We start from the raw sequence: 114,350 nt of genomic DNA, 5'->3' as shown, positions 1-114,350 counted from the left end.
GAGCCGAAAGCCAGGTGGGCGTCGAGCTTCGACCACCGTGCCGAGAAGGCGTCGATGGACCGGCCATGGTGCGCGGATTCAACTGTTCGAGCGATGGCCAGCCCGTCCTCGCGCAACCTTTCGAGTCGGTCTCCGATCCGGCGCCATCCGTTGGCCAACTCGAGGAGCCGGTCCTCGTCCGCCTCCGGCCAGCGGCCACCAACTTCGTCCAGCAGGGCCCCGAGTTCCAGTGGCAGCGCGACGCTCACGGCCGCCCAGCAGACGTCGCAGGTCGTCGGCCTGCGCGCGGTCGATGGCTTCGGTATCCCTAGCGGTGGCTTCGAGTGCGGCGCCGGTGTCGCTGATTCCTCCGGCCAGTGCGCGCAGTGCGTGGGAGGCTGCCTCGACGACCTCGAGATAAGCGCCGCGGAAAGAACTCCCCACTTCGTCGTTGCCTCACGCCGAATCCCCGCCGCCGACCGCGTGGAGCGAATCGCGGTCGGCGGCGAGGGCATCGCCGAGATCACTCAACTCCCGTCCGGATTTCCGCAGTCGCGATGGGGTGATCGAGAACATCTCCGTCATTCCGTGTGTCTCCCCGGCCCTGTTTCCCTCACCTGTCCGGGTGAAACCGTACGTAGGTGATCAGCACCCTTGCGGGGAGTTCGGAACAAATCCGCGTCGAACGGGGCAATCCTGGGGGCCGCGGGTAACGTCAACCGTCCGCGCCGAGGAAGGCCCACACTCCCCGGTCCACTCGCCCCTCCGCGAGGTCGCCGGCTCGTGTTGGTCTGGCCGCTGACGTTTGCCGGGAGAGCTCTGGACAGGGCGGACGAGGACTGTCAGTCGCACGATTTTTCGCTTACAGTTCCGATCCGTGCACGAATCTCCCACCGTCGACGAAATCGATCTGAGCCTCATCCACGCGCTCCAGATCAGTCCCAGGTGCACCTGGTCCAGTCTTGCCGGAGTGCTGGGGACCGCTCCTTCCACCCTGACTCGCCGCTGGGCACGGCTCACCCGTGAAGGCCTCGCCTGGTTCAGTTGCTACCCGGTGGGCGAACGAGGACGCGGCGCGGATGGCTGGCAAACGGGCGCGTTCGTGGAGGTCGAGTGCTTTCCGGGCGATCGCGGGTCGGTGATGGACGCCCTCGCGGGCATGAATTCGGTGTGGAACATCGACGCCACCTCCGGGCGACGCGAGCTGATGCTGACCGTCATGGCGAGCAGCATCCTCGAACTCGACGAGGAGGTCGCCACGTCGATCGGCACGGTCGCCGGTGTCCGAGCGACGCGGACGCACTTCTTCCGACGAATCTTCCGAGAGGGGTCGTCCTGGCGACTGGACGCGCTTTCCCCCGCACAGCAGCGCGCACTGTCGCCGGCAGCATCGCGAACGGTTCCTGGCCGGCTCTCCGACCGGGACCGCGAAGTGCTGAAGATGCTGGGGCCGGACGCGCGCGTGCCCGCTTCCGCGGTGGCCGCGCGACTGGGTTGTTCGGTCGGCACGGCGGGCCGGTGGGTTGATCGTCTGCTCCGCTCCGAGCAGGTGTCCGTCCGCTGCGAAGTCGCTCACTACGTCGCGGGTTGGCAGGTAGCGGCGACGTTGTGGTTGGACGTGCCGCAGGAGGATCTGACGCGCGTCGCGACCGGGATCGGGCGTCTTCAGCAGGTCCGGCTGTGCGCGACGATCGGTAGCGAAGCCAACCTGGTGGCGCAGGTCTGGCTGCACCGCATGGAAGACCTCGACGGTTTCGAGGAGTTCTTGGCCACCGAGTTCAGCGGTTCGCGCGTGCTCGACCGGTGGATCACCCCTCGATTCGCCAAGCGCCTCGGTCACGTTCTGCATCCCGACGGGCGTCGGTTCGAGTTCGTGCCCCTCGTCGCGGATTGACTTCCGCGGGCGTCGACAACGCATCCGCGGCCCCGGGAGGGTCGGTGGTCGGGGTCGGGGGGCCGCCCGGTTGAGCGAAACCCCACGCGGTTGGCCGCTCCGGTGTGGCAAAGTTCGTCGAGGTCATCTGCGTGCGGCAGCGCGCATGGACGGCAGCCCGCACAGGCAGCGATGCATACAGGCAGCGATGCACACAGGCGGCAGCGCACATGAACAGCAGCGCGCATCGACGAGGAGGTTCGTGGTGGAAGGTTCGTTCTTGGAGGACTCGGGTGCCCATGCCCGGAACGACGCTGCGGCGGGCTCCGACGATGCGGGGAACGCCGTGCTGGGACGAGGTGACTCCGCCGACGGGATGGTCCGCGTCACCGTCACCGAGCAGGGACGTGTCGACCACGTGGATCTGTCCCCGGACCTCCTGCGGCCCGGAGCGGACGGCGCGTACGCCGAGCCGGACGCAATCGGTGCCGGGATCGCCACCGCGGTCAACGCCGCGCTGGACGACCTCGCGGTCGAACTCCGGTCCGGTTCGGACGGCTTCGACGAGCTGGAGGCCAAACTGGACGCGGTGACCGCCGGTTTCGAGAACGCACTCGGAAAGGTGGCCGACGACCTGGCCAAGGCGCAGAAGCGCCTGGAGGAGTCCTGAAGATCGCCTGAACAACGTACTGCGCGATTCGGCGATCGCTGAGTAGGGTCATCGGCGACCGGAACATCATCGCCGTGGAGGGCTCGATGGGCAATGCGTACGTAGTGGGGACCTTCGATACCAAAGGTGCCGAGCTTCGCTACGTCGCCGGGCTGCTGGCCGCCAAGGGGCTGTCGGTGGTCACAGTGGACGTGAGCACCTCCGGAGGTGCGTCCGATGCCGACGTCAAGCCCAACCAGGTGGCCGACTACCACCCGCAGGGGCACTCGTCGGTGTTCACCGGCGACCGCGGCTCGGCGGTGACGGAGATGGCTACGGCCCTACGGGTGTTCCTGCCGAGGAAACCCGTCGACGGAGTGATCGGTCTCGGCGGTTCCGGGGGCACCGCGTTGATCGCGCCCGCCATGCGCGAGCTCCCGGTCGGCGTGCCGAAGATGATCGTCTCGACGGTCGCCTCCGGTGACGTTTCGGCCTACGTCGACGCCAGCGACATCGCCATGTTCCCTTCGGTGACCGATGTGGCCGGCCTCAACCGGATCTCCCGCCGCGTGCTGGCCAACGCCGCCCACGCGCTTGCCGGGGCGGCGCTCGATCCGGTCCGGGAGGGCGAGGGCAAGCACGCGTTGGCCCTGACGATGTTCGGGGTGACCACACCGTGCGTGAGCGCGCTCGCCTCCCGGCTCGAAGCGCGTTACGACCCGCTGGTCTTCCACGCGACCGGCACCGGCGGCCGCGCGATGGAGAAGCTCGTCGACGACGGACTGATCGAGGCGGTCCTCGACGTCACGACCACCGAGGTGTGCGACCTGATCGCGGGTGGCGTGATGAGCGCGGGAAAGCAGCGGTTGGACGCCGTCGCGCGCACCGGGGTGCCCTACGTCGGTTCGTGCGGGGCGTTGGACATGGTGAACTTCGGCGCCCTGGACTCCGTGCCCGACCGATACCGCGATCGCCTGTTCTACGAGCACAACGCGCAGGTCACCCTCATGCGGACGACGCCGGACGAGTGCCGCCGCATCGGCGAGTTCATCGCCGCCAAGCTCAACGAGTCGCAGGGACCGGTGCGGTTCCTGATCCCGGAAGGCGGTGTGTCCATGCTGGACGCGCCGGGGCAGCCGTTCCACGATCCCGAAGCGAACGCGGCGTTGTTCGAGACCCTGCGCAGCCACGTGCGGCAGACCGCCGATCGGCACGTCGTGACGGTGCCGCACCACATCAACGACCCGGAGTTCGTCGACGAGTTGCTCGCCGCCTTCCACGAGGTATCCGGCCCGAGGGTCTGACCGCGCTTCAATCGGCGGACTCGTCCGCGAGCACCACGACGACGGCAAGGAGAAGGATGTCCTCGTTCACCAGAGCCGAACTGATGAGGCACTTCCACGGCAAGGTCGCACGCGGTGAACCGCTCATCGGTGGTGGTGCGGGCACCGGCCTGTCCGCCAAGTGCGAGGAAGCCGGCGGTATCGATCTGATCGTCATCTACAACTCGGGGCGCTACCGGATGGCGGGTCGTGGCTCGCTGGCCGGACTGCTCGCCTACGGCAACGCCAACGACGTCGTCGTCGACATGGCCAGGGAAGTGCTGCCGGTCGTCCGGAAGACACCGGTCCTCGCGGGGGTCAACGGTACGGACCCGTTCATGCTCACCGATCGGTTCCTCGCCGAGCTGCGAGATCTCGGATTCGCGGGGATCCAGAACTTTCCCACGGTCGGGCTCATAGACGGCACCTTCCGGGCGAATCTGGAGGAAACCGGCATGGGCTACGGGCTCGAAGTCGAGCTGGTCGCCGCTGCCCGGAAGGCCGAGTTGCTCACCACCCCGTACGTGTTCTCCGCCGAGGACGCACGGGCGATGACCGAGGCGGGGGCGGACATCATCGTCTGCCACATGGGGCTGACCACTGGCGGTGCGATCGGTGCCGGGACGAGCAAGACGCTCGATGACTGCGTCGAACTGATCGACGAGTGCGCCCGAGCGGCCGCAGAGGTGCGCGACGACGTGCTCGTGCTCTGCCACGGCGGCCCGATCTCGACCCCGGGCGACGCCGCCCACGTGTTGGCCCGCACCGCCCGCTGCCACGGCTTCTACGGGGCGAGCAGCATGGAACGGCTGCCCACCGAGCAGGCGCTGACCGAGCGCACCAGGGAGTTCACGGAGATCACGCGGTAAGCGGCGAACGGCGGGCGGAGCGAGTCGCTCGTGGATCGGACGGAAGCGGACAACGAACCAGTACCACAGTGAGGAGCCGATCATGGCGAAGTCCTACGCGAGCAGGTTGATTCCGGCCTCGGCCAAGGAAGTGTGGGCGGCGATCCGCGACTTCGACGGGCTGCCGCAGTGGCATCCGGGCATTTCGAGCAGCACTCTCGCCGAGAACGCTCACGGCACCGAGGTGGGTGCGGTCCGGATCCTCGTGCTGGCCGATGGTGCCGAGGTGCGCGAGCAGCTGGTGGCCCTCGACGATGCGGAGCGCACGCTCACCTACGACATCCTGAGCGGGCCGTTCCCGGTTCGTAGTTATCGGGCCACGTTGCGTGCGTTTCCCATTTCGGGTTCCGACCAATGCTTGGTCGAGTGGTTCGCGCACTACGACGCGGACGCCGTGGACGAGGCTGACCTGGATAAAACGTTCGCGGAAGGTGTTTTCGGGGCTGGACTGCACGGGCTGAACAAGAAATTCGAAACTCGAAACTCGACCGATACCTAGGCTTGAAGCGAAGCCGTCCGGCGGGCCGATAGAGTCTGGCGCGTGCCAAGCAGCGTGACTCCTCTCTCAGCAGACACCGCCGCCCCTACTGGTGGGGTGGTCGTGACAGGTGGTTCCGGGTTCGTCGGAAGGTCCGTGGTGCGGGCCTTCCTCGAACGTGGCACCCCGGTGACGGTCATCGACCAGCAGGAGCTGCCCGAGTCCCTCCACCACGAGCTGGTGACACACGTGGCGGGCGACCTGGCGGACCCCGCGGTCCGGGAAGCGGCGGTGCTCGAAGGCACCGCCGGAATCATCCACCTCGCCGCGATCACCTCGGTCCTGCGCTCGGTGGACAAGCCGGCCGAGACCTACAAGGCCAATGTCGAGATCACCCACGAGCTGCTCGAACTCGCGCGCAGGCGTGAGGTCGGCCAATTCGTCCTCGCCTCGACGAACGCGGTCGTCGGTGACATCGGCCGGGGAACCATCTCCGAGGACCTGCCGTTGCAACCGCTCACGCCCTACGGCTCCACCAAGGCAGCCTGCGAGATGCTGCTGTCCGGCTACGCGGGTGCCTACGGCATGGCGACCACGGCGCTGCGCTTCACGAACATTTATGGTCCGGGGATGGGGCAGAAGGACAGCTTCATTCCGAGGCTGATGCGTGCCGCACTGTCCGGCGACGGTGTCGAGGTGTTCGGCGACGGTTCGCAGAGCCGCGACTTCGTGCACGTCGACGATGTGGTCCAGGGAATCGTGGCCGCCTTCGACAAGCAGTACACCGGTACCGCGATCATCGGTTACGGGCGGTCGATCTCGGTGCTCGAACTGATCGAATCGGTTCGGGAAGCGACCGGCGAGGCCCTGCCCGTGAACCACGTGCCCGCCAAGAACGGTGAGATGCCCGCGGTGATCGTCGACGTGGCCAAGGCGCAGCGAGAACTCGGCTACACGCCTTCGATGGGACTCACCGACGGCCTGCGGACGGTCTGGGAAGACTTCCGGGCAGCCGCCGCCGGGCGGTCATGATCTCGCGGCTGGCGCAGGCGCTACGCCGGCACTGGCTGCTCGCCCTCTTCATCCTGGGGGGTGTGGTGCTGCGCGGCGTCGTGCACCTCGCTTACCAGCCAGCACTGCTCTACATCGACTCCTTCCGCTATCTCAGCGACCTCGGAGTCTTTTTCCCGGGCGGGATCAACCCGATCGGCTACGAGTTGCTGCTGCTCGGACCGTTGCTGCTCGTGGGCGATCTCGGGTTCGTGGTCATGGTTCAGCACGGGTTGGGGATCGCGTTGGCGATCGCGATCTACGTGCTGCTGCTGCGCTTCGGGACCAGGCGCTGGATCGCCGCGCTGGCGGCGGCGCCGGTGCTGCTGGACGCGTACCAGCTGCAGATCGAGCAGAACATCATGTCCGATCTGCTGTTCCAGATCCTGCTGCTGGTCGCGATCATCGTGCTCACCTGGCACGGGACGCCCGGACCGCGGGTCGCGGCGCTCGCGGGGCTGGTGTTGGCGGTCTCGGTGCTGGTGCGGATCGTCGGTCTGACCCTCATCGTTCCCGCGGTCGTCTTCGTGCTGCTGGCCGCCGGGCTCCGTCCGCGCGACGGTTGGAAGCGTCGGCTCCGTTCGGCGGGGGCGCTGGCCGGCGCATTCGCCGTGGTGCTGGCCGGCTACGGCACGTACCACGCGGTGTGGACCGGCACCTTCGCGTTGGGCGGGTCGACCGGCAGCGTCGTCTACGGCCGTACCGCCGTGGTCGCCGACTGCGCGAACCTCGACCTGACGCCGGCGGAGCAGCTGGTCTGCCCCGAAGAGCCGGTAGCGGAGCGCAAGCTCAACGGAATCGACCACTACATCCACTTCTTCCCCGTGGAGGACCGGGTTGCCTCGCTCCCCGGCGACGTGGACCCCGTGGCCGTCGAGGGCTCGTTCGCCAAGAAGGTCGTGTTCAACCAGCCGATGGATGTGATCGGCGGGGTGGTGCGGGACTTCCTCAAGGGCTTCGCTCCCACCCGCACCCAAACGCCCGGCGATGTTCCCCTGCACCGCTGGCAGTTCCAGACCACCTATCCGATGTACGAGCCGGAGTGGTACGTCACCGAGTGGGCCGAGCTCTACGACGACGGCGTCATTTCGGTGAACCAGGACCTGGCCGGGTTCCTCCGCACCTACCAGCTCAACGGCGGCTACACCCCGGGTACCGTCCTCGGTGGTGCGCTGGTGATCGCGACGCTGGCGATCTTCGGGGTGGGCAGGGCACGCCGGTCCGGGTTGCGCGCCGTGTGCCTGCTCCCGGTCGGACTGGTGACCACCGTCCTGTTCACCGCGGCCGCGATGGAGTTCTCGTGGCGATACCAGCTTCCCGGACTGGTCCTGTTGCCGCTGGCCGGTGCACTCGGGATCACGGCGATCTTCGGCGGTCGTCGCGGGCAGGACACCCGGAGCCCCGACGGCGCTCCCGACAGCAGCCCCGACAGCGACAGCACCCCCGACTCCCAGACTCAGACTTCTCCCCCTCCCAGTGAAGCAACGAACGTTTCGAAGGAGCCCGACATGTCCGCGCCCTATCCGGACGAGGTGGACCGAGCAGCGCTCGATGACTACGCGGACCGCTTCGGCGACCGTAAGCTCGCGCCGGTGGTGGTGCTGATCGCCGCCTACAACGAGGAAGAGGCCATCGGGGGAGTACTCGACGGCATTCCCACGGAGAGCTGCGGTCTCGCTGTCGACACACTGGTGGTCGTCGACGGCGCTCGGGACGCCACCGCCGAGGTCGCCACGGAGCACGGTGCGCAGACCTGCGTGGCCCCGCAGAACCGGGGGCAGGGGGCCGCGTTGCGTCTCGGCTACCGGCTCGCCGCCGAACGCGGGGCACGATACCTGGTCACCACGGATGCCGACGGGCAGTACGACATCGCAGAGATGCCGAAGTTGCTTCAACCGCTGATCGACGGCGAGGCGGACTTCGTCACGGGATCGCGCCGGTTGGGTCGCAGCGAGACCACCGACTGGTTGCGCCGCGCGGGGACGTACTTCTTCGGCTGGTTGGTCAGCGTCCTGACGCGCCAGCGCATCACCGACACGTCGTTCGGCTTCCGAGGCATGAAGATCGAGGTGCCCAACGCGGTCACGCTGGAGCAGAGTCAGTACCAGTCGTCCGAGCTACTGGTCGGCGTGCTGGCGCGGGGTTACCGCGTGCTGGAACAGCCGATGACGATGCTGGCTCGTGCGGCGGGAGAGAGCAAGAAGGGCAACAACATCCTGTACGGGTACCGCTACCTGCGGGTCGTACTGGGGACGTGGTGGCGCGAGCGCAGGGCGGGCGCGAAGGCCGACTCGGTGTCGACGGGTGAGACGTTCACCGAGCCCGCTGCGGCGGGCGATCCCGGTCGGCTGTGAACACCAGCCGGTCGAAGAGGAAGAACTTCACGACGAACATCAAGAGGTAAGTGCCGAGGAAGGCGCCCCAGACGATCGCGACCTGACTGGGACGCGAGTCGGGAAACGTCGACCTGGCCAGGGGTTCGGCGTTGCTCGTCGCCGCAGTGGCGAGCAACGCGGTGCCCACCGAGACGATGCCGAAGCGGAGCAGTTCGCCGCGGAGCCCGGCCCGGGTGCGGCTGCCCCAGGTCCGGCGGTTCAGCAGGAAGTTCGGAACGGCTCCGGACAACCAGGCGAGCACGGTTGCCACCGCGGGGAGCGCACCGAGCGAGTACGAGCCGATGAAGACGAGCTGGCTGAGCACGGTCGCCACCAGTGAGGCCGCGGCGAACCTGGTCACCAACCGCCGATATCGGGCGAGCCGGGGTGTGTTCGTCGGTGGTGTGTCGGGGGCGTGCGGCACTGTGTTTCCTCTGGTCTCGGCCATCGGGGGGAGTTCGGGCGGAGGTGTCCACCGCCGGAAGCGGCGTCCCCTCGCCCGAGCGGCGCGGGTACGGTGTGCCGCCGATCTCCGCAGGCCTATCCTATAGCGAAGCTGAACACCGTTAATTCGACCGTAGGCCACTTCGCGTGTGGCGGATCAGATGAGAACATGGATCGCGTTGTATCTGTTGATTCGGGACCAAGATCCGCTTGGTTCGGGCAGATAGGACTTTTTTTATCGTGCCGGGTGTCGTCCGGCGCCGCGGAAGGCACCGGTACGCGACCGGTGTGGGATCTGCTGCCGGTGCCGGTTTCGCCACAATGATGAAGAGGAGAACAAAGAGTGCGAATCCTCGTGCTTGGGGGGGACGGCTACCTCGGTTGGCCGACTGCTCTGCACCTGTCGGATTGTGGCCACGAAGTCGCGGTTGTCGACAACTACGCTCGCAGGGCCTATGACCATGAAATGGGCGTGCAGAGTCTCGTGCCGATCGAGCCGATGCAGGTCCGGGTCGACGCCTGGGAAGAGGTGTCGGGGAAGAAGATCAAGTCTTACTACGGTGATCTCGTCGATGCCGACTTCACCTACGAGATGGTCCAGGACTTTCGTCCGGACACCATCGTGCACTTCGCCGAACAGCGCGCCGCACCGTACTCGATGATCGACCGCAAGCACGCGGTCTACACCCAGCAGAACAACGTGGTCGGCAACCTCAACGTGTTGTTCGCCATCCAGGAGATCGATCCGGAGATCCACCTGGTCAAGCTGGGCACGATGGGCGAGTACGGTACGCCGAACATCGACATCGAAGAGGGCTGGCTGGAGGTCACCCACAAGGGGCGGACCGACCGGATGCTGTACCCGAAGAAGCCGGGCTCCTTCTACCACCTGAGCAAGGTGCACGACAGCCACAACATCGAGTTCGCCTGCCGGATCTGGGGCCTGCGTGCCACCGACCTCAACCAGGGCGTGGTCTACGGGCAGGAAACCCCGCAGACCGTGCGCGATCCTCGGCTGGCCACTCGGTTCGACTACGACGCCGTCTTCGGAACGGTGCTCAACCGCTTCGTGATCCAGGCCGTCCTCGGGCACCCGCTGACCGTGTACGGAGCCGGTGGCCAGACACGTGGTGTTATCGACATCCGGGACACCGTCGAGTGCATCCGCCTCGCTGCGGAGAACCCCGCGGACAAGGGCGAGTTCCGCGTGTTCAACCAGATGACGGAGAGCTTCTCGGTTGAGGAGATCGCCAAGGTCGTCGCGAACAGCTTCGACGGTGCTGTCGACGTCGAATACCTGGACAACCCGCGCGTGGAGCAGGCGGAGCACTACTACAACGTCGTGCACACCGGTCTGGTCGACCTCGGTCTCGATCCGCACCTGCTGTCCAACACGTTGATCGACTCGCTGTTCAAGGTCGCCGAGGCGCAGAAGGGGCGGGTCGACCTCGCCGCCATGCGTCCGACCGTCAAGTGGCGGGAAGCATCGAGCCCGCTGCGAACGGACTGAGTTCGCACGTGAAGTCTCGGGTCGGGTTCCGGTCGTCGAAGGGCCGGGGCCCGGCCCGACTTTTTTCGAGTGGTCTTCCCGACGGTGGCGGCCGGTGCGCCCACCTGCGTCGTTTTGCAACTGTGCCTGATCTGGTCTGGAATATGCCAAACGAGCCATGCACACTGTGAGAACACACCGTCAGCGAGCGTCGGACGTTGGCGGCGTGCGCCCGTTTCGAAGGGCGAACGCGGTGCGGTCGCGCTGAATCGACCGCGGTACGGGGAGCGGTACCCCGGGCGCGAATTTGCTGCACCCGGGGTGCCTACCGTGCGTGCCGGGGGGCTTGCACGCACGGTCTACCGAACAGTAACCGCCAACGGGGACCGGCGCGATACGGCACGCGTGTACAAATCCGGCGTCTGAGCGCGCATTCGCCACGTCCGGCGACCGGTTCCGCGCGTTCCGGCGGTTCGAGATCGATGGGTCACCCCCCGTCCGCGGACCTCGGTCGGCGCACAGCGGAGTCCGGGAGCGCGGGCCACGCGACGTCGAGCGGTTCCTCCTGAGTGCGGTCTTCTCGACCGGCAGCCCGAGAAGCCCGGAAACGCAACCAAGCTCGCACGCGGTCCGCGAGCCGGGGGGCGCGTCCGGTTCGCGGTGCGTTCCGGGGCGGCGTCGCGGGAAAGCCCGACCCATCCGGCGATGACGCGCGCAGAATCCCGGTGGACCCGCCGCGCGAGCAGCCTGCCTGGAGTCCTGGACGCGACGTTCGACAGTCGGACGCGACGTTCGACAGTCGATCAAGCACGACCAGGCGGACCGACCTTCCACGTAGCGGGCTTCTGTCCCGAGGATGCCGGTTCGCGCGTCGGGGCGAGCTCGGTGTGGGCAAGGCCACCCGGGCGGCCGGCCGATCTTCGTGGCCGGTGGGTCAGCGAGATCGAGTTCGCCTCCGTGTCCGCCCACCCGTGCCGTGTGGGCACGGGTTCGCGGACGTTCGCCTCGAATGCCGACCAGCGACGCCATTGGTTGCACCTTTCAGTGGGGTGCGTAGTGCGCTGCGAAAACGCGAACGGCGTCGGAGATCGCGCGCCGAGTGGTATCAGCGGCTGCCTGGTTGATTCGAACAGTGGTGCCCCAAGTAGTCGCTTGGCCGGGCTCGTTACCCGAAGGTCATCTTTGTCCGTTACATAAAGTGGTCGATAGCTGTGTTTTTCCGAAGTTGACCTGCATCGAATGGGTGATGCGGTTGATGGCTTGGTAACCCTCCGCTACGTTGGCTGTCGTACGTCACGGTTCGGTCACGAACGCCTCGCCCCGAAGAGGTGATCCCGCACCCCCGTCGGGAAGAGACCGGACCTCCCCGAGACGGAAAGGCGAACATGCCCGAGCACCGCCAGGAGAGCGTCCGTACCCCGAAGAGCGCTTTCCGGGAGTCCTTCCTGAACACCTTCCACCCCCGCCGCAACGGTGAGCACCGGGGCATTCCCACCCGCAACAAGGTCATGGCGGCCGTCGTGGCCACCGGGGCACTCGCGGCCATCGGCCAGCCGATCGCCGCCAGCTCGGACAACTCCGAGGAGCGCGCGGCGGCTGTGCAGCCTGCGGCTCAGGAACAACCCCTGAGCGCCGCGGTCGCTGGATCCGAGAACAAGCCCGCTTCGGTCGAGATCCTCGGCGCTGCGCCGGCGAACAACTCGCTTGCCGAGGCGAAGAAGATCGACAAGAGCCAGGCCATCGAGCAGGCCCGGGTCGAGAAGGCGGCAGCTGAGAAGGCCGCAGCTGAGAAGGCTGCGGCTGAGAAGGCGGCGGCTGAGAAGGCGGCGGCTGAGCGGTCCGCCCAGGCCCGCGCTGTCGTGCCTGCCGCCGCACAGTCCAGCAACGGCTACATCAAGCCGGCCGACGGAACCTTCACGTCCGGCTTCGGTGCCCGTTGGGGCAGCAGCCACAAGGGCATCGACCTCGCCAACAGCATCGGCACGCCGATCAAGTCGGTCAGCGCCGGTGAGGTCATCAACGCCGGACCGGCCAGTGGCTTCGGCCAGTGGGTTCGCGTCCAGCACGACGACGGCACGATCAGCGTCTACGGTCACATCAACACCATCGATGTGAACGTCGGCCAGCAGGTCGGGGCGGGCGAGCAGATCGCCACCATGGGTAACCGTGGTCAGTCGACCGGGCCGCACCTGCACTTCGAGATCATCCAGGGTGGCCAGAAGATCAACCCGCTGCCGTGGTTGGAGAGCAAGGGCATCTCCGTCCAGTGATGAGCCGCTGCCCGGAACTCGCAATCCCCCGACGGGTTCCGGGCAGCTTCCAACCGAACGAGGCACCCGCGTTCCACCTCGAACGCGGGTGCCTCGTTCGCGTTTGCCCATCCGTCCGCCGCGAACCCCCGACCCTCTACCGGCCGGAACAAGGATCAGTCGGTCGCCGAGATCATTCGGCTACGTGCGTTCGGCACCAGGCGGGGCGTGACTCGCTGCCGCTCCACGTGCTCGAAGCCCAGAGGTGAACCACCTGTCGACGGTGCGAGGGGGCCCACCGCCCGAAGCGACCTATTCGTCGCTTTGGGTTTCGGCTTCCATGCGCTCGCGCAGCCAGGCCAGCGTGCGGGCCAACAAACGCGACACGTGCATCTGGGAGATCCCGACCTGCTCGGCGATCTGCGTCTGCGTCATCGAGCGGAAAAAGCGCATGGTCAGAATTCGGCGCTCGCGCTCGTCGAGTTCGGCGAGTAGTGGCCGGATCGTCTCGCGGTTCTCCACCTCGGCCAGTTCGGAGTCGTTCTCTCCGATGGCATCGCCGAGCGGGATCTCGTCGGTGTCGGTCAGCAGCTCGTCCAGCGAAGTGCTGCGATAAGCGTTGCCCGCTTCCAAGCCCCGGTACACATCGGCCTTGCTGGTACCGAGGTTGGCGGCGATCTCGCTCGGTGTCGGCGCACGCCCGAGCTCCTGGGACAGCCGAGCGATCGCCGAGGACACCGAGAGGTGCAGTTCCTGCAGCCGCCGGGGCATTCGGACCGCCCAACCGGTGTCCCGGAAATGCCGTCGGACCTCGCCCATGATGGTCGGCACCGCGTAGGAGAGGAAATCAACGCCGCGTTCCGGGTCGAACCGGTCCACGGCATTGATCAACCCCAAGGTCGCGACCTGAACCAGGTCTTCCTGCGACTCGCCGCGATGGCTGAACCTGCGGGCGATGTGCTCGGCCACAGGTAGGTGCTCGGTGACCAGTTTGTCGCGGAGTTCCTCGTACCGAGCGTCCTGCGCACCCATTTCAGCCAGCTCGGCGAACAGGGGTGCCAGTTCGTCGTAGCGTTCGTTGCGGGAGTGCTTGGTGCGTTCGGAATCCGCTTGCTTCACTCGTGGGCCATCCGTCCCTTGGTCAACTCGATGCGAACCAAGTGGCTGTCGACCGAACCGTCGACCGCCTCAACCGAGGTTGACACACTGTCGGTCAGCGCGCTGAGCACCCGCCAGCTGAAGGTGTCCTTGCGCGGCCCGGAATGCTCACCGCTGAGGACCTCGGACGTCACGGTCAAACCGGCCGAGTCCGCGTGATAGCGGCACACCAGCGACGCCGTTCGCGAAGCGAGGCGAACGAGGGACGAGCACGCCTCGTCGACGGCCAGCCGGATATCCGCGATGGAGTCGACGTCGAAGTCCGCGCGCATGGCGAGGTCACCGGCAACCGCGCGCATCACGGCGAGTTGGCTGGGATCGGCGGGAACGCGAACTTCGACCACGTTCGTTCCCTCGCCGTAGGGGGACGGGGCTTCCTGAGCCATGTCGGCTGCAGCCGACATAGGTTCTGCCGAAAACCCGTGTTGATGGGAAGCTGACACCTCGACACCTCGCTTTGGCCTCATATCAGGCCACCTCGTTTCAGGTCGCTTGAATGGCGACTCCGTGCTTCTCCGGAGTTCAGCCGGTCTCCTTGTCCCGGCCTCGGCACCGGAGTTCCACGGTCGGTTCCTTTGGTTGTTGAGGACACCATCACCCACAGTTGCCTGGTACCCGCGGGGCGGGGTAGGCAAACGGGTGTTCCAGTTCAGATCACCTCCCCGACGGAGGATCGACTTCGCGGTGGCCGGGCCGGTCCCCACCGTGGGCGGGTCTGCGTGTGACTCTGCGGTGCTGCACGCGGGCGGTCGATCGTCAGAGCGCCGTGACCCAGAAGTCCCAGAACGCCTGCAGGATGAGGACCACGATCGCCAGATACCACACGAGGAGCAGGAGACTGTGGAAGCGGGCCAGGGCAGCGGCTCGTCCGGTCAGGTTGCGCAGTGTGGTGTACCAGAAGATCGGGAAGGCCACGACCCACACGATCATGCAGTACGGGCACAGCGCTTGAATCTGGTAGATGCTCTGGTAGATCAACCAGTGCACGAGGACGACCCCGAGCGTGGTGCCGATCTGCAGGCCTACCCAGAACCAGCGCGGTGGTGAGAAACCCGCCAGCAGCGCGACCCCCGCGGTGACGATCACGGGGAAGGCGGCGATGCCGATCACCGGATTGGGAAATCCGAACAGGGCCGCCTGGGAGCTGTCCATCACCGAACCGCAGGAAACGATCGGGTTGAAGCTGCAGGACGGGATGTAGTCGGGGTTGAGCAGCGTCTGGATCTTCTCGATGAGCAGGGCTGCAGAGGCGATGAGCCCGACCAGGCCACCGATCACGTAGAGCCAGGCGATTCCGCGCGGCTTGGGGGTGTCGGCGGGAGAGCCGTCACCATCCGCGGAAGTATCGATCCGCTCCGCGGTCGTCATCGCGCGAGTGCCTCGTCGAGTTGCTGGCGGAACTGCTGCGCGGCCTCGTCGAAGGTCTTCACGTCGTCCGAGGGCTGCCAGCGCTGGCCGTTGATGAACATGGACGGTGTGCTCGACACGCCGGCCTTCTCACCGTCGGCGATGTCCCGGTCGATCCGCTGCTGGACTTGCTCGGAGTCCATGTCCTGGTGGAACTTGTTCATGTCGAGGCCGATCCGCTGGGCGATTCCGTCGAAGACCCGGCGGGCACGCTGCTCGTCGCCACTGGTCTCTTGCCCATTCTGCCCGACCGCCCACGACTGCCAGTCCTCGTAGATGCCGTGGTACATCTCCGTGTACTTGCCCTGCAACGCGGCTGCCTCGGCCGCCTTGGCGGCGGGCATCGCGAGCGGGTGCATGTCGAGGGGGAAGTTGCGCGTGATGAAGGTGATGCGACCTTCGTAGTCCTGCTCCACCTGCTTCGTGATCTCGGCGTAGTACTTCTGGCACACCGGGCACTGGTAGTCGAGGAACTCCACGACCGTGACCTTGCCGTCGGGGGCTTCCATGACGGTGTTCGCGTCCGGCTTCTGCAGCACCTCGGCGGGGACGGATTCCCCCGACTGCCCGCCCGCGTTCTCGTTTCCGCCGCTGTTGAACAGCAGGACCGCCCCGATGACCACCACGGCGACGACCGCCACGACAACGGTGAGCACGATGTTGGTCGAGGGGGCGCTCTTCTTGGTCAGGGGATTCGGGGTTTTCGGCATTCGTGCACCTTCGGAGGTGGACTGGCACGGGAGGGACTCCGTGCTTCGATACAGGTCGCCGTCAGTCTGTCGTATTCACACGAACGTGAAATCGACCGGGTGGCCGAGGGGATCTTGCCGCTGCGCGGACGGATCGAACGCGGAGGTGCATCGAGATGCAGGCGGCGGCGGAGCGAGGTTGGCTGACCCTATGAACGACGACCCGCTCCGCCTGCTGGACAGCGCCGAAGCGTCGAAGCTGCGCCCGTGGACGGGTGGGGACTGGTCGGAGCCCATGCTCGCGACGCTGACTCACGAGCCGTTCTCCGGAGCGGACTGGGTTTTCGAACGGAAGCTGGACGGCGCGCGTGTTCTGACCGGACGCGCGGGCGGCGACCCGGTCTTGTGGTCGCGCAACCGGAAACGGGTCAACGCCTCGTACCCGGAGGTCGCCGAGGCGTTGGCCGGACAGGGCGTGGACGAATTCCTCGTCGACGGTGAAGTGGTCGCGTTCGAGGGCAACCGGACCAGCTTCGCGCGGTTGCAGCGGCGAATGCACCTGACGAGTCCGCTGGCGGCGCGGCGAACGGGAGTCCGGGTGTACTACTACCTGTTCGATCTGCTGGCGTTCGGCGGCGTGGACCTGACCGGGCTGTCACTGCGGACCAGGAAACGCCTGCTGCGCGAATGCTTCGGCTTCGACGACCCGCTGCGCTTCAGCGCGCACCGCAACGGCGACGGCCGGGAGTTCCTCAGGCAGGCGTGTGAGTGCGGCTGGGAAGGGCTGATCGCCAAGCGGGCCGATCGTCCCTACCGCGGTGGTCGGTCGCGGGACTGGTTGAAGCTCAAGTGCGTGACGGGCCAAGAGTTCGTGATCGGCGGATTCACCGACCCGCGGGGCGGCCGGACCGGGTTCGGCGCACTGCTCGTCGGTTATTACGAAACGGGCAGGCTGCGCTATGCGGGAAAGGTGGGCACCGGCTACGACGACCGGATGCTGCGGTACTTGCGCGGTGTTCTCGAAGAGTTGCGCCGATCCGGTTCACCGTTCGTCGACGACGTTGGCGTTCGCGATGCGCATTGGGTGGAACCGCGATTGGTCGTCGAGGTCGGGTTCAGCGAATGGACCGATGACGGGAAACTGCGACATCCGCGGTTTTCCGGTTTGCGTGCGGACAAGCCTGCGAAAAGCGTGGTACGGGAGCGCTGAGGGCAGCTCGCCTGGGCGGACCGAGGTTCAGGGCCTGCTGATCGTGGTGGCAGGCCCCGCGCCCTGGACGTCGACGCTCATTGTCGTGCGAAGCTGATTTCCGCGTGTTGTGTCGCGGTCGGGGTGGCGTTTTCGGGGGGAGACCACGCCGCGAGCAACACGGTGAGGATGACCATGGCGACCGTACTGACAACCGACACAAGTGTGCGGCTGTTGCTTTGCATGATTGGCGCTCCGCAAATCTCGAGAAGGTGCATTGGGGGACTGTGGGGGCTTTAAAGCCTCCACTTGAGCTGTCGCTGCCGGAGGTAAGAACGTTAGTCGCTCCGCGCATCTTCCCGGTGTGATGTATGCCTCCTTGTTTGCAATGCCTGTGCGCACCTGATTCAGCTGCGTTCAACGCGTTGTGTAGTAGGCCGATTACCGGGCGGAACCGAGGGGGCGATGGTTGTGTGGCCGAACACCTTCTCTTTCCGCGATGGCGTCCGAGCGGTTCTCTTTCGAGGGCGCGGATTCGTGTTCGAACGTTGAGGAGTGGTGCATGAACAGCCCGGCGGAAGACGATATGCCGAGTCTGCGGGAGTTGCTCGATCTCTCCGCTGCCGGTGGGGACCGCTTCCTGGGACGTACCCAGCCCCGGCCGAAGCGGCGGTTGTTCGGTGGGCTGCTGTTGGCGCAGTCCATCGCGGCTGCGGGCCGGACGCTTCCGGACGGCCGCCCGGTGCACTCGATGCACGCCTTGTTCGTGCGGGGTGCTGATCCGGAGCATCCGGTGGAGTATTCGGTCGAGCGGGTCAGGGACGGCGGTTCCACCTCGGCTCGCCGCGTGATCGCGCGGCAGCAGGACCAGGAGGTCTTCTCCGCTACGGTGTCGTTCCAGCTGGAGCGCGCGGGTCTGGCTCACCAGGCCGAGTTTCCACCTGCGACGCCGCCGGAGGACCTGGTTCCGCTGCACGAGCGGTTCGCCGAATCCGATGTGCCGATCCCCGACTGGTGGCGACTGCCGCGGGCGATCGAGCTCCGGCACGTCGATTCACCGCCCTACCCGGCTCCGGTTCGGGCCCGCGAGGACGGCCGCCACCTGGTGTGGATGCGGGCACCGGAAACGCTGCCGGACGAACCGCTGCTGCACGCGTGCGCGCTCGCCTACGCTTCGGACATGACGCTGCTCGAACCCGTTTTCCTGCTGCACGGGGTGGATCGGCACGCTTCCGATGTCGCGCTGGCCAGCCTCGATCACGCGATGTGGTTCCACGGCGGCTTCCGTGCGGACGAATGGATGCTTTACGACCAGGAGTGCCCGGTGGCGGCGGGTGGTCGCGTGCTGGGGCGGGGTTCGGTCTTCGACCGTTCGGGGCGCCAGCTCGCCACGGTCGCGCAGGAGGGACTGCTGCGGATTCGCCGCTGACCTCCGGCCCATTCCGGCGGACGGGGATGCGTGGCCGCGGGACTACGGGTGGCGGGACCGCAGGAGCGCGGGACTGCGAGGTCGCGTCGCGGTGGGGCTGCGCGCCGCCGGGGTATCGTCTCGGCGTGGCAGCCGATACGTCCGATTCCGGGCCTGCGGAGCGGGCCCGAGATGCCCGTGGTTCCGAGCCCGCCGAGCACGATTCCGGCGACGCTGGCGTCCCGAACACCGCCGATGCCGATCCGAAGTGGGCCGCGAACACCGCGAACACCGATCTCATCGGGGCCGGTGCTGTCGGGGCAGCCGCCGGTGAACCCGACCTGGCCGTTGTGGAGAACGCGCACTCGCTGGCGAAGGCGCGGCTCGGGGATGTTCCGGTGCTGGCCGCGCAGCTCATGCGAGCCATCTTCACCGACAACCCGGAATGGACCGATTACAGCCCCGTGCCGAAGGAGGACCTGTGGGAGGGCTGCGAGCGGTATCTCGGCCGGGTGCTGCAGATCCTCAGCGGCGCGGTGCCCGGGCCGGACGGTGACGATGTCGCCGCCGAGATCGGACGACGTCGTGCGGAGCAAGGCGTTCCGCTGGAGGTGATGTTGCGGACGTTCCGGCTCGGCGGGCGCATCGTCTGGGAGTCGTTGGTCGAGCAGGCGCGGGTGGACGGTGCCGATCCGGGAGTCGTGCTGGGCGCGGCGACCTCGATGTGGACCGTGATCGACGGGTTGTCCTCGACGTTGTCCACCTCGTATCGGAACACCGAGTTGGAGCAGCTGCGCCGGGACGATCAGCGCAGGCACGCGCTGGTGGAGGACCTGCTCAGCGGCCGGGCCCGGGACACGGCGTTCGCGCAGCGGACGGCCAAGGAGCTGGACCTGCCGACCGGTGGGGGCTATCTGGTGGTGGTCGCCGAGATGCTGACCGACGGTGCACTGGCGTTGCGCGGTCAGCAGGTGGTGCTGGGTGACCAGCACATCCGGTCGGTGTGGCAGGTGCGGGCGGACACGCTGGTCGGCCTGGTCGCGTTGGAGCAGCGCGCGGAGGAATCGGTGCTGGACGTGCTGCGGCCGTTGGCGCGGGGCAGGGTGGCGGCTTCACCGGTGGTGCGTGGTCTGGGCGAGCTCGGGTTGGCCCATCAGCTCGCGGTCACCACGTTGGCGACTTCGTCGCACGGCTCGGCCGAGCTGGTTTCGTTGCGCGAGCGCTATCCGGAGGCGCTGCTGGTGCAGTCGCCGGATCTGGCGCAGCGGCTGCTGGACTCGAAGCTGGGTCCAGTGCTGGACTTGCCGGTCAAGGAGCGGGACATGCTGCTGGAGACGCTCACGGCTTGGTTGGAGGAGAACTGCTCGACGGCGAACACGGCGGTGCGGTTGCACTGCCACCGGAACACCGTGCTCAATCGGCTGCACCGGCTGACGGCCTTGATCGGTGAACCGCTCTACGGGCGCGGCGCCTACGTCACGCTGTCGTTGGCCCTCTCGGCGCTGCGGCTGCGTGATGGCCTTCGGTGATCCGGCAGGCGCCGCTGCAGGATCCGGTGGAGCTGGAGGAACCTGCGGAGCGGGAGTCCGGGTCCGCCGTTACGAGATCGAGGTGGCGTCCCTGACCTCGGCGAGCAATTCGCGCATGGCGTCTTCGGCGTCGGTCGCGCGTCCATCGGCCACCGAGTAGGCCACTTCCTCGTGCAGGGCGAGTGCCTCGGGCACGGGTTGGTGCGGCATCAAGCCGAGCTGCGTGCGGCCCTGCAGGACCGCGGTGACCACCCCGGCGAGTGCTTCGAACATCTCGTTGCCGCTGGCTCGCAGCAGCGTGGTGTGGAAAGCGATGTCCAGGTCGAGGAACTCGTTCAGCTCGCCGGCCTCGCCTTTGGCACGCATGGAGTTCGCCAGTTCGACCACGCGGGAGCGCTCTTCTCCAGCGGCGTTGCGTGCTGCTGCCGCCGCGGCGAGTGGTTCGACCGCGATGCGGAGTTCGGTCAGCGACCGCAGTTGTGCGTCGCGGCCTTGGCCGGAGAGCCGCCACCAGATGACCCGCGGGTCGAACACGTTCCACGAGTCCTGTGGCTGCACGGTGATGCCGACGCGGCGGCGTGAGGTCACCAGACCCATCGACTGCAGGATTCGCATGGTCTCGCGGGCCACCGTGCGGGACACGCCGAAACGCTCTTCGAGGCGGTCCAGGGTGAGCACGTGACCGGTGGGGAGCGCACCGTTGGTGATCTCCTCGCCGAGCGCGTCCAGCATCGTGCTGTGCAGGGCCTCGACGGTAGACCCCGCGCCGGGTTTCGAACCGGAGGTTTCCGCGTCCGCGGGTCCGGGGCGTTCGGCCGCGCGCGCGTGCCGACCACCCATTCCACCCCCGGAGCTGGACCTGGTCAACCTGTTCTCCTGCTCGACGCCTCCTGGACCCATCCACGCAGATTACCCGCGAAGAGGGTCTTCCCCGTCACATGGAATGGTGATAACTTTCGCCGCCAATGGTAACACCTTTGCTGATCGCGCGTCGCGATGATCGGCGACGTTCGACAGGAGGCCGTATGACACCGACTTGCCTAGTGGTGATGGGTGTATCGGGAGTCGGTAAGAGCACGGCCGCGCTGTCGCTCGGCGACAGCCTCGGCTGGATCACCGCCGAGGCCGACGAGTTCCATCCCGAGTCCAACATCGAGAAGATGACGGAGGGGATCCCGCTCGTCGACGCGGACCGGTTGCCGTGGTTGTCGGCGATGCGCGACTGGATCACCGAGCGCGCGGAAGCCGGCGAGAACACGGTGGTCACCTGCTCGGCGCTGAAGCGGACCTATCGGGAAATCCTGCGGGAATCACGCGCCCGGGTTCGTTTCGTCCACCTGCGCGGCACGCCCGAGATCATCGAGCAGCGGCTCTCGGAACGGTCCGGGCACTTCATGCCGCCGTCACTGCTGGAGTCGCAGTTCGGCGACCTCGAACCGCTCCGGGCCGATGAGGACGGTGTCTCGGTCGACGTCGACCGATCTCCCGAACAGGTAACCCATCGCGCACTCGTGTCCCTCGGACTCGTTGCCACCCCGACCGCGCGGTAACGCGGACCCCCCGATGAGAAGCAACGGAGCTTTCACATGAACACCGACGAATGGACCCAGACGCTGGGGGCGGGGCCCCTGCTCGCGATAGCCGGTGGAGCGGTCGCCGTACTGCTCTTCCTGATCATCAAGCTACGCGTGCACGCGTTCCTCGCGCTGGTGGCGGTGAGCACGGTTACGGCGTTCGCCGCGGGAATCCCCGCGGGCAGCATCGTCGACACCATGGTCGACGGTTTCGGCTCGACGGTGGGTGAGGTCGCGCTGCTCGTCGGGCTCGGCGCGATGCTCGGGCGACTCCTCGAAGTCAGCGGTGGTGCGCAGTCGCTCACCGATTCGCTGCTGGCGAGGTTCGGGGAGCGGCGGGCACCGCTGGCGCTGGGCATATCCTCGCTGCTGTTCGGCTTCCCCATCTTCTTCGACGCCGGCCTCGTCGTGATGCTGCCGATCGTGTTCGCGGTCGCACGCAGGCTCGGCGGTGGGGTGCTGCGCTACGCCCTGCCTGCGACGGGTGCGTTCTCGGTGATGCACATCTTCGTTCCGCCGCACCCCGGTCCGGTGGCGGCCAGCGGACTGCTCGGGGCCGACATCGGGATCGTCCTCGCGCTCGGTCTCGTCGTCGCCGTGCCCACCTGGTACGTGACCGGCTATCTCTACGGCCTCTGGGCGGGCAAGCGCATGGTGCTGCCGGTGCCCGACCTGCTCAGCGGCGGTAGCCCCATCGAGCAGGACGAGAATCCGCCGCGGCCGCGGACGGTCGTCTCGCTGCTGCTCCTGCCGCTCGTGCTCATCTTCGCCCACACCGGCCTGGAAACCGCGGGCGAAGCAGGCTGGGTCAGTTCCGATGCCGGTTGGTTCGACATCGCGCGGGCACTCGGGGCGACCCCGATCGCGCTGCTGATCAGCGTTTTCGTCGCCACCTACGTGTTGGGAACGCGTCGCGGGCGCGGTCACGACGTGGTCGAGAAGCTGCTCGACTCGGCTCTCGGCCCGGTGTGCTCGATCATCCTGATCACCGGTGCCGGTGGCATGTTCGGCAGCGTGCTGCAGGAGAGCGGCATCGGCGAGGCCCTCTCCGGGGTGATGTCCCACCTGAACATGCCGGTGATCGTGGCCGCGTACGTGATCGCCACCGTGATTCGGATCGCCCAGGGTTCGGCGACCGTCGCTCTGACGACCGCCGCCGGCCTGGTGCAGCCACTCGTGCTGGGTCAGGCGTTCAGTTCCGTGGAGCTCGCCGCACTGGTTCTCGCCCTGGCGGCCGGTTCGGTCACCGCGGGACATGTCAACGATTCCGGATTCTGGCTGGTCGGCCGGTTCTTCGGGATGGATGTGAAGACGACGCTGAAGACGTGGACGGTGATGGAGACGGCCATCGGCCTGATGGGCTTCGGCATCGCCTCGCTGCTGTTCGTGATCGGTTGATCAAGGAGTTTTCGTTGGCACAGACACTGTTCGACCTGTCCGACCGAACCGCCCTGGTCACCGGTAGCAGTCGCGGCATCGGTCATGTCATCGCCACGGGGCTGGCAGACGCCGGTGCCACCGTGGTGCTCAACGGGCGGGATCCGGAACGGCTCGCCACCGCGCGCACCGCGCTGGAGACCGCCGTGCCGGGTGCCGCCTGCGAGGTGGTGCCGTTCGACGTGACCGACGAGCAGGCCGTCGACGACGCGGTCGCCGGCATCGCCGAGCGGCACGGCGGCGTCGACATCCTGGTGAACAACGCGGGTTTCCAGCATCGCGAACCGATGCTGGAGCTCTCGCTGCGGGACTGGGACAGCGTGCTGCGCACCGATCTCACCAGCGCGTTCCTCGTCAGCCGTGCGGTGGCGAGCGGCATGGTCGAACGCGGCAGCGGCAAGATCGTCAACATCTGCTCGGTGCAGGCGGAGCTGGCCCGCCCGTCGATCGCCGCGTACACGGCGGCCAAGGGCGGACTGCGCAACCTGACTCGGGCGATGACCGCCGAGTGGGCCGGGCGAGGGTTGCAGATCAACGGCATCGCTCCCGGTTACTTCGACACCGAGCTGACGTCGAAGCTGGTGGCCGACGAGGAGTTCAGCGCCTGGGTCAAGGGGCGGACGCCTGCCGGTCACTGGGGCCGGACCGAGGATCTCGTCGGCCCGGCGGTGTTCCTGGCTTCGGACGCTTCGGCGTTCGTCAACGGACAGGTCCTGTTCGTCGACGGTGGCATGACCTCCGTCGTCTGAGCCCCGGTCCCGTACCGGACTCCGACCGGGGGTGGTGCGCGCGGTCGCCGCGCGCACCACCCCCGGTCTTGACGCACGACGCGGGCAATCATGGCTTCGGGCCTATGAGCAACCCGGCAAAGCCAGCCGCGGAGATCGTCGCCGTAGCGCTCCGGCTGGAGCTCCTCGGTTTCGGCTCCGATTCTTGTCGACATACCTTCTCGGTTGATGAACTTCGAGAAGGTCGCGCAGGTCCCTATTTCCTGTTCGGGCGCACGTAGAAGGCGACGAACACAGCGATCAGGACGATGGCGACACCACCAGCAATGTAACTCCCCGCGGAACCCCTGGACCATATCAGGGAAACACCAAAGGCCGCGACGAAGGAAATCGCGAACAATATCGCGAAAAGAGCCGACCAGGACGCCTTTTTGTCTCGATTTATCAATCCGGATCCCTTGAATTAATCGGCCGACCGGGAAAAACCTAAAATTCAAGGGCGCCGCCCAATATGCCACCCGGCAAGGGATCCGATGCCGAGGCCGAGTCCGACCCCTGCGCCAATAGCTCCCCTGGAGCAGCCCCTTCGGCACACCCGATCACTGTGGTGACTGTGCACCCGATCGCGGCGCACCCCATCGCGGCGCCAACGCCTGCGCCGGCACCGACCCGGTCGAAGACGCACCCGGCATCGCTTTTGAAGCCACCCCACGAGTACCCTTGTTTCAAGCAGGTTCTTTGTGCTGCGGTCCCGGCCTCGTTCGGTGCTGCCATTCTTCATGGCCACGATAATTGCGGTATCGCGTCCGCTCGGGCGTGCACTGCTATACTGTTCCGTCGGGCACGCGTTCGTGTGAGCCCGCGATAATGCTGCGGTCGGGGCGGGACATGTCTTTCTCCGGGAAAATGGAATCCGAAGGTGGTCATGGAGAAAACGAATCATGCGGGCGAGGCCGTGGCGCTGGATGGTTTCGGCCACGTTCATACCGAGAGGCTCTGCCTGCGGAACCCGATAGCGAGCGATCTCGCGGCCATGCACGAGATCCACTCGGATCCCGAAACCAATCGGTACAACCCGTTCGGGCCGCTGGAGGAAGCGGGCGAATCAGCTGAACTCCTGTGGTCCTGGATGCAGGACTGGGAGTGCCAAGAGATCGGGTACTGGGTGGTGCGGGCGGCGTGTGACGATGCGGTGCTGGGTTTCGGCGGCGTGCGCTGCGACGATTTGAAGAGCGAACCGGTATTGAATCTGTACTATCGCTTTTCTCCGCGCGGCTGGGGCCAGGGGTTTGCTTCGGAAGTCGCGAGAGCGGCAGTGCGGCTGGGGCGGGAATACGATCCCGAACGGCTGATCATCGCTGTTATTCGGGAGGTCAACGAGCCGTCCAGGAAGGTGGCGGAACGCATCGGCATGATCCGATTCGATGAAATCGAGGAGGACGGGTTGGTGCGTCAGGTTTACCGCATGCCGCCCGTGTGACCGTTCGTTCTCTCCGGCGGGCTCCGGTTCGCTCGCGGTGAAGATCGCGGCGTGGGTGGCCGGCCGCGCTTTCGTGGTTTTGCGAACGGCGGCCAGGTGCGACTCGGCCGCGAGAACCGCCGGAAGCGGCGAAACCGTCTTCGGTCAGGCTCCGCTCGCGGCCCCGTCCCCGGGCAGGGGCTCGTCGTGGCAGGCGCGCAGCCCGTCGAGCGAGATCCGCAGGTGTCGGCGCCACAGCTCCGGGTTCGTCGATGCGGTGAACTGGATGGTCCGGCCCAGCGAAGCCAGTAGCAGCGCGATGTCCTCGCTGCCGACTCCCGCACGGAGCACCCCCGCCGCGTGGCATCGGGCGAGGAGCTCCTCGACGACCGGGTGCAGTTCCCGGCGGCACTCGGTCACGGTTTCGGTGTCCCTGGAGTCCGCGAAGCACTCCAGCAGCGCCCTCCGGCACGCCTTCTGGGCGAGGGCGCCCTCCATGAACGCCGTCAACGCCTCCCAGGGGTCGTCGTGCTCGGCGGCGCACCTGCGGGCGTTGTCGATCCACGCGTCGAAGTCCTCGCCCAGGATCGTGTCGAGCAGCTCGTCCTTCGTGGGGAAGTGGCGGTAGAGGGTTCCCATTCCCACGCCCGCGCAACGTGCGATCTCGCGGACGTCGACCTCGTGGCCGTGTTCCGCGAACGCGACCATCGCGGCCCGGATGATCGCGGCGCGGTTGCGGGCCGCGTCCGCCCGCATCGGCCGCTGTCCGGTTGCTCCCCGGGGTGCTGAATGTCCCACGAGAAGCACGGTACCGGGCACCAACCGGAGCAGCCGCTCCGGTTGGTAGTTTGAACCGGAGCACGCGCTCCGGATCTCGTCGGCAAGCGTCCCAGCCGACACGGCCCGGAGCACGCCCGGTCAGCTCCGAAGAACCAGCAGCACGAGGAGAACCCGATGCCCGAGAGCACCGACCAGACCCTGTTCAGCCCGTTCACCGTTGGTGATCTCACGGTTCCGAACCGGATCGCGATGGCGCCGATGACCCGGGAATTCTCGCCCGGCGGCGTGCCCGACGCCGACGTGGTCGAGTACTACGCCCGCCGCGCCGCCGCCGACGTCGGCTTGATCATCACCGAGGGCACCTACGTCGAGCATCCCGCGGCGGGCACCAGCGATCGCGTACCGCGCTTCTACGGCGAGGAAGCCCACGCCGGGTGGTCGGAGGTCGTCGAAGCGGTGCACGGCCAGGGCGGGAAGATCATTCCGCAGCTCTGGCACGTGGGGGTCCACCGCGTGCCCGGAGCCCCGCCATTCACCGACAGCCCGGTCCACAGCCCCTCCGGCGTGTGGTCCGACGGTGCCGAGATCGGCGACGCCATGAGCCTGCGGGACATCGAGGAAACGATCGACGCGTTCGCCAAGGGAGCGGCGTCCGCCGAACGACTCGGTTTCGACGGCATCGAGCTGCACGGCGCGCACGGCTACCTCGTCGATCAGTTCCTGTGGGGCCGGACCAACCACCGCGAGGACCGCTACGGCGGAGACCCGATCTCGCGCGTGCGCTTTGCCGCCGACATCGCCGCCGCCTGCCGCGACGCGGTCTCATCCTCCTTCCCGATCTTCTTCCGCACCTCCCAGTGGAAGATGGGCGACTACCAGGCACGCCTGGCCGACACGCCCGATGAGCTGGAGCGGCTGCTGGCCCCGCTGGTCGAAGCGGGCGTCGACGTCTTCCACGGTTCCACGCGGCGCTACTGGACACCGGAGTTCGAGGGGTCGGAGCTCAACCTCTCCGGCTGGATCAAGAAGCTGACCGGGCTGCCCACGGTGACGGTTGGATCGGTCGGGCTCAACAGCGCGTTCACCTCGCGTGCTTCCTGGGAGGGCGAAGCCGGGGTCAGCGATCTCGACGAGTTGCACGCGAGGTTGGACCGGGGCGAGTTCGACCTCGTCGCGGTCGGTCGTGCGCTGCTGGGCGACCCGGCGTGGGCGTCGAAGGTCCGTGCGCAGCGGACCGAGGACATCGCTCCGTTCGCGAAGGACACGCTCGGAACCCTGCACTGATCCGAACCCTGCACTGGGCCGCACTAGGGGGCGGCGGCCGAGCAACGACTCGGTCGCCGCCCCCGCCGTGCCCCTGGACGACTCGTCCGGAACGAAGTTCGGGGCGATCCGGCCCGAACACCGACAGCGACCGAGCCCGGCTGCCCCCGCACGACGCCGTCACCCGGGTGTCGGATTCCGGAGCCACCGCTGGACGGACGCGCGTGGCCGCTCCGTCCGGTTCGGAGATTGTGCACCGGGCCCACCGTTCCGGAGCGTTTTCCGGCGCAGTGGGCCCGAGAACCCGGGGGAACAGCGTGCTGACCGGGAAAACGCGAAACCACACCGTGTTGCTACCGACTCGTAACGTGCTCACGAGTTCTGGACTGTGCGGGTTGCACATTCGCGCGATCGCAAGTCTGGGCGTTGAAGCATGGCGTCGAAGTGGGCGCGGTCACGACACTCTGAGTCAGGTTACGTCCGGGAAAAACCGCGGCGAATCGATGACGGCGCGTGCGGCACAAAGGAGCACACCGAGGTGCAGGAATTCGACCTTCTCGTCGTGGGCGGTGGCCCGGGCGGTTACGTGGCAGCGATCCGAGCCGCGCAGCGCGGCCTGTCGGTTGCCGTGGTGGAAAAGGAAAAGGCCGGTGGCGTCTGCCTCAACTGGGGATGCATCCCCACCAAGGCGATGCTGCGCTCGGCGGAGGTCTACGAGACGGTCCTGCACGCCGCCGACTTCGGTGTTCGCGCCGAGAACGTCTCCCTCGACTACGACGCCGTGACCCGCCGCAAGGACGGCGTCGTCAAGGGCCTCACCGACGGGGTGGCCAGCCTGCTCAAGGCCAACGGCGTCACCATCATCGACGGCCACGCCCGGTTCACCGGACCGACCGCCGTGGACGTGTACGCGGTGGGTGAGTCCCAGCTCGGCGCGGGCGGACCTCGTTACGCGGCCGACCCGGCGGGCAACGAGCCGATCGAGCAGGTTCGCGCGACCGACGTCATCATCGCCACCGGTTCGACCCCCGTGCAGCTGCCGCTGCCCGGTGCGGATCTGCCCGGCGTCATCACCTCCGACGGGGCGTTCGGTCTCACCGAGGTGCCCAACCGGATCGCCGTCATCGGCGGCAGCGCGGTCGGAGCCGAGTGGGCGAGCCTGTTCCAGACCCTCGGTAGCGAGGTCACCATCGTCGAGATGATGCCCAGCCTCGTCCCCGCCGAGGACGCGGAGGTCGGCAAGGCACTCGGCAAGTCGTTCTCGAAGCGTGGCATGACGGTGCTCACCGGCTCCACCGTCGAGAAGATCGAACGCACCGGTCGCGGCAAGAACGCCGCGCTGCGGGTCTCCGTCGACGGCGCCAAGACGGACGGCGTCGACGTGGACGTGGTGCTGGTCGGTGTCGGCCGCAAACCCAACACCGCCTCCCTCGACCTCGACCGGACCGGAGTCGAACTCGACGGCCGCGGCTTCGTCCAGGTCGACGACCGGCTGCGCACCAGCGTCGAACACGTCTACGCGATCGGCGACGTCACCGGCGAGGTGCTGCTCGCGCACGTGGCCTCGCACCAGGGCGTCACCGCCGCCGAAGTGATCGCGGGCAGCGACCACGCGCGAATGGACTACACCGCCGTCCCCGCCGCGACGTTCACCCACCCGGAGGTCGCCAGCGTCGGACTCACCGAAGCGCAGGCGGTCGAAAAGGGCCACGAGGTGGTCACCTCGAAAATGCCGTTCGCGGCGCTCGGCCGGGCCAAGACCTACGGCGACACCGAAGGCTTCATGAAGGTCGTCGCGGGCGCCCAGTACGGCGAGGTGCTCGGCGTGCACATCATCGGGCCGTCGGCCAGTGACCTGATCCCCGAGGGAACGCTGGCCATGACGCTGGAGGCGACGCTCGACGAACTCGGCGAAACCATCCACGCCCACCCCACGCTCGGCGAGATCGGGATGGAGGCCGCGATGTCCGCACTCGGCCTGCCCATCCACACCCCGCCTCCGAAGAAGCGCTGAAGACCGCGTGAGAGGTCCTCCCAGCAGCTCCGCACTGCTGGGAGGACAACGCAAGACCCCGACACCGCCACCTGTCGACCGGACACCCCGGCAACGAGCGCGCCGACTGTAAGGAATCCGAGATGGCACAGACCGCCACCCGCAGCAAACCGGCCTCCCGCGCGAAAAGCCGCAACACCAGCACCTCGGTTCGCAAGGCGGACGCGGCCACCGGTCCGTTCGCGGGCGAATCCCCGGAACTGCTGCGCGACTACTTCCAGCGCATGACGCTGATCCGGCGCTTCGAGGAACGGGCCGCGCAGGGCTACACCCAGGCGAAGATCGGTGGCTACTGCCATCTCAACCTCGGCGAGGAAGCGACCATCGTCGGGCTGATGTCGGCACTGCGCAAGACCGACTACCTGTTCACCAACTACCGCGAACACGGTTACGCCATCGCCAAGGGCATCGAGCCGGGGCGCGTCATGGCCGAGCTCTACGGCCGCACCACCGGCACCTCCAAGGGCTGGGGCGGTTCGATGCACATGTTCGACGTCGAGGCGGGCCTGCTCGGCGGGTACGGCATCGTCGGTGGACAGATCCCGTTGGCCACCGGTGCCGCGATGGCCATCGACTACCGGGGCGGCGACGAGGTCGTCGTCTGCCAGATGGGCGACGGCACCACGAACATCGGTGCGTTCCATGAGGCGATGAACATCGCCGCGCTGTGGAACCTCCCGGTCATCTTCGTCGTCATCAACAACTACCTCGGCATGGGCACCACCGTCGAGAAGTCCTCGGCGGAGTCCGACCTGTACAAGCGGGCGGCCGCATACCGGATGCACGGCGAGCGGGTCGACGGCAACGACGTCGTCGCGGTACGCGACGCGGCCACCAGGCTCGTCGACCAGGCCCGCGAGACGGGTCGTCCCGCGATGATCGAGGCCGTCAGCCACCGGCTCAAGGGCCACTCGGTCGTCGACCCGGGCAAGTACCGCAGCGAGGACTCCGTCGAGGCGGCGCGCGAGGCGGACCCGGTCGTGAACTTCCGCGCCCGGTTGATCGAAGCGGGCGTGCTCGACGAGGACGGCGCCGCCGAGATCGAGCGCCAGTCCCAGGCCGACGCCGACGCGGCCGTCGCGTTCGCCGACGACAGCCCGCACCCGGACGTCGCCACGTTGTTCGACTACACCTACGCGACCCCCGTGGCCAACGATTCGCGCAGGCTCCCCGCCGACCCGGTGTTCTGAGCACGCCCGCGAGAACACTCGTTCGGCCGTGCGCGGAACTCTGCCGCCGGGCCGTTGCCGCGCACGATCACACCCCGCCACATAAGACCCGGGGTGCTGTGCCCTCCCCGAATGGGCACAGCACCCCGTCGGGACACCAGGAGAATCACCGTTGGCCGTCATCACCTATCGCCAGGCGTTGCACGACACGCTTCGCGAGGAAATGCACTCCGATGAGGACGTCTTCCTCATCGGCGAGGAAATCGGCGTTTTCGAAGGCTCGTACAAGATCACCGCGGGTCTGCTCGACGAGTTCGGGGAGAAGCGGGTCCGGGACACCCCGATCGCCGAGGAAGGTTTCGTCGGTGCCGCGGTCGGTGCCGCCATGCTGGGCCTGCGCCCGGTCGTGGAACTGATGACGATCAACTTCTCGCTGGTCGCGCTGGACCAGATCGTCAACCACGCGGCCAAGATCTACGGCATGTTCGGTGGCCAGTGCAGCGTGCCGATGGTCATGCGAACCCCCGGCGGTGGCGGCCAGCAGCTCGGCGCCACCCATTCGCAGAACATCGAGCTCTACTACGCGTTCGTGCCCGGGCTCAAGGTCGTCGCCCCGAGCACGCCCGCCGACGCCAAGGCACTGCTGCTGGCGTCCATCCGGGACAACGACCCGGTGCTGTTCCTGGAGAACCTCGCCCTCTACAACACCAAGGGCGAGGTGCCCGACGTCGTCGAGCCCGCCGAGATCGGCAAGGCCGCGGTGACCAAGCCGGGCAGCGACATCACGATCATCGGCTACTCGCGGATGGCCACGGTGGCCCTGCAGGTCGCCGAGAAGCTGGAAGCCGAGGAAGGCATTTCCGCCGAGGTGGTCGACCTCCGCAGCCTCCGGCCGCTGGACCGGGAATCCGTGGTGGCCTCGGTTCGCAAGACCGGGTGCGCGGTCATCGCCGAGGACGATTGGCTCACCTACGGAATCGGCGCCGAGATCGCCGCGTCCATTTCGGATGGTGCCTTCGACTACCTCGACGCTCCGGTGCGCCGGGTCGCGGCCGCCGAGGTTCCGCTGCCCTACGCCAAGCCGCTGGAAAAGGCCGCGCTGCCCTCCGCGGAGTCGCTCACCGCCGCGGTCCACCAGACCCTGGACGCGGTCGGCCAACGCCGCTGACCCGTTTTTCGAGCTTTCAGAGGAAGACCGATGACCGAGATTCACATGCCCCGGCTCTCCGACACGATGGAGGAGGGCGTCATCGCCGGCTGGCGCAAGCAGGTCGGCGACAAGATCACCCGCGGCGACGTGGTGGCCGAGATCGAGACCGACAAGGCCATCATGGAGCTGGAGGCCTACGACGACGGCGTGCTCGAAAAGGTCCTCATCGGAGAGGGCCAGACGGTACCGATCGGAACGCCCATCGCGCTGATGGGAGACGGCAGCGGTGCCACCGCGGAGGCGGCCGAATCCGCGACCTCCTCCGGCGGAGAACAGTCCGCGGCAGACACCGAGGCGGCAGGTTCCACGGCGGAGCCCGAGCAGTCCGCTCCGGCATCGAACGCACCCGCGAGCGGGGAGCCCACTCCTGCCACGGCAGTGACCGATGCGGGTTCGGACGGGACCAAGCCCAAGGCGTCGCCGCTGGCGAAGGCCATGGCCAAGGACCTCGGCGTAGACCTCGCCGAGGTGGCGGGAACCGGACCGGGCGGGCGGATCATCCGCGTCGACATCGAAGCCGCCGCCGAGCGGCAGACCTCCACGGATTCCAAGCCCGCCGCGAGTCAGGGCACCGCCGGGCAGGGCGCGGAGCCGGCGGCCACCGGCTCTTCATCGGCCCCTCAGGTCGCCGCGAGCGAGGACGTGGAGGAGATCCCGCTCAGCAACATCCGCAAGGTCACCGCCAAACGCCTCACCGAGAGCAAGCAGCAGGCGCCGCACTTCTACCTGACCAGCGCCATCGACGTGACCGACCTGGTCGCCTTCCGCGCCGACCTCAACCAACGCCTGCAGGCAGCGGGCGGTTCGAAGGTCAGCCTCAACGACCTGGTCGTCAAGGCGGTGGCCACCTCGCTGCGCGCCAACCCGGCGGTGAACGTCTCCTTCGGCGGCGACAAGTTGTTGCAACACAAGCGGATCCACCTCGGTGTGGCGGTCGCCATCGATTCCGGTCTGGTGGTTCCGGTGATCGACGACGTCGACCGCAAGAGCGTCTCGGAGATCGCCGCCGAGGGGCGGGAGAAGGCCGAGCGGGCCCGCGACGGCAAGCTCAAGGTCGATGAGATGAGCGGCGGCACGTTCACGATCTCGAACCTCGGCATGTTCGGCATCGAGCAGTTCTCGGCGGTCATCAACCCGCCGGAGGCCGCGATCCTCGCCGTTGGTGGGGCCAAGGACGAGGTCCAGGTGCGTGACGGCGAGTTCGTGGCCCGCAAGATCCTGCGCGTCACGTTGTCGGCCGACCACCGCGCGATCGACGGAGCGGTGGGGGCTGCGTTCCTGCAGCAGCTCAGCGGACTGCTCGAGGATCCGATCCGCATCATCGCCTGACCTTCCCCTGGGGCTGGCCCCTTCCGCGACGAGTACTGCTCTCGCGGGAGGGGCCTTTTTTCCGCGCGGCTCATCCGGTGGAGGTCACCTCCCGGCAAGCCGAAATTCACCGCCACCGGCCGGAATTAACCACAGTCGGGCAGATTCGGCCCGCTTTCGCCTTCTACGTTCGACGCGTCCCCTTGATCGGGTTTCCCAGGCCGCGACCAGCGGGACGCCGAGCCGTCGTAGAAGGAGCAATCGTGGACCGTCGTCATTTCCTGCGCGCCGCCGTTCTCGGCGCGGGCACGTCCGTCGCGTTCGGATTCAGCGTCACCAAACAAGCCATCGCCGACCCGGCCCGGACGGGCACCAGCCCCTACGGTCGGCTGCTCCCGGCGGACGCCAACGGGATCATGCTCCCCGACGGGTTCACCAGCCGCGTGCTCGCCCATTCGAACCAGGTCGTCGAGGGCACCGGTCACATTTGGCACGGTGCGCCCGACGGCGGTGCCTGCTTCGCCGACGGCAACGGGTGGATCTACGTGTCCAACGCGGAGCTTTCCGCCGGTTCCGGCGGCGTCAGCGCCCTGAAGTTCGACGGCGGCGCCCGCATCATCGACGCGTACCCGGTCCTGTCGGGCACCAGCACGAATTGCTCCGGTGGTGCGACCCCGTGGAACACGTGGTTGTCCTGTGAGGAAACCGACCGGGGGTACGTCTACGAAACGGACCCGTGGGGCGGGAAGGAAGCGGTCCGGCACTCCGCGATGGGGCGCTTCAAGCACGAAGCCGCCGCTGCCGATCCCGACCGCGAGGTCATCTATCTGACCGAGGACGAGAGCGACGGTTGCTTCTACCGATTCGTGCCCACCACCTGGGGCGACGTGTCGGCGGGTATCCTGCAGGTGCTGGCCGAGGCCGGCGGTGCCCTGTCGTGGGTCGACGTCCCCGACCCGGACGGCAGCCCGACCCGGACCCGCCACCAGGTCGCCGAGGCGAAGGTTTTCGACGGTGGCGAGGGAGCGTACTACCGCAGCGGGACCTGCTTCTTCACCACCAAGGGCGACAACCGGGTGTGGGCCTACGACGCTGCCGGAAACACCCTGGCGATCGCCTACGACGACGACCTCACCGAGGACCCGCCGTTGACCGGGGTGGACAACATCACCGGATCCACCGCCGGGGATCTCTACGTCGCCGAGGACGGCGGGAACATGGAGATCTGTGTGATCACACCCGATGACGTCGTCGCACCGTTCCTGCGCGTGGAGGGCCAGTCCGAATCCGAGTTGTGCGGTGTCGCGTTCAACCCGGCCGGGGACCGGCTCTACTTCTCATCGCAACGTGGTCCGGCCGGGGTGAGCGCCGACGGCATCACCTACGAGGTCACCGGACCCTTCCGCGGCGCCAGCTGAGAACTCACCGCGCGGGTGCGGCGGTGTCCCGGTGGTAGGCGTCGAGCAGCTCGGGGCCGTAGGCGAGCAACAGCTGCAACGCGCTCACGGGAGCCGACAACGGATCCGGCAACGCGAGGTCGTGCGCGACGTGGGCACCGCGGTAGGTGGGCACCGGCGTGGTGACATCGGTGAACCAGCGCAGGAAGTCCGCGGGCACGAGCGGAACTCCGGTCGCACCGGCCAGTTGCTCGTCGAGGGCGTACAGCGCCTCCTGCGGGTTGCGCAACATCCACCGGTACATCTCCGAGAACTCGTACATGTTGCGATCGATCCGGCTGGGTCGTGCGCCGGCGGCCTCGGCGAGCCGCACTCCGTGCTCGGTGGCGGCCTGCTCGGCGTTGCCCCACGCCGGATCGTGCGTTGCCCGGTCGGCGAGTTCACCGCGCTGGAGCCGCACCAGGTAGTCGGCCCACAACTCCGACCCCGGATTGCCGAAACCGTCCTCGGAAAGCCCGAGCGCGATCGCGACACCGCGCTCGATGCCTTCGAGAATTCCGGCGTCCACGTGGGACACCCAGCTGCCCGGGGCCCCGAAACCGTTCTCGTCGAAGAACCGGATGATGCCCTCGATGTTGTGCCAGTGACGGAATCCGGGGATGTATTCCTCGGCAACCCGGTCCTGGACCGCTCGGATGAACACCAACCGCTCGCTCAGCGGCAACGTATCCAGTTCGGCGGCGGTGCAATCCAGCGTGGCCGCGCACGACCTGCCGGAGCGTTCGGGTTCCGTCGCCAGCACTCGGCCGTGCAGGGTCACGGTCAGCACCGGAACCAGTAGGAACAACAACGATCTGCGCGCAACACCCGACACCGGACTCCTCCTCGATCGCGACGCTCGAGGTTGGCAGTCAAGCATCGGTTGATCAATGCGCCGGAACGCGGTCGGGCGTGCCGCGGGCGCTTCACCACATCGGTGGCTGAAATCAGAAATTAACGGGAAAGGTGGGAATCTTAGGGAAACGGACACGACTGCCGCGCAGCGCTCTCGTTGTCGGCCCGGTGTGATAACCACTGTGGGAGTGCGGCTGCCCGTCTGGGGGTCGGGCGGCCGCACCTCCGGGAAGTGTTTCGGGAGTGGCCCGGGGTGTTTCGGGAGTGGCCGGGGTGTTTCGGGAGTGGTTTGTGCGGTCGGCACCCGCGTCCCGCACAGAAGGCGGCTGACGCCGCTTGTGAAACAGATCCTAGGTGCAGGTGTCGGAACAGTTGGCCCGGCGCGCCTCGGCAGTGGCGCGGTTCGGGCGGAGCTCGTCCAGCCCCGAGTTGACCGTGGCCCCGAGCAGGACGGCGAACGCCGTGACGTAGAGCCACCACAGCACGGCCATCGGCGCGGTCAACGCGCCGTAGACGGGGGAGTGGTGAATCGTCACGTCGAGGTAGGCGCGAAGCAGCAGGCTGCCGGCGAGCCAGACCAGCACGGCCAGTGCCGCACCCGGTACGTGCTCCCGCCACGGTGCCCGGAGCGGCACCGACAGCGAGTAGAGCGCGGTCAGGCAGCCGATCGAGCCCAGCACGATCACCGGCCAGTACAGCAGGTGCACAGCCAGCCCCGTCTTCGGGAAGAGTCCCGCGAGCACCGATGGGCCGATGGCGAGCATCGGCAGGAGCACGATGCCGGTCACGAGCCCTGCGGTGTAGAGCAGGACCGACAGCAGCCGCTGCCGGACGAGCGGTCGCCGTCCCGCCAGCCCGTACACCACCGAGATCGTGTCGATGTAGACGTTCAGCGCGGTGGAACCCGACCACAGCGCCAGGGCGAAGCCGAAGGAGATCGCCCCCACCCGCCCGGAAGCGAGCACTTCGTCCAGGACGGGATCGAGAACGCCGTGGATGGCCCGCTCGGACAGCACGGCTGAACCGGCGTTGTCCAATGTGGAGCGCATCGCGGACAGCATGTCCGCTCCGACCAGCTCCGTCAGGTAGCCGATCGCACCGACCAGTCCCAGCAGCACCGGCGGCAGCGAGGTCAGCGTGAAGAACGCGGCTTCACCGGCCAACCCGAGGATCCGGTGTCGTGCGCAGGAACCGACCGTGCTCCGGGTCAACGTCCACCCGTCCCGCAGGAGACCCGGTGCTCCGGCGGCACCGTGGATGCGCTCCGTGAACGTCTTGGTCATCGACACACGCCCCCCGATGGTTGGTACTGCAGCAGGCAGTTGGGTGTACCAGGAGAACAAACGTCGCCTGCCGGGGACGCCGGGACCGGCGGAACGGTGCGGCTCGGACGACCGACCTCCGCGCGGCCTCCGTCACCGGATACGGTTCGGGCGGCAGCCGGTGGTCGCACGCCTTGCCGCCGTCGCACGACCAGCCGCCGTCGCACGACCAGCCGCCATCCTACGACCAGCATGGCCGGAACCGTTCGAAACCGGCGCATTCGCGGCGGCCTCGCCGGGCCGAGCGCCGATTGGAGTTTGAGATGACGACCTTCCTGGCCGGAACCCGCACGCTCGGTGCCGGATTCGGGATGCTGCTGCGCGCGCCGAAATTGTTGCTGCTCGGCGCGGTTCCCGCACTGATCAGCACGCTCGTGCTGCTGGCGGGATGGGGAGCACTGCTTTACTACAGCGGTGATCTGGTCATGGCGGTCACCCCCTTCGCCGGCGACTGGTCGGCGATGTGGCGGCAACTGCTGCGCATCATGGTCGGCGTGGTGCTGGTGGGGGCCGGTCTGCTGCTGGGGGCCGTGTCGTTCATCGCTCTGACTCTGCTCATCGGTGGTCCGTTCTACGAGCACATCGCGGAGCGGACCGAGGAGCGTCTCGGGCTGGACACCAGCGACGACGGTGCGGGGTGGGCGCGTTCGGCGGCGCGCGGGATCCGCGACTCGATCCAGCTCGTGCTTATCGTGGTGGTCGGCGCCCTCCTGCTGTTCGCGCTCGGGTTCGTACCGGTGCTCGGGCAGATCGCCGCGCCCGTGCTCGGCGTGCTGTTCGGCGCTTGGATGATCAGCCTGGAGATGGTCGGGGTGGTCTTCCAGCGGCGCGGGATGACCCTGGGCGAACGTCATCGCGCCCTGCGGCGGGACCGCGCGCGTGCGCTCGGTTTCGGTATACCGACCTACCTGCTATGCCTGGTGCCGGTGGCGCAACTGGTGGTGGTGCCGTCCGCGGTGGTGGGGGGCACGATCCTGGCCCACCGGGTGCTCGACCCGGCCGCGCGGACCGAATAGCACCGTGCCGAACCAATTCCGTGACTTACAGTGCTCGGTGTGACTTCGAACTCTGAGCCGGCAGTCCCGGATGACTCGTACCTGCGGGCGGTGTCGGAGCGAACTCGCCGCGCGGTGGCCGCTGCCGAGCCGGTCACCTCCGGCTTCGACGGCGCGGGTGCGGACATGGGGACTGCCGTCGAGGCGGCCCTGGAGCAGCACGCCGACGACCTGCTGTCGCTGAGCCGCAGCCTGCACGCGGAGCCGGAGGAGGGGTACGCCGAGCACCGTTCGGTGGCCAAGTTGGCCGAGCTGCTTCGACGGCGTGGTTTCGAACCGGACGTCGGTGTCGGCGGCCTCGACACGGCGGTCCGCGCCGATGCGGGCACGGGGAGTCCGCACGTCGCCGTGCTCGCGGAGTACGACGCACTGCCCGGCATCGGTCACGGGTGCGGGCACAACATCATCTGCGCCGCGGGGGTAGGCGGGTTTCTCGGTGCCGCCGAGGTGCTGTCCGAAGTCGGCGGCCGCGTGAGTCTGATCGGCACGCCTGCCGAGGAGGGCGGTGGCGGCAAGGAGCTCCTCGCCCGAGCGGGCGTGTTCGACGACGTCGACGCGGTCGTCATGCTGCACCCGTTCTCGCACGACATCGCCATCCACCCGTTTCTGGGGCGGCGACAGGTCGAGGTGGTCTTCCACGGCGTGGCCGCGCACGCCAGCGCGCAACCGTTCATGGGGCGCAACGCGCTCGACGCGGTCGTGGCCATGTACCAGGGCGTTTCGGCGTTGCGCCAGCACATGCCGTCGACGGATCGCGTGCACGGCATCATCACCGACGGCGGGCAACGGCCGAACGTGGTGCCCGAGCGCGCCGCCGCCCTGTTCTACCTCCGATCCCCGGAACCGGGTTCGCTCCGCGATCTGGCGCAGCGCGTCGAGGGGATCGCGGCCGGTGCCGCATCGATGACGGGTTGCGGCGTGGAACTGCGCTGGGGAGCGCAGCCCGACTACCTGCCCATCCGGCACAACGAGACGCTCGCGGCGCGCTGGGCCGGACACCAGGCCGGGCGCGGCCGCGAGTCGTTGCCGCGCGGAGTCGTCCCGGAATACCTCACCGGCTCGACCGACCTGGGCAACCTCAGCTACCGGATGCCCGCGATCCATCCGATGATCGGGTTGGGAGATGAAAGACTCTCCCTGCACACCGCCGAGTTCGCGGAGGCGGCCGGTGGTGCGGCCGGTGACCGCGCGGTGCTCGACGGGGCGATGGGGTTGGCGATGACGGCCGTGGACTACCTCGCCGATGCCGAGCTGCGCGGTGCCGCGCACGCGGAGTTCGACGCTTCGGGCGGAAAGCTGGACGTGGCCACCTTCTTCGAGTGATCTCCCCGCCGCGCGATGACCGGCGGGGGTGTCGATCTCTTCCGGCATCGACACCCCGGGCGCCGGTCAGTTCTCGCGGAGGAATTCCGCCACGTTCTCCTTCGTGACGACCTCGACCGGGATGCTCGTCGGCTTCCCCGGTCGGTCATCGCCTTCGCGTGCCGCCTGAACCGCCTGCTCGACGGCTGACTTGCCGAGCAGCCTGGGTTGCTGGGCGATGTCCGCGCTTTCGGTGCCTGCCTGCACGGCCGCCAGCCCTTCCGGTGTCCCGTCGAAACCGACGACCTTCACCGCGGAGCCCGCCTTGTCGCCGAGCGCCTTGATCGCACCCAGCGCCATCTCGTCGTTGGCGGCGAACACGCCTTCGACATCGGGATGGGCCTGCATGATGTTCTGCATCACGTTCAGGGCGGTGGTGCGGTCGAAGTCGGCGGGCTGCGAGGCCACGACCTCGACTTCCGGGTGCTTGCGGATCTCAGTGTCGAAACCCTTGCCCCGTTCGCGGGCGGCGGACGTGCCGGGCTGGCCTTCGAGGACCGCGATCGGCCCGGAGCCGACGAGTTCCGCGAGCTGCTGGGCCGCCAGCCGTCCGCCCGCGACGTTGTCCGAGGCGACGGTGGTGACGACTTCGCCTTCGCTGGGCGCGCGGTCGACGCCGATGAGCGGGATTCCGGCGGAGTTGGCGGCCTTGACCGAGGGCACCACCGCGTCCGAATCCACCGGGTTGACGATGATCGCGTCCGCGTTGCGGGCGATGGCGTTCTGCATCGAGTTTGCCTGCTGGGCCGCGTCCTCACCGGCGTCGGTGACGCGTAGCTCCACACCTCGCCTGGCGGCTTCTTGCTCGGCGCCCGCGCGGACGTCGACGAAGAACGGGTTGCTCAGGGTCGACAGGGACAGCGCGATGGTGAGGCTCCGGTCGTTGGCGGCTTGGCGCTGCCGCTCGTAGACGCCCCAGGCGCCGGCGATCAGCAGCAACACGGCCACCACCGAAATCCCCCTGCGCACGTTGGTGTTGCGGAGGAAACCGCCCTTGCGCCCGGAGCGGCGGCGTTGCCGAAGCGTGTCGAACAGCACCGCGGCCGCGATGACCGCACCGATCGCCACCTGCTGCCAGAAGGCGGACACGTCGAGCAGGTTCAGCCCGTTGCGCAGCACTGCCAGGATGAGCGCACCGACGAGGGTGCCCAGCGCGGAGCCGACGCCACCCGAGAGGCTGGCACCGCCGATCACCACGGCCGCGATCGCGTCCAGTTCGTAGCCGGTGCCCGCTTCGGGCTGAGCCGAGGCGAGTCGTGCGGTGAGCAGGATGCCCGCCATCGCGGCGAACAGTCCGGACATGGCGTAGATCAGCAGTCGTTGCCGGGTCACCTTGATGCCCGAGAGCCGTGCTGCTTCCGCGTTGCCACCGATCGCGTACATGGCCCGCCCGGGATAAGTGCGGCGCAGCACGAACGCGGTCAGCACGCCGATGACGAGCATCAGCAGCACCGGGTACGGGAGAAATCCGAACAGTTTTCCGGATCCCAGGTCGGCCAGCCAGCCTCCCACGGTGATCGGCCTGCCGTCGGCGATGACCAGGGCGAGTCCGCGCGCGATGCTCAGCATGGCCAAGGTCGCGATGAACGGCGGCACCCGGCCGAGCGTGATCAGCAGTCCGCTGAGCAGGCCGGCTGTCGCACCGGAGGCCAGCCCGATCGGGATCGCGATCCAGAGCGGCAGCCCGGCGGTGGCGATGGCCCAACCGGTCACGATTCCCGCGAGTCCCGCGACGCTGCCCACGGACAGGTCGATGCCGCCGCTGACGATCACGAAGGTCAGCCCGAAGGCCAGCAGTGCCACGACCGAGGCCTGGACGCCGACGTTGAGCAGGTTGTTGGCGGTGAGGAAGTCGGGTGAGCCGATCGCCAGCAGCAGCACCAGCACGATCAGACCGCCCAGCGGGCCGCCGCTGCGGCCCAGCGCGGCGGTCCAGCGCCTGCTCGTTCTCGATTCGGCCGCGTCCGGGCGGGCGGCGCTGTCAGGCATCGCTGTTTCCTCTTTCCGCATCGTCCTGGCCTGCGACCGCGAGCGACATGATCCGCTCCTGGGTCGCCTCGGCACCGTCCAGTTCGCCGCGCAACTGCCCGTCGGCCATGACCACCACGCGGTCGCTGAGGCCGAGGAGTTCGGGCAGGTCGCTGGAGACCACGAGCACGGCCGTTCCCGCGTCGGTGAGTTCGTTGATCAGTTCGTAGATCTCGGCGCGAGCGCCCACGTCGATGCCGCGGGTCGGCTCGTCGAGGATGAGGACGCCGGGCCGGGAGAGCAGCCACTTGCCGATGACGATCTTCTGCTGGTTGCCGCCGGAGAGCGTGGCGACCTGCTGGTCGAGATCGCGAACGCGGATGCGCAACTGCCGTACCGAGTCCTCGGCTCTGCTCCGCTGGTCGGCGAGGTCGACCATGCCTGCTCGGGTGCGGTCGGCGAGGGTGGCCAGGCCGAGGTTCTCCTCGACGGAGGCTGCCAGCACGAGTCCCTGACCGGCGCGGTCTTCGGGAACCAGCGCGAGACCGGCCGCGCGTGCGGCGGCGATGTCGCCGGGTGCGATGCGTCGTCCCGAGACGCGTACTTCGCCGCGGTCGTAGCGGTCGGCGCCGAAGATCGCCCGCACGAGCTCGGTGCGCCCGGCGCCGACAAGGCCGCCGATGCCCACGACCTCGCCGGCCCGCGCGGTGAGGTTGATGTCGTCGAGCACGCCGTCGAGGTGCAGACCGCGAACTTCGAGCCGGGTTTCGCCCGCCGTGGAGTCCCGAGCGGGATACTGCTGGTCGAGGCTGCGACCGACCATCAGGCGGACGAGTTCATCGGTGGCGGTCTCGGCCGGTACTTCCCCCGCCTTGGTGCCGTCGCGCAGGACGGTGACGCGATCGCCGATGGCGGCGACCTCGTCGAGCAGGTGGGAGATGAACACGACGCCGACACCTTGTGCGGTGAGTTCGCGGACCAGGCCGAACAGCTGGTCCACCTCGGTTCCGCTGAGCACGGCGGTGGGCTCGTCCATGATGAGGAACCGGGCGTCGAGGCTGAGCGCCTTGGTGATCTCGACGAGTTGGCGCTGGGCGACACCGAGGTCTCCGACGGTGGCGTCGATGTCGAGGTCCAGTCCGGTGCGCTCGACGAGTTCCCGCGCCTGTCCGCGCATCCGCTTGCGGTCGAGCACGCCGAACCGGCGGGGCGGACGTCCGAGGTGGATGTTCTCGGCGACGGTGAGTTGGGGGACGAGCGCGAGTTCCTGGTGGATCGTGGCGATGCCCGCGTGCTCGGCCTGTTCCGGGCTGCTCAATCGGGTGGGTGTGCCGTCGAGGCTGATCCTGCCGCTGTCCGGTTCGTGCACCCCGGCCATGATCTTGATCAGGGTGCTCTTGCCCGCGCCGTTCTCGCCGAGCAGCACGTGCACCTCGCCGCCGTGGAGGTCGAAGTCGACGGAGTCCAGGGCGCGCACGCCGGGGAAGGACTTGGTGATGTCGGTCAGCTGGAGATGCCCGGGTTCGCGGTGCTGTGGTGCGGAGTCGTCGGACACCCTGCCTGCCTTTCGGGTCACTCGTCGTTGAGCGGCTGTTGCAGAATCCGTGAAAACGGTTTCCGCAGCGGCACCCTGATGCAGCGTGCGTGATCTGTCAAGGCCTACTGGTGTCGTCCAGAAACCGCCGTGCACCAGACGCTTCTTGTTGGTGACGTGGCGTGATAGATACGGTGAGCGCGGAAACCGTTTACAGCAGCAGGTTGGGGGAGTGGGTGGACGTCACGATCCACGACGTGGCCGCGCGGGCGGGTGTCTCGGTCGCGACGGCTTCCCGGGCGTTGTCCGGTCAGCGGGGCGTGCGGGAGGAGAACCGCAACCGGGTGCTGTCCGCGGCCGACGAGCTCTCCTACGAACCCAACGTGGTGGCCGCGGCGTTGCGCAGCCGCACCACGCACACGATCGGCATGCTCGTGCCCAGGGTGTCGAATCCGTTCTTCGCCACGCTGGTCGAAACCGTCGAGCGACAGCTCCAGGGTGGGCAGCGCAGCCTGCTGCTGGCCAACTCGCACTACCGGCCTGAGGTCGAGCAGCAGCAGGTGAGGGCACTGCTGGATCGCCGGGTCGATGCGCTGGTGGTGATCCCGTGCCACCGGGAGCACAGCCTGGATGCGATGGACGTGGCGTCCTCCCGGGTGCCCACGATCCAGCTCGATCTCCACGTCGACGGCCCGACGAGGAGCTGGGTCGGGGTCGACAACGAGGCGGGCATGTTCCAAGTGGTCGAGCACCTGGTGGGGCGCGGTGCGCGGAGTCTCGCCTACGTCGGTTCGCAGCCTACCGATTCCTCCGCGCAGGCCCGGCTGGACGGCTACCGGCGGGCGGCCGAGCTCCGGGTCGGCGCGCACGGCGAGACGCTGTTGGGCGACTTCAGCAAGGAGTGGGGGCAGCAGGCGGCCGAGCGACTCCGGCGGGCGGGTTTGCCCGATGCGGTGGTCTGCGGCAACGACACCATCGCGATGGGCGTGCTCGGGTCGTTCGCGCACAGTGGCGTGCGGGTTCCCGAGGACGTGCTGGTGACGGGGTTCGACGATATCCCCTACGCGGAGCTGTCCCAGCCGCCGTTGACGACGGTGCGCCAGCCGCAGGAGCAGCTGGCCGCCGAGGTGGTCCGGATGCTCGGGGCTGCCGCGGGGGGTGACAGCGCGCCGCAGCGGATCGCGATCTCGCCCGAGCTGCGGGTTCGCTCGTCGACCGGTGGCTGCTGACTATCGTCGCTGGCCAGGTGGGCGCAGGACGAGAAGGGCGCTGGCGGTACCGGTCGGGTCGGGACGTTCGGTGGCGGCCGCGCCCGGCCGGAGTGGCGGAAGTCAGGGAACCGACAGCGCGAGGCTTTCGGGGATGGCATCGAAGGCTTCTTCGACACGGCGCACCAGTGACTCGCGGCCGCCGAAGCCGCGGTGGCCGCTGTAGCCACGCCCGGCTACCCAGTTCTTGGCCCCGCAGCGCCACGCGCTGAGCGAGAACTCGCCGAGCAACCGCAGCCGCACGTCGACACGGCTGTCGATGCAGAGTTTGCGTTCCAATTCGCCGACCAGTCGCTCTTGAACGTTGATGGACGACAGCACGCTGTGGTCGCGCAAGGCCGGCGTGCGCGCGGCGAGGCGGCGAGTGGCGATGAAGCGCCGATCCCAGTCGTCCCCCATGCGCAGGATCGAAGCGGACAGCGCATCCCGGAGTGCCGTGAGGACCGGGCCGTGAAGTTCGCGTCCTACTGCTTCGGACACGTAGGCGTCCCACAGCTCCGACTCCGCGGCCATGGCGACATCCTCCTTGGAAGCGAAGTTCCGGAAGAACGTTCGCTTGGAGACCTCGACCTCCTCGACCAGAGCGTCCAACGTCGTGGCGTCGAAACCGTTGTCGAGGAATAACCGCAACGCCGTGTCAGCCAGTGCGCGCCGGGTGCGCAGCTTTTTGCGCTCGCGCAACGGCAGCGATGGTTCTGTCGGGGTAGAGGCGTCCGAGGTCATCAGTGGTCAGTCTAGCGCCTGACACTCAACATGCCCCTGGATAGCGGACGCCACTCGTGCTACTTTGCCACCGAGTGGCATTATTGGCGCTCCTCGCGGAATCGACGCTCCAAGGCCGAGGCGGCTCGGGCTACCAGGCAGTCCGGTTCCGCCGTCGTTGTCCGCCCACGCCCGCTGGAGCGCCCGATGCCCTCGCACCCACCGGCCGACACCGCAGCGAGCAGGAGCGGGCGGATTACGCTCGCCCTGCTCCTGCTCCTGCTCGCTTCGACGCTCGGAGTGATGGCGGGCTCGATCGTCGTGCCCGTGCTGGAGGTGATCCGCTCCGATCTCGGTGTGAGCGGTACGGCGGCGGGCCTGATCATCACCGCCCACGGGCTGGCGATCGCTCTGTCCAGCCCGTTGATGGGACGGATGATCGACCGGTGGGGTGTCCGGAGACCGTTGGCGGGAGGACTGCTGCTGTACGGCATCGCAGGCGGCGCTGGAATGTTCGTAACGTCCTACCCCGCTCTGATCGCCAGCCGACTCGTCTTCGGCATCGGCGCGGCAGCCGTGTTCACCGGCACGACGGTGGCCCTGCTGTCGCTCTATCGCGGCCCCGGGCAGGATCGAGTCATGGGCTGGCGGACGACGGCCACCAGCCTGGGCGGGCTGATCTGGCCACTGCTCGGCGGCGCTCTCGGGGGCATTTCCTGGCACGCTCCGTTCGGGATCTACCTCGTCGGCATCCCCATCGGCGTCGCCGCGCTGCTGGTCCTGCCGGAGGAGACCGAGGCGGACCACTCCCGTCAGGACCGCGGAGCTTTTCGACTGCTGCGCTGGTATCCGTCGCTGCTCACCTGCTACGGATTGCTCGTCGCCAGTGCCGTTTTCATGTACGCGCTTGCCGTCTTTCTCCCCCAACGTCTGGCGGTTCTCCACATCGAGGAACCGCTGTTGGTGGCCGTGTACTCCGTGGTGGCCGCAGCCGCCACGACGAGCCTGGTGGGACTGGGATACGGCACGCTCTCGGCGAAACTCGGATATCGGGCGCTTCTCCGCACGGCAGCCGGAGCATGGGTGGCGGCCTTCCTCGTCCTCGGCACGGTGAGCCAGCCCGTTCTTCTGCTCGCCGCGCCTGTCCTGTTCGGTCTGGGCCAAGCGCTCGCGGTCCCCACGCTGACCATCTTGGTCGGCAAGCGGGCACCGTCCCACCAGCGCGGCCAAGCCACCTCGCTGACCGGCACCGCCGTCTTCGCGGGCCAATTTCTCTCACCGCTGCTGATCGGGCCTCTCGTCGGTGCCACCTCGATCACGACGGGCTTCCTCGCCGCAGGAGGAGTGGCAGGACTGATCCTGCTCGCGCTGCTCGTCGTGAACATATCCGGACCGGACGACGACCCCGGAAACGCACGGGTCGTGGCATCGCAGAACGTCGGGGCGGAACATCCACGCCCCACGGAGCACAGCGGGACCGAGCAACCATGAGTGACCTCACTCGCAGCTCCGTGGAGAAGCGTTCCGACTCGGCTTTGAGTCGCCGGACCAGCGCGCGAAGTGATCCTCGAACTTCGGCTTCGGACGCAACCGATCCACACCAATGAACAGCACATCACCAACTGTTTGTCGTATTACGAACCGGAATGGGAGAACCATGACTGCAACCGTGGCCATCATCGGCGGTGGGTACGGCGGAATCACCGCCGCCAAGGCTCTCGACGACATCGCCGAGGTCGTCCTCATCGAGCCTCGTGACACGTTCGTGCACAACGTCGCAGCGCTGCGAGCCCTCGTCGATCCCACCTGGACCGACCGGCTGTTCCTGCCCTACGACCAGCTGCTCCAGAACGGGCGGGTAATCCAGGACCGGGCCGTGCGCGTGGACGCCCAAGCGATCACCCTCGGCTCCGGGCAGCACGTCGAAGCCGACTACGTCGTGCTGGCTTCCGGTTCGTCGTACCCGTTCCCGGCCAAGGTGGACGTGTTCGACAGTGCGACGGCGAAGACGAAACTGCGGGCCACGCATGAGGAGCTGACCGGTGCGAACAGCGTCCTGTTGCTCGGGGCAGGACCGGCCGGGCTCGAACTCGCCGGTGAGATCAAGCAGGTCTGGCCGGACAAGTCCGTGACCGTCGTCGACCCCGCCGACGATCTGCTCGCGACCATGCGGTTTCCCAGCGAACTCCACTCGGAGTTGCGCCGCCAGCTCGACGAGCTCGGTGTCGAACTGATTCTCGGGACATCCCTGGCGGAACCGCCACCGTCTGACCCCGGTGAGGCCAAGACGTTCACCGCGACGACCCACTCCGGTCAGCAGATCACCGCTGACATCTGGTTCCGCTGCCACGGCGTCGTGCCGAGCACCGACTACCTCGCCGAGGACCTGGCGGCGGCGCGGCTGGCCAACGGTCAGCTGGACCTCACCGCCGAACTGCGACTTCCCGGACACGAGCACATTTTCGCGATCGGCGATGTCACCGCCGTACCGGAAGCCAAGATGGCCAAGGCCGCCGAACTGCACGCCGGCGTGGTCGCGACCAACATCCGCTCGCTCATCCAGCAGGGCGGGGAGCTTGCCACCTACGAGCCCGCACCGCCGGGAATCTCACTGCCCCTGGGCACAGCGGGAGGGGTCTCCTACGCTCCCTCGGTCGGCGTGGTGGGTGCCGACCAAACCTCGCAGCTCAAGGGCATGCACCTCCGCCACGAGGTCTACACTGAGCTGCTCAACCTGTCGTGAACCACCAGCGGCCGGTGAGGTTTACCCGTCTGCGCGGGGCGTCGACAGTCGGCCTTGGTGTGGGGGCAGGGCATAAAAGTCCGAAGTGATGGGCGGGGTGCAGGACTATGCGCTGGTTCTGCACCCCGCTGAACCTCGATGGAACTCTGGTGAGTACCGATTGCGTCGCCGATTCCCCGTGTGTGAAGCGCTCGCCGGATCTTCTTGCGAGAAGTCTCCCCACGCTCATGTGGACAGCGTGGACACCTCACGTGGTGCTCGGTTTGGCGTCAGCGAAACTGCTCGATATTGTCGAGAGCCCACTGAGCGAATGTCCGAGCGCGAGTGCCCGCGATAGCTTCTACAGTGGACTTCACGCCGGGACCGCCGCCGAAGGAGTCCTCACTGGTCATGTCATCGGCGATTTCCGCGGGCATGTACCGCATCATCTGTTCACGGGCTTGTTCCCGGGTCATTTCCTCGAACCGGATCTCGGTACCCAGAACCTCGCTGAGCGCGCGCACTCGACCCCGCGGAGTGGTGTCTTCCGGCCCGGTGAGTGCGTAGGTCTGCCCGGCGTGTCCGTCCTCGCTCACCACGCGGGCACCCGCCGAGGCGATGTCCAGCGGGTCGATGACCGGTGACGTCGCGTCGGCTCCGTACGTCCGAACGAGTCCGTGGTCACGGATGGAGGGCGCCCACCACAGCGCGTTCGACGCGAATTCCCAGGGACGCAGGATGGTCCAATCGATCCGGCTGTCCTGCAGGAGCTTCTCCCCGGCCAGGGCGGAACGTCCGATGAAGGAGTCCGGATGGGTTTCGGCCAGCAGGGAGGACACGAGGACGACCCGGTCAACGCCGGACTCATTGGCGATCCGCAACAGACCACCCAGGTCCGCGTCACCGGGTAGGATCAGGAAGACCTTCCGCACTCCCAGGAAGGCGTCGCGAAGCGATTCCGCTTGGGACACGTCGCCCGCGAACAGCTCTACCGATCCGGAAGTTTCCCCGATCTTTTCGGGGTGCCGGGCCACCGCACGAACAGCCACACCTTGGTCGGCCAGCCGGGTCACGAGCGGCATGCCCACGTTGCCGGTGACACCTGTTATCAGAATCATCTCTCTCCTTCGTCAACACTACGGGGACAGTCGGGCGTCCGTCTGGAGGGTGGCGTTTTCATTAAAGAACTTGACCAGTTTGGGCTTTAGTATCCGAATCAGTGTGCGACGATCACAGGTATGGGCGAAGTGAACCCGGGTCGGTCGGAACTCAGCGTCGGGCAGCTCTCCGAACGCAGCGGGGTGTCGATCTCGGCACTGCATTTCTACGAGCGAAAAAACCTCATCAAGAGCCGGCGGACCCCGGGAAATCAGCGACGCTTCCGACGGGACACGTTGCGCCGGGTGGCGTTGATCCGAATCGCCCAGCGCGTCGGCATTCCGCTCGCTACGGTCCGGGAAGCGCTCGACGAGCTTCCGCTATGCAAACCACCCACGAGTGCCGACTGGCAACGTCTCTCACAACAATGGCAAGCCGACCTCGAGGAGCGCATTCGCGATCTGCAGCAACTACGGGATGCGTTCACCGACTGCGTCGGCTGTGGATGTCTGTCGATCGACCGGTGCCGCCTGGCGAATCCCTACGACGAGCTGGGACGCAAGGGGCCGGGTGCTCGCCGGTTGGCGGGATCCTGAGGTACGTATCTACAACGCCTGCTCGGTCCGGATTACGAAACGATGCTATGAACACGCTCTTGCGGTTGTAGAGATCGCCGAGCTTGCCCCACAGCGGAGTGGTGACCGCCGTTGCGAGGGTGTAGGCGGTGATCACCCAGGCGAGGATCTTGAATCCGCCGAGTTCGTCCGCGATCGTGGGCAGCGCTGTGCCCACGATCATGAGGTCGAGATTGGCGACCAGAAACGCGATCACCAGGCCGCTCATCGCTACGTAGATCTCGCGCGGGCTCGTTGGTCGCTGCTCCTCCGCGGAGGCGGCCTGCGCTTGGGACATGGAACGGCTCCTTCGGCATCGGTACGAAGTACGAACTTTCGCCGTCGACGGCGGATCCGGCCGGCATCCACGGTTCCGGCTGGATCCGCCCCGGCCGACGAAGTACGCCTCAAGCTTCGAACCTCAAGTTGAGTTCATGTCAAGCACTCGTCGAAAACACCGACCGCTCCTTGTCTCACAGTGCATCAGCCTGGGCGGCACGTTTGTCCACAGTGGTCCTTACTCCGCGGTGGCCATGGACACCGCGGAGTCGCACATCGAGTTGGCAACAAGACAATGTCAAACGCTGAAAAGTGCGAGTCGGTTCCCGGCGGTGACGCTGTTGCCGTCACAGGTGCGATGCGAAGAGTTGCATTGACGAATCCGGACAATGTGAAGAAACTTATCAACAGCGCCAGTCGCGTTGCGGGCCCAAAAATCTACATGTCACCGCGCAGATATGCACAAACAATGCGTCATGTGCACGTCAGAATACAAGGGAACAAAAAATTCAAGAAAGAAGCACCGCTGGCGACGGTGCGCCAGCCGCAGGGGTAGCCGGCAGCTCCGGGGTGCGTCGCGGGGGTGGCACGGGCGGCCGTGTCATGCTGTCGAGTGGCAACCGCCCCCGATCGATGAGTGTCTACAGTGGACGAACTGGTGCAGCGCTGGACCGCCGAACTGCTCGATTCGGGCAACGTGCTCATGCTGGTCATCGGCCTGGTGGCAGTGGTGCTGGTCAACTACCGGAGCGCGTGGCAGTTGCTGCGCAACGTCGTGACCATCGCCCACGAAGGCGGGCACGCGGTGGTCGCCCTGCTCAGCGGCCGCAAGCTCAACGGTGTCCGACTTCACTCGGACACATCCGGCCTGACGGTCTCAACCGGACATTCCACCGGTCCGGGCATGGTGTTCACCCTCTTCGCCGGATACCCGACCGTCTCCCTGCTGGGATTGGGCGGAGCCTGGCTGGTCGCTTCCGACCGCGAGCGGCTCATGTTGTGGATCAGCATCGGCGCGCTCGCGCTCCTGCTGCTGGCCATCCGCAACGCCTACGGTGCGATCTCCGTGCTGCTGACCGGGGGAGTGGTCTTCGCCGTTTCCTGGTACGCCACACCGGCATGGCAAGCGATGTGCTGCGTGCTCTTCAGCTGGTTCCTGCTGCTTGGCGGGATCCGTCCGATCGCCGAGCTGCACTCGAAGCGGCGCCGGGGCAACGCCGCGAACTCCGACGCCGACCAGCTCGCCCGCCTGACCGGATTCCCGGCCACCGGCTGGTTGACCATCTGGATGCTCATCGGCGTCGTTTGCCTCGTCGTGGGCGGGCGCTGGCTGCTGCTGATCCCGCAAGTGTGAGACGTGCCCCTCGCTGCTCGCGGTGCTGTTGCTTTGGTCGGCCCGCCCACAGCAGTATTGCGGCGTGACGACATCGATCTCCGACTCCCACCATCGTCCCGACCCCGCCGAGTCCGTGCGCTGGCAGCTCACCGATGACCTCTCAGTGGGGCGAGTCGGTTTCGGAGCGATGCAGCTGGCGGGGCCGGGCGTGTTCGGGCCGCCCGCTGACCGCGACGCGGCCCGTGGAATTCTCCGCCGCGCTGTGGAGTTGGGAATCGACCACATCGACACCAGCGATTTCTACGGTCCGTGGGTGGTCAACGAGCTGATCGCCGAAGCTCTGCACCCCTACGGTGACGAACTCGCGCTGGCGACCAAGGTCGGCGCCTACCGCGACCGCGAGGGCGGGTTCCAGCCGCACGGCCACCCCGACGCGCTCAAGGCCCAGGTGCACGACAACCTGCGCAGGCTCCGGGTGGACTCGCTCGACCTCGTCTACCTGCGCCACATCACCGACCAGGCCGGATACACGTTCGAGGACCAGCTCGGCGCCCTCGTCGAACTCCGCGAACTCGGACTGGTTCGCTCCATCGGCCTGTCCAACGTCTCGACCGAGCAGTTCGAGCGAGCCTGCGCGGTGGCCCCGGTCGCCGCCGTCCAGAACCTCTACAACGTGGTCGACCGGACGGCTGCCGACCTGCTGGAGCGCACCCGTGAGCGCGGTATCGCATTCGTCCCGTTCTTTCCGCTCGGCTCCGGCTTCGCCGCCAGCCGCGCCCGTGATGACGACGCGCTCCGGTCGATCGCAGAGCAGCACGGAGCCTCGCAGGCGCGGATCTCGCTGGCGTGGCTACTGCACCGCTCACCGAACACACTGCTCATCCCGGGCACTTCGTCGGTCGCGCACTTGGAGGACAACGCGACCGCCGGAGAGCTCGTGCTCACCCGGTCCGAGCTGGCCGCTCTCGACGCGTTGGTCGACGACGGCGAAACCCTGGAAGTCGTGCACTGAACCAGCCGGCCCACCACGGCCGTCAACAGCTGACCCGGTCCGGGACGGGGACGGGGACGGACGTGGTGGCGCGTTGCGGCGGTTCCGATCTCACCCAGTAATCTTGCGGACACGCACACGCAGTACTACCAGGGGGCGACGGTGACGGGAGAGCACAGCTGGCTCCCGAGCGAGGTGGACGAGGACACGCCCAGCGCGGCACGACTCTACGACTACCTGCTCGGTGGGGCGTACAACTTCGCGGCCGACCGCGCGCTCGCCGAGAAGTTCCTCGCGGCGCTCCCCAGCGCGAGGGATGTGGCCAGGGTCAACCGCTCGTTCCTCCGGCGCGCCGTCGTGTACTTGAGTGAGCAGGGCATCGACCAGTTCCTGGACATCGGCTCCGGCATCCCGACCGCGGGCAACGTCCACGAGATCGCCCAGGAGGTCGATCCCGCCGCGCGCGTCGTCTACGTGGACTTGGAGCCGGTGGCCGTGGCCCACAGCCAGTTGATGCTGGAAGCCAACGAGCGCGCCACGATCGTCCAGGCCGACATGCTCGATCCGGCGGACGTCCTGAACCACCCCGCCACCACCAGACTGCTGGACTTCTCCCGGCCGATCGGGTTGATCATGGCAGGAGTGTTCCACTTCGTGCCGCACGAGGCGGACGCGCCGAAGGTCATCAGCCAGTTTCGCGAAGCGCTCGCTCCGGGTAGTTTCCTGGCCCTGTCGCACTTCACCGCCGACCGCAACCCCGAAGCGATGGCGCAGGTCGTCGAGGTGATGCGCCGGAGCGCGGACCCGGTCCACCCACGGACCCACGACGAGGTGGTCGAGCTGTTCAACGGCTTCGAACTCGTCGAACCCGGAGTGGTGGGAACCGCGTGGTGGCGGTCGGACTGTCCGGAGGACGCGATCGCCGAGTTCTCCGGCGGCGACCAGATCTACGGAGGCGTCGGCAGAAAACCCTGAAATCGACTCCGGTCCGATGCACAACGGAGCGACAAGATCGACTAGAAAAGGGAGTGGGCGGACATCGAGCCGACGGGATGCGGCGACGAACGTGACCGTGGTCGGCGGACCGGACCCGACGTGGTTTGCGAACAGGTGGGATGAGCATGTGCACTCCGGATGACCCGGCACGAGGCCGGGGTCCGGAAGGGCCGGACCGGAGCGGTGCCGAGTGGCGCGCCGAACTGGTCCGGAAGTGGGCTGCTGGGCTGGGAGCCACCTCCTACATTCCGATGTCCCGGCCGGCCTTCGAGGAATGCCTGCGGGAACTCGTCGAGCGCATCGTCTCCGCGCTCGACGAACCTTCCGAACTGGAAGGGGCCGGCCGCCACGTCGGTGCCCGGCTGGTGGAGATGCACGCCACCGGTGAGGACAGCCTGAACCGCACGCTCGACGTGCTGCGCGAGGGCCTGGGGGCCGGGTCGTCGCCCGAACACGGCGACCGCGTCCTGCGGTTGGTCACCGCGGTCGCCACCGGGTACGCCGCTGCCGATCGGGAAAGCACCTTCGCCCAGCAGGAAGCCATGAAGAAGGCCCTGCTGCGTTCCAAACTGCTCGCCGAACGAGAACTGGCCTTCAGCGAAGCCCGGTTCCGCGAGGTTTTCACGAGCACCCCGATCGGCGTGGCGATCATCGACCTCGACGGCGGGTTCGTCGAAGTCAACCCGGCGCTGGAGGAAACGCTCGGTTACCAGGTTCCCGACCTGCAGACCAAGGTCGTGTACGACCTGTTCCACGACGAGGACATCGTGTACATGAGGGCGGCCTACGCCGAGCTCGCGGCCGACGAAGGCCCCGACCGCCTGCTGGAGAGGCGTCGGATGGTGCGGGCCGACGGAGAGGTCGCCTGGACCTTGCTCGCTGTCTCGGTACTGCGCGGGCAGGACGGCAAGCCGCGCCACTTCGTGACGATGATCGAGGACATCAGCGAGCTGCACCTGCTCCAGGAACGCTTCCAGTACCAAGCCCTGCACGACGCGATGACCGGACTTCCCAACCGCCAGTTCTTCCGCACCAGGCTGGAGGCCGCGCTCGGTAGCCTTCCGAAGGATTCCGCGCTCGCGCTGTACCACCTCGGTCTGGACGGTTTCCAGCTCATCAACGACGGTCTGGGCTACGAGGTCGGCGACACGATCATCAAGTCGGTCGCGCGGCGGTTGGAGCAGCTCATCGATGGTGAGACCGGCATGGTCGCCCGCTTCGGCGGTACCGAATTCGCCGTCCTGCTCCAGGAGAAGGCCGACACGCCATCGGTTTCGCAGTTCGCGGCCCTGATCAACGAGGAGCTCTCCGAACCCACCTACGTCGGCGAGCACGGCATCGCGACCTCGGCCAGCATCGGCGTGGTGCGGAGCGCGGTCTCCGAAGGGGACCCGGCGAGCATGATCTGGTCCGCCGATGTGGCCCTGCGCCGAGCCGAAGCCGCGGGAAAGCGGCAGTGGGCCCTGTTCGACCCGGGGCGCGCGCCGCACGAGCGGATCGAAGCGAAGCTGGCGGCGATCATGCCCGGTGCGCTCGAACTGGGCGAGTTCGAGATCTGCTACCAGCCGTTGCTGAGCATGCCGGACCGTTCCGTGGTGGCGTTGCGTGCTCAACTGGAGTGGGAACCCGCTGATCACGAACGACTCGAACACGCGGAATGCCTGCGGCTCGCGGAACGTTCGGGCGTCACGCTGTCGCTGCGGGATTGGGTGCTGCGCAGCGCGTGGGAGCAGCTCGCCACGTGGCACCGGGCGGGGCACCGGGTTCGCCTGGTGGTCGGGTTGAGCCGGAACCAAGCGCAGGACCCGGACCTGGTGGCCGCGGTGCGCGCCGTGCTCGACGACGAGAAACTCGATCCCGACTGGTTGCGGCTGTGCGTTCCGATGGCGTCGCTGCGGGCGGAGTCCGGGGATGCCAGGGACAACGTGCACACCCTCAACGCGATGGGGGTGCAGACCGCGCTGCACGGCTTCGGTGGTTCTCCCGAAGAGCTCCGCCAGGTACGGGAACTTCCATTGCGCATGGTCGTGTTGGCCGAGGAGCTGGTGCACTTGGTGCACGAGACGACCGACCCGAAGGCTCCCGAGGTGCAGGCGGTGGCACGACTCGTGCCGTTGGTGCGGGAATGCGGCACCGGCCTCGCCGTCAGCGGCGTGACCGCCCCGGAGCAGGCCGAGCTGTGGCAGGGGATGGGCTGCGAGATCGGCGTCGGTTCGGGGCTGGCAACGGCTCTGCCGCCCCGCGACGTTCCCGCTTTCCTGGCGGACGGCGGATCGTAGCGCGGATCAGCGCGTCGCCTCCGGGCGAGGTCGACGCGCGCAGAACCGGCCCCGTCCACGAGGTGCGGAGGGGGCCGGTTGTCTACTCGATCAGGGCTCAGCGACCGTAGACCGGCTGGGTCTGCGGGTTGAACTCCTCGTACCGGACCTTCTTGGCCGGTGCCGTGCGCGGGTCACGGATGTCCAGCACGTCCAGGCCCTCCTGGATACCGCTGGAGTAGATGTGGCCGTTGTAGTAGTACGCCGACCACGAACCGGCGATCCGGAGATCTTCCGAGAAGGGGCTGCGGTCGAAGTAGCCGATTTCGTGCGGGTTCGCCGAGTCGGTGAAGTCCCACACCGAAACGCCGCCCTGGTACCAGGCCTGGACCATGATGTCGCGGCCTTCGACGGGAATCAGCGAGCCGTTGTGCGCCACGCAGTTCTCGGAATCGGCCTGGTGGCGCGGGATCTTGTAGTAGCTCTGGAACTGTAGCTGGGCGTTGTCTCCGGAGCCGTTGATGTTGTAGACGCCGTTGGCGCCGCGTTTCGAGCCGACCTCGGTGTTGCAGGTCGCCGCACCGCCACCACCGAGTTCGTCGGTGAACACGACCTTGTCGCCGGTGTTGTTGAACGTAGCGGAATGCCAGAACGCGAAGTTCTCATCGTCGCGCACCTGGTTGATGACCCGCGGCTTCTCGCGGTCGGAGATGTCCAGCAGCACACCGTCACCCATGCAGGCACCCGCTGCCAGGTCCTTCTCGGGGAAGGCGGTGATGTCGTGACATCCGGTCGTTTCGCGGGAGCCGTCCTCGCCGCCCGGGTTGCCGCCGTCCGGGAACAGCACCGGTGCGTCGATCAGCTTCGGCTCCGCCGGGTTCTCCAGCGGTACCTCGACGATGGAGATCTTGTCGTGCGGCGGCTGGCAGTTCGGGAACTCCTCGCTCGGACTGTAGGAGGAGATGTAGAGGTAGACGGACTCGCCGGCCTTGTCCGGAACCAGCGTGTGGGTGTGCGAACCGCAGTCGGTCGGGACCGCCGAGACGTAGCGCGGCTTGGCCGGGTCGCTGACGTCGAAGACCTTGATGCCTTCCCAGGCGTCGGGGTCGGACGCGGTCGCCTCTTCGCTCTGGCAGGTGTCGTTGCTGCGCGGGTAGTCGGTCGAGACGAACAGCAGGTCACCGCTGATGGAAACGTCACCCTGACCGCCGGGGCACGCGACTTGGCTGACGATGCTCGGCTTCCGCGGGTTCTTGATGTCGTAGACGACGAAGCCGTCGTAGTTGCCGACGTAGGCGTGATCGCCCTTGAACGCGATGTCGGTTCCGTAGGCGTCGACGTTGTCGAACGGCGCCTGCTTGGGCAGGTTCGCGAGCTGCTTGATGTTGTCGCTGTGCACGACTTCGCGATCGTTCGCGGACGCCGAGGCCACGGATGCCCCGGAAGCCTCTTCCGGCTTCTCGTGCGGTGGCGTCGCAGCCGACGTCGGCGCCAACACCAGCCCGAGCACCAGCGGAACAACACCGACCAGTGTTCCTGCGGCTCGGCGCCGTGAGCCCGCAGGCCCAGGGCGACGTCTGGAATTCGAGATCAAGCCAACCACGCTCCATGTTCGGCGATTCGGTTGTAGAGCAGCGCTGCGGAGCCCCAGTCGCGCAGAGCGATCAGCGGTATCGACATAGCGCTGCGGATCAGTATGTTGTGCCGAAGGTGGTTGACCCAATAGGCCGGTTGGACGCACTTTGGGAGAAGGAAGGCGTTATGTCCGGAAGTGCAGTGACATCGCGGAAAATCGTCACCGGATTGGCGGTCGTGCTCGCGGCGGGGACGTTAGTAGGCTGTTCGGCCGCCGAGCCGGAAGCGCCGGAGTCACCGGAAGCGAAGGCGCCGGTTGTTCAGCCGGGTGCGCCTGGTGACGAGCCGCGGGTGGTCGACGAAGCCGAGCTGCGGGAGCAGGAGTCGAGCGAGCGGTCGGTCGAGGCGGAAGCCGAGTACGTGCGGATGATGATCCCGCACCACCAGCAGGCCATCGAGATGACCGAGATGGCTCCCGATCGTGTCGAGAACGCTCAAGTCCGGGCGTTGGCCGAACGCATCGGCGGGGCGCAAGGACCGGAGATCGAGGCGATGCGCGGGTGGCTGTCGAGCCACGGTTTGGCTGAGCACACCGGTCACGGCGACGACCACTCGAACATGGCGGGAATGGCTTCGCCCGAAGAGCTCGCCCGGTTGGAGGCGTCGAGCGGTGCCGAGTTCGACCGGCTCTTCCTGCGGTTGATGACCACCCACCACGAGGGCGCGGTGACCATGGCGACCGACGTGATGACCGAGGGAACCGACGAGCAGGTGCACGGGATGGCCCAGGACGTCATCGCCTCGCAGACCGACGAGATCGTCACCATGCAGCGGATGCTGGCCGACATGGCCCCTTGACCGGCGATGCCCGGCGGTGCGTCGATCCGCGAGAGGTCGACGCACCGCCGGGCATGAAACGACCCCTGGGCACCGCTAGAACTCAAGCGGTGCCCAGGGTCGTTCTTGTGCGTCGGTCAGCCGTCGAAACGGTTCGACTTCACCGCGTCGACGAACGCGGCCCACTGCTCGCGGTTGGTGGTGAAGTAGCCGAGCGAACGGTCTTTGGTGTCGCGGACGGCGGCGCCGTCGCCAACGCGGCCGACCTCGACACAGCTCGACGTCTTCGAACGGGCCGACTTCCGCCAGTTAGTTGGGGGTGTCGTCATTGCTGGTTTTCCTCCATCTCAGTAGCACAATGCGCGATGAGATCGGCGGAATCGGCTGGACTCATCGCTGTCGAACGGAGGTTAGTCGCCGCGTCTTGGTAGCTGCGAGCGTCTCCCGTGCTGGAGAGGAATGCCGACGACATTTTCAGCAGGTGGTGGCGCTTGCGGGTGTCGTCGTGGTGATCGGTTGGCGCCGACCTCGATAGTCGCATGAAACGACCCCCGGCACCGAGGATGCCCGGGGGTCGTTTGCGTGTGTTGGTCAGCGGTCGAAACGGTTCGACTTCACCGCGTCGACGAACGCGGCCCACTGCTCGCGGTTGGTGGTGAAGTAGCCGAGCGAACGGTCTTTGGTGTCGCGGACGGCGGCGCCGTCGCCAACGCGGCCGACCTCGACACAGCTGCTATTTGGACCGGAACGCGTGGACTTGCGCCACCCGCTTGGTGCTGTCGTCATGACTGGTAACTCCCTTCCAGTTCTTGCGCAATTGCGGCCATGAGCTCTGTCGACTGTTCGGGGCTCATGGCCGGGCGCGTGAGCGTATCGGCCGCATCTCGGTACGCCTGCACGTCATTCGTGTCGTACAGGAACGCCGGCCCTCGGTAGTGCTCCAGATGCACGATCGGCGCGGCCTTTGGGAACTCGTACAGCACGAATGCGCCGTCGTGCGCCAGGGTCCATCGTTTCAGGTCCGAAGGCAGCACGTGCATGGTGATGTTCGGCCGTTCCGATAGGTCGATCAGATGCCGCACTTGCTCGGCCATGACAGATTCCCCGCCGATCGCATCCCGTACGGCGCGCTCGGCAAGGATCACGTCGACATGCCGCGGCTCGTCGAGTGCGGCGGCTCGTGCCATGCGCAATTCGACGCGGACGTCCTTTTCGTCCGCGGGAAGACTCGACATCATCTCTCGCGCGTAGGCGCGCGTCTGCATGGGACCGGGCACGAGCATCGGTGCCACGTGCACGATGCGCTCGGCGGCGCGGTCGAACTCCGATAGCTCGATCAGGTGCCGGTGCAGCCCCTTCGAGCCGTCGGCGATCATGTTGGGCTCACTGGCGGTGGCCGCGAAGTCGACGATTTCGTCGTATCTGGCTCCGGTGACTCCGAGCGTGCCAGCCACTCTCGCCACATATTCCGGCCGTGGTGCGCGTTCACCGCGTTCGTAGCGCGAGACCGTGCCGGGTGCGACATCGAGCAGTTTCGCCAGGTCGCGCACGGTCATCGACGCCTGCTCGCGTAGCTCGCGCAGTTCTGCGCCGAGGAGACGCGCCTTGGGTGTGTGTCCGTCGGTGGCTCCGGGCATGAGTCAGAGCCTAGGTGACCTGTGGGTGTGTGACTACACCCAATCGGATCATTGCCTAGTTGGCTCCGGAGTCGCAAGATTGACTCCGGATACGCGATGTCGATGGCCCGAGCTCCCGCTCCCAATATCGACATCGAGCCCAAGAGTATCCGCCAACGTGACTTACGACACAGGGGGACACATGGGCTTGCAACTGATCGTGTTCGTTGGAGCGCTGGTCGTGCTGCTGGGCGTACTCGCCTGGGGGCCCGAAGAACCGCGTCCCGACAAGTCCGAATAGCTCCACAGGTGGCGGTTGAGTGCAGACCGATGTTCCTACCACCTGCCCCACGCCCGTCGACGGTTGCGAGCACATGGCGCCCTGTCGACACCCGATCACGACGAGGGGGACGTATGTCCACATGCCACAGTGGGCGGCTCGCCCGTACAATGCGGCTCGCGATTTTCATGCTCGCTACGGCGGTCGAGGACGTCGAGGCCGGTCTCTACAGTGCCGCCGAACTCGACGAGAAGGCCGACGCGCTGCAGGCTCTCGCCGACCAACTACGGGGTGGGTCGGCACCGGTGATCGAGCCGCGCGAGGAGTGCCGGTGACCGCCGCACACAGCCTGCCGATGGCGTGGCTCTACGTGGCCAGCGCGGACGGCCCGATCACGGTGCGGTGGGGCAGAGGCGACGGGTTTCTCACCGTCCACAGTGGTGACCGCCGCGGCGAGCATTCGGACGGCTATCTGGTCGACACGGTTCGGGTGGGTGGCGACTGGCGTGGCGACGAGGACATCGCGGCGCAAGCACGGAAGTGGTTGACGCGGCGCGCCGGGAAGCGCGCCCGCTGAACACGCACAAGCTCGGCCTGGCGCGTCCCCCGAGGCGTCGGGTCGTCGGCCGGGCGGCGGTCGAACTCCCCGAATCCCGCCGTCCGGCCATCCCTACGGAGGTGAGCACATGAGCCAGCTGCCCACATGGGTCACGCACACCCGGCATTCGGTGTGGCACGCCCCGATCTCTGGTGGCGGATCGCTGGCGACCGCATGCGGAAGGCACGTGTACGGACCCGTGCACGCTCGGCGCGCGGAACATCCGCCTGCGGACGGCCGGACGATGTGCGAGACGTGCGCCCTGGCGATCGGCCTCTACACACGACCCACCGAGCTGCGCGCGGATTTGGCCGCAGCGCTGCAGCTCGCCGCCCGCGCACCCCGGATCGACGAAACCGGTCCGATCACGTGGCCCGCCGATCATCCCATGCCCGCAATGGTCGCGGCATGACCGGAAGCGGAGGACACGACGTGGCCACCTACAGCGTATGGATGCTTATGCCGCTACCGGACGACCGGCGGCCGTGGTCACGCATCGCCGGGGGGCTGACCGTCGACGAGGCCGACGTGTACGCCCGAACTCTGTTGTTCGAGCACCGCATCATGTCCGACGAGCGCAGCCCGGAAGGTGCTCGTGCTCATCGGCTTGCTGCGGACGAGAGCCCCACCCCACTGAGCCGCCCTGCGGGTCGCTACGTTGGCAGCGCGGATCCGCTGAGCACCCGGTCGAGTTTCGGGTAGGACGGTTGCGCGCCGGAGTGTTGCGTGCTGCGGGCTCCCACAAGAGTGGCCCACCGAGCGGCGGCGGGCAGCGCGTCGCCTTGGCTGAGACGCCAGGCCACGGTGGCGGCGAAGGCGTCTCCGGCCCCGGTGGTGTCGACCGCTCGAGTCGGTACCCCGGGGACATGTTCGGCGTAGTCGGATTCGGCGACGGCCGCACCCCACGCGCCGAAGGTGACCACGGTCGATCGCGCACCGACCTGGCGCAGCGCCGCCGCGTACGCGATATCCTCGGCGGGCACCGGGAATCCGTTGCGCTGCAGGATTTCCCGGGCCTCGTGCTCGTTGACGATCAGCGGGTCGGCAGCCGAAAGTACCTCGGCGGGCAGGTCGACCACGGGAGACAGGTTCAGCAACAATCGCGACCCGGCGGCTTGCGCGGTGCGGGCGGCCGCGGCCACGGTCTCCACCGGTACCTCCAGGACCACCGAAACCACCTGCGCGGACGCGATCAGCGGCTGGGCGTCGGTGATGTCGGCCGGGCACAGCCGCGCGTTGGCGGCCGCGGACACGATGATGCTGTTCTCACCGGTAGCCGCGACGCTGATCAGCGCGGTACCGGTGGCTGCTGACCCGTCGCGGAAGGTGCTGGTGGTGTCGACGCCATCAGCGCGCAGGGCAGCCAGCAGGGCGTCGCCGTGCGCGTCGGCACCGACCCGGCCGACCAGCGCCGTCCGGGCGCCAAGCCGCGCGGCGGCCACCGCCTGGTTCGCCCCCTTGCCACCCGCGCTGGTGGTCAACGCGGTCGCCTGCACCGTTTCACCGGGCTGCGGGTGGCGCTGCACGCCCGCGGTGAGGTCCATGTTCAGCGACCCGACCACGACCACGTCCAATACGCGCGACATCGCAATTCCTCCTGACATCTTCGGCGACTGCATTCGATTCACATCGCCCAGGCGCAATGGCTCAGGCGACCCGCCGCGAGGGCTCGGGGGCGCCGCATAGCCGGTCGACCAGCAGTTCCGGGAACGTGCCGTCGGTTTCCATGACCACCCGCACGTTCGCCCCCTCCTGCGCCGGGAAGTTCCGGTACTGACCGCGGACGTCGGCGATGGTCGCGCCGCGCCCGGGCCCGTCCCCGGTGTCGACGTCGGTCGCCACGATCGGCGCCAGCAACGGCGCGACATCGCCGACCGCGATGGCCGCAGCAAGCGGGTCGTGGCAGGCCGCCTGGCGCTCGTCGAAGACGTTGCGCTCGTAGAAGTCGAAGTACTGGCCGAGGACGGCTGCGGTGAAGCTCGTTACCGGGGAACCGAATTCGGCGAGGCGCCGCTGGTGGTCCTCGGTGATCACCTCGCTCATGGTGGCGTCCAACGGGACCAGGGTCACCGGCCACGCAGCTCGCAGCACGATCCGGGCGGCTTCGGGGTCGTTGTGGATGTTGGCCTCGGCGGCCGGGGTGGCGTTGCCCGGGTGCCGCACCGCACCGCCCATGATCGTGACGTGGCTGACCAGATTGGGCAGTTCCGGTTCGAGCAGCAGCGCGGTCGCCAGGTTCGTCAGCGGGCCGACGGCGAGAAGGTGCACGGTGCCGGGGTTCTGCCGCGCCAGCCGCACGATCAGCTCGGCGGCGGGTTCGCTGGTCGGCGCAGCCGTCGGGATGGGCAGGTTCGTGTTGCCCAGGCCGTCAGCCCCGTGCACGTGCGGGGCCAGGTGCGAATCGCCGCACCAGTTGCTGCGGGCGCCGATGCCCACCGGGATGTCCGACCGCCCGGCCAGTTCGAGTACCCGCAGCGTGTTGAGCGCTGCCGTGCGGGCGTCAGTGTTGCCGAAAACGGTAGTCACCGCGCTGATACTCACTTCCGGGGCCCGAAGCAGGTAGAGCAGCGCGAGCGCGTCGTCGATGCCGGTGTCGCAGTCGACGATCAGTGTTTCCTTGGGCGCCATCGATTGCGTGCCTTTCTGCTTTCGGGTTCGTACATCTTCAGCAGCACCGTTCCCGCGCGTGGCGAACCGCAGCCTGCTCATCGGGATTGGCGCACCGGGATGCTCGGTGCGCCGCTGGGCAACACGTACTTGGCCGCGATCAGCGGGGTGCGTTCGACCGAGACCACCTGGGTGATCAGCACGACCGGGGTGTCCGGCGAGCGCTCCAGGACCTCGCCCCGGCGTCGCCCGAGCACGGTCGCGCTCACCGCGCTCGAACCGCTCAGCGGCAGGTAGGGGTCGAGTGCGGACACCACGTGCAGCATCGTGTTCGGCTGCGCTTCGGCTGCTGCCAACGCTCCGGGGAGCCCCGAATCGACAGCGGCCAGCGACTCGTCGTGCACGCTCCACTCCTCCACCAGGCAGCTGGGCACGCCGTCGACATCGACGACGCTCTCCCAGAACCAGATTTCGCAGCTGGCCGGGACCGGCAGGTGCTGCATCACCAGGTCGGTCGGCTCCTCCAGGACCCGCACCAAAGGCCGGATCTCGGCACCGTCGGCGCCGAACAGTCTCTCGAGCGACTGCAGCCGCTCGAAACCGCGCCTGGCCGGGCGGCCGTTGACGGTCCGTCCCACCCCGCGTCGAACAGTGATCACGCCGTCCTCCTGCAGCAGGAGGAGCGCCTCGCGCAGTGCCGGTCGGCTCACGCCGAGATCAGCGGCGAGGTCGGGTTCGGACGGCAGTGTCGAGCCCGGTGGGTAGGCCCCCTGCCGGATTGCCTCGACGATCCGCTCGTAGAGCTCCACGACCGGTCGCCGTTGCGGTCGTCTGGCCGCCACGTCGCACCCCCTGATGGGTTGATGTCAGACAAGTTAAGAGAGTCGAGCCCGTCCGTCAAATCCCCGGAGAGCTCGTAGATCGCACCGAACGGCGGACAGAAGGCCTTGACGGGACCAGAAGCGAGCGGGTAAACCCTTCCGTCAACGCCCGGAACCTGTCAGACAAGTTCAGTCAATCGGCCGGGTCTCCAGCAGCACCCAGGACATCCACCACCTCCCGCTGCACACTTTCGAACCGCCTCAAACGCGGAGGTTCTCATGACGACGGTCCGCGACCCGTCACCGACCAGCGCGCCCCCGGTGCGCTCCACCGCCCTGCTCACCGCCCTGGTGCTGGCTGTGGCCGGCTACCAGATCAACGCCACGATGCTCGCGCCCGCTCTGCCGAACGTGATCGAACGCCTGGGCACCACCAGCGGGACCGCCGGGCTCTCCCAGACGCTGTTCTTCCTGTTCGCCGCGATCGGCCAAGTGACGCTGGCGCGGCTCAGTGACTACGTGGGTCGCCGCCGGATGCTGCTGGTCATGCTGGTGGTCGCGCTGGTCGGCGAGCTGATCTGCGCCCTCGCCCCGACCATCGAGTTCTTCATCATCGGCCGGATCCTGCAGGGCGTTTCCGCGGCGACGTTCACGCTGGCCTACTTGACCCTGCACGAATCCCTCTCACCGCAGAAGTTCGGCCGCGCACTGGGAATCATCACCGCGGTCAACGGCGGCATCGCCGGAGTCGACACGATCATCGGCGGTTCGGTGGCCGATTCCGTCGGCTTCCGCGGGATCTTCCTGATCACGGCGCTGATCACGGTGATCGCCATCGTCGCGGTGCACTTCTGGGTGCCTGCCACCGGGGTCTCGACCGGGCGGATGGACTGGAAGGGTGCCGCCCTGCTGGGCGCCGGGCTCACCGGAATCCTGCTCGCGCTGAACGAGGGCAGCAGCTGGGGCTGGTCATCGGTGGTCACGCTCGGTCTGCTCATCGGCGGCGTGCTTGCCCTCGTGCTGTTCGCGATCGTGGAGCGCAGCAACCGGGACGCGATCATCGACACCTCGGTGCTGGCGTCGCGACGCGGCTGGCCACTGCTGCTCACCACGATCTTCACCCTGGCCGGGGTGTTCGGGATGCTGAACTTCACCATCCCGCTGCTGACCCAGACCGCCGGCGCGGGTTACGGGCTCTCGGCGACCATGTCCGCCCTGCTGTACCTCACCCCGGCCTCCGCACTCGGCGTCATCGCGGCCCCGCTGGTCGGGCACTTCAGCCCTCGCATCGGCTGGCGCCGCTCGGTGCTGATCGGCTCCGTTGGCACCGCCGCCGCGATGGTGCCCCTGGTGCTCGTCCCGCAGTCACCGGTGATCGTCTTCGCCGCGCTGGCAGTGCTCGGCATCACCTACACCGGATACATGCTGACCTCACTCAGCGGTCTCGCAGTTGCCCTCGCGCCGGAGGACAAACCCGGCTCGCTGCCCGGGTTGACCGGAGCTTGCTTCGGCATCGGCGCCTCGCTGGGTATCGCCGTCCCCGCCAGCGTCGTGACGGCGGTCAGCGGCGGCGGCCCGCCGACCGCCGACGCCTTCCACGCCGCGCTGTTGTCCGCGGGCGTCTTCGTCGCCCTCGCGCTGATGACCGCACCGCTGATCAAGACCCCGAAATCGAAGAACAACTAGGAGGAACAAGTGGCCGACGTGCCGACCGCCGACCAAATCCGCCGCACCCCAAAGGTGCTGCTGCACGACCACCTCGACGGCGGACTGCGTCCTGAGACGGTCGCGGAACTGGCCGAACAACAGGGCTACGACGCGCTGCCGACGTCCGGTGTGGACGGTGTTCGCACGTGGTTCGCGGCGGCGACCGAAGCCGGTTCGCTGGAGGAGTACCTGGAGCGCTTCGCGCACACGGTCGGTGTCATGCAGACCGCGGACGCGATCAGCAGGGTTGCCGCCGAATGCGCCGAAGACCTGGCCGCGGACGGCGTGGTCTACGCCGAGGTGCGCTATGCCCCGGAGCTGAGCACCCAGCAGGGCCTGTCGCTGGACGAGGTCGTCGAGGCGATCCTCGACGGCTTCCGCCGGGGCGCGGCGCGGGCGCGCGAGGCGGGCAACCGCATCCGCATCGGGGTGCTGCTGTGCGCGATGCGTCAGGAGTCACGGGCCCGGGAGGTCGCCGAACTCACCGTGAAGTACCGCGACGCCGGGGTGGTGGGTTTCGACATCGCCGGCCCGGAGGCCGGTTTCCCGCCCACCGACTCGCTGGAGGCCTTCGAGTACCTGCGCCGGGAGAACTGCCACTTCACCATCCACGCCGGTGAGGCCTTCGGACTGCCGTCTATCTGGGAGTCCATCCAGTGGTGCGGCGCGGCCAGGCTGGGCCACGGGGTGCGCATCGTGGACGACATCGAGGTCGCCGCGGACGGCAGCGCCCAGCTCGGCAGGCTGGCCTCGTTCGTGCGGGACCGGCGCATCCCGCTGGAGATGTGCCCGCGCTCGAACGTGCACACCGGCACGGTGCCGGCAGTGGCCGAGCACCCGATCGCGCTGCTGCGGCGGCTGAACTTCCGGGTCACCGTGAACACCGACAACCGGCTGATGAGCCAGACGTCGATGACCAGCGAGTTCAGCGAGCTGGTGGACAACTTCGGCTACTCGCTGGATGACCTGCAGTGGTTCACGGTGAACGCGATGAAGTCGGCGTTCATCCCGTTCGACCAGCGCCTGGCACTGATCAACGAGGTCATCAAGCCGGGCTACGCGGCCCTGCGCTCGGAATCCCTCTTCGGCCCGGTGGCCACCCACACCCCGGTCCTGGCCTGAGCGACCAGATGGGTGAACGGTGAGGGGCACGCTTCAGCGGACTACGAACTAGTCGCTCTGGGGTGCCCCTCACCACGAGCCGTTCGCGTGTAGACAGCATTTCGTCGACTTTAAGTGCTGTGTTCTTTAAAGGTAGATCCAGAGCTCTCTTCTTGCGTGGTGCGGCGAAGGTGGCGCTGTCGGCGGCGGTGATCATGCGCCCTCGCGGGTGCGTTCGCCTGCGATCATCCAGCATGGCGGTCTACTCGTGTGCAGTGCCCGGATGCGACACGATCCCCGCTCCGCCGACCGTCACCTGCGGCAGCACGCGCCGGGACCTTGTAGCCTGCACCCGAAAGTGCCCTCCCGTGCGGTGAACTTGGGCCCTGAACAAGCCCAGTTTCCCACAGGGCAGGCACTTTCGTCATCACACCCCCAACAACCCGCGATGATCACGCAACAGCCGGGCTCATTCTGCGGCCGCAGAGTGCTGGAACAATTGGTTCCGGGTCGGTGATGGCCACCTCGAAGATGAGGTTGCTCTCGTGGTGGGGGTAGTGCTGTCTTCGACGTAACCGTGCCCGATCGAACCGGCAAGTCGACGATTTTGGCGTGAATACCGAGTTCTTCTCTGAGCTCCCGGATTAGAGCTGATTCCACCTGTTCGCCGGGTTCAACGTGGCCACCGGATAGGCAGGACCAGGATTTGGTGCGCTGACGCACCACGAGTAGCTGGCCATCGCGGCGGATGATGGCTCTACGATGATTTCGGCGGTTGCGGCGCTCATGTCTGCCTTTCGTGTCGGTGGGTGTTCTTGATGTTGTCCGGCCTTGGCAGTAACACCACCCCTCGTGAGCACCATCAAGGGCAGCGTCGAAATCCCCGAGGCTTACGGGTCGCCGAGGGCGGCGCGGACGATGCCGAGCGCTTCGTCCGAAGGGATGCCCAGGGCGTGGACGATGCGGGCGTACTCCGCCGCTGCCTCGGCGGCCCGCTGGCTGCTCTGCTCCCCGGCGGAAGCGACGAAGGTGCCCGCCCGCCCGCGCGTCTCGATCAGACCGGCACGCTCCAGCTCGCGGTATGCCTTCGCCGCGGTGTTCGCCGCCACGCCCAGATCCGCCGCCAGGCGGCGAACGGTCGGCAGTTTCGTCCCAACCGGCAGCTCGTGGGTGTTGATCCGCTCGGCTATCCCGGAACGCACCTGCTCGTAGGGTGCCACGGAGGAATCGGGGTCGACGTTGAGGGCCAGCATGCCGTGGATTCTTCCCGACCCGGTTCAGTGCTGCCGGAACGCCCCGAGGATCCGCTCCGCGGCCAGGCTGGCGGTCAGTTCGCCCGAACGCACCTGCGCTTCCACGTCGTCGACCACGCCGCGCACCGACGGGCTGCGGGTCAGTTCCGCCAGCAACTGGTCCCGCACCAGCGACCACGTCCAGTCGACCTGCTGGCGACTGCGCTTGGCATCGAGCTCACCGGATTCGTCCAAAGTGGACCTGTGTTGCTGGATCTGCTCCCACAATGTGTCGAGCCCGCTGCTGTCGAGGCCGCTGCAGGTCAACACCGGCGGTGTCCACGATGAATTCGCCGGGGTGATCAGGCGCAACGCACTCCGCAGCTCACGGGCCGCCTTCTTGGCGTCCATCTCGTGCGGGCCGTCGGCCTTGTTCACCGCCACGAGGTCGGCCAGCTCCAGCACGCCCTTCTTGATGCCCTGGAGCTGGTCGCCGGTGCGGGCGAGGGTCAACAGCAGGAAGCAGTCGACCATCCCCGCCACCGTCACCTCGGACTGGCCCACTCCGACGGTCTCCACCAGCACCACGTCGAAACCGGCGGCCTCCATGAGCACGATGGTTTCGCGGGTGGCGCGGGCGACCCCGCCGAGCGTCCCGGCCGTCGGGGAGGGACGCACGAACGCGGACGGGTCCGCCGAGAGCTTCGCCATCCGTGTCTTGTCACCGAGGATGCTGCCACCGGTCCGGTTCGACGACGGGTCGACCGCCAGCACCGCGACCCGATGCCCCGCCGCGGTCAGCATGCTGCCCAGCGCTTCGATGAACGTGGACTTGCCGACGCCGGGAACACCGGTGATGCCGATCCGGTGCGCACCGCCGCTGTGCGGCAGGAGCTTGACCAATAGCTCCTGCGCCAGCGCGTGGTGTTCGGCACGGGTCGACTCCACCAGGGTGATCGCCTGCGCCAGCTTGGTGCGCGAACCGTCCAACACACCCTTGGCGTAGTCGTCGACGTCAATCTTCCGCGGCATTTCAGCACCTGTCTTCGATCACGTTGCTGCTCAGGTGGCGGGAGCAGCGGCGCGGCCGCGCTCGTTCACGGCGTGCGCCGACCCCGCCACCCACCGACCCGGCCACCCACCGACCCGGCCACCCGAGCTCTGTCCGAACCGGACCCCCGAACGAGCACTCAGCCGTGGTCGAGTTGGGAGCGGAGTTCGTCCAGCAGGCCGAGCGCTGCCTCGGAAATCACCGTGCCCGGTGGGAAGATCGCGCTCGCTCCGGCCGCGTGCAGCGCGTCGAAGTCTGCGGGCGGGACCACGCCACCGACGACGACCATGATGTCCTCGCGGCCCACCTCCCGCAGTTCCTCCCGCAACGCGGGCACGAGCGTGAGGTGCCCGGCGGCCAGCGACGACACGCCGACGATGTGCACATCGGACTCGGCGGCCTGGCGGGCCACCTCGGCGGGCGTCTGGAACAACGGGCCCACGTCGACGTCGAAGCCGAGGTCGGCGAACGCCGTGGCGATCACCTTCTGTCCCCGGTCGTGCCCGTCCTGGCCCATCTTGGCGACCAGAATGCGGGGACGGCGGCCTTCGAGCTGCTCGAACTCGTCGACGACCTCGCGGGCCCTGTCGAGGGACTCGGATGGGCCGGATTCCTCCCGGTACACGCCGGAAATCGTACGGATCTGACCGGAATGGCGTCCGAAGACCTTCTCCATCGCGTCGGAGATCTCCCCGACGGTGGCCTTGGCGCGCGCGGCGTCGACGGCCAACGTCAGCAGGTTGTGGTCGAGGTCGTCCGGACGGTTGTCCTCCATGGCGGCTTCCGCGGCCCCGGTGAGTCGGCGCAACGCGTCCTCGACCTGCTGCGGATCGCGTTCCTCGCGCAGCCGCCGCAGCTTCTCCAGCTGCTGCTCACGCACGTCGGCGTTGTCGACCTTGAGCACGTCGATCTGCTCGTCGCCGTCGTAGCGGTACTTGTTGACGCCGATCAACGGCTGCTGGCCCGAGTCGATGCGGGCCTGCGTCCGGGCGGCGGCCTCCTCGATGCGCATCTTCGGGATCCCGGCGTCGATGGCCTGGGCCATGCCACCCGCGTCCTCCACCTCGCTGATGTGCGCCCACGCGCGGTCGGCCAGGTCCTGGGTGAGGCGTTCGATGTAGTGGCTGCCACCCCACGGGTCGATGACCCGCGTCGTGCCGGATTCCTGCTGCAGCACGAGCTGCGTGTTGCGGGCGATGCGAGCGGAGAAGTCGGTCGGCAGCGCGAGCGCTTCGTCGAGCGCGTTCGTGTGCAGCGACTGGGTGTGGCCCTGCGTCGCGGCCATGGCCTCCACGCAGGTGCGTGCGACGTTGTTGAAGACGTCCGACGCGGTCAGCGACCAGCCGGACGTTTGCGAATGGGTCCGCAGCGACAGCGACTTGGAGTTCGCCGGCCCGAACTCCTTCACCAGCTTGGCCCACAGCAGGCGCGCGGCCCGCAGCTTCGCGACCTCCATCGCGAAGTTCATCCCGATGCCCCAGAAGAACGAGAGCCGGGGTGCGAACGAGTCGATGTCGAGCCCGGCCTCGCGACCGGCGCGCAGGTATTCCACACCGTCGGCGAGCGTGTAGGCCAGCTCCAGGTCGGCGGTCGCTCCCGCCTCCTGGATGTGGTAGCCGGAGATCGAGATCGAGTTGAACTTCGGCATCCGCCGCGAGGTGTAGGAGAAGATGTCGGAGATGATCCGCATCGACGGCTGCGGCGGGTAGATGTAGGTGTTGCGGACCATGAACTCCTTGAGGATGTCGTTCTGGATGGTCCCCGCGAGCTGTTCCGGTGCCACGCCTTGCTCTTCGGCGGCAACGATGTAGAGCGCCATCACCGGCAGCACGGCGCCGTTCATGGTCATCGACACGCTCATGCGGTCCAGCGGGATGCCGTCGAAGAGCTGGCGCATGTCGTAGATCGAGTCGATCGCCACCCCGGCCATGCCGACGTCACCGCCGACGCGTGGGTGGTCCGAGTCGTAGCCGCGGTGGGTGGCCAGGTCGAACGCCACCGACAGGCCCTTCTGGCCGGCCGCGAGGTTGCGGCGGTAGAAGGCGTTCGATTCCTGCGCGGTGGAGAACCCGGCGTACTGCCGCACCGTCCACGGCTGGTTGACGTACATCGTCGGGTAGGGGCCCCGGAGAAAGGGCTCGATGCCCGGATAGGTGTCGAGGAAGTCGAGTTCGGCGGTGTCGCTCGACGTGTAGAGCGGCTGAATCCCGATGCCTTCCGGGGCTTCCCAGGTCAGCGCATCGGATTCCTTGCCGGTCGCGGCCAGCAGCGCGGAGTTCCACCGCGGCTCGGCGGTCTCGCCGGGGGCGTCCGCTTCCAGCGGGATGTCGGCGAAGTTCGGGATCTGGGTCATCGGTCCACTCCCAACCGGCGGTGGGTGTCCTGCAGGGTGTCCAAGGCGTCGCAACCGGCGTGGATGAAACCGTCCACGCCCTCCGGCGGTGTCCCGGAGGGTTTGCCCGCCAGCACCACGTGTTCGGCCCCTGCTCGTTTGAGCGCCAGGGCGGTTTCGGCGGCCCGCTCGGCGTAGATCGTGTCGCTGGAGCACAAGCAGACGACCGGGCTCGCGGAGTGCTTGAACGCCTCCACCACGTCGGCCGCGGAGTCGGTGGGGCCCGCCTCCGGGGTTGCGAGCCCGCCCGCCGCGAACAGGTTGCGGGCGAACGAAGCCCGCGCCGTGTGCGCGGCCAGCGGCCCGAGCGTGGCGAGGAAGACCCCCGGCCTGCTGCCGGTCTCCTCCGCGCGGGCGTCGGCGGCGTCCCGCAGCAGTTCGAAGTCCTCGGCGTAGCGAATCCTCGGTAGCCCGCCGGTCGGCCGCTGCGGGGCGGGTTCACGGCGCACCGGCTGCTCGTCGAGGTTCGGGAACTCGGTGACCCCGGTGATCGGTTCGGTGCGGTGCGCGATGGCGTCCCGCCGCCGCTGCCGGGTGGCGGCCAGCCGCTCGGAAACCAGACCGGAATCCAGTGCGGCGGGCAGTCCACCCGCCGCTTCGATCCGCTGGAACCAATCCCAAGCGGCGCGGGCGAGTTCGTCGGTGAGCGTCTCGACGTACCAGGACCCGCCCGCCGGATCGATCACCTGCGCCAGGTGCGATTCGTCCAGCAGCAGCGCCTGGGTGTTCCTGGCGATGCGCCGGGAGAACTCGTCCGGCAGGCCGATGGCTCCGTCGAACGGTTGCACCGTGATCGCCTGCGCACCACCGACCCCGGCAGCGAACGTGGCGATGGTGGTGCGCAGCATGTTCACCCACGGGTCGCGGCGGGTGAGCATCGCCGAGGAGGTCACCGCGTGCTGGCGTTGCGCCCGAGCGGGTTCGGCGGCACCGCACTCGCGGGCGACGCGGTCCCACAGCCGCCGCGCGGCCCGCAGCTTGGCGATGGTCAGGAACTGGTCGGCGGTGGCCGCGAACCGGAATTCGAGCTGGGCGGTGGCCGCGTCGATGTCGAGTCCGGCTTCGGTCAGCCACCGCAGGTAGGTCGTGGCGGCGGCGAGGGAACAGCCGAGTTCTTCGGAATCGGACCCGCCGGCCTCGTGGTAGGGCAATCCGTCGACGGTCAACGCCCGCAGGCCTGTGTAGTGCGCGTCGCAGCGGAGCGCGAGCGCGACAGCGGCTTCCCGGTCCCCGGGGCTCCCGGACGTCGCCCGGGTGGACAGCGGGTCGGCGCCGAGGTTGCCGCGCAGGGCGCTGGGGGAGACGTCCTGCTCCCGCGCGATGTCGAACAGGCCTTCGGCGGCCGAAGCGGCCTGCTCACCCGCGTCGAGCGCGACCCCGATCATGTCCAGGTGCACACCCTGGAGCGCGTCGGCGAGCCCGTCGACGGCCATGCCCCCGTCGCCGAGGCGCAGCCACAACGAGGTCACGCCGTTGTGCAGGTCGGCGAGGATCTCCCGATTGGCTTCCACGGGATTCGGGTGGGCGTGGGACTGCCGAACGTCCCAGCCGTCGGCGATGTTGCCCTCGGGGCTCGTTCCCCGCACGAACGGCGTCAGGCCGGGGTAGCCGGTACCGGACTGCTCGGGGGAGTCGGCGGCCGTGTACAGCGGGTGCCTGGTGATGCCGTCGTAGGTCGTGCTCGCGAGCACGTCCTCGACCGCATCGGGGGCCGGTTCGCCTTCGGCCAGCCAGCCGGATCGGCGCAGGATCTTCTCGACCTGCTGTTGCCATTGTTCATGTGTCGGCTTCGGGAACTCGCTACCGAGCGCGAGTTCCGGGCCGCCGCTGCTCGACGTTGAGAGTCGGTCGGAGGACGCCACCATGAAAGTCGATGGTAGGCGTTGCACCAGGTCCGCAGCCGCGCTCAACCTGTGATCCAAGTCCCATCGTCGGCACCTGTCCGCCGCGCGAATTCGGACTACTTCCTCAGGGATTCCGCCCTTGGGCGCACAGGTGGTACACCCAACCGTGCTCGGCGGAGTAGTGCAGCTCGTAGTGCGTTTCGATCTTCGGTCCCTCGTGTAGGTGGACGTGGCGCAGGAGGCGCCCGCTGACGGCCTCGGAGTCGCGCAGGTCCTGGGTGCGGCCGTCCAGCGGGCCGCCGACGAAGTGGACGTTGCGTTCCGGCATGGGGTCTCCTCCCGCCCTCGGTGACTCGGATCGGAACCGGCTCGGGTCGTACCCCATTGTCGACCAGCCGACCCCGGTGCGGGCCAGATCGAACGCCATTCGGTGACGACCGGCGCTCAATGGCACGGCCTAGTCAGCGACGGCGGATCTTCGGAACGTCGTAGGGCGAACTACCGACCGGAGGCTCCCCACCGGCCTCCGTGAACGCGGTGAGCGCCTCGACCAGGTCTTGTCGCGATGCCGTGGACATCCGCGTCACGATTCCGGCGATCTCCTCTCGCCGACGTTCGGTCACCTGCTGGACGACCTCGGTCCCGGTCGAGGTCAGAGTGACCACGGTTTCCCGGCGAGACACCGGGTTGGCCTGCCGATCGACCATGGACGAAGCCACGAGTCGATCCACCATCCGGGTCACCGTGGACGGGTTGACCCCGAGCAGCTCGGCGATCGTGGCCAGCTTCAACGGACCTCGCTCGACCAACAGCACGAGCATGCGGAACTGCGGGAGCGTGAGCGACTCGCCTGCGGCCGCCAAGGAGCGGGCGGAGACCGCCACGAGCAACCGAGAGGCGGTCAAAACCGCGTCGCTGACGGCGTCGATGTCTTCGGGGACCCTCTGATCGCCCATCCGCGTTCGGGACATAAGTCTTTTCTACCTCAGCGAAGCCGATGGCCGGGCGACGAGTGGTATGCGCCAATACCTGCTGTGTCGCTCTCGCGTCCGGTGTGGTCACCAGGGCGCCCGCGCAGGTTGCCACCGGGTGCGGAATCGCGCAGGTGACGCGGTGCTTCGCGTGTCGTGACCGTGCGAGCTCCGCGCTCCGGCGGTCCGGGGCGGCCGCTCCCGGAACGCGCCGTGTAGGCAAGAACACATAGCTTGCCCACGGCAAGTGTTGCACGATGCAAGAGTGGTTTCAGCGGACAACAGCCGGTCGGAAACGTCCCCGTCCACAACTCGATCGTTCGGTGCGCGCCTGGGCGCGAGCGTGCCCGGACTCGTCGTGCTCGCCCTGCTGATCGGGATCGGCGCCGGGTTCGGCGCCATCGCGTTCCGCTGGTTGATCGTCACGTTCACCGAGTTGTTCGCGGGCACCCAGGACTACGCCGCCACACCCGGGGCGGCGCATCCCTGGCTGCCCGCGCTCGGTCCGTGGTTCGTGCTGTTCGTGCCAGTGGTCGCCGGACTCGTCTACGGCCCGCTCGTGTACCGCTTCGCCCCGGAGGCGCGCGGCCACGGCGTCCCCGAGGTCATGTACGCGGTAGCCGAGCGCGACGGCCGAATCCCGGCCCAGGTCAGCGTGGTCAAGACGCTCGCTTCGGCGCTGTGCATCGGCTCCGGAGGTTCGGTCGGCAGGGAAGGGCCGATCGTGCAGATCGGCTCCGCTCTGGGGTCGGCCTTCGGGCAGCTGACGCGCCTGCCTCCCGCGCGGTTGCGGATGCTCGCCGCGTGCGGCGCGGCCGGGGGAATCGCCGCCACGTTCAACACACCGATCGCGGGGCCGCTCTTCGCGATGGAGCTGATCCTGCGCAGTTTCACGGCGGAGGCATTCGCCGCGCTCGTCCTGTCCAGCGTGGCCGCCAGCGTCGTCGCGCGCTCGTTCCTCGGAAACGAGGAGTTCCTCGACCTGTCGCAGCACTTCTCGGCGCACAGTCCGGGGGAGTACGCGCTGTTCGCCGTGGTCGGCGTCGTCGTCGGTGCGATCGGCGTCCTGTTCAGCCGGATTCTCTACCTGATCGAGGACGCCGGTGACTGGTTGTGGTGTGGCCCGGAGTGGTTGCGCCCGGCCGTGGGAGGACTCCTGCTGGGCGTGATCCTGCTGGTCCTCCCGCAGATGTACGGCGTGGGCTACCCGGTACTGCAGAACGCCATCGCTGGCGAGTACGCGGTCGGGTTCCTCCTGCTGCTCCTGGTGGGCAAGATGATCGCGACCAGCGTGACGCTCGCCATCGGCGGATCGGGCGGGGTGTTCGCACCCGCGCTGTTCCTCGGGGCGATCGGTGGCACCGCCTTCGGCGAGCTCGTGCACCACCTCGCGCCGCAGACGACGGCCTCGCCCGGCATGTACGGCCTGATCGGTATGGGCGCGACGTTCGCGGGCGCGACGCGCGCACCGATCACCGGTGTAGTGGTCTTGTTCGAACTGACCGGCGAGTACCGGATCATCCTGCCGATGATGGTGGCGGTCGTGGTCGCTTCCTTGGTCGGACAGGCGTTGAGTCGGGACACGATCTACACGCAGAAGCTTTCCCGCCGGGGCATCGACCTCGACCGCGAGGTGGAGTCGCGATCCGGCACTCCGGTCGCGACCGCCGCGCGACCGGAGTACGGCGACGGACACGCGGCGTACGGAGAAGGGCACGCGGAGCACGGAGACGGGCACGCGGCGTACGACGAAGCCGACCATCCGCGCCGGTGGTGAGCTTGGCCCGGCGAGCTCAGCGGTCGAGGACGAGCGGCACCGGCGCTGGTCGGAATGCCGGATTCGGCCGTGCGGCGGACAACAACTGGGCCGGTCGCGCCGGCTGATGCGCGGCACGCCACCCCGGATGCTCGGGTTCGGAGCTGACCAGGGACGATCGGGGGCACGATGATGCTCACCGACCAGCTCTCCGGCACCTCCGAACCTGATGCGTTGCTCGACGCGTTCACGACGTGGACGACTGATCAGGGCATAGACCTCTACCCGGCGCAGGAAGAAGCGCTCATGGAGGTCGTCACCGGTGCCAACCTCATCCTCAGCACGCCCACCGGTTCGGGTAAGAGCCTGGTGGCGATGGGCGCGCACTTCGCCGCGCTGGCCGACGGCAGGCGCACCTTCTACACCGCGCCGATCAAGGCCCTGGTGTCGGAGAAGTTCTTCGCGCTGGTCGACGTCTTCGGAGCCGCGAACGTCGGCATGATGACCGGCGACAGCAGTGTGAACGCGGATGCGCCGATCATCTGCTGCACCGCCGAGATCCTGGCCAACATCGCGCTGCGGGACGGTGAGCACGCCGAGGTCGACCAGGTCGTGATGGACGAGTTCCACTTCTACGCGGAGCCGGACCGGGGATGGGCCTGGCAGGTGCCGCTGCTGGAACTGCGCCACGCGCAGTTCGTCCTGATGTCCGCCACGCTGGGCGACGTCAGCCGCTTCGAGAAGGACCTGACCCGTCGGACCGGCCGGGACACGGCGGTGGTCAGCTCGGCCGAACGTCCGGTCCCGCTGACCTTCCGTTACGCGCTGACACCTCTGCACGAGACCATCGAAGAGCTGCTCGGCGGCAACCAGGCTCCGATCTACGTCGTGTACTTCAACCAGGCCTCGGCGCTGGAGCAGGCGCAAGCGCTGATGAGCCTCAAGGTCGCGAGCCGGGAGCAGCGGGACCGCATCGCCGAGGCGATCGGCGACTTCCGCTTCACCGCGGGCTTCGGCAAGACGCTCTCCCGCCTGGTGCGACACGGCATCGGGGTGCACCACGCCGGAATGTTGCCGAAGTACCGCAGGTTGGTCGAACAGTTGGCCCAGGCCGGGTTGCTGAAGGTCATTTGCGGAACCGACACCCTGGGCGTCGGGATCAACGTTCCGATCCGGACCGTGCTGCTGACCGGGCTGACCAAGTTCGACGGCGTCCGCACCAGACATCTCAAGGCCCGCGAGTTCCACCAGGTCGCCGGGCGTGCCGGTCGCGCGGGGTACGACACCGCCGGAAACGTGGTCGTCCAGGCACCCGAGCACGTGATCGAGAACGAGCGCGCGCTCGCGAAGGCGGGCGAGGACGCGAAGAAGCGCCGCAAGGTGGTGCGCAAGAAGGCGCCCGAGGGCTTCGTGTCGTGGAGTGAGAAGACCTTCGAGAAGCTGGTCGAGGCCGAACCGGAACCGCTGGTGTCCAGCTTCACGGTCAGCCACTCGATGCTGCTCAACGTGATCAACCGACCCGGTGACGCGTTCGCCGCGATGCGCCACCTGTTGGAGGAGAACCACGAGGACCGGCCGAGCCAGCGACGTCACATCCTGCGAGCGATCGCGATCTACCGCGCGCTGCTGGCGGCGGGAGTCGTCGAGGAGCTCGACGAACCCGACGAGGACGGCCGCTCGGTTCGGCTGACCGTGGATCTGCAGTTCGATTTCGCGCTCAACCAGCCGCTGTCCCCGTTCGCGCTCGCCGCGATCGAATTGCTCGATGCGGAATCGCCGTCGTACCAGCTCGATGTCATCTCGGTCATCGAGTCCACGTTGGACAATCCGAGGCAGGTGCTGTCGGCGCAGCAGTTCAAGGCGCGCGGCGAAGCGGTCCAGCAGATGAAGGCCGACGGCATCGAGTACGAAGAGCGAATGGAGCTGCTGGAGGAGATCACCCACCCCCAGCCGCTGCTCGAACTGTTGGAAGCCGCGTACGAGACCTACCGCAAGGGGCATCCGTGGGTGGGTGAGCACGAGCTCAAACCGAAGTCCGTCGTGCGCGACATGGTCGAGCGGGCGATGAACTTCGTCGAGTACATCAACCACTACGGGTTGGCGCGTTCCGAAGGGCTGGTCCTGCGTTACCTCGCCGACGTCTACAAGGCGTTGCGGCACACGGTCCCGGACGAAGCCAAGACCGACGAGCTCACCGACCTCATCGAGTGGTTGGGGGAACTCGTCCGCCAGGTCGATTCGAGCCTGCTCGACGAGTGGGAACGCTTGCGCAACCCGTCCGACGATCCGGCGGAACCGGCCGCGGTCGAAGAGGCGCCGCCCGGGGTCACCGCCAACAAGCGGGCTTTCCGCGTGCAGGTGCGCAATGCGCTCTTCCGGCGCGTCGAACTGGCGTCTCGGCAGCGTTTCGAGGAACTGGGCGAGCTGGACGCGGACAGTGGCTGGGGTGCCGAAGAGTGGGCCGAGGCGCTGGAACCGTACTTCGACGAGCACGAGGAGATCGGTACGGGAGCCGACGCCAGGGGCCCCGCGCTGTTGATGATCACCGAAGAGGCGGAACGCTGGGTCGTCCGGCAGATCTTCGACGACCCCGCGGGCGACCGGGATTGGGGCATCAGCGCGGAAGTGGACCTGGCCGCTTCGGATGAGGAAGGCACCGCCGTTCTCCGCGTGGTCGACGTCAACCAGCTCTGAGGTCGGCTACCGGCTCCGCAGGTCGGAGCCGGTCAACCGGTCTCGAACACGAGAATCGGGTGGTTCAGCTCGACAGCGTCGCGGTAAGGAACTGGTTGGCGTTGCCCAGCGCGCCGATGACTCCGTCGAGCTCGCGACCGTAGTGTCGGCCCACTTCCTCGGCGCTCCGCTCCCGCACGGTCCAGCCCAGTCCGCGCAGGGTCCCGCCCGGAGCGGGACGGTCCTCCGAACTGAACAGCTCGGCCAGATCGATCCCCGCTTCCCGCGCCGCATCGAGCTGTTCGACTTCGTGCACCACGTTCCGCGAGATCTGTTCGATGGCGACGCTGCTGCCCGGGGCGGAAAAGGCGTGGACGGTGTTCAGCAGGTTCCTCTCGGCGTCGGCGGGCAGGTAGGGGAGCAGTCCCTCGGCCAGCCAGGCGGTCGGTAGCGCCGGGTCGAAGCCCGCTTCCTTCAGCGCGGTCGACCAGTCCTCGCGCAGGTCGACCGGAATCGCGTGCCGTTCGCGTGCCGGTCGACCTCCGAGGCCCTGGAGCACCTCGTCCTTGAATTCGAGGACCCGTGGCTGGTCGATCTCGTAGAGCCGCAGTCCTTCCGGCCAGGTCAGCCGGAATGGGCGGGAATCGAGTCCGGCCGCCAGGATCACCGCCTGCCCGGCGCCATCGGCCGCCTCGAAGAATTCGTCGAAGAAGCGGGACCGGACCGCTATGTAGTCGATCGCGGATTGCCAGAACTCGTCCGACCCTGCCTCGGGGGTCGGAAGTGGAGTGTTCGCGGCCTCGACGAGCGGGGCCGCGAAGGGATCGTTGATCAGTGCGTCTGGCCGCGTGCTTTCCATCGCGCGAACGGCCGAAACCGCCAGAGCGGTGATTCCGACTCCCGAGCTGATGTCCCACTGCTGGTTCACCGACACGAGCGGACCTCCTTCGAGTCTGTTTCCGGTAGCGAGCCTAACGAGTTGGTTGTTCGATGCAACCAAATGTGATCCGCGCGCACTGCTCGCATTTCGCCTGAAGTGGATGTTTCGACGCGTCGGCAAGACGGGACCCAGGAGGCGACGGGTGAGTGCGCTCGGGTGTCGGTCGGTCGATCCCGTCGAGGTGATCCAAATGGGTGTGACGCACTTCACGTCTCAGTTGGGCTGAGGCATGTGTGCGGTTTGTCCGCCTTCGCTAAAGTTGATCCATACGTTTGTGGTGGTCACGTAGGTGCGGTGAGTGGTGGCGCTCGTACGGACCGAACCCAATTTGCCGGAGCAGCTGGGGAAATCATGGGATTCACGGACACGATGTCCGACATCGGCGGAGCGGTCACCGACGCTGCCGGAGCGGTCACCGACAGCGTGACCGACGCTGCCGGTGCCGTGGTGGATGCCGGCCGGGACGTCGGCGCCGGCCTGTTCGGATGGGAGTCGACGGCGGAGAAGGAGGCCCGCGAGCGCGCCGAGCGAGCCGAGCAGCAAGGCGAAGCCGAGCGGGCCGAACTGGCCTCCGAGAACAGGCAGCTCGAGTCGGATATCCAGGGATACGACCCGGCGTCGATCTCGACCTGCGAGAACTGGGCTGCGTACGGCCATCAGGAGCTGTACGAGCGAAACCAGAAACTCGACGAGGGGACCGCGAACGAGACCGCGCAAGCCTGGAAGGAGCTCGGTTCCTCGCTGGCCGATCTCGGCGGCCGGTACTCCAAGGATCTCCGGCAGAAGATCCAGGGCGGTTGGGAAGGCGAGGCCGCGGAAGCGGCCGCCTCGGTCGGTGACCCCCTCTCGAAATGGATGACCAACAGCTCGTCGGCGTTCGAGCTCACCGGGAACCGGATCAAAGAAGCGGCCTCCGCAGCAGGGCAGAGCAAGGCTTCGGTGCCCGAGCCGGAAGGGCACAACTACGCGCGTTCCTTCGGGACGACCCTGGCCGGAGGCCCGATTCTGGGCGGCAAGGACGCCATCGCCCAGATGCAGGAACGGCAGGAAGCCGAACGTGCCGCCCAGGAAACGATGGGCCGGGTACTCGGCGCCACTTATCAGAACGTCGACACCCAGGTTCCCGCGTATCAAGACCTGGAGAACAAGCCGGTTGCGCCACCGGAACCGCCGCCGCCGAGCAACGTCCCGCCACCGCCACCGCCGGTCAACCCCGGTGGTGGCGGCGTGAGCCCGTCCGGCATCGGTGGTGGCGGCGTCGGCGGTGGCGGCACCGGGGGTGCTGGTACCGGCGGGATCGGCGGTGGTGGCGCCGGTGGCAGTGGCGGCACCGGGCCAGGCGGCAGCGGTATCGGAAGCGGTATCGGCAGCGGTACCGGGGGCAGCGGGACGAACGGCCCCGACGACCCGGCCGGCACGGATTCGGCCTGGACACCGAGCCCCGGCGGTAGCGGCCCCGGAGGCGTTCCGTCCCCGGGAGCCGGTGCCGGTGCGGGCGGCGGTGCGGCAGGCGGAGGTGTCGGTGCCGGTGTCGGCATGGTCCCCGGTGGAGCCGGAGGCGGTGCCGGTGGTGCGGCGGGTGGCCGCGGGGCCGGTTCGCTGGCCGCGGGTGGTCGTGCCGGTACCGGCGGTGTCGGTGCGGGCGGAGCCGCCGGATCCGGCACCGGTGGCGGTGCGGCGGCAGGCGGGCGCACGGGTGCGGGTGGCGGTCGCGGCGCGATGGGCGGCATGGGTGCGGGCGGCCGCGGTGGCCAAGGCGGTGAGGAACCGGAACACGAGCGTCCCAGCTGGCTCGAAGAGCAGGACGACATCTGGATGGACGACATGCCGAAGACCGCTCCGCCGGTCTTCGGCGGCTGAAGAACCGGAACGTCGTGGGCCGGAGGTTCCGGCCCACGACAACGAAGATGGGGGATGAACCCGTGGCCGTCTCGGGTCGCTGGCAACTGCACCCGCTGCACCTGTACCTCGTGCGCAGCTACCTGCAACTGGACGACTTGGCGCTACCATTGGAAGGAGCGTCCTTCGGTCGGACCACCGACCAGCTGGCCGAGATCGCCCGGCGCGAAGCGCCGACGATGGAGTCGCTCGGAATTCTCGTCAACGACGAGGTTCATCCGGAGCTGGCGCGGGCTCTGCGCGTGCTCACCAAGCCCTACCTGTGGGTGGATTCGCTGTGGTTCCCGGACCTGAACGCCGAGGCCATGTGGCGCACCGTCGGTGTGCTCACCGAGGGCAATCAGGTGATCCTCGGGGTGCAGCCCCCCGGCGAGGGGGACAGGTTCGGCGGCGTGCTCACCGTCGAGATCCACGACAACGTGCCGCTGTCCCAGGTCCTGCTGCCGACGTTGCCGCCCGCGCCACCGGGGAATCGGAGCGCGAGCGTGCCTGCCGGCTCGTTTCGGGAGGAGCAGCAGACCGAGGACGGCGAGCGGGCGAGCTTCATGCAGCGGTCGCAGCCTGTGCCAGGCCGGGTGAGCAGTGGTGACCAGCAGCTCGCCACCTACCGGGCGATCGGTGCGGAAGCTCATGTCCGGGGTGGACAGTTGGCGGCCAACATGCGGGACCGCAACGGCAAGGTGAAGCGTTCCACCGTGCTGAAGTGGTTCGACAACGCCCAGCCGGACGGTCGCTACCTGGACCACAACCAGCCGGGCAGCACCGGTGAACCGCTGTACATGCTCACCCCGGCCGACGCCCGCCTGATCGCCGGGAAGATCGACGAACTCATCGCCCTCGTTCGCTGACCGGAACTGGCGGACGTCCTGGCCGCCGGACAGCGCATCGAACGGCTCAGCTTCGCCAAGCCTTCTCGCGCAACAGCCGCAGGCCGTTCAATCCGACCAGGATGGTCGAGCCCTCGTGCCCGGCAACCCCCAGTGGCAGCGGGAGGTGACCTGCGAGGTCCCAGGTCACCAGCACCGCGATGAAGGTGCCCGCGATGACGAGGTTCTGTTTGATCAGGCGACGTGCCTGGCGGGACAGGTCCATCACTTTCGGGACGGCGGCCAGCTCGTCCCGCACGACGACCACGTCCGCGGTCTCCAGGGTGAGGTCCGAGCCCGCGCGGCCCATCGCCACGCCCGTGTGCGCCGCGGCGAGCGCGGGAGCGTCGTTGATGCCGTCGCCGAGAACCATGGTGGGGCGATCCTCGGACCGGACGGCCTCGACCTTGGCGTGCGGGAGCATCCCCGCGCGAACGTCGGTGATGCCCACCTGACGCGCCACGTGTGCGGCGGCCCGTTCGTTGTCGCCGGTGAGCAGGACGGGTTCGGTCGTGGTGCGCTCGCGGAACTGCCGCACGGCAGGTGCGGCGTCGGGTCGTAGCCGGTCGGAGAGCCCGAGCAGGCCGATCGGCTGCCCGTCGACCGCGACGACCACGGCTGTGCGACCGGCTTCCTCCAGTGCGGTGATGGCGGGACCGCTGGAGGCTGCTGCCGGGCTGGACACCTCCACACGTTGTCCCGCGATCGTGGCCGCGACACCGACTCCGGGGGTGGCGGTGAAGTCCGTGGCTTCCGGCAGTGGCAGTCCCCGGTCCCGCGCTCCCCGCACCACGGCTCCGGCCAGCGGATGCTCGCTGAGGTTCTCCGCCCCGGCCGCGAGGGCGAGTACCGCGGAGTCGGTGTGCTCGGAGGTCGTGACGACCTCGGCCAGTTGCGGTGAACCTTCGGTCAGCGTGCCGGTCTTGTCGAGGGCGACCCGCTCGGTTCTGCCGAGTTGCTCCATGACGATGGTCGATTTGACCAGCACGCCGTGCCTGCCCGCGTTCGCGATCGCCGACAGCAGCGGGGGCATGGTGGCCAGCACGATGGCGCATGGCGAGGCCACGATCATGAACGTCATCGCGCGCAGCAGCGCGTCGTCCAGTGCGTCGCCGAACAACAGGGGGATGCCGAACACGGCGAGCGTCGCGACGACGATTCCGGCGGAGTAGCGCTGCTCGATCTTCTCGATGAACAGCTGGGTCGGTGCCTTCGTCTCGCTCGCTTCGGAGACCATCGCCACGATCCGGGCGATCACCGAGTCCGACGAGCCACGGTCGACCCGCACGTGCAGTGCACCCGCGCCGTTGAGGGTGCCCGCGAACACCTCGTCCCCGGTCCGCTTTGCGGTGGGTAGCGGTTCGCCGGTGATGGTGGCCTGGTCGACGTCGCTGCTTCCACTGATCACCGCGCCGTCCGCGCCGACCCGTTCTCCCGGGCGGATCAGGATGACGTCTCCCACTCGCAAGTGCGAGACCTCGACGGTTTCCTCGCGGTCACCGTTCACGCGCACCGCCGTCTCCGGGGCGAGCGTCAGCAGGCTGCGCACGGAATCCTCGGTGCGTGCGGTCGCGAACGCTTCGAGCGCACCGGAGGTGGCGAAGATGACGATCAGCAGTCCGCCGTCCATCACCTGCCCGATGGCGGCGGCGCCGATGGCGGCGACGATCATCAGCAGGTCCACGTCGAGGGTCTTATCCCGGAGGGCGGTCAGTCCGGCCACGGCCGGTTCCCAACCGCCCGCGACGTAGCAGGCGAGGTAGAGCGTCCAGAACAGCCACGCAGGGCCGTCGGCGAACTGGGTGGTCAGGCCGAGCAGGAAGAGCGCCAGGGAGGCTGCTGCCCAGCGGGTTTCCGGCAGTGAGAAGAACGTGCGCCTGCCGCGGCGAGCGAGGTGATCTTCCTTGGCCGAGCGGTCTGTGCTCGGTTCGGCGGTTGTGGTCGGCATCGTCGCGAATCCTTCGGACAAGGGAACGGGCTGGGCCGAACCATACATGAACGTCTGCTCAGGTGTTCATGTGTCCGTGGAGGTTAGACTGCGGCCATGGGGCACGGAGTCGAGAGCAGGGTTCCGCAGGCGGCGAAGCTGGACGTCGGCTCGGCGGCATCGGTTGCCGAAACGCTCCAAGCGCTTGCCACGCCCTCCCGCCTGATGATCCTCAGCGAACTCCGCCAAGGTGCCTGCTCGGTCACCGACCTCGCCAACGCTGTCGGCATGGAGCAGTCCGCGGTCTCCCACCAGCTGCGGTTGCTGCGCTCGTTGGGGTTGGTCACCGGGAATCGATCCGGGCGCAGCGTCGTCTACTCGCTCTACGACAACCACGTCTCACAGCTGCTGGACGAAGCGGTTTACCACATCGAGCACCTGCGCATCGGGCTCTCCGACTGAACACGGCCCGCAGCAAGCCGTTCGACGCCCGGCGTTCAACTCTCCGAAGGGTGCAGTCCCGACGGATTGATCGTCGTCTCGACAACGGTGTCGGCCGTCGCCTGCGCGGCGGTCGCCGCGTGTTCGGCCTCGTGGGCGGGGGCCATCGGCCGGCCCGCCGCTGAAAGGTTCTCCCACGCCAGCACCGCGGCGCTCCGCGAACACGCGGCAGCCAGATTCGCCGCCGCGACCGCATCGCCACGCAACGTCGCCTCGCAACGCCCGGCCAGCCGTGCGGCCACCGCCGTGGTCTCGGCAGCCAGGTGCGCCAACCGCAGAGGTGGCTGGGCGGCCGTTTCCAGCGCGGCGCGGATGGCTCCCGAACGCCCCTCATCAGTGCGCCGCTGCGCGGCCAGCACCTCCGCGTACGCCTCGCCGTCCTCCGTCGCGATTCCCATCGCACGTGAACGGAGTTCGTCGGCGTGCGCCGCCAACTCCTCGGCATCGTCGAGCGAACGGGACAACCGCGCGGTCATCGCCGCCAACCCGGCGGCGGCCGACGCGGTCACCGCGCACACACCACCACCGGTAGCGGACGGCGTCGGCGCGGCGACCTCGTCGAGGAAGTCCCGAACCGTCAGTTCCAGGTTCAACTCAACCCCACGACCTCACCGTGCTCGTCGATGTCGATCTGCTCGGCGGAAGGCTGCGATCCCAATCCCGGCATGGTGCGCATGTCCCCGCAGATCGGGTACACGAACCCGGCCCCGACCGAAGCTCGCACCTCGCGAACCGGCAACGTCCAACCCGTCGGGGCACCGAGCAACGTGGGATCCGCGCTCAGCGACAGGTGGGTCTTGGCGATGCACACCGGCAACTTGCCGAAACCGTTCGCCTCGTAGTCGTCGAGTGCCCGAGCCGCCGCCGGCTGGTACGACACCCCGTCGGCACCGTAGATTCGAGTCGCGATGGTTTCGATCTTGGTGCGAAGGCTCGCCGAATCCGGGTACAGCAGCCGAAACTGGTTCGGTTCCTCGGCCGCCTCGGCAACTGCCTCGGCGAGCTCCATGGCCCCCTTGCCGCCGTCGGTGAAGTGACTGGTCACAGCGACCCGGGCGCCCATCTCCTCGGCGACCTCCCGGATCACGTGGTGCTCGCTGGCGTAGTCGGTGGGGAAGGCGTTCACCGCGACCACCGGCGAAACCCCGTGCTCGCGGATGTTCGCGATCTGCTTGCGCAGATTGTCCGCTCCGGCCAGCACGTCCTCGGGGTTCTCCGCGAGCATCTCCGGTGGCAGCGGGCGCCCCGCGACGACCTTGTACCGGCCCGAGTGCGCCTTGAGCGCACGCACCGTCGCCACCAGCACGGCAGCGTCCGGGCGCAGCCCGGATGCCCGGCACTTGATGTTGAAGAACCGTTCCGCACCCATGTCGGCGCCGAATCCCGCCTCGGTGACGAGGAAGTCGGCGCACCGGCTGGCGATCCGGTCGGCCACGACCGAAGAGTTGCCGTGCGCGATGTTGCCGAACGGGCCCGCGTGCACGAGCACCGGCGTGTTCTCCGTGGTCTGCATGAGGTTGGGTTTGATCGCCTCTCGCATGATCACGGTCATCGCGCCCGCCACCCGAAGATCCTCGGCGGTCACCGGTTCACCGTCGTGCGTGTAGCCCACCACGATGTTGCCCAGCCTGCGCCGAAGGTCCCGAAGCGAGGTGGACAGGGCCAGCACCGCCATCACCTCGCTCGCCGCGGTGATGTCGAACCCCGTCTGCCTCGGAGTGCCGTCGATTCTGCCGCCGAGACCGGTCACGATGTTGCGCAGATCGCGATCGTTCACGTCGAGCACCCGCCGCCACGTGATCCGGTGCGGGTCGAGGCCGAGCCGGTTGCCCTTGTGCAGGTGGTTGTCGACCGTCGCGGCGAGCAGGTTGTGCGCTGCGGTGACCGCGTGCATGTCACCGGTGAGATGCAGGTTCAGCGCCTCCATCGGGACCACTTGGCTGTACCCGCCTCCAGCGGCACCGCCCTTGATGCCGAAGGTCGGGCCCATCGACGGTTGCCGGATGGCGACCGCCGAACTCTTGCCGAGCTGGCGCAGGCCCTGCCCGAGCCCCACCGTCGTGGTGGTCTTGCCTTCGCCGAGGGGGGTGGGCGTGATGGCGGAGACCACCACGTACTTCGCCGTTGGCCGGTCGGCGAACTCGTCGATGGCGTCCAGCGAGACCTTTGCGACGTTGCTCCCGTACGGTTCGAGCAGATGCCGACCGATACCGAGTTGTCCCGCTATGTCCTCGAGCGGCTTCAAGGTTGTCGACCGGGAAATGTCCAGATCGGACGGAACGGTCATGCCGGCACCTCCCTCAACCGCGCGACGAGATCGTCGCGCCACCGAATGGTCTTCTCGATCTCGTTGAACGTGAACACGTGCCAGCCGGCCAGGCCGAGGGAATCGTCGAGCAGGTACGGTCCGAGCTCGTCGACGAGCTGTTCCGGCGTGTAGCGGGAAAGGAGCTTGCTGACGACACCGTGCTGCTTGCGGAGGAATCGCATCGACTCGCCGAGTCCGATCTTCATCGACACACGCAGCAGCTTCGTCACGTCCACCACACCGGGAATTCCGATGTGGACCGGTTGGAGCACGCCCCGTTCGCGGATCTCCCGCACCCAGGAAGCGATGGTGCTCGGGTCATAGCAGATCTGCGAGACGATGTAATCGGCGTACCGGGACTTTTCCGTCATGGCCCGGATGGTCGAGCTGTCCGGGATGAACGCGTGGGGTTCCGGATAGCCGGTGATACCGATTCGATCCGGTCTGCGCCCGAGAGCTTCCATGCCCCGCAGCAAAGCGAGGGCGTCCGGGAACTCGCCTGCGGGCGTCGACGAGTCACCGGCGATGACGAAGGCTTCGCGCAGCCCGAGCCGATCCATCCGGTCCAGCAGCTCGGACAGCTCTGTCGAGTCGGCGATGAGCCGCGCGGACAGATGCGGCACCGCGTGGAGACCCAGCGCGGCCGCCCTCGCCGCCAGGTCCAGTGTCGCCTCGGTCCCCTTCGCAGGGGACGAAGTCACGGTGACCGTCGTCCCCTGGGGGAGCCGCTCGAGATCGCTGGTGACGCCGCGCAGTGGCAGCACTTCGAACCTCGCGTCGGAGAGGAGGTTCTGCAGCTCATCAGTGCTGTGGTCCATCGTCTTCCCTCACTGCCTACGTGGTCGCCGTGGGTTCGAGCTGCTTCGGGATCGACTTCTGCGGGTCGAGGAACGGTTTCTCGACCACGACAGCGTCCTGCGGTCCGTGCTGGGTCTCCACCACCAGTCGGGTGCCGGTCTCGTAGTAGGCGATCGGCACCATCGCGAACCCGATGTTGCGGTCCAGCCGGGGGGAATGGCATGCCGAGGTGACTTCGCCGATGCGCAAGCCGTGCGGGTCGTGCACCGGGAAGACGTCGATCATCTCGCCGTCGTTGAAAGATCCCACGCTGGGTCCGTCGATCTCGACGCCGACGAGCTTGCGGGAGATCCCTTCGGACTTGATGCGACGCAGCGCGTCCTTGCCCACGAAATCGGCCTCCTGATCGAGGTCGACCATCCAGGTCTTCTCGAACCCGTAACCGACCTCGAACGGGTTGGTGTTCAGCGTGATGTCGCAGCCCCACGAGAGGATTCCCGCTTCGATGCGGCGGATGTGGCACGGTCCGATCACCGACATGCCGTGCGGACGCCCGGCCTCCCAGATCGTCTCCCACAGCCGGACCCCGTGCTGGCTGGCGTTGTGCAGGTAGATCTCGTAACCGAGTTCGGCGCTGTAACCGGTGCGGGAGACCACGACCTGCATTCCGTCGAGTTCGCGGTCCACGGCGTAGTAGTAGGGCATGTCGAGGATGGATTCTCCGAACAGATCGACCATGACCTCCCGGGACTTCGGGCCCTGGATCTGCACCGGCCCGACGTCGGCCTCTCGGATCTGCACGTTCATCCCGAGGTTGTGCGCCAGCCCCTTGGCCCACAGCAGCACGTCGCTGTCGGCCAGCGAGAGCCAGAAGTGGTTCTCCCCGAGGCGCAGCAGCACCGGATCGTTGATGATGCCGCCGTCGTCCGCGGTGATGAACACGTACTTGCACTGCCCGACCTTGCACTTGGTGAGGTCGCGCGGAACCAGCATGTTGGTGAAGTCGAATGCGTCAGGACCGGTGATCTCGACCTGCCGCTCCACACCGACGTCCCACAGCGTGACGCCTTCCAACAGGTTCCAGTACTCGGCGACCGGGTCTCCGTAGTGCCTGGCGTGGTAGGTGTGGTTGTAGACGCTGTAGAGCCCGACCCCGTGCTTGCGCGAGGCATAGAAGAACGGGGACTTGCGGACGCGCGGGTAGAGCAGAACTCCCGGATTCGGATTGATGGCCATGGAAGCTCCTTATGGAGAGCAGTTTCGGGGGTGCATTACTGGCGCCGCGGAGTGTTGCTGCCGGGCGTCTTGAGTCTGTGTCGGTGCGCTTGAGGAGAGTTCAGCAGCGCATGCGGGTCATGTTCGGATCGAAGATCGGATCGGCGACGACCGAAACCGGATGTCGTTGCTCGAAGTAGGCGACCTGCAATCGGGTTCCGGGTTCGGCCAGTTCGGTCGGCAGCCACGCGTAGGCGAGGCTCGCGCCGACGCTGTAGCCGTAGGCCGCACTGGTGGTGAAGCCGACCGCTTTCGCGTCGTCGCCTTCGAAGACGGGTTCCGAACCCATGAGAACGGTTCCGTCGTCCACGGTCAGGCAGCACAGCCGCCGCTGGGGCGGACGTTCGCGCCGTCTCAGCAGCGCGTCCCGACCGATGAACTCGCCCTTGTCCGGTTTGACGGCGAAGGCGAGTCCGGCCTCGTCCGGGTCGTGCAGGCTCCACATGTCGGCTCCCCAGGCCCGGTACCCTTTCTCGATGCGCATCCCGTTGAAGGCTCCCCGTCCCGCGGGCAGCACGCCGTGTTCCGCGCCCGCGGCGCTCAACAGGTCCCACAGCCGCAGCCCGAACTCGGCCGAGGTGTACAGCTCCCACCCGAGTTCGCCCACATAGGACAGGCGTAGCGCGGTGACCGGGACCTCGCCGACGAACAATCGCTTTGCCCTGAAAAATCGGAAGTTCTCGTGCGATACGTCCTCGCTGGCGAGGGACTCCAGAACCGAGCGTGCTCGTGGTCCCCACAGCCCGATGCAGCAGGTCCCACCGGTGATGTCCCGGACCGTGGTGGTCTCGTCGGCGTGCTTGCGCAGCCACGCGATGTCGCGTTGCCCGTTGCAGCCCACCTGGAACTCGTTCTGGGACAACCTGGCCACCGTGATGTCGGCCCGGATGCCACCGGTCGGATCGAGCATCAGCGTGTAGGTCACGTAGCCGGGCGCCCGGTCGAGCTGGTTGGTGGTCAGGCGCTGCAACAACCCCAGCGCGCCGGGACCGCTCACCTCGGCACGAGCCAGCGACGTCATGTCGTAGAGCGCCACTCGCTCCCTGGTCGCCTGGTGCTCGGCGCCGATGATCGGTGACCAGTAACGCCCGGCCCACGGGTTCGGCTCGGGGATGTCGCGGCCGTCGACCAGTGCCGCGTTGCTGTCGAACCAGTGCGGCCTTTCCCAGCCGTTGGCCTCCAGCGAGAACGCGCCGAGTTCGCGCTGTCGCTGGAAGAACGGGCTGACCCGCAGCGGTCTGGGGTGTTCCGGCGGTTGCTGCGGGTGGACGACGTCGTAGACCTCGCGGAAGCTCTGCGCGCTGCGCTCGCCCACATAGGACGGGCTGTGCGCGAACCCTTCGAACCGGCGGACGTCCGCGGCCCGGAGGTCGATGCTGGGGCTGCCCTCGGTCATCCACTCGGCCATCGCGCGGCCCACACCGCCGGCGTGCGTGATCCAGACGGCTTCAGCGAGCCAGAAGTTGTCGATCTCGTTGGACGGGCCGAGCACGGGCATGCCGTCGGAGGTGAACAGGAACAGCCCGTTCATGCCTTCGACCACGTGGGTTTCGTCGAGCGGTGGCAGCAGCTCGACGGCGTCCGACCACGGTTGTTTGAAGTCCTCCGGAGTGAACGCGTGCACCGAGGACATGCCCTTCCAGCCGCCGCCACCGGAGGGAGCCTCGGCGCCGTTGCCCGGAGCTTCGGTGGGCTGCAATTCATCGGTGTGCACCGGGATCACGCGGTGTTGATAGGAGCCGACGCCGTAGCGGTCGTGGATCTGCCGAAAGTACATGGAGCTGTCCTGATGACGCAGGAGCGGTTGGTTCACCTCGTCGGCAGCGTTCAGTCCCTCGACGGGACCGGTGACGGCGTACTGGTGGACCAACGGCTGCACCGGGATCGACACTCCCGCCAGCCGACCGATCTTCGGCCCCCAGATGCCCGCGGCGCACAGGACGGATTCGACCTCGATGGACCCGCGCGACGTGTGTACCGCATGAACCCTGCCGTCCCGCAGGTCGAATCCGGTCACCTCGGTGTTACCGAGGAATCGAACCCCGTGACGCTCTGCGTCCCGGGCCATGACCTCCGCTGCCCGAACGGGTTTCGCGATGCCGTCGGTGGCCACGTACAGGCCACCGTAGATGCGGTCCGCGTCGATCTGCGGGATGCGGTCGCGGACGTCGCGGGGGCTGATCAGGTCGGCGTCGATCCCCCACGCGGTGGCGAGTCCGCGCTTGCGCTTGAGGTCTCGCCAGCGTTCGGGGGTGGCGGCGACTTCGATCCCGCCGACCTGGTGGAAGCACGGATCACCGTCGAGGGTTTCGGCGGCGTAGCGATCGACGGTGTAGCCGGCGAGTTGGGTCATGGTCTGGGATGCGTTGGTCTGAAAGACCAGTCCTGGCGCGTGTGAACTGGACCCGCCGGTCGCGAACAGCGGTCCTTGCTCGATCACGAGAACGTCGCTGACGCCTTCTCGCGCGAGGTGGTAGGCCGTGCTGCTGCCGACGATGCCGGCGCCGATGACGAGGATTTGTGCCCTGAAATCCATCGCTTCCGCCTTGCTGCGTAGCTTCGGGGTGTTGCGCCTACGACAACGTGCTGTGTTATACGCAACAATGCGCTTCGGCTCCGGGGTGCGTCAAGAACACGGGCGGGCTAATTCTCCGGAGTATGATCGAAAGTCTGGCCGACGCGGCCGGTGGTGAACCGGAGGCGCCCTCGGACCTCCGGTCGGTGATCGTCCGAGGGCGCCGCGAAGATCATCCGGACGCCGCGCCGGATCGACACTTTTCGCACGTTGATCGGGCGCGCGTGATCAACGCCGCTGTTGCCGCGATCGGGTGGGCCGTCGGTGGGAGCGTTTCACCGGTCGATTTCGGACGCCAGAGGACGATGGTCCGCCGGATCCAGGCCCGGTTTCGTGGTGTCGGCCGGGAAAACCCGCGACACGAACGCGATCAGATGACTTGGCGGATCGCCTGTTCGAAGTGGTCCACGTGGCCGACCGCGATCTGATCGGCCTGCTCGGCGTCGCCCGCAATGACGGCCTTGAGCAGATCGGCGTGCTCGCCGACGTGGTCGGTGACATCGGGTAGCCGATCGAAGAACAGGCTCCAGATGCGGAGGGCGAGGTTGAAGTATTGGCCGAGCGTCGCTTCGAGGTACTGGTTGTGGGTGCAGCGGTAGATCGTCCGGTGCACGCGCGTGTCGACGTCCATGATCGGAGCCTGATCGGAGGGCATCCGCTGGACGAGTACGCGGATCTCCTCGAGTTCGGCGCGTTCGGACCGGGTCGCGCGTTCGGCCGCGCAGGCAGCCGCGTGTCCTTCGAGCTGGTGGCGAACTTCGGCGATCAGCGTGTGATCGATGATGTTCACTTCGGTGACGAAGCTTCCCCGGCGAGGATAGATCGCGATGAGCGATTCGGACTCGAGCCTCTTGACCGCTTCGCGGAAGGGGGTGCGCCCGACTCCGAGCCGGGTCGTCAGCGGTTCCTCCTGCACGGGCGTCCCCGGTGGCATGCGCAGCGAGAGGATCTCGTCGCGCAGCGCCAGATATGCGCGGTCCGCCTGCGACGCACCTGCGTGGTCGCCGGATGGGTAATTGACGGCGGAAGACACGGCTCGTAGCCTACCGGACTATCTGATATGTCAGTTGTTGGATAGTTGTACTTCTTTCGTGTTCGGCCCTGCTTCGGTGTTCCACAGCCTCGCCAGGAGGTCGCCATGGGCGCTTCCGCACCAGTCCTGCCCGAACCCCCCGCCCGGCTCTGGAGCCGACCCGACCCCAAAAGCACGTACGACGTGGTGATCGTCGGTTCGGGCGGTCACGGGTTGGCCACCGCCTACTACCTCGCTCGCAGTCACGGGATTCGGGACATCGCGGTGCTGGAACGCGGCTGGCTCGCGGGCGGGAACATGGCTCGCAACACGACCATCATCCGATCCAACTACCTGCTCGACGAGAGCGCCGCCCTCTACAACCACGCCCTGAACCTCTGGGAGCAGTGGCCGGCGGAACTCGAGTACGACTTCCTGCTCAGCCAGCGCGGTGTCCTCAACCTGGTGCACACCGAGCAGGAGGTGCGCGATTCGCGCCGCCGGGTCTTCGCCAACCAGCTCAACGGCGTCGACGCCGAATGGGTCGGTCCGGAGGAGGTCGCCGAGATCTGCCCCATCCTGAACACGTCCGAAGACCTCCGCTACCCGGTGCTCGGGGCAACCCTCCAACGCCGCGCCGGAATCGCCAAGCACGACCACGTGGCGTGGGCACTGGCCCGCAAGTGCGACGAGATGGGCGTGGATCTCATAGAGAACTGCGAGGTCACGGGTTTCACCACCGACGGCGACCGGGTCACGGGAGTCGAGACCACCCGCGGCACGATCTCCGCGGGACGAGTGGGTCTCGCCGCCGCCGGGCGCACCAGCGTGCTCACCGACACGCTCGGGATTCGGCTGCCGCTGCAGAGCCACCCCTTGCAGGCGATGGTGTCCGAGCTGCTCGAGCCCGTGCACCCGTGCGTGGTCATGTCCAACCACGTGCACGTCTACTGCAGTCAGGCGCACAAGGGCGAACTCGTGCTCGGCGCCGGCGTGGATTCGTACAACTCCTATACCCAGCGTGGTTCGGTGCACACGATCGAACGGCAGCTGGCGGCAGCCGTGGAACTGTTCCCGATTTTCGCGCGGGCGCACGTGATCCGGACCTGGGCGGGCGTCGTCGATGTGACGCCGGATGCCTCGCCGATCATCGGACCGACACCGTTCGAGAACCTCTTCGTCAACTGCGGCTGGGGGACCGGTGGGTTCAAGGCCACCCCGGCCGTCGGCTCGCTGTTCGCGCACACGATCGCGACCGGTGAACCACACCCGATCAACGAGCCCTACGGTATCGAACGCTTCCGCACCGGCGCGCTCATCGACGAGCACGGAGCCGCCGCGGTGGCGCACTAGAGAGCCACCCCGGTGGTGGTTCCCGTGGCGGCTCGGCCCGACGCCCTCGGCCGCGGCGCCTTCCCAGGACCAGCCCGAAACGAGATCACGGAGGAGTAGCCATGCTTCGGATCCACTGCCCCTGGTGCGGGGACCGGGACGAGGTCGAGTTCCACTACGGCGGGCAGGCCGGGGTGGACTACCCGGAGAATCCCGACTCGCTCGACGACACCGCCTGGGCGGAATACCTCTTCGTCCGGGACAACCCGCGTGGCCGGTTCACCGAACGCTGGTCCCACGCGGCCGGATGCCGTCGCTGGTTCGAGACCGTTCGGGATACCGCGACCAACGAATTCATCGGCGTTCCGATCGCGAAGCGGGTGATGTCATGACGGCTATGCCCAACCGGCTTCCGGGCGGCGGGCGCCTGGACCGGTCGCGCACGTTGCGCTACACGTTCGACGGTGTCGAACTGCAGGGGCACCTGGGCGACACCCTGGCCTCCGCCTTGCTCGCGGCAGGGCGGGTCCAGGTCGGTCCGTCCGTCTACCGGGGCCGCTCGCGCGGCATCCTCACCGCCGACGAGTCCGAACCCAACGCGTTCGTCCAGCTCCTGGGGCCCTGTCCGGAACCGATGGTCTCGGCAACCCGGGTGGAGCTCTTCGACGGCCTGGTCGCCGAAAGTTCGTCCGGGCTCGGAAGACTCGGTACCGAACCGGAGACCGACAGGTACGAGTGCACCTACGCCCACGCCGACGTGGTCGTCGTGGGTGCGGGGCCGTCCGGGATCAGTGCCGCGCTCGCCGCCGGGCGAAGCGGGGCCCGCGTGGTTCTGGTCGAGCAGGACGGCGAACTCGGCGGTTCCCTGCTCGACGTGCCTCTGCTCGACGGGAAGCGGACGGGCCGTCCGGTCGAGGAGTGGATCACCAGAGCCATCGGCGAACTCGCCGCGATGCCGGAGGTCCGGATCCTGACCCGGTCGACCGCCGTGGGGCTCTACGACCACGGCTATTTGCTCGTCGCCGAGCGCGTGCACGCCGGCCCGGCTCCGGCGCGACGAGTGCGACAGCGCCTGTGGCACTTCCGGGCTCAAGAGGTCGTGCTGGCCACGGGCGCGCACGAGCGGCCGGTGGTCTTCGCCGACAACGACCGGCCCGGAATCATGCTCGCCTCGGCGGTACGCCGGTACCTCAACCGGACGGCTGTGCTGCCCGGGCGCCGTGCCGTCGTGTTCACCGCCGCGGACAGCGCGTACGCGACCGCGCTGGACCTGCTCGCGGTCGGTGCGGAAGTACCCGCGGTGGTGGATACCAGGGCGGAACCTCCCGCGAGGCTGGTCGAACAGGTCCGGTCGGCCGGTGGAACGGTTTATCCCGGTGCCGCGGTGGTGGGGACTTCGGGTGAATCCCGCGTGGCGTCCGCTCGAATCGCCGAGATCGACGATTCCGGCGGACTCGCCGGGCCGGCCCACGAGGTCAACTGTGATCTGCTCGCCGTGTGCGGCGGGTGGAGCCCTGCGGTGCACCTGTTCGGCCAGGTGGGCGGGAAGCTGCGGTGGGACGACGAGGTCGCCGGGTTCGTGCCCGAACCGGAAAGCGCCCCGCCACGAGTAGTGGGTGGCGCGAGCGGAACCCGCGAACTCGGCCGTTGCCTGCAGCAGGGCGTCGACGCGGGAGTGCGATCCGCGGAGTCGGCCGGGTTCGCGGTGTCGGCGCTCCCGCTGCCCCCGGTGGACGAGGACTCGACCACCCGGGATCGGCCACTGTGGTTGGTGCCGGCCGAGGCGGGGCATCCGTCCGATTGGGACACTCATTTCGTGGACCAGCACCGGGATTCGACGGTTCCGGACGTGTGGCGGTCGATCGGTGCGGGGATGCGCTCGGTGGAGCACGTCAAGCGCTACACCACGATCGGGACCGGAAGCGACCAGGGCAAGACCTCCGGAGTCAATGCCATCGGCGTCATAGCGGACGCGTTGTCGGCCGGATCGCCTGCGGACGTGGGCACCACGACGTTCCGCCCGCCCTACGTACCGGTCCCGTTCGCCTTGTTCGCTGGACACGACCGGGGGGCACTGCACGATCCGGTCCGCACCACGCCGATGCACTCCTGGCACGTGGCCGTGGGTGCCGAGTTCGAGAACGTCGGTCAGTGGAAGCGGCCCTGGTACTACCCGCGCGCGGGGGAGAGCATGGACGTGGCGGTGCTGCGCGAGTGCGCGGCCGCCCGCGAAGGGGTCGCGATGATGGACGCGACGACCCTCGGCAAGATCGAGGTCGTCGGTCCGGACGCGCCGACGCTCCTCAACCGGCTCTACACCAACGGGTTCGCCAAGTTGCCGGTCGGGAAGGCCCGCTACGGCGTCATGTGCAAGGCCGACGGGATGGTCTTCGATGACGGCGTGACGATGCGGCTGGCCGAGGACCACTACCTGATGAGCACCACCACCGGCAATGCGGCGGCGGTGCTGGACTGGATCGAGGAGTGGCTGCAGACGGAGTGGCCGGATCTGGCCGTGCACTGCACGTCGGTGACCGAGCAGTGGGCGGCGATCGCGGTGGTCGGCCCGGATTCCCGTGCGGTCATCGCCAGGATGGCGCCCGATCTGGACGTGTCGGTGGAGTCGTTCGGCTTCATGGAGTTCCGGGAAACCCTGCTGCAAAACGGAATTCCCGCCCGAATCTGCCGGATCTCGTTCTCCGGTGAGCTCGCGTTCGAGATCAACGTCGCCTCCTGGTACGGCATGGCGGTGTGGGAATCCGTCGTCGAAGCGGGCGCGGATTTCGGCATCACGCCCTACGGCACCGAGACGATGCACGTGTTGCGCGCGGAGAAGGGTTTCATCATCGCCGGGCAGGACACCGACGGGACGGTCACGCCCTACGACCTGGGCATGGACTGGGTCGTTTCCCGGCGCAAGGACTTCATCGGAAAGCGGTCGTTCGCGCGGCCCGACACCGCTCGTACCGATCGAAAGCAGCTGGTCGGATTGCTGCCGGTGGATCCGGCCGAACTTCTCCCGGAAGGGGCCCACCTGGTGGAACGATCCGCGTCCCGCCGACCGCCGGTCCCGATGCTCGGTCACGTCACGTCCAGTTACCGGAGCGCCGCACTTGACCGTACGTTCGCGCTGGCACTGGTCCGGGGTGGCAGGCACCGGGTGGGCGAGGTGTTGCACGCGCCGGTCGATGGCCGGGACATCGAGGTCGAGGTCACCAAACCGGTCTTCTACGACGAGGAGGGAGCGCGCCGTGACGGTCGTCAGCTCGGTTGAGATCGAACCCGCGGAGGCGCGGGTCCGCGGTCTGCGGCAGAGCCCGCTGGGGTCGAGGGCGGAGGAACTCGCGGTCCGCAGCGGCAAGGCTGAGGGGGTCGACCTCGTGGAAGAGGCCTTCCTGACTCAGGTGAACCTCCGGATGGATCCGGACGATCCGGCGGTGGCTCGCGTGGAGAGCGTCCTCGGGACCAGGCTGTCGGAACACGCACCGAACACGGTTCGCGGGGACGAGCACGACGCGTTGCTCTGGCTGGGTCCGGACGAGTGGCTGGTTCTCGCCCCGGAGGGGCGTTCCGAGGTGCTGGTTTCCGGTCTGCGGTCGGCGCTGGGTGACTCGCCCGGTTCGGTGGTGGACGTTTCGGCGAACCGCACGACGCTGCGGCTGTCCGGTGCTCGGGCGCGGGATGTGCTGGCCAAGTCGTGTTCGCTGGATCTGCATCCGCGGGTGTTCGGTCCGGGGCACTGCGCGCAGACGCTGGTGGGCCGGACCCAGGTGGTGCTGTGGCAGGTGGGGGCCGAACCGTCGTACCGGCTCCTGGTGCGTTGCTCGTTCGCGAACTACTTGGCCGACGTGTTGCTGGACGGGATGGTGGAGTTCACCGCTGACTGAAGCCGATGGTTGCGCAATGCGGAACAGGCGGTAGGATGGGGCATGGACCCACCGGCTGTGCACTCATGCCGCCGGAGATCGGAGGGTTCCGAAATGCGCATCTCGAACGGATACGGTTGAGCCGTGAGCAACGACGACCAGACACGCGCGCGAGGTGGCGGAGCTCTGGTGCAGTCCGTCGACCGGGCTGTGACCGTGCTCGAAATGCTGGCGCGCAACGGTGAATCCGGCATCACCGAGATCGCAGGTGAGCTCGGTGTGCACAAGTCGACCGCGTCGAGGCTCGTCAGCGTTCTGGAGACGCGCGGCCTCGTCGAGCAGCTCGGCGAACGCGGCAAGTACGCCGTCGGTTTCGGCATGGTCCGGCTTGCCGGGGCGGCCATAGAACGTATGGACCTGCCCAGGTTGGGGCGACCGTTCTGCGAGTCGCTGGCCAGCGAGCTGGGTGAGACGGTCAACCTCGCGGTCCGGGACGACGAGGTCGCGATCAACATCAGTCAGGCTCGGGGCACCGCATCGGTCACCGCGCACAACTGGGTCGGCCAACGCACCCCCTTGCACGCGACCTCCAGCGGCAAGGTCCTGCTGGCCTGCGCGGACCCCGAGGATCAGGACAAGTTGCTCGACCGGGAACTGGAGCGCTACACCACGCGCACGGTCGTCGCCCCGGAAGAGCTCCGCAAGGATTTCGATCTCATCGTCCGGGACGGGTACGCGACGAGCTACGAGGAACTCGAGTTGGGGCTCAACGCCGCGGCGGTGGCGGTGCACGACGACCAGGGGGGCGTGATCGCGGCACTCAGCGCCTCCGGCCCCTCCTACCGCTTCTCCCGGAAGCGGATCCGGGAGGCAGTGGGAACCATGACCATGGCGGCGAAGGAACTTTCGTCCCAGCTCGGCTACCAGGACGCTTAGTGCTCTGTTTCGGAGGTGGTTTGGTTGGCGGGCACTCAGCGGAACCTCCGGCCCGCCCGTCGCCCGACCACCGTCCCCCACGGAATCGCTTCGCTCTACTCCAGTCCGTTCGCTGCGGGATCTCCGACATCTCGTGCCGGTGTACGCCACGTCGGGGCTGTCCTCGCGAAAGAACACCGGAGAACCCGCCACTGACCACCCCGGATCTCACGCAGAAAGCGGCGGACGCCGTTTGTGAAACACTCCCCAGGCCCGGTGGACCCGCGACGGTCCGTCGCGGGTCCACCTTCTCGGCGTCGTCACGCCGCTGCGGGAGGAACTGAACCGACTCGTTACTGCTCGTCGTCGGTGGTCTCGACCTCGTCGGTGGTGGTCTCGTCGGTGTTGTCGGTTTCCGGATCGATGGTGTTGTCGTCGGTCATGGGATGCTCCTCGCGGTCCGGTGGCAGTGCGAATCGAGTGCACCAGTCGAGGAGCACCCCGAGCCACCACAGCGAAGCCAACACGGTGTGGCGGTCCGGTAGATGCCGGCTCCATTCCACGCAGCACCGTTGGGAGGTCCGCGTCGGAGGCGGTCACCGGTTCGACGACACCGGGCGTTTCCGATGCCTCCCGAGTCCCGCATGCTCCGCGCGTCTGCCCGGATTCCGTAGTGCTGTGCCGCGATATGTCCGCGAGGATCAATCCTCTGGCGGGTGATGTCATGGATCCGCGGCGTGTTCCGCCTAGCGTCCGGGGCAATCCGATCCATCATTCAGCGTCATCGTTCGTACTCGTCGAAGCTGTCGCTGTCAGCCGAGCAGCGGTGAGCGTGCGCCTCCCGGTATCCCCGACGCACGTCGGCGGCAGTTCAACGGCGTTCTTTCCGGCTGCGGCAGGGGTTCATGACAGCACAGGGACGGAAGCGCACGCGCAACGCGGTGGTGACGTTGCGGCGACGAGCGCTGGGAATCGGCATGATCCTGGCCATCGCTCTCTTCTGCACCGCGACCATCGCCATCTATCAGAAAGCGTTCACCCCCGGCGTCGACGTGACGCTCCGAACCCCCTCGACCGGCAACCAACTGCGGCAGGGAGCGGAGGTCAAGGTCCGGGGAGTGACCGTGGGCCGGGTCGAGGAGATCAGGGCGACCGCGACCGGTGCCGAACTCGATCTGAGTCTCGAGCGTGATCGAGCCGATGTCGTCCCGGCGAACGCCACCGCGAAACTGCTGCCGAACACGCTGTTCGGCGAGCGGCACGTCGAACTGGAGATACCGGAGGCGCCGTCCGCGGCTCCCATCGCCTCGGGTGCCGTCATCGAACAGGGTCGGAGCCGAGCGGCGATCGAACTGGAAACGGTTCTCGCCGACACCATGCCGGTGCTGCGAGCAGTGCGCCCCGCGGACCTGGCGACCACCCTCAACTCGTTGAGCATGGCCCTCGACGGCCGTGGCAGGACGATGGGCGAAACCATCTCCCGACTCGATTCCTACGTGGCCCGGCTACCACCTTCGCTGCCGGATCTGCGGGCGAACCTCCGCGAGATGGTAGGTGTCGCCAAAACCTACGAGCAGGCCGCCCCCGATGTACTGGCGGCGATGGAGAACCTGAGCACGACCGCTCGGACACTCGTGGAGCAGCGCCACGACCTCGACCGCATGACCACCCGGTTGACCACGGGTTCCCAAGACCTCGCGGCCTTTTTCCGGGCGAGTGGCGACGACCTGATCAGGCTGAACGCGGCACAACGGCCGACGCTGGACCTGCTGGCCAAGTACGCGCCGCAGTACCCGTGCCTGCTGGCGAACATCGTCGAGTTCAAGCCCGCGATCAACGAGGTGGCGGGGGCCGGAACCGACGAGCCGGGCGTGCACATCACCGTCGAGGTCGTCGCCCATCGAGGCAAGTACGTGCCAGGGCAGGACGAGCCCGAGTACGCCGATGAGCGGGGCCCGCGGTGTCACGAAATGGTGCGGGGCCGGGCGCCGCAGTATCCGCCGGACGGGCCGATCGAGGACGGCTCCGAGCCAACCCCGCCCCCGCGCGAGGGCGGTGAACTCGGGTTGGCCAACTCGCCGGCCGAACGGGACCTCGTCGCGGGGTTGCTCGCGCCGTCGATGAGCACCCGCCCGCGAGAAGTTCCGCAGTGGGGGTCAGTACTGCTCGGCCCGGTGTTCCGCGGCGTCGACGTCGTCTTCCGGTGAGTCCGGCCGGATTCAGCCTTCACCGGCGGCGTGCGAACGCCGCCGGTGTGGTCCCGGTCCACCGCTTGAACGCGTGGATGAAGCTGGCTGCTTCGGAATAGCCGAGCCGGATCGCGATATCCTCGACCGACATGACGCCGTCGGCGAGCATTTCCTCGGCCAGCGCTGCACGCAGCTCGTCCCGCAACCCGTGGAAACTGTTCCCTTCGGCCCGCAGCTTGCGATGCAGGGTCCGTGCGCTCGTGTGCAGCCGCCGGGCCACTTCTTCCATGCTCGAGCCGACTTCCGAGCGCAGCTCGTCGCGCACCTGCCGCGAGAGGTCCTGACGCGCAGGTCGCCGGACGAGCCGTTCACGGCATTCGTGCTCGCACGCCGTGCGCGAGCACGAATGCGGCAAGGTGTGATCGAGGTGGCCGGGATCGAGCGTAATCACGTTCGCCGTCCGGCCGAAGGCGGGCATCACGCCGAAATCCCGTTCGTAGTCGCACGCGTGCGTGGGTTCGGAGATCTTCAGGTCGATCGACCGGATCGGAACGGGAGTGGGAAGCAGGTCCAGCATGATCGTGTGGATGCCGGCCAGGTCGCGCTCGACGAGGAAATCGCGCGCGTCAACGGGGATCGACTCGTCGTCCAACTGGATCCGGACCGAGTCGGAATCCTGCCGGACGCGGGGGGTGCAGAAGGCGAAGCTCAGTTCCAGGTACCGCAACGCCGTCCGCATGCCGTCGCGCACCGTGGGGCTTGTGGTGAACGCGAACCCGAGCACGCCGTACGCGGTCAGGTGGTACCGCCTGCCCGCGCGGTAGCCCAGCCCGGGATCGGCCACTCGGGAGATCAGGTTGCGCACGATGGCGAGCTCCTGCCGCGCTGTGATCGAGGTTTCGGGCTTCTCCAGTGCTTCCGGGGTGAGCCCGGAACCGTGCAGAACGTCCTCGGCCGTGACCCCGTGTTCCGCGGCGAACCGGGTCAGGAGCAACGCGCTGACGGGGCTGCGGGGGAAGTCCCAGCCGCGCACGGCCGGTCCCCGGTTGCCCGGCCGGTCCGGCTGCTGATCGTCCAGGCGGCTCTGCGGCATGGGCGGAAGTATCAATCACACGCCCTCGGCCGTCATAGTGCTTCCGAGGCCGTGGTTTGGCGTCTTCTGCTACACATGAGCAAATTTCGACGATCTTCTCGCTAGATTCCGCACGGCGGGAGGCACGGCGAAGACGGGGGTGTGCGGCGGTTCTTGGCCGGGATTCCCGCACCTCGGCCGAACACCAGGAGTAACGACATGTCATACCCACCGGAACCGTGGCGCCTGCGCGGCCGGATGTCGGTGTCGCTCTGGCACCTGCCCGAGCGCGAACTGCCCGCAACCCCGGAAGAAACCGTCCCGGTCGTCGTCGGCGGGCGGGGGCTGATCGGCGCGGCCTGGGTTTCCTACGGGCCGGGCAGCGTACTGGAGTACAACGAACTGCTGGTCGCCGTGCTGGCCAGGCGAGGTGGGCATCCGCGCGTGTGCATCAGCCAGATCTGGGTCGACAGCGAGGCTTCCAGGCTCGGCGGGCGAGAACTCTGGTCCATCCCGAAGGAGCGGGCCACCTTCGAGATGGACGGATGGCCGTACCGGGCACGTGCGCTGGGCATCGCGTCCGCGCACCACGCCGACCGCATGGCTCTACCGTTGAGTTGGCCGCTTCGCTGGAAGCTCGCCCAGCAGGGCCCGGAGGGACTGCGGGAGAGCAGGGTGCGGGCAACCTCGCGGATCGTGCTGCGTTCGGGAGCGTGGCACGTCGACCCCTCCGGCCCACTGGGGTGGCTGCGTGGTCGAAAGCCGATGCTCAGTGCTGATCTGGACGACTTCGACATGCGGTTCGGGGAGATACCGCCCGCCGCCTGAACCGACCTGAAACCGAGGTGATGCCGTCATGTGCCCGGAACTTCGGGAAGATCAAGTCTGAGGGGCTGAACACGGAGCCTTGATATCCGGCGGGACCTTGGGCAAAGTGTTCGGCGCGGAACGGGCGGTCGGGGGCCGGGCGGATGACGTCGGGCAAGCGTCCGGTAGCAGACGCACCTGCCATTGAGGAGCGAAGGATGCTCAGCCCCGACGACGTGCACAACGCGGATTTCGCCAGGTCGTGGCGACGAAATCGCAGCTATGACGAGGACGAGGTGGACGAGTTCCTCGACCGGGTCGACGCGACGCTCTCCGGGCACGACGCGGTAACCGCGCACGAGGTGTTGGGCGTCAGGTTCAGTCCGCGCAAGCGCGGGAAGCGCGCCTACCGGAAATCGCAGGTGGACGCCTTCCTCGACAAGGTCGCGCTGACTCTGCTGAAGCGGGAGGTGCGGCAGGCCGAGAAGCAGCCGGGTCGGGCAGCCGCATCGGACGGGGACGAGCACCGATCACGGGAGACGGCGAGCGCTCCGGTGGAGGAATCGGCCGCAGCGCCGGACGAGTCGGTCCGGCACAGGCAGGTTCCCCCGGGACGTACGGTCCGTGGTGAGCGGCCACCTGCCCCCCGTGACCGGCCCTCCCGGGAAGGGGAAGGTTCGGCGGCGCGGAGTGCGACTCCGTCCGGGGTGGCGGGGCCTCGGCCGACGGTGCCCCCTCGTGCGGGATCGAGCCCGGCGGGGCCAGACCCGGCGGGACCGGCCTCAGCGGGACCGAGCCCGGCGGGACGGGGTCCAGCGGCGCTCGACGTCCGGGCCGCGCGCCGTCCGATGGTTGCCCACCAGTCCGGCGAGCAGGCGCAATCCGTGCTGGACAAGTCCGAGGTGGACGCGTTCGTCGATCGGGTCGAGGCGACGTTGCGCGGCGCGGACTCCCTCACTGCCGAAGAAGTTCTCAACGCGTCCTTCAACCCGCCGCTTCCCGGTCGGCCCGGCTACCCGGAGGCCGGCGTCGTCGCCTTCCTCGTGACGTTCTCGACGAGCATCGGCCAGCTCTCCACGAGCGAGCGGACCGTACCTCCGCAACGAATGGGGATCGCCCGAGCGTTCCGCCGCGAGCAGGAGGAACAGGCTCCGAAGCTGACCCCCGAGCTGATCAACAACGTTGCGCTGCACGCTCCCGCCGCCGGGCAGCCCGGTTACGACGTAGTGCAGGTGGACGCCTTCCTCGACAGGGTGGAGGCCACGCTGCGGGGCGCGGACGCGCTCACCGCCCAGGACGTGCACGAGGTGCGTTTCCACGAATACCCGCCCGGTCGTGGTGGTTATGACCAGGACGAGGTCGAGTCGCTCATGGACCTCGTCGCCGAGTGTCTGGCGCCGGTTCCGCGCACCGACCGCCAACCCGCGACGCAGCGGTTCGGCTGAAGAACGGGTCGAAGCGGTCGGTGCCGGCCGGAACGCCGGGTCGAGCTCATTCCTGGTCGAGCCTGGAGAGCCCGGCAGGCGTGTAGCGCTCGCCCGCGGCGGCACCGGCCGGAAACAGTTCGGAAAGTTCTTCGACAGTGGCCAGGTCCAGCGGGTTGTCGGCTGCGTACAGGTTCGCCTCGACGTTGGCGACCCGCCTGCTTCCCGGGATCGGCACCACGTCGTCACCCTGGGCCAGCAGCCAGCCGAGGGCGAGTTGTGCCGGGGTACGGCCGAGTTGTTCGGCGCGCAGGCGGAGCTGTTCGACCAGGGACAGGTTGCGGTCGAGGCTCTCCGCTTCGAACCGCGGGTACCGCTTCTGCCGCTCCTCGAGGTTCTCGACATCGGAGGCGTCGCGGATCGAGCCGGTGAGCACCCCGCGCCCCAGGGGCGAGTAGGCGACCAGGCCCACGCCGAGTTCGCGCAGCACGGGCAGCAGCGCGTTCTCCGGATCGCGGGTGAACAGCGAGTACTCCTGCTGCACCGCGGTGATCGGGTGTACGTCGTGCGCGCGGCGGAGGTTGGTAGTACCCACCTCTGACAGCCCGATGTGGCCGATCTTGCCTGCCTGCACGAGTTCGGCCAGCGCGCCGACGGTGTCCTCGATCGGCGTGGAAGGGTCGATTCGGTGCAGGTAGTACAGGTCGACGTGGTCGGTGCCGAGCCTGCGGAGACTCGCGTCGATCGCCTCCCGCACGTACTCGGGTCGTCCCAGTCCGGTCTCCGCCCCCGCGCCGAACTTGGTGGCGAGGAAGACGTCTTGCCTGCGGCGGGCGAGAATCTTGCCGAGCAGTTCTTCGTTGTGCCCGTTGCCGTAGACGTCGGCGGTGTCGAAGAATTCGATGCCGATGTCGAGCAGGTGGTCGAGCAGGCGAATCGACTCGGCATCGTCCGCTTGCCCGTACACTCCGGAAAGCCCCATCGAGCCGTAGCCGATGGCGCTCACCTCAGGACCGGCCGGTCCCAGCCGACGGCGGGCGGAGGAGACGGGAGTGGTCGAAGACGACATGCGTTCCTTTCCGGTGGGAAGCCGTGTGGCGACGCGTCGTTCGGCCCGTGGCTGTCCGGTCCGTTCTGCGCCGCCGCGGGTTCGACGGTCGCGCGGCGGATCCTGCCGTCGCGAGACTACGCTGCCACGCCCGCTGTTCCCACGATGAACCGCGGCTCGGCAGGTTTCTGGCAAGATCGTGCAGGTGACCGAACTCGTCGACGTGCAACGAATCGAGCAGGCTGTCGGGATGATCGCGCCCACGTTTCGCGACACCCCGCAGTACGTGTGTGACGAACTCGGCGACGCTCTCGATCTGCGACCGCTGTTGAAGGTGGAGACGGTCAATCCGGTTCGCTCTTTCAAGGGCCGTGGTGCCGATTTGCTCGCCCGGCGCACACCTTCCTCGGTGGCGCTGGTGTGCGCGTCCACCGGGAACCTCGGCTACGCGTTGGCGCACGTCGCCGGGAAGTACGGCGTTCGGGTGGAGATATTCGCTTCCAGCATGACCGACCAAACGCGACTCTTTCAGTTGGAATCATTCGGCGCGAATGTCCATTTGGTGCTCGGGGATCACGATGCGGCTCGGCGCGATGCTCGTGCGGCGGCCGAGCGAACCGGGTGGAAATTCGTCGAGGAGGGCACCGAACCCGCCTTCGTCGAGGGTGGGGGAACGATCGGCGCCGAATTGACCGGTTTCGACGGCACCATCGATCACGTGCTGGTACCGGTCGGTCATGGTTCGTCCATCTGCGGGATCGCGGCCTGGTTCAACGCGGTCAGCCCGTCCACCCGCGTGGTGGCCGTCGGTTCGACCGGTGCGCCCGCGATGGAACGCGCGTGGCGAACCGGCGACCTCGAATCGGACGGGCCGACCAAGACGATGGCCGAAGGACTCGCGGTGCGAGAGCCGGTCGCCGAAACCGTGCGGGCGATGCGGAGGAGCGTCGACGCCTACGTCCTCGTGGACGACGAGCTGTTGTCCGTGGCTGCGCGGCTGCTGCGCACCTGCTCGCGGTTGGTGGCCGAACCCGCGGGTGCCGCGGGGATCGCGGGGGCGCTGAGCATGGCGGACGAGCTCCGGGGCACGACCGTGGCACTGCCTGTCGGAGGCGCGAACGTCGACTCCGAAGCGCTCGAACGCGAGTACTGAACCGGTCTCGGAACGGAACCCGCGTCAGCGCCGTCGGGTGAGTGGTTGATCCTGATGTGGGCCGGTGCTCGTGAACGGTGCGCGTGCGGTGAACGCGGCCGCCACCCCGAGCAGGACCCCGGTCAGTCCGAAGACGGCACCGACGCCACTGACCCCGGCCAGGGCGCCGGCGGCGTACGGGATGGCCACCTGCCCCAGCCGGTTCCCGCTGAGCCGGAGCGACAGCGCAGCACCGCGGTTCTGCTCGGTGACCAGGCTGACCACCCACGTCATCGTCAACGGCTGGCCGATGCCCATGAAGAAACCCGCGATCACCATGCAGACCACCAGCACCCAGGGGTACGGAAGTATCGGGATCAGCGCCATCGGTACCGCCGAGCACAGCGTTGCCGAGACGATCAGGAGCCGCCGTGGGAAGGTCTGGACGAGCCTCGTGAGCAGGAAGCGCGACACCAATGAGGCGAGCGTGCGTGCGGTGAGCAGCGCCGTCACCGTGTGCACACCGATGCCGTAGTGGTGCCCGAAGACCGGTAGGTAGGCAGTGAGCACGTCGACCGAGGCCAGGACGGCGAGACTGGAGTACATCGCCGGTTTCATCCCAGGTGCGCGCAGCATGGTCAGTCCGGACTGGCGGTCCGAGCGTTCGCCGGGCGAGGTCGCCGTCGGCGGCATCCGCAGGAAGCAGGTCAACGGCACGGACAGCAACGCGAGTGCGGTAGCGGTGAGTAGGGCCGGTGTGGTGTCGACGTGGTCACCGCCAGTGGCCAGGAGCGCGGTGACGACTCCGCCCAGTGGCAACCCCACCGCTTGACCGAGCGAGACGCCGAGAGTCAGACCGCCGAAGCGCCGGTCGAGCTCGTCCGAGCTGCAGCGCTTCGCGATCATGCCCTGCCCGCCGACGGTGAACAGCAGCTGCCCCAGGCCGAGGATCACGTTCGCTCCGCCGAGCATCACGAGGTTGGTGCTCGTCGAGGCGAGCCCGGCGCCGGTCGTGGTGAGCACCGAACCGACGACGAGTGCGGTGATCACGTGGCGGCGGTCGACGGCCCGGCCCACGGGCAGTGCCACGAGTAGCGGAGCGAGTGCGAACGAGGCCGCGATGATCCCGACCGTCACCGAGTCGCCACCCAGTGCCAGTGCACGGTAGGAGGCGTTCACGCGGACGACGTTGTAGACCGCGTTGGCGAGCGCGGTGGCCGCGAACAGCAGTACGAACCACCGGGGGAACCGTGCTGTCGGAGTACTCACGAGCGGGCCGGAGTGCAGGAGAACGCGTGCGACACGACCTCACACGTTTTCAGCGGGAACGGTCGCGCACAGCGATATGTGTTCCATAACGTGGGTGATCCGCGGCACTCCCGTCATTCCCCGGTGCGCTGTTCCGGCGCTGCCCGCTTGAGCCAGGGCATGTTGTCCGGCTCCTTCCGGCCCGGGAGATGCGCGTTGAGGACGGCGGGCAGCCAGTCGGACAGCGTTTCGCCACCGAGTTGACCGGTCAGCTCGTCCAGCGTGGCCGACTGCTCAGCAGTGGGGCGGATCACGATGCGCACCGGACCGGAGCCAAGGTGGTGCGTTTGTCCGGAGTCGGAGACGAACGGCACTCGCGCCTCTCGCAGGACGGTCGCCAACTCGTCCCGGTGCGCTTCGATGGCGTCGAACACGATGGAGGTGTTGGTGCGTTCGTCCTGTGCTTCGCGGTACGTGTCCACGCGGAGTTGGAGTGCGTCCGAGACGAACACCGTCCTGGCCTGAGCGTCCTCGGCCCGCGTACCGACCTCTTGCTGAAAGTCACTGCTCACCCGGCATGTCTACCACTGGTGCGGCGAGCCATGTCGAGGTGTCACCGGTGCCCGGTCGTCGTCCCGCTCGTGCCTGCCCGGCTGAGCCACCGCACACCCTTCGGATTCGCTCGGGGCCGCCGCTAACGGGCCGGCGAGGCCGGGTCGCGGCCGAACCGCGTGTGATGCGGTCGTCCTCGACGCCGCAGTGGGAGCTTTTCCGTTCCGTGTGCGGAAAAGCTCCCACTGTAACCACAATGGACGGTCGTCCTGCTAGCAGGAACGAAGCGCGCCCACTCGAGATTTCTCAGTGCGCCGTCGCCTTCTCGGCCCCGGCACCCGTGAGTGCACGCACCTCCATTTCCGCGTGCTTGGCCGCGTCGTGTTCCGTCGACAGCATCGTTCCCAGCCAGCCGAGGAAGAACGACAATGGAATGGAGACCAGACCCGGGTTCTGCAGCGGGAAGAAGGCGAAGTCGGCGCCGGGCACCATCGAGTCCTCGGTGCCGGACACGGCGGGGGAGAAGACGATCAGCACGACCGTCGTGGTCAGACCGCCGTAGATGCTGAAGAGCGCACCCTTGGTGTTGAACCGCTTCCAGAACAGCGTGTAGAGGATCGTCGGCAGGTTGGCCGATGCGGCGACCGCGAACGCCAGCGCCACGAGGAACGCCACGTTCTGGTTGCGGGCGAGGATGCCACCGATGATGGCGACCGCACCGATGACCACCGCGGTGATCCGGGCGACCCGCACCTCGGCCTGCTTGTCGTCGACCTTGCCCTTCTTGATCACGTTCGCGTAGATGTCGTGGGCGAACGAAGCCGACGCGGTGATCGTCAAGCCGGCGACGACGGCCAGGATCGTCGCGAACGCGACCGCCGAGATGAAGCCCATCAGCACGGGCCCACCCAACGCCTGGGCCAGCAGCGGTGCGGCCGAGTTGGATGATCCCGGCGCGTTCTTGATGGCCTCCGGGCCTACGATCGCCGCCGCGCCGTAGCCCAACACCAGCGTGAACAGGTAGAACATGCCGATCAGCACGATGGCCCACACCACGGAACGGCGGGCTTCCTTCGCGGTCGGCACCGTGTAGAAGCGCATCAGCACGTGCGGGAGTCCTGCCGTGCCCAGCACCAGCGCGAGACCCAACGAGAGGAAGTCCAGCTTGGTGGCTTCCGATTCGCCGTACTTGGCGCCGGGGTTGAGTAGGTTCTCACCGCTGGCTCCGGCCTTGTCGACCGCGCCCTGCAGCAGTGCGGACAGGTCGAAGCCGTACTTTCCGAGTACCCAGAGGGTCATCGCGGCGGCACCGGTGATCAGCAGTCCGGCCTTGATGATCTGCACCCATGTGGTGCCCTTCATTCCGCCGACCAGCACGTACACGATCATGATGACACCGACGATCGCGATCACGGCCGCTTGACCGACGCCGCTGGAGATGCCGAGCAGCAGTGATACGAGCACACCGGCACCTGCCATCTGCGCCAGCAGATAGAAGAAGCTCACCGCGAGCGTGGAGGTGGCAGCGGCCGCGCGAACCGGCCGCTGACGCATCCGGAACGCCAGTACGTCGCCCATGGTGAACTTGCCGGTGTTCCGCAGCAGCTCGGCAACCAGCAGCAGGGCGACCAGCCAGGCCACCAGGAAGCCGATCGAGTACAGGAAGCCGTCGTAGCCGTACAGCGCGATGGCGCCGACGATTCCGAGGAACGACGCCGCGGAGAGGTAGTCGCCGGAGATCGCGATGCCGTTCTGCGAACCGGTGAACGAACGACCCGCCGCGTAGTAGTCCGAGGCCGTCTTGGTGTTCCTGCTGGCGCGCAGCACGACCACGAGAGTGACGGCGACGAACGCGCCGAAAATGCTGATGTTGAGCAGCGGACTGGACTGTTCCAGCCCGCCCTGCGCGAGGTGGATCATGCGTTGCTTCCCTCCACTTCGGCGCGGATGTTCTCGGCGATCGGGTCGAGACGGCGATTGGCGAACCGCACGTACAGAGCGGTGATGACGAAGGTCGAAACGAACTGCAACAGACCGAGGACCAAGCCCACGTTGATGTTGCCCATGACCTTGATGGACATGAATCCGTGCGCGTAGTCGGCCAGCAGCACGTACAGCAGGTACCAGACCAGGAACAGGCCGGTCATCGGGAAGACGAAGCTCCGGAGTCGCCGCCGGAGTTCGACGAACTCCGCACTGGAGTGGGCCTCGGCCCAGGGGTCGGCCCCTGGCTCCGAGGTCTCGGGGTCGGTGGTGCTCACGGATCCTCCTGAAATGAACGAGTGGTGCGCGACACGTTAGGGAGGTCACATGTGTAACGGCACCGTGAGCAGCCGGATGGACTGGTGGTGCGACGAACGGTCCACGAGCGGTGCGCCATCCACGTCGAGCGGTCGACTCACCTCTCGCGGCGAGCGGAAACCCGTGCCTCGTCGAGATGCAGGCGAAGCATGGACGTCATCGCCCAGGGCGGCGGGCGCCCCCGCCAGGACACTGCCGCCATCGTGGCGAACGCGAGCGGGACGGACCACGACGCGGGTTGAGCGATCAGTACCGCCCCCCAGCCTTCCAGCGCGGGACCGAACAGCGCTACCGCGATCGCCCCCGAGGATGCGACCAATCCGACCGAAACTCCCCAGATCGCGCCGGGAGCGGTGAGCCCACGCCACCAGATGCCGAGCACCAGCAGCGGGCAGAACGTCGAAGCCGCGACGGTGAAACCCCAGGTGACGAGAACACCGGCATCGATCTGAACCGCCTGCAACGCGAGCAGGACGACCACCAGCGCCACCAGCAGCACGGTGACCCGCAGTTGTCGAAGACCACCCGGAAGGAGGTCGTGCGAGACCGCCCCCGAAACGACCAGCAGCAGACCCAGCGAGGTGGCCAGGAACGCCGCGAACGCACCGCTGGTCAGCAGCACGGTGAACAACGTGCCCACCCAGCCGGAGTCGACCTGCGCGGGTAGTGCCACGACGGTCGTGTCAGTAGCCCCGGACAGGTACAGGTGCGGTACGAGCACCTGCCCCAGCGCGCCGTAGATGCCCGGGAACAGGTAGAACACGCTCAACAGGGCCACCGTCAGCGCGGCGGTGCGCCGCGCCGCCCGGCCGTCGGGGCTGGTGTGGAAGCGCACGAGCACGTGCGGCAACCCCATTGTCCCGAGCATGGTCGCCACCAACACGGACCAGGTGCCGAGCAGGGGATGACCCGCATCCCGCACGTTGAGCAGCGGTCGTTGCCAGTCCGCGCCCCCGGGCACGTTGAGCCCGCCCACCTCGGGCACCGCGGCTCCGCGCGGGAACGTCAGCGTGCGCCCGGCCTCGACCTCGTGGTCGCCGGGTGGCAGCAGCTCGGACGTGCCGCCGGGCCGCGTGACCGTGACGGGTTCGGACACCTCCAGCGTCACGTCCACCCGGAACACGATCGGGGTGTCGTGCGAGAAGTGGGTGAACTCGACGGGGTGCACCGCCTCGTGCCGCACCGCGGTGCTCGCCTCCAGCAGCAACCACACGGCGGGCACGATGAACAACAACAGCTTCAGGCAGAACTGGAACGCCTGCACGTAGGTCGCCGCCCGCATCCCGCCCAGTGCCAGCGTGGTGCTGACCGCCGCTCCCGCGATCACGACACCCACCCAGTACGGCGTGGCACTCACCGCGCTGAGCACCAGCCCAGCGGTGCGGAACTGCGGCACGAGGTAGAGCCCGCCGATGATCAGCACGACCACGGCGGTCAGCTTGCGCAGCGAGGACGAGGCCAGCCGTGCCTCGGCGAAGTCGGGCACGGTCAGCGCACCCGACCGCCGCATCGGCGCGGCAACGAGAACCAGCATGGCCACGTATCCGGCGGTGAACCCCACCGGATACCACAGCGATCCGACCCCGTCCTTGACCATCAACCCCGCGATTCCGAGGAACGAAGCCGCGGACAGGTACTCGCCGGAGACCGCCGCCGAATTCACCAACGGAGAGATCTGGCGCGAGGCCACCAGGAAATCGGAGGTCGTCCGCATCGCGGCCACCCCGCGCAACCCGATCAACAAGGTCATCAGCACGACGGGGGCAACCGCCAGTGCAGCGACCATCAGACCTCCTCGACGGTCTCGGCGCGATCCACCCGCTCGGCCCGCCGCAGCTGCCACAGGGCCAGCAACACCATCACGGGAAACGGCAGGACCACCAACATCAGCCACGACACCGGAATCTCCAGCACCCGCAGCTCGTCGAGCACCGGCAGCAGCGCGAACACGATCGGCAGCCCGAACAGCAAGGCGAGCAGACCCGCCAGCGGTGCCACCGCCAGCTTGCGCTGCGCCATGTACAGCGCGCGTGCCCGCTCGGCATCGGCGGGCCGCAGCCGCGGCGCGCGCCACCGCCCGCGAAGCTTGGGGCGCGAGTGCGCCAACCGGGTCTGCGGACTCGTGACCTGGACCCGCTTGTTGCCGCTCATTCACCCCTCCCGGCCGGACGGCCGAGTTCGTGGTGCCGGGCGTTGTTCAGCAACTGCTCGCGCAGTTCACGGGAGTGCCGCCTGCTCACCGGCACATCTCCCACATCGGTGTGCGCGATCAGGCCGCCCGCCGAGTCGCTGCGCAGCTCCCGGACCGCGTTCAGCGCCACGAGGAAGCTCCGGTGCACCCGGCCGAACCCGGTTCCTTCCCAATAGCTCTCCAGCTTGGAGATGGGCATCCGAACCACGTGCGCGCCGGAACGCGTGTGCAGCCGAACGTAGTCGCCATGGGCCTCCACGTACTGCACCTCGCTGCGCCGCACGTATCGGGTTCGTCCGCCCACGTCCACCGGCAGCGCCGCCATCGTTTCCGGGGGCGCGGTGCCCTGCTGGCCGGTTTCCTCGGCCGAGGCCAACTTGCTGAGCCTGGCGAGGGCTGCCGACAGCCGGTCGGCGCGGACCGGTTTGAGGACGTAGTCGACCGCGCCGATGTCGTAGGCGCTGAGTGCGTGGTTGTCGTAGGCGGTCACGAACACGATCAATGGCGGGGCGCTGAGCCTGGACAGCAGCGATCCCAGTTCGAGACCGTCCAGCCCGGGCATCGAGATGTCCAGGAACACCGCGTCATAGCTTCCGTTCTGGATGAGCTTGAGCGCGCCGAGAGCATCGCCGGCTCCGACGACCTCGGCCACCTCGGGCGCTTCCCGCAGTATTTGGCACAGTTCGTCGAGCGCTGGTGGAACGTCGTCGACGGCGAGTATGCGCAGTCCTTCCGCCATCACGGCACCACTCCCGGTTGAAACATCGGGACCCGGACGACCACTCGGGTACCGGCGCCCTCCGCGGTTTCCACGACGAGCCCGAACCAGTGCCCGTAGACCGACCGCAGCCTGCGGTCGACGTTGGTCAGTCCGAAGCTCTGCTCCTCGCCACGGCCCGCGAGGATGGCCTCCGCCTTCGCCGGGTCCATCCCGACTCCGTTGTCCTCGACGCTGATCACCAGGTCGTTTCCTTCTGACTCCCCAAGGACCTGCACCATGCCGGTTTCGTCGGATTCGAGCGGTCGCTGTTCGATCCCGTGCCGCACCGCGTTCTCCACCAGGGGTTGCAGGACCAGATAGGGAACGGCCACCGCCAGCACCTCGGGAGCGACCCGGATCTGCACGCGCAGGCGATCGCCCAGCAAGGCCCGCTGCAACGCCAGGTACGTCTCGATCGCGTGGAATTCGTCGGAGACGGTGGCGTACTCGCGATTCCTGGCCAGCCCGTAGCGGACGAAATCGGCGAAGTCGAGCATCAGGTCGCGGGAGCGATCCGGGTCCGACCGCACGAGCGCGGCGATGACCGTGAGCGCGTTGTACATGAAGTGCGGGGAGATTTCCGCGCGCAGCGCCCGGAGTTCGGACTGGGCGGCCTGCTCGGCCGAGGCCTCGAGCCGGTACCGGGTGAGGGCGTCCTCGACCCAGTGCGCGGCCTCGCGCACCTCGGACGCCCGGATGTCGCCGCTGACCAGGATGGCTCCGACTAGTTCGTCGTGCACGTGCAGCGGCATGGCCACGAGGGGTGGGCGGCCGCTCTGCGTCTCGGTGTGCAGTACCTCGTCGACGTGCCTCCGCGCATCGGTGTCCGACGACGGACACCCGGCCCATTCCAGGGAACCGGACAGGTCGGCGAGGCCGACGCCGTCGGCGCCCAGCAGGCGGCGCAGGCCACGCGCGGCCGCGACCGCCTTGGGGCCGCCGACCCCGTCACGCAGGTTCTCGGCGACCTTGCGCACCGTGCGCAGGGTCGTCATCGGCTTGGTGCGTGACCGATCACGCCCCGCCCCGAGCAGGTCGAGGTGGAGTTTGTGATCCGCGGGTCCCGGCATCGTCCTTCCCTACGTTCCCATCAGTGGCGACAGGATGTCTCGGGATACTAGTTCGTGCACAAAGGGTGAAGCGAGGATACTGGTCAACCGCTCGTCGTGTTACGGCCACCACCCGTCCCGCTGACGCCACTCGTCGCCGCACGCACCGTGCCCGAGCGCACTCCACACCCCTACGGTGCCTCCACATCAATCCGATCAGCCCGAGCTCCAGGGGAGTAGAAGAATGAGCAATGCCGCCGCTTGGGACAACTTGCTGTCTGAGAGCAGGACGTTCGCGCCGTCTGATTCGTTTGTTGCGCAGGCCAATG

The 114,350-nt window shown here is 67.8% G+C and carries 102 protein-coding genes and 1 pseudogene (1 of these 103 running past the window's edge); 54 read left to right on the top strand and 49 right to left on the bottom strand.

Going from position 1 to position 114,350, the window contains the following annotated elements:
- The 3 genes and pseudogenes from ACYVAN_RS20100 to ACYVAN_RS20090 form a co-directional block, all read right to left on the bottom strand.
- On the bottom strand, window positions 1-36 hold the start of the coding sequence (locus ACYVAN_RS20100) for a hypothetical protein (RefSeq protein WP_460961922.1). The gene continues 201 nt to the left of window position 1, outside the view; the window shows 36 of its 237 coding nt (coding positions 1-36); it begins with the start codon at window positions 34-36; the stop codon falls past the left edge of the window.
- Window positions 37-80: 44 nt separating this feature from the next.
- Window positions 81-494: pseudogene (locus ACYVAN_RS20095) on the bottom strand (hypothetical protein); the annotation flags it as partial.
- On the bottom strand, window positions 436-564 hold the full coding sequence (locus tag ACYVAN_RS20090) for a hypothetical protein (RefSeq protein WP_460961920.1): 129 nt from the start codon (window positions 562-564) through the stop codon (window positions 436-438). The pseudogene ACYVAN_RS20095 and the gene ACYVAN_RS20090, both read right to left, overlap by 59 nt.
- 292 nt (window positions 565-856) lie before the next feature.
- On the opposite strand from ACYVAN_RS20090, the gene ACYVAN_RS20085 reads away from it, so the two are divergent.
- From ACYVAN_RS20085 to ACYVAN_RS20055, 7 genes are all read left to right on the top strand, one after another.
- The gene (locus ACYVAN_RS20085; RefSeq protein WP_460961899.1) at window positions 857-1,873 is read left to right on the top strand and encodes an Lrp/AsnC family transcriptional regulator; all 1,017 of its coding nucleotides are present in this window, start codon (window positions 857-859) and stop codon (window positions 1,871-1,873) included.
- A gap of 244 nt (window positions 1,874-2,117) precedes the next feature.
- A complete protein-coding gene (locus ACYVAN_RS20080) occupies window positions 2,118-2,522 on the top strand; it encodes a YbaB/EbfC family nucleoid-associated protein (RefSeq protein WP_460961897.1) in 405 nt (134 codons plus the stop codon).
- An 86-nt stretch (window positions 2,523-2,608) separates the two neighbouring features.
- Window positions 2,609-3,805, top strand: a complete 1,197-nt coding sequence (locus ACYVAN_RS20075; RefSeq protein WP_460961895.1) for a Tm-1-like ATP-binding domain-containing protein — start codon at window positions 2,609-2,611, stop codon at window positions 3,803-3,805.
- 56 nt (window positions 3,806-3,861) lie between these two features.
- Window positions 3,862-4,692 (top strand): phosphoenolpyruvate hydrolase family protein, encoded by an 831-nt coding sequence (locus ACYVAN_RS20070; RefSeq protein WP_460961893.1) that lies wholly within the window; start codon window positions 3,862-3,864, stop codon window positions 4,690-4,692.
- Between the two features lie 82 nt (window positions 4,693-4,774).
- Complete coding sequence (locus tag ACYVAN_RS20065) at window positions 4,775-5,230, top strand: SRPBCC family protein (protein WP_460961891.1); 456 nt, start codon at window positions 4,775-4,777, stop codon at window positions 5,228-5,230.
- A gap of 42 nt (window positions 5,231-5,272) precedes the next feature.
- On the top strand, window positions 5,273-6,241 hold the full coding sequence (locus ACYVAN_RS20060) for an NAD-dependent epimerase/dehydratase family protein (RefSeq protein ID WP_460961889.1): 969 nt from the start codon (window positions 5,273-5,275) through the stop codon (window positions 6,239-6,241).
- Complete coding sequence (locus ACYVAN_RS20055; protein WP_460961887.1) at window positions 6,238-8,613, top strand: glycosyltransferase family 2 protein; 2,376 nt, start codon at window positions 6,238-6,240, stop codon at window positions 8,611-8,613. The genes ACYVAN_RS20060 and ACYVAN_RS20055 overlap by 4 nt, the downstream gene beginning before the upstream one ends.
- Here the strand turns inward: ACYVAN_RS20055 and ACYVAN_RS20050 are convergent.
- Window positions 8,573-9,058: a GtrA family protein gene (locus ACYVAN_RS20050; protein WP_460961885.1), complete on the bottom strand. Its 486-nt coding sequence runs from the start codon at window positions 9,056-9,058 to the stop codon at window positions 8,573-8,575. The genes ACYVAN_RS20055 and ACYVAN_RS20050 overlap by 41 nt on opposite strands.
- A 363-nt stretch (window positions 9,059-9,421) precedes the next feature.
- Between ACYVAN_RS20050 and ACYVAN_RS20045 the strand changes: the two genes are divergently transcribed.
- Both ACYVAN_RS20045 and ACYVAN_RS20040 read left to right on the top strand, forming a co-directional pair.
- Window positions 9,422-10,588 carry an NAD-dependent epimerase/dehydratase family protein gene (locus ACYVAN_RS20045; RefSeq protein WP_460961883.1) on the top strand — a complete coding sequence of 389 codons (1,167 nt, stop codon included), beginning with the start codon at window positions 9,422-9,424 and terminating at the stop codon, window positions 10,586-10,588.
- Window positions 10,589-11,952: 1,364 nt separating this feature from the next.
- Window positions 11,953-12,837: a M23 family metallopeptidase gene (locus ACYVAN_RS20040; protein ID WP_460961881.1), complete on the top strand. Its 885-nt coding sequence runs from the start codon at window positions 11,953-11,955 to the stop codon at window positions 12,835-12,837.
- 291 nt (window positions 12,838-13,128) lie between these two features.
- On the opposite strand, the gene ACYVAN_RS20035 is transcribed toward ACYVAN_RS20040, so the two are convergent.
- The 4 genes from ACYVAN_RS20035 to ACYVAN_RS20020 all read right to left on the bottom strand — a co-directional run bounded on the left by ACYVAN_RS20035 (window position 13,129) and on the right by ACYVAN_RS20020 (window position 16,091).
- Window positions 13,129-13,935 carry an RNA polymerase sigma factor SigF gene (locus tag ACYVAN_RS20035; protein ID WP_460961879.1) on the bottom strand — a complete coding sequence of 269 codons (807 nt, stop codon included), beginning with the start codon at window positions 13,933-13,935 and terminating at the stop codon, window positions 13,129-13,131.
- Complete coding sequence (locus ACYVAN_RS20030) at window positions 13,932-14,378, bottom strand: ATP-binding protein (protein WP_460961877.1); 447 nt, start codon at window positions 14,376-14,378, stop codon at window positions 13,932-13,934. The genes ACYVAN_RS20035 and ACYVAN_RS20030 overlap by 4 nt, the downstream gene beginning before the upstream one ends.
- Window positions 14,379-14,730: 352 nt before the next feature.
- Complete coding sequence (locus tag ACYVAN_RS20025; RefSeq protein ID WP_460961875.1) at window positions 14,731-15,342, bottom strand: vitamin K epoxide reductase family protein; 612 nt, start codon at window positions 15,340-15,342, stop codon at window positions 14,731-14,733.
- A complete protein-coding gene (locus ACYVAN_RS20020) occupies window positions 15,339-16,091 on the bottom strand; it encodes a DsbA family protein (protein ID WP_460961873.1) in 753 nt (250 codons plus the stop codon). Before ACYVAN_RS20020 ends, ACYVAN_RS20025 begins: the two co-directional genes overlap by 4 nt.
- Window positions 16,092-16,281: 190 nt before the next feature.
- Between ACYVAN_RS20020 and ligD the strand changes: the two genes are divergently transcribed.
- From ligD to ACYVAN_RS20005, 3 genes are all read left to right on the top strand, one after another.
- Complete coding sequence (gene ligD, locus ACYVAN_RS20015) at window positions 16,282-17,280, top strand: non-homologous end-joining DNA ligase (protein WP_460961872.1); 999 nt, start codon at window positions 16,282-16,284, stop codon at window positions 17,278-17,280.
- Window positions 17,281-17,821: 541 nt separating this feature from the next.
- On the top strand, window positions 17,822-18,688 hold the full coding sequence (locus tag ACYVAN_RS20010) for an acyl-CoA thioesterase (RefSeq protein ID WP_460961870.1): 867 nt from the start codon (window positions 17,822-17,824) through the stop codon (window positions 18,686-18,688).
- Between the two features lie 125 nt (window positions 18,689-18,813).
- A complete protein-coding gene (locus tag ACYVAN_RS20005; RefSeq protein WP_460961868.1) occupies window positions 18,814-20,196 on the top strand; it encodes a PucR family transcriptional regulator in 1,383 nt (460 codons plus the stop codon).
- A gap of 69 nt (window positions 20,197-20,265) precedes the next feature.
- Here ACYVAN_RS20005 and ACYVAN_RS20000 read toward each other — a convergent pair whose 3' ends face one another.
- The gene (locus ACYVAN_RS20000; RefSeq protein ID WP_460961866.1) at window positions 20,266-21,096 is read right to left on the bottom strand and encodes a FadR/GntR family transcriptional regulator; all 831 of its coding nucleotides are present in this window, start codon (window positions 21,094-21,096) and stop codon (window positions 20,266-20,268) included.
- Window positions 21,097-21,221: 125 nt separating this feature from the next.
- Here ACYVAN_RS20000 and ACYVAN_RS19995 point away from each other — a divergent pair, with 125 nt between their 5' ends.
- The 4 genes from ACYVAN_RS19995 (at window position 21,222) to ACYVAN_RS19980 (ending at window position 25,415) form a co-directional block, all read left to right on the top strand.
- The gene (locus ACYVAN_RS19995; RefSeq protein ID WP_460961864.1) at window positions 21,222-21,746 is read left to right on the top strand and encodes a gluconokinase; all 525 of its coding nucleotides are present in this window, start codon (window positions 21,222-21,224) and stop codon (window positions 21,744-21,746) included.
- Between the two features lie 36 nt (window positions 21,747-21,782).
- Window positions 21,783-23,168, top strand: a complete 1,386-nt coding sequence (locus ACYVAN_RS19990) for a GntP family permease (RefSeq protein ID WP_460961862.1) — start codon at window positions 21,783-21,785, stop codon at window positions 23,166-23,168.
- 14 nt (window positions 23,169-23,182) lie between these two features.
- Entirely contained in the window at window positions 23,183-23,956 is a 774-nt protein-coding gene (locus ACYVAN_RS19985) for an SDR family oxidoreductase (RefSeq protein ID WP_460961860.1), read from the top strand.
- A gap of 904 nt (window positions 23,957-24,860) precedes the next feature.
- A complete protein-coding gene (locus ACYVAN_RS19980; RefSeq protein WP_460961858.1) occupies window positions 24,861-25,415 on the top strand; it encodes a GNAT family N-acetyltransferase in 555 nt (184 codons plus the stop codon).
- A 144-nt stretch (window positions 25,416-25,559) separates the two neighbouring features.
- Here ACYVAN_RS19980 and ACYVAN_RS19975 read toward each other — a convergent pair whose 3' ends face one another.
- Window positions 25,560-26,192 carry a TetR/AcrR family transcriptional regulator gene (locus tag ACYVAN_RS19975; RefSeq protein WP_460961856.1) on the bottom strand — a complete coding sequence of 211 codons (633 nt, stop codon included), beginning with the start codon at window positions 26,190-26,192 and terminating at the stop codon, window positions 25,560-25,562.
- Between the two features lie 156 nt (window positions 26,193-26,348).
- On the opposite strand from ACYVAN_RS19975, the gene ACYVAN_RS19970 reads away from it, so the two are divergent.
- The 6 genes from ACYVAN_RS19970 (at window position 26,349) to ACYVAN_RS19945 (ending at window position 34,595) form a co-directional block, all read left to right on the top strand.
- Entirely contained in the window at window positions 26,349-27,458 is a 1,110-nt protein-coding gene (locus ACYVAN_RS19970; RefSeq protein WP_460961854.1) for an NADH:flavin oxidoreductase, read from the top strand.
- A 517-nt stretch (window positions 27,459-27,975) separates the two neighbouring features.
- Window positions 27,976-29,451, top strand: coding sequence for a dihydrolipoyl dehydrogenase (gene lpdA, locus ACYVAN_RS19965; protein ID WP_460961852.1), 1,476 nt, complete (start codon window positions 27,976-27,978; stop codon window positions 29,449-29,451).
- Between the two features lie 122 nt (window positions 29,452-29,573).
- Window positions 29,574-30,680 (top strand): pyruvate dehydrogenase (acetyl-transferring) E1 component subunit alpha, encoded by a 1,107-nt coding sequence (gene pdhA / locus ACYVAN_RS19960; protein WP_460961850.1) that lies wholly within the window; start codon window positions 29,574-29,576, stop codon window positions 30,678-30,680.
- A 151-nt stretch (window positions 30,681-30,831) separates the two neighbouring features.
- A complete protein-coding gene (locus tag ACYVAN_RS19955; protein WP_460961848.1) occupies window positions 30,832-31,827 on the top strand; it encodes an alpha-ketoacid dehydrogenase subunit beta in 996 nt (331 codons plus the stop codon).
- A 30-nt stretch (window positions 31,828-31,857) separates the two neighbouring features.
- Complete coding sequence (locus ACYVAN_RS19950; RefSeq protein WP_460961846.1) at window positions 31,858-33,198, top strand: pyruvate dehydrogenase complex dihydrolipoamide acetyltransferase; 1,341 nt, start codon at window positions 31,858-31,860, stop codon at window positions 33,196-33,198.
- 242 nt (window positions 33,199-33,440) lie between these two features.
- Window positions 33,441-34,595, top strand: coding sequence for an alkaline phosphatase PhoX (locus ACYVAN_RS19945; protein WP_460961844.1), 1,155 nt, complete (start codon window positions 33,441-33,443; stop codon window positions 34,593-34,595).
- A gap of 4 nt (window positions 34,596-34,599) precedes the next feature.
- Here ACYVAN_RS19945 and ACYVAN_RS19940 read toward each other — a convergent pair whose 3' ends face one another.
- On the bottom strand, window positions 34,600-35,448 hold the full coding sequence (locus ACYVAN_RS19940; RefSeq protein WP_460961842.1) for a hypothetical protein: 849 nt from the start codon (window positions 35,446-35,448) through the stop codon (window positions 34,600-34,602).
- A gap of 370 nt (window positions 35,449-35,818) precedes the next feature.
- Window positions 35,819-36,751 carry a YihY/virulence factor BrkB family protein gene (locus tag ACYVAN_RS19935; RefSeq protein WP_460961840.1) on the bottom strand — a complete coding sequence of 311 codons (933 nt, stop codon included), beginning with the start codon at window positions 36,749-36,751 and terminating at the stop codon, window positions 35,819-35,821.
- A gap of 302 nt (window positions 36,752-37,053) precedes the next feature.
- On the opposite strand from ACYVAN_RS19935, the gene ACYVAN_RS19930 reads away from it, so the two are divergent.
- Window positions 37,054-37,806, top strand: a complete 753-nt coding sequence (locus ACYVAN_RS19930) for an EI24 domain-containing protein (protein ID WP_460961838.1) — start codon at window positions 37,054-37,056, stop codon at window positions 37,804-37,806.
- A 39-nt stretch (window positions 37,807-37,845) separates the two neighbouring features.
- On the top strand, window positions 37,846-39,168 hold the full coding sequence (locus tag ACYVAN_RS19925) for a M20 family metallopeptidase (RefSeq protein ID WP_460961836.1): 1,323 nt from the start codon (window positions 37,846-37,848) through the stop codon (window positions 39,166-39,168).
- Between the two features lie 66 nt (window positions 39,169-39,234).
- On the opposite strand, the gene ACYVAN_RS19920 is transcribed toward ACYVAN_RS19925, so the two are convergent.
- Both ACYVAN_RS19920 and ACYVAN_RS19915 read right to left on the bottom strand, forming a co-directional pair.
- Entirely contained in the window at window positions 39,235-41,196 is a 1,962-nt protein-coding gene (locus ACYVAN_RS19920) for an ABC transporter permease/substrate-binding protein (protein ID WP_460961834.1), read from the bottom strand.
- Window positions 41,189-42,730 (bottom strand): sugar ABC transporter ATP-binding protein, encoded by a 1,542-nt coding sequence (locus tag ACYVAN_RS19915; RefSeq protein WP_460961832.1) that lies wholly within the window; start codon window positions 42,728-42,730, stop codon window positions 41,189-41,191. Before ACYVAN_RS19915 ends, ACYVAN_RS19920 begins: the two co-directional genes overlap by 8 nt.
- 173 nt (window positions 42,731-42,903) lie before the next feature.
- Between ACYVAN_RS19915 and ACYVAN_RS19910 the strand changes: the two genes are divergently transcribed.
- Window positions 42,904-43,938, top strand: coding sequence for a LacI family DNA-binding transcriptional regulator (locus tag ACYVAN_RS19910; RefSeq protein ID WP_460961831.1), 1,035 nt, complete (start codon window positions 42,904-42,906; stop codon window positions 43,936-43,938).
- Between the two features lie 102 nt (window positions 43,939-44,040).
- On the opposite strand, the gene ACYVAN_RS19905 is transcribed toward ACYVAN_RS19910, so the two are convergent.
- The gene (locus ACYVAN_RS19905) at window positions 44,041-44,700 is read right to left on the bottom strand and encodes a TetR/AcrR family transcriptional regulator (protein WP_460961829.1); all 660 of its coding nucleotides are present in this window, start codon (window positions 44,698-44,700) and stop codon (window positions 44,041-44,043) included.
- Between the two features lie 186 nt (window positions 44,701-44,886).
- Here ACYVAN_RS19905 and ACYVAN_RS19900 point away from each other — a divergent pair, with 186 nt between their 5' ends.
- Entirely contained in the window at window positions 44,887-46,170 is a 1,284-nt protein-coding gene (locus ACYVAN_RS19900; RefSeq protein ID WP_460961827.1) for an MFS transporter, read from the top strand.
- Between the two features lie 166 nt (window positions 46,171-46,336).
- Complete coding sequence (locus ACYVAN_RS19895) at window positions 46,337-47,422, top strand: NAD(P)/FAD-dependent oxidoreductase (protein WP_460961825.1); 1,086 nt, start codon at window positions 46,337-46,339, stop codon at window positions 47,420-47,422.
- A 269-nt stretch (window positions 47,423-47,691) separates the two neighbouring features.
- Here the strand turns inward: ACYVAN_RS19895 and ACYVAN_RS19890 are convergent, their stop codons facing one another.
- Window positions 47,692-48,519: an SDR family oxidoreductase gene (locus tag ACYVAN_RS19890; RefSeq protein WP_460961823.1), complete on the bottom strand. Its 828-nt coding sequence runs from the start codon at window positions 48,517-48,519 to the stop codon at window positions 47,692-47,694.
- Between the two features lie 120 nt (window positions 48,520-48,639).
- Between ACYVAN_RS19890 and soxR the strand changes: the two genes are divergently transcribed.
- Window positions 48,640-49,095 (top strand): redox-sensitive transcriptional activator SoxR, encoded by a 456-nt coding sequence (soxR, locus tag ACYVAN_RS19885; RefSeq protein ID WP_460961821.1) that lies wholly within the window; start codon window positions 48,640-48,642, stop codon window positions 49,093-49,095.
- On the opposite strand, the gene ACYVAN_RS19880 is transcribed toward soxR, so the two are convergent.
- Window positions 48,983-49,342 carry an MFS transporter gene (locus tag ACYVAN_RS19880; protein ID WP_460961917.1) on the bottom strand — a complete coding sequence of 120 codons (360 nt, stop codon included), beginning with the start codon at window positions 49,340-49,342 and terminating at the stop codon, window positions 48,983-48,985. The genes soxR and ACYVAN_RS19880 overlap by 113 nt on opposite strands.
- A gap of 687 nt (window positions 49,343-50,029) precedes the next feature.
- On the opposite strand from ACYVAN_RS19880, the gene ACYVAN_RS19875 reads away from it, so the two are divergent.
- The 4 genes from ACYVAN_RS19875 (at window position 50,030) to ACYVAN_RS19860 (ending at window position 54,994) form a co-directional block, all read left to right on the top strand.
- Window positions 50,030-50,746 (top strand): M50 family metallopeptidase, encoded by a 717-nt coding sequence (locus ACYVAN_RS19875; protein WP_460961819.1) that lies wholly within the window; start codon window positions 50,030-50,032, stop codon window positions 50,744-50,746.
- Window positions 50,747-50,810: 64 nt separating this feature from the next.
- On the top strand, window positions 50,811-51,740 hold the full coding sequence (locus ACYVAN_RS19870; RefSeq protein WP_460961817.1) for an oxidoreductase: 930 nt from the start codon (window positions 50,811-50,813) through the stop codon (window positions 51,738-51,740).
- Between the two features lie 141 nt (window positions 51,741-51,881).
- A complete protein-coding gene (locus tag ACYVAN_RS19865) occupies window positions 51,882-52,694 on the top strand; it encodes an SAM-dependent methyltransferase (RefSeq protein ID WP_460961815.1) in 813 nt (270 codons plus the stop codon).
- A gap of 146 nt (window positions 52,695-52,840) precedes the next feature.
- A complete protein-coding gene (locus tag ACYVAN_RS19860) occupies window positions 52,841-54,994 on the top strand; it encodes a putative bifunctional diguanylate cyclase/phosphodiesterase (RefSeq protein ID WP_460961813.1) in 2,154 nt (717 codons plus the stop codon).
- A gap of 97 nt (window positions 54,995-55,091) precedes the next feature.
- On the opposite strand, the gene ACYVAN_RS19855 is transcribed toward ACYVAN_RS19860, so the two are convergent.
- Complete coding sequence (locus tag ACYVAN_RS19855; protein WP_460961811.1) at window positions 55,092-56,483, bottom strand: LVIVD repeat-containing protein; 1,392 nt, start codon at window positions 56,481-56,483, stop codon at window positions 55,092-55,094.
- 251 nt (window positions 56,484-56,734) lie between these two features.
- On the opposite strand from ACYVAN_RS19855, the gene ACYVAN_RS19850 reads away from it, so the two are divergent.
- Window positions 56,735-57,406 (top strand): DUF305 domain-containing protein, encoded by a 672-nt coding sequence (locus ACYVAN_RS19850; protein WP_460961809.1) that lies wholly within the window; start codon window positions 56,735-56,737, stop codon window positions 57,404-57,406.
- Between the two features lie 116 nt (window positions 57,407-57,522).
- Here ACYVAN_RS19850 and ACYVAN_RS19845 read toward each other — a convergent pair whose 3' ends face one another.
- From ACYVAN_RS19845 to ACYVAN_RS19835, 3 genes are all read right to left on the bottom strand, one after another.
- Window positions 57,523-57,714, bottom strand: a complete 192-nt coding sequence (locus ACYVAN_RS19845; RefSeq protein WP_460961807.1) for a DUF397 domain-containing protein — start codon at window positions 57,712-57,714, stop codon at window positions 57,523-57,525.
- 262 nt (window positions 57,715-57,976) lie between these two features.
- On the bottom strand, window positions 57,977-58,171 hold the full coding sequence (locus ACYVAN_RS19840; protein ID WP_460961805.1) for a DUF397 domain-containing protein: 195 nt from the start codon (window positions 58,169-58,171) through the stop codon (window positions 57,977-57,979).
- Window positions 58,168-59,022, bottom strand: coding sequence for a helix-turn-helix domain-containing protein (locus ACYVAN_RS19835; RefSeq protein WP_460961803.1), 855 nt, complete (start codon window positions 59,020-59,022; stop codon window positions 58,168-58,170). Before ACYVAN_RS19835 ends, ACYVAN_RS19840 begins: the two co-directional genes overlap by 4 nt.
- Window positions 59,023-59,179: 157 nt before the next feature.
- Between ACYVAN_RS19835 and ACYVAN_RS19830 the strand changes: the two genes are divergently transcribed.
- From ACYVAN_RS19830 to ACYVAN_RS19810, 5 genes are all read left to right on the top strand, one after another.
- A complete protein-coding gene (locus tag ACYVAN_RS19830) occupies window positions 59,180-59,302 on the top strand; it encodes a hypothetical protein (protein ID WP_460961802.1) in 123 nt (40 codons plus the stop codon).
- Window positions 59,303-59,451: 149 nt separating this feature from the next.
- On the top strand, window positions 59,452-59,616 hold the full coding sequence (locus ACYVAN_RS19825) for a hypothetical protein (RefSeq protein WP_460961800.1): 165 nt from the start codon (window positions 59,452-59,454) through the stop codon (window positions 59,614-59,616).
- Window positions 59,613-59,858 (top strand): hypothetical protein, encoded by a 246-nt coding sequence (locus ACYVAN_RS19820; RefSeq protein WP_460961798.1) that lies wholly within the window; start codon window positions 59,613-59,615, stop codon window positions 59,856-59,858. The genes ACYVAN_RS19825 and ACYVAN_RS19820 overlap by 4 nt, the downstream gene beginning before the upstream one ends.
- 109 nt (window positions 59,859-59,967) lie before the next feature.
- On the top strand, window positions 59,968-60,291 hold the full coding sequence (locus ACYVAN_RS19815) for a hypothetical protein (protein ID WP_460961796.1): 324 nt from the start codon (window positions 59,968-59,970) through the stop codon (window positions 60,289-60,291).
- A complete protein-coding gene (locus ACYVAN_RS19810; RefSeq protein WP_460961794.1) occupies window positions 60,288-60,581 on the top strand; it encodes a hypothetical protein in 294 nt (97 codons plus the stop codon). The genes ACYVAN_RS19815 and ACYVAN_RS19810 overlap by 4 nt, the downstream gene beginning before the upstream one ends.
- Here ACYVAN_RS19810 and ACYVAN_RS19805 read toward each other — a convergent pair.
- The 3 genes from ACYVAN_RS19805 to ACYVAN_RS19795 form a co-directional block, all read right to left on the bottom strand.
- Complete coding sequence (locus ACYVAN_RS19805) at window positions 60,533-61,465, bottom strand: ribokinase (RefSeq protein ID WP_460961792.1); 933 nt, start codon at window positions 61,463-61,465, stop codon at window positions 60,533-60,535. The genes ACYVAN_RS19810 and ACYVAN_RS19805 overlap by 49 nt on opposite strands.
- 61 nt (window positions 61,466-61,526) lie before the next feature.
- On the bottom strand, window positions 61,527-62,507 hold the full coding sequence (locus ACYVAN_RS19800) for a nucleoside hydrolase (RefSeq protein WP_460961790.1): 981 nt from the start codon (window positions 62,505-62,507) through the stop codon (window positions 61,527-61,529).
- A 77-nt stretch (window positions 62,508-62,584) separates the two neighbouring features.
- Window positions 62,585-63,328: a GntR family transcriptional regulator gene (locus tag ACYVAN_RS19795; RefSeq protein WP_460961788.1), complete on the bottom strand. Its 744-nt coding sequence runs from the start codon at window positions 63,326-63,328 to the stop codon at window positions 62,585-62,587.
- A gap of 258 nt (window positions 63,329-63,586) precedes the next feature.
- Here ACYVAN_RS19795 and ACYVAN_RS19790 point away from each other — a divergent pair, with 258 nt between their 5' ends.
- Complete coding sequence (locus ACYVAN_RS19790; RefSeq protein ID WP_460961786.1) at window positions 63,587-64,993, top strand: MFS transporter; 1,407 nt, start codon at window positions 63,587-63,589, stop codon at window positions 64,991-64,993.
- Between the two features lie 9 nt (window positions 64,994-65,002).
- Entirely contained in the window at window positions 65,003-66,136 is a 1,134-nt protein-coding gene (locus tag ACYVAN_RS19785) for an adenosine deaminase (RefSeq protein ID WP_460961785.1), read from the top strand.
- A gap of 291 nt (window positions 66,137-66,427) precedes the next feature.
- Here ACYVAN_RS19785 and ACYVAN_RS19780 read toward each other — a convergent pair whose 3' ends face one another.
- The 7 genes from ACYVAN_RS19780 to ACYVAN_RS19750 form a co-directional block, all read right to left on the bottom strand.
- Window positions 66,428-66,865: an NUDIX hydrolase gene (locus ACYVAN_RS19780; RefSeq protein ID WP_460961915.1), complete on the bottom strand. Its 438-nt coding sequence runs from the start codon at window positions 66,863-66,865 to the stop codon at window positions 66,428-66,430.
- A 140-nt stretch (window positions 66,866-67,005) separates the two neighbouring features.
- Window positions 67,006-67,368, bottom strand: coding sequence for a GntR family transcriptional regulator (locus ACYVAN_RS19775; RefSeq protein WP_460961783.1), 363 nt, complete (start codon window positions 67,366-67,368; stop codon window positions 67,006-67,008).
- A 24-nt stretch (window positions 67,369-67,392) separates the two neighbouring features.
- Window positions 67,393-68,379, bottom strand: a complete 987-nt coding sequence (gene meaB, locus ACYVAN_RS19770) for a methylmalonyl Co-A mutase-associated GTPase MeaB (protein ID WP_460961781.1) — start codon at window positions 68,377-68,379, stop codon at window positions 67,393-67,395.
- Between the two features lie 158 nt (window positions 68,380-68,537).
- Window positions 68,538-70,751: a methylmalonyl-CoA mutase gene (gene scpA / locus ACYVAN_RS19765; protein ID WP_460961779.1), complete on the bottom strand. Its 2,214-nt coding sequence runs from the start codon at window positions 70,749-70,751 to the stop codon at window positions 68,538-68,540.
- Window positions 70,748-72,655: a methylmalonyl-CoA mutase family protein gene (locus tag ACYVAN_RS19760; RefSeq protein WP_460961777.1), complete on the bottom strand. Its 1,908-nt coding sequence runs from the start codon at window positions 72,653-72,655 to the stop codon at window positions 70,748-70,750. Before ACYVAN_RS19760 ends, scpA begins: the two co-directional genes overlap by 4 nt.
- 103 nt (window positions 72,656-72,758) lie before the next feature.
- Window positions 72,759-72,962, bottom strand: a complete 204-nt coding sequence (locus tag ACYVAN_RS19755) for a hypothetical protein (RefSeq protein ID WP_460961775.1) — start codon at window positions 72,960-72,962, stop codon at window positions 72,759-72,761.
- Window positions 72,963-73,095: 133 nt separating this feature from the next.
- The gene (locus ACYVAN_RS19750) at window positions 73,096-73,605 is read right to left on the bottom strand and encodes a MarR family winged helix-turn-helix transcriptional regulator (RefSeq protein WP_460961773.1); all 510 of its coding nucleotides are present in this window, start codon (window positions 73,603-73,605) and stop codon (window positions 73,096-73,098) included.
- A 265-nt stretch (window positions 73,606-73,870) separates the two neighbouring features.
- Between ACYVAN_RS19750 and ACYVAN_RS19745 the strand changes: the two genes are divergently transcribed.
- Both ACYVAN_RS19745 and ACYVAN_RS19740 read left to right on the top strand, forming a co-directional pair.
- The gene (locus ACYVAN_RS19745; RefSeq protein ID WP_460961771.1) at window positions 73,871-75,382 is read left to right on the top strand and encodes a chloride channel protein; all 1,512 of its coding nucleotides are present in this window, start codon (window positions 73,871-73,873) and stop codon (window positions 75,380-75,382) included.
- A 168-nt stretch (window positions 75,383-75,550) separates the two neighbouring features.
- The gene (locus ACYVAN_RS19740) at window positions 75,551-78,055 is read left to right on the top strand and encodes a DEAD/DEAH box helicase (RefSeq protein WP_460961769.1); all 2,505 of its coding nucleotides are present in this window, start codon (window positions 75,551-75,553) and stop codon (window positions 78,053-78,055) included.
- A gap of 64 nt (window positions 78,056-78,119) precedes the next feature.
- Here ACYVAN_RS19740 and ACYVAN_RS19735 read toward each other — a convergent pair whose 3' ends face one another.
- Window positions 78,120-78,968: an SAM-dependent methyltransferase gene (locus ACYVAN_RS19735; protein WP_460961767.1), complete on the bottom strand. Its 849-nt coding sequence runs from the start codon at window positions 78,966-78,968 to the stop codon at window positions 78,120-78,122.
- Window positions 78,969-79,325: 357 nt separating this feature from the next.
- Between ACYVAN_RS19735 and ACYVAN_RS19730 the strand changes: the two genes are divergently transcribed.
- Together ACYVAN_RS19730 and ACYVAN_RS19725 are read left to right on the top strand one after the other, a co-directional pair.
- Entirely contained in the window at window positions 79,326-80,834 is a 1,509-nt protein-coding gene (locus tag ACYVAN_RS19730) for a PPE domain-containing protein (protein WP_460961765.1), read from the top strand.
- A 47-nt stretch (window positions 80,835-80,881) separates the two neighbouring features.
- A complete protein-coding gene (locus ACYVAN_RS19725; RefSeq protein WP_460961763.1) occupies window positions 80,882-81,721 on the top strand; it encodes an ESX secretion-associated protein EspG in 840 nt (279 codons plus the stop codon).
- 46 nt (window positions 81,722-81,767) lie between these two features.
- On the opposite strand, the gene ACYVAN_RS19720 is transcribed toward ACYVAN_RS19725, so the two are convergent.
- The gene (locus ACYVAN_RS19720) at window positions 81,768-83,687 is read right to left on the bottom strand and encodes a heavy metal translocating P-type ATPase (RefSeq protein ID WP_460961761.1); all 1,920 of its coding nucleotides are present in this window, start codon (window positions 83,685-83,687) and stop codon (window positions 81,768-81,770) included.
- 96 nt (window positions 83,688-83,783) lie between these two features.
- Between ACYVAN_RS19720 and ACYVAN_RS19715 the strand changes: the two genes are divergently transcribed.
- The gene (locus ACYVAN_RS19715; RefSeq protein ID WP_460961759.1) at window positions 83,784-84,128 is read left to right on the top strand and encodes an ArsR/SmtB family transcription factor; all 345 of its coding nucleotides are present in this window, start codon (window positions 83,784-83,786) and stop codon (window positions 84,126-84,128) included.
- A 35-nt stretch (window positions 84,129-84,163) separates the two neighbouring features.
- Here the strand turns inward: ACYVAN_RS19715 and ACYVAN_RS19710 are convergent, their stop codons facing one another.
- The 6 genes from ACYVAN_RS19710 to ACYVAN_RS19685 form a co-directional block, all read right to left on the bottom strand.
- Window positions 84,164-84,760: a cyclodeaminase/cyclohydrolase family protein gene (locus tag ACYVAN_RS19710; protein WP_460961757.1), complete on the bottom strand. Its 597-nt coding sequence runs from the start codon at window positions 84,758-84,760 to the stop codon at window positions 84,164-84,166.
- A complete protein-coding gene (locus ACYVAN_RS19705) occupies window positions 84,757-86,454 on the bottom strand; it encodes a formate--tetrahydrofolate ligase (protein ID WP_460961755.1) in 1,698 nt (565 codons plus the stop codon). Before ACYVAN_RS19705 ends, ACYVAN_RS19710 begins: the two co-directional genes overlap by 4 nt.
- Complete coding sequence (locus ACYVAN_RS19700) at window positions 86,451-87,293, bottom strand: methylenetetrahydrofolate reductase (RefSeq protein WP_460961754.1); 843 nt, start codon at window positions 87,291-87,293, stop codon at window positions 86,451-86,453. The genes ACYVAN_RS19705 and ACYVAN_RS19700 overlap by 4 nt, the downstream gene beginning before the upstream one ends.
- A 16-nt stretch (window positions 87,294-87,309) precedes the next feature.
- Complete coding sequence (locus ACYVAN_RS19695) at window positions 87,310-88,509, bottom strand: glycine cleavage T C-terminal barrel domain-containing protein (protein WP_460961752.1); 1,200 nt, start codon at window positions 88,507-88,509, stop codon at window positions 87,310-87,312.
- A gap of 100 nt (window positions 88,510-88,609) precedes the next feature.
- Window positions 88,610-91,084 carry a GcvT family protein gene (locus ACYVAN_RS19690; protein WP_460961750.1) on the bottom strand — a complete coding sequence of 825 codons (2,475 nt, stop codon included), beginning with the start codon at window positions 91,082-91,084 and terminating at the stop codon, window positions 88,610-88,612.
- 409 nt (window positions 91,085-91,493) lie between these two features.
- A complete protein-coding gene (locus tag ACYVAN_RS19685) occupies window positions 91,494-92,156 on the bottom strand; it encodes a GntR family transcriptional regulator (protein WP_460961748.1) in 663 nt (220 codons plus the stop codon).
- A 105-nt stretch (window positions 92,157-92,261) separates the two neighbouring features.
- Between ACYVAN_RS19685 and ACYVAN_RS19680 the strand changes: the two genes are divergently transcribed.
- The 6 genes from ACYVAN_RS19680 to ACYVAN_RS19655 all read left to right on the top strand — a co-directional run bounded on the left by ACYVAN_RS19680 (window position 92,262) and on the right by ACYVAN_RS19655 (window position 100,455).
- Window positions 92,262-93,488 (top strand): sarcosine oxidase subunit beta family protein, encoded by a 1,227-nt coding sequence (locus ACYVAN_RS19680; protein WP_460961746.1) that lies wholly within the window; start codon window positions 92,262-92,264, stop codon window positions 93,486-93,488.
- Window positions 93,489-93,589: 101 nt separating this feature from the next.
- Window positions 93,590-93,859, top strand: a complete 270-nt coding sequence (locus ACYVAN_RS19675) for a sarcosine oxidase subunit delta (protein ID WP_460961744.1) — start codon at window positions 93,590-93,592, stop codon at window positions 93,857-93,859.
- Window positions 93,856-96,741: a glycine cleavage T C-terminal barrel domain-containing protein gene (locus tag ACYVAN_RS19670; RefSeq protein WP_460961742.1), complete on the top strand. Its 2,886-nt coding sequence runs from the start codon at window positions 93,856-93,858 to the stop codon at window positions 96,739-96,741. The genes ACYVAN_RS19675 and ACYVAN_RS19670 overlap by 4 nt, the downstream gene beginning before the upstream one ends.
- Window positions 96,719-97,354, top strand: coding sequence for a sarcosine oxidase subunit gamma (locus ACYVAN_RS19665; protein WP_460961741.1), 636 nt, complete (start codon window positions 96,719-96,721; stop codon window positions 97,352-97,354). Before ACYVAN_RS19670 ends, ACYVAN_RS19665 begins: the two co-directional genes overlap by 23 nt.
- A gap of 123 nt (window positions 97,355-97,477) precedes the next feature.
- Window positions 97,478-98,269, top strand: coding sequence for an IclR family transcriptional regulator (locus ACYVAN_RS19660; RefSeq protein WP_460961739.1), 792 nt, complete (start codon window positions 97,478-97,480; stop codon window positions 98,267-98,269).
- A gap of 884 nt (window positions 98,270-99,153) precedes the next feature.
- A complete protein-coding gene (locus ACYVAN_RS19655; protein ID WP_460961737.1) occupies window positions 99,154-100,455 on the top strand; it encodes an MCE family protein in 1,302 nt (433 codons plus the stop codon).
- A 19-nt stretch (window positions 100,456-100,474) separates the two neighbouring features.
- Here ACYVAN_RS19655 and ACYVAN_RS19650 read toward each other — a convergent pair whose 3' ends face one another.
- Entirely contained in the window at window positions 100,475-101,530 is a 1,056-nt protein-coding gene (locus tag ACYVAN_RS19650; RefSeq protein ID WP_460961736.1) for an AraC family transcriptional regulator, read from the bottom strand.
- 198 nt (window positions 101,531-101,728) lie between these two features.
- Here ACYVAN_RS19650 and ACYVAN_RS19645 point away from each other — a divergent pair, with 198 nt between their 5' ends.
- Both ACYVAN_RS19645 and ACYVAN_RS19640 read left to right on the top strand, forming a co-directional pair.
- A complete protein-coding gene (locus tag ACYVAN_RS19645; RefSeq protein ID WP_460961734.1) occupies window positions 101,729-102,337 on the top strand; it encodes an acetoacetate decarboxylase family protein in 609 nt (202 codons plus the stop codon).
- Window positions 102,338-102,534: 197 nt separating this feature from the next.
- The gene (locus tag ACYVAN_RS19640) at window positions 102,535-103,761 is read left to right on the top strand and encodes a DivIVA domain-containing protein (RefSeq protein ID WP_460961732.1); all 1,227 of its coding nucleotides are present in this window, start codon (window positions 102,535-102,537) and stop codon (window positions 103,759-103,761) included.
- Between the two features lie 46 nt (window positions 103,762-103,807).
- Here the strand turns inward: ACYVAN_RS19640 and ACYVAN_RS19635 are convergent, their stop codons facing one another.
- Complete coding sequence (locus ACYVAN_RS19635; protein ID WP_460961731.1) at window positions 103,808-104,809, bottom strand: aldo/keto reductase; 1,002 nt, start codon at window positions 104,807-104,809, stop codon at window positions 103,808-103,810.
- A 184-nt stretch (window positions 104,810-104,993) separates the two neighbouring features.
- Between ACYVAN_RS19635 and ACYVAN_RS19630 the strand changes: the two genes are divergently transcribed.
- Window positions 104,994-105,941 (top strand): threonine ammonia-lyase, encoded by a 948-nt coding sequence (locus tag ACYVAN_RS19630; RefSeq protein ID WP_460961729.1) that lies wholly within the window; start codon window positions 104,994-104,996, stop codon window positions 105,939-105,941.
- A 24-nt stretch (window positions 105,942-105,965) separates the two neighbouring features.
- On the opposite strand, the gene ACYVAN_RS19625 is transcribed toward ACYVAN_RS19630, so the two are convergent.
- The 8 genes from ACYVAN_RS19625 to ACYVAN_RS19590 form a co-directional block, all read right to left on the bottom strand.
- A complete protein-coding gene (locus ACYVAN_RS19625) occupies window positions 105,966-107,189 on the bottom strand; it encodes an MFS transporter (RefSeq protein WP_460961727.1) in 1,224 nt (407 codons plus the stop codon).
- Between the two features lie 113 nt (window positions 107,190-107,302).
- Window positions 107,303-107,740 (bottom strand): hypothetical protein, encoded by a 438-nt coding sequence (locus ACYVAN_RS19620; protein ID WP_460961725.1) that lies wholly within the window; start codon window positions 107,738-107,740, stop codon window positions 107,303-107,305.
- Between the two features lie 286 nt (window positions 107,741-108,026).
- The gene (locus tag ACYVAN_RS19615; RefSeq protein WP_460961723.1) at window positions 108,027-109,640 is read right to left on the bottom strand and encodes a solute symporter family protein; all 1,614 of its coding nucleotides are present in this window, start codon (window positions 109,638-109,640) and stop codon (window positions 108,027-108,029) included.
- A complete protein-coding gene (locus ACYVAN_RS19610) occupies window positions 109,637-109,981 on the bottom strand; it encodes a DUF485 domain-containing protein (protein WP_460961721.1) in 345 nt (114 codons plus the stop codon). Before ACYVAN_RS19610 ends, ACYVAN_RS19615 begins: the two co-directional genes overlap by 4 nt.
- 137 nt (window positions 109,982-110,118) lie before the next feature.
- On the bottom strand, window positions 110,119-111,807 hold the full coding sequence (locus tag ACYVAN_RS19605; protein WP_460961719.1) for a sodium/solute symporter: 1,689 nt from the start codon (window positions 111,805-111,807) through the stop codon (window positions 110,119-110,121).
- A complete protein-coding gene (locus ACYVAN_RS19600; protein ID WP_460961717.1) occupies window positions 111,807-112,172 on the bottom strand; it encodes a hypothetical protein in 366 nt (121 codons plus the stop codon). Before ACYVAN_RS19600 ends, ACYVAN_RS19605 begins: the two co-directional genes overlap by 1 nt.
- Window positions 112,169-112,951 carry a LytR/AlgR family response regulator transcription factor gene (locus tag ACYVAN_RS19595; RefSeq protein ID WP_460961715.1) on the bottom strand — a complete coding sequence of 261 codons (783 nt, stop codon included), beginning with the start codon at window positions 112,949-112,951 and terminating at the stop codon, window positions 112,169-112,171. Before ACYVAN_RS19595 ends, ACYVAN_RS19600 begins: the two co-directional genes overlap by 4 nt.
- A complete protein-coding gene (locus ACYVAN_RS19590; protein ID WP_460961714.1) occupies window positions 112,951-114,042 on the bottom strand; it encodes a sensor histidine kinase in 1,092 nt (363 codons plus the stop codon). The genes ACYVAN_RS19595 and ACYVAN_RS19590 overlap by 1 nt, the downstream gene beginning before the upstream one ends.
- Between the last annotated feature and the right edge of the window lie 308 nt (window positions 114,043-114,350).

Source organism: Parasphingorhabdus pacifica (genome assembly GCF_054779195.1).
Note: the sequence above shows the minus strand (reverse complement) of the source record. Positions and strands in the feature narration are given on the sequence as shown.

Coding starts and splice junctions, on each gene's coding strand:
- ACYVAN_RS19695 (WP_460961752.1), bottom strand. CDS start 88,509: ATGGCCATCAATCCGAATCCGGGAGTTCTGCTCTACCCGCGCGTCCGC.
- ACYVAN_RS19845 (WP_460961807.1), bottom strand. CDS start 57,714: ATGACGACACCCCCAACTAACTGGCGGAAGTCGGCCCGTTCGAAGACG.
- ACYVAN_RS19755 (WP_460961775.1), bottom strand. CDS start 72,962: ATGCCGGAACGCAACGTCCACTTCGTCGGCGGCCCGCTGGACGGCCGC.
- ACYVAN_RS19670 (WP_460961742.1), top strand. CDS start 93,856: ATGACGGCTATGCCCAACCGGCTTCCGGGCGGCGGGCGCCTGGACCGG.
- ACYVAN_RS19605 (WP_460961719.1), bottom strand. CDS start 111,807: ATGGTCGCTGCACTGGCGGTTGCCCCCGTCGTGCTGATGACCTTGTTG.
- ACYVAN_RS19750 (WP_460961773.1), bottom strand. CDS start 73,605: ATGTCCCGAACGCGGATGGGCGATCAGAGGGTCCCCGAAGACATCGAC.
- ACYVAN_RS20000 (WP_460961866.1), bottom strand. CDS start 21,096: ATGGGTCCAGGAGGCGTCGAGCAGGAGAACAGGTTGACCAGGTCCAGC.
- ACYVAN_RS19835 (WP_460961803.1), bottom strand. CDS start 59,022: ATGCCCGGAGCCACCGACGGACACACACCCAAGGCGCGTCTCCTCGGC.
- ACYVAN_RS19590 (WP_460961714.1), bottom strand. CDS start 114,042: ATGCCGGGACCCGCGGATCACAAACTCCACCTCGACCTGCTCGGGGCG.
- ACYVAN_RS19850 (WP_460961809.1), top strand. CDS start 56,735: ATGTCCGGAAGTGCAGTGACATCGCGGAAAATCGTCACCGGATTGGCG.
- pdhA (WP_460961850.1), top strand. CDS start 29,574: ATGGCACAGACCGCCACCCGCAGCAAACCGGCCTCCCGCGCGAAAAGC.
- ACYVAN_RS19615 (WP_460961723.1), bottom strand. CDS start 109,640: ATGATCCACCTCGCGCAGGGCGGGCTGGAACAGTCCAGTCCGCTGCTC.
- ACYVAN_RS19895 (WP_460961825.1), top strand. CDS start 46,337: ATGACTGCAACCGTGGCCATCATCGGCGGTGGGTACGGCGGAATCACC.
- ACYVAN_RS20030 (WP_460961877.1), bottom strand. CDS start 14,378: ATGTCGGCTGCAGCCGACATGGCTCAGGAAGCCCCGTCCCCCTACGGC.
- ACYVAN_RS19700 (WP_460961754.1), bottom strand. CDS start 87,293: ATGGACCACAGCACTGATGAGCTGCAGAACCTCCTCTCCGACGCGAGG.
- ACYVAN_RS19650 (WP_460961736.1), bottom strand. CDS start 101,530: ATGCCGCAGAGCCGCCTGGACGATCAGCAGCCGGACCGGCCGGGCAAC.
- ACYVAN_RS19905 (WP_460961829.1), bottom strand. CDS start 44,700: ATGACCTCGGACGCCTCTACCCCGACAGAACCATCGCTGCCGTTGCGC.
- ACYVAN_RS19900 (WP_460961827.1), top strand. CDS start 44,887: ATGCCCTCGCACCCACCGGCCGACACCGCAGCGAGCAGGAGCGGGCGG.
- ACYVAN_RS20070 (WP_460961893.1), top strand. CDS start 3,862: ATGTCCTCGTTCACCAGAGCCGAACTGATGAGGCACTTCCACGGCAAG.
- ACYVAN_RS19730 (WP_460961765.1), top strand. CDS start 79,326: ATGGGATTCACGGACACGATGTCCGACATCGGCGGAGCGGTCACCGAC.
- ACYVAN_RS19600 (WP_460961717.1), bottom strand. CDS start 112,172: ATGAGCGGCAACAAGCGGGTCCAGGTCACGAGTCCGCAGACCCGGTTG.
- ACYVAN_RS20020 (WP_460961873.1), bottom strand. CDS start 16,091: ATGCCGAAAACCCCGAATCCCCTGACCAAGAAGAGCGCCCCCTCGACC.
- ACYVAN_RS19935 (WP_460961840.1), bottom strand. CDS start 36,751: ATGACCAAGACGTTCACGGAGCGCATCCACGGTGCCGCCGGAGCACCG.
- meaB (WP_460961781.1), bottom strand. CDS start 68,379: ATGCCGCGGAAGATTGACGTCGACGACTACGCCAAGGGTGTGTTGGAC.
- ACYVAN_RS20025 (WP_460961875.1), bottom strand. CDS start 15,342: ATGACGACCGCGGAGCGGATCGATACTTCCGCGGATGGTGACGGCTCT.
- ACYVAN_RS19805 (WP_460961792.1), bottom strand. CDS start 61,465: ATGTCGCGCGTATTGGACGTGGTCGTGGTCGGGTCGCTGAACATGGAC.
- ACYVAN_RS19930 (WP_460961838.1), top strand. CDS start 37,054: ATGACGACCTTCCTGGCCGGAACCCGCACGCTCGGTGCCGGATTCGGG.
- ACYVAN_RS19645 (WP_460961734.1), top strand. CDS start 101,729: ATGTCATACCCACCGGAACCGTGGCGCCTGCGCGGCCGGATGTCGGTG.
- ACYVAN_RS19825 (WP_460961800.1), top strand. CDS start 59,452: ATGCGGCTCGCGATTTTCATGCTCGCTACGGCGGTCGAGGACGTCGAG.
- ACYVAN_RS19970 (WP_460961854.1), top strand. CDS start 26,349: ATGCCCGAGAGCACCGACCAGACCCTGTTCAGCCCGTTCACCGTTGGT.
- ACYVAN_RS20090 (WP_460961920.1), bottom strand. CDS start 564: ATGACGGAGATGTTCTCGATCACCCCATCGCGACTGCGGAAATCCGGA.
- ACYVAN_RS19725 (WP_460961763.1), top strand. CDS start 80,882: ATGGGGGATGAACCCGTGGCCGTCTCGGGTCGCTGGCAACTGCACCCG.
- ACYVAN_RS19760 (WP_460961777.1), bottom strand. CDS start 72,655: ATGGTGGCGTCCTCCGACCGACTCTCAACGTCGAGCAGCGGCGGCCCG.
- soxR (WP_460961821.1), top strand. CDS start 48,640: ATGGGCGAAGTGAACCCGGGTCGGTCGGAACTCAGCGTCGGGCAGCTC.
- ACYVAN_RS19740 (WP_460961769.1), top strand. CDS start 75,551: ATGATGCTCACCGACCAGCTCTCCGGCACCTCCGAACCTGATGCGTTG.
- ACYVAN_RS19635 (WP_460961731.1), bottom strand. CDS start 104,809: ATGTCGTCTTCGACCACTCCCGTCTCCTCCGCCCGCCGTCGGCTGGGA.
- ACYVAN_RS20010 (WP_460961870.1), top strand. CDS start 17,822: ATGAACAGCCCGGCGGAAGACGATATGCCGAGTCTGCGGGAGTTGCTC.
- ACYVAN_RS19880 (WP_460961917.1), bottom strand. CDS start 49,342: ATGAGCGGCCTGGTGATCGCGTTTCTGGTCGCCAATCTCGACCTCATG.
- ACYVAN_RS20055 (WP_460961887.1), top strand. CDS start 6,238: ATGATCTCGCGGCTGGCGCAGGCGCTACGCCGGCACTGGCTGCTCGCC.
- scpA (WP_460961779.1), bottom strand. CDS start 70,751: ATGACCCAGATCCCGAACTTCGCCGACATCCCGCTGGAAGCGGACGCC.
- ACYVAN_RS19705 (WP_460961755.1), bottom strand. CDS start 86,454: ATGACCGTTCCGTCCGATCTGGACATTTCCCGGTCGACAACCTTGAAG.
- ACYVAN_RS20065 (WP_460961891.1), top strand. CDS start 4,775: ATGGCGAAGTCCTACGCGAGCAGGTTGATTCCGGCCTCGGCCAAGGAA.
- ACYVAN_RS19800 (WP_460961790.1), bottom strand. CDS start 62,507: ATGGCGCCCAAGGAAACACTGATCGTCGACTGCGACACCGGCATCGAC.
- ACYVAN_RS19640 (WP_460961732.1), top strand. CDS start 102,535: ATGCTCAGCCCCGACGACGTGCACAACGCGGATTTCGCCAGGTCGTGG.
- ACYVAN_RS19720 (WP_460961761.1), bottom strand. CDS start 83,687: ATGCCGACCACAACCGCCGAACCGAGCACAGACCGCTCGGCCAAGGAA.
- ACYVAN_RS19840 (WP_460961805.1), bottom strand. CDS start 58,171: ATGACGACAGCACCAAGCGGGTGGCGCAAGTCCACGCGTTCCGGTCCA.
- ACYVAN_RS20075 (WP_460961895.1), top strand. CDS start 2,609: ATGGGCAATGCGTACGTAGTGGGGACCTTCGATACCAAAGGTGCCGAG.
- ACYVAN_RS19655 (WP_460961737.1), top strand. CDS start 99,154: ATGACAGCACAGGGACGGAAGCGCACGCGCAACGCGGTGGTGACGTTG.
- ACYVAN_RS19595 (WP_460961715.1), bottom strand. CDS start 112,951: ATGGCGGAAGGACTGCGCATACTCGCCGTCGACGACGTTCCACCAGCG.
- ligD (WP_460961872.1), top strand. CDS start 16,282: ATGAACGACGACCCGCTCCGCCTGCTGGACAGCGCCGAAGCGTCGAAG.
- ACYVAN_RS19675 (WP_460961744.1), top strand. CDS start 93,590: ATGCTTCGGATCCACTGCCCCTGGTGCGGGGACCGGGACGAGGTCGAG.
- ACYVAN_RS19715 (WP_460961759.1), top strand. CDS start 83,784: ATGGGGCACGGAGTCGAGAGCAGGGTTCCGCAGGCGGCGAAGCTGGAC.
- ACYVAN_RS19790 (WP_460961786.1), top strand. CDS start 63,587: ATGACGACGGTCCGCGACCCGTCACCGACCAGCGCGCCCCCGGTGCGC.
- ACYVAN_RS19990 (WP_460961862.1), top strand. CDS start 21,783: ATGAACACCGACGAATGGACCCAGACGCTGGGGGCGGGGCCCCTGCTC.
- ACYVAN_RS19980 (WP_460961858.1), top strand. CDS start 24,861: ATGGAGAAAACGAATCATGCGGGCGAGGCCGTGGCGCTGGATGGTTTC.
- ACYVAN_RS19860 (WP_460961813.1), top strand. CDS start 52,841: ATGTGCACTCCGGATGACCCGGCACGAGGCCGGGGTCCGGAAGGGCCG.
- ACYVAN_RS19680 (WP_460961746.1), top strand. CDS start 92,262: ATGGGCGCTTCCGCACCAGTCCTGCCCGAACCCCCCGCCCGGCTCTGG.
- ACYVAN_RS19920 (WP_460961834.1), bottom strand. CDS start 41,196: ATGCCTGACAGCGCCGCCCGCCCGGACGCGGCCGAATCGAGAACGAGC.
- ACYVAN_RS19890 (WP_460961823.1), bottom strand. CDS start 48,519: ATGATTCTGATAACAGGTGTCACCGGCAACGTGGGCATGCCGCTCGTG.
- ACYVAN_RS19690 (WP_460961750.1), bottom strand. CDS start 91,084: ATGGATTTCAGGGCACAAATCCTCGTCATCGGCGCCGGCATCGTCGGC.
- ACYVAN_RS19950 (WP_460961846.1), top strand. CDS start 31,858: ATGACCGAGATTCACATGCCCCGGCTCTCCGACACGATGGAGGAGGGC.
- ACYVAN_RS19810 (WP_460961794.1), top strand. CDS start 60,288: ATGACCGGAAGCGGAGGACACGACGTGGCCACCTACAGCGTATGGATG.
- ACYVAN_RS19775 (WP_460961783.1), bottom strand. CDS start 67,368: ATGCTGGCCCTCAACGTCGACCCCGATTCCTCCGTGGCACCCTACGAG.
- ACYVAN_RS19815 (WP_460961796.1), top strand. CDS start 59,968: ATGAGCCAGCTGCCCACATGGGTCACGCACACCCGGCATTCGGTGTGG.
- ACYVAN_RS19995 (WP_460961864.1), top strand. CDS start 21,222: ATGACACCGACTTGCCTAGTGGTGATGGGTGTATCGGGAGTCGGTAAG.
- ACYVAN_RS20040 (WP_460961881.1), top strand. CDS start 11,953: ATGCCCGAGCACCGCCAGGAGAGCGTCCGTACCCCGAAGAGCGCTTTC.